Origin of the sequence: Paenibacillus sp. Dod16 (assembly GCF_049893405.1) — a bacterium.
Lineage (GTDB): Bacteria > Bacillota > Bacilli > Paenibacillales > Paenibacillaceae > Paenibacillus_AQ.
On record NZ_JBNDYG010000003.1, the window covers coordinates 75,051 to 190,393 of the forward strand.

Below are 115,343 nucleotides of genomic sequence, written 5' to 3' on the forward strand. Positions count from 1 at the left end.
AAACAAATTCCTGTTTGGAGAGAAACAAATTCCTGTTTGGAGAGAAAGCCGGCGTCTGGATCAGCCTCTTTATGTTTGTCATTCTGCTCGGGGTGAACAGCATCATGCTTGCCGGCGCGGGCTCTGTTTTTGTGGAGCATCTGAATTTGAGCTATCAAACCGGATTGTTTGTCACGATGATCGGAACCTATTTCATTCTCAGAAAAGGCATCCAGTCCATCATGACAATGAACAGTCTTGTTGTGCCCATGATGCTGACCTTATCGCTTGCGATTATTTCTCAGACGATTCAAACTTCGGGTGCCACCCGATTCTTAACCTTGACTACGGACCATACCCTGCCTTCGGTTTGGCTGGCGCCCCTTCTCTACACCTCCTTTAACCTGGTAATGGCAATGCCGGTGCTGGTCCCGCTCGGCAGCCAGACCAAAAGCGCGCGTGCCGTAACCTGGGGAGGCATCATTGGAGGTACGGGCGTAGGATTTATGCTGATGGCGGCGCATTTTGCGATGTCTGCGCATATGCCCGGCATTAGTCAATACGAGATCCCGATGGGCAGCATCGCCAACCAGCTGGGCTGGCTCGTCCAGATCATCTATCTCATTCTGATCTTCCTAGAAATTTTCAGCACCTTCGTGGCCAATATCTACGGGATTACCCTGCAGGTTCAGCAGCGAACCTCGCTCTCGCCCAGAGTGATTACCCTTGGCATCATGGTGTTCTGTTATTTCTTCAGCCAGTTCGGCTTCAGTTCCTTGCTCTCTCTCCTCTACCCCATGTTCGGGGGACTGTGTCTGCTCTGGGTGCTCCGACTGACTTTGTTCGGAACACCCGAAATCAGGGGAAAATAAAGGGGCTATCCCAAAGGTATGGTAAAACTGCCTTTGGGAAGCCCCGTTTTATGGCTGCATCGTGATGAGTCGTGCACCCGGTATGAGTTTCATGGTTTGCTCCGCTACATGCCGATGACACGTCATCATTACGACTTGCCGGTCCTGCGATAATTCCGAGAGCAGTTCGAGCGCATGTCCGAGCCGTTCGCCGTCAAAATTTACAAACAGATCATCAAGCAATAACGGCAACCCCGATGCATGCGGCATCGATTGGATCAAACCGAGCCGCATCGCCAGATATAACTGCTCCGCCGTACCGCGGCTTAACCGGCTGCTCTCCACCAATTCACCAGTCGGACGCTCTGCCAACAGGCTCTGATCTCCCATCCGCATGACAATCCGGCTGTACATGCCGCCGGTCAGCATGGTGAAGTAACGGGAAGCCAACTGCAGCACCTGCGGCTGTTTCTCTTCCTCGTACATGCGGCGCGTACGTTTGATAAATTCGGAAGCCATCGAACGTACCGCATATTGCGAGACTAATTCCCGCAGGGCGGTGCGCTGCTCCTCCAGCTGCTGCAGGGCGGAATCCTCGTTCCCCGCTGCTTCCAGCGACTCTCTCTCCTGAAGCAGCCGCCCCCGCCGTTCCTGGAGCTCGTCCCGTAGGTGGAGCGCAGCGGATACGGCTTCCTCCTTCTTCATGCATTGAGCATCAAGTTCCGAAGCATCCATCAGCTCCAGCAGCTGTTCAAGCTGCCGGCGGCCCCCTTCATCCCATCCGCTGAACATGGTAATTTCGTGATGGCGGATCGTGCGAACAAGCTCCTCACGACGCTTCGCAGCAGCTCCCATACGAAGAAAGGTTTCTTCGTCTGCCGATTGGGATGATGCAATCAGAGCTGCTTTGCGCATCTGCAGCCCTTCCCGCTCCTCTGCAATCGCAATCCCCTCCTTGCGCAGCTCTTGAATACGCTCGGCAAGGACCTTCCTCTGTCTCGATTCCTCTTGATAGGGCTTCCATCTGGAATAGACGTTACCGAGCTCGGCAACGGCTGGGATTCGGTTGCCGTTAACGTCACCTTGGGGATCCGCCGCAAAGATCTCATGGCATTGGATGATATAATCCTCCGCCTCTTTTAACAGCACGTCCATTTTCAGTCCAAGCGATTTCTGCTGCCGGATCAGCTCCTGCCCCTGCTCCACTTTGACGAATACGTCCAGCATGACGTCAGGCGACAGGCTCTGCGGGAGTGATCGGGACATAAGCCAATCCTCCCACTGCCGCTCCAGCTCCAAATATCGCTTCTCTTCCTGATCAATAGCGCCCTGAACCGTTTGTAATTCAGCCGCTTGCAGCGCAGCTTTCTCCTCAGCCGCCGCACAATCGGACGTCAGTCGATCCAGCCGCTGCCGCCATGCTTGCCAGCCCTCCATCACGGATCGAAGCTCGCGCATTTGAGCCTCCACCATGATGGGGTCACGCGCCAAGGCAGCGTTTTTGTCCCTTCGACTGCCCGGAATCGTGCTCGCAGCTGCCGCCGCATATGGGTCAGAGACGAGCCTTGAATAGAGATGATCTATATGTTCCGTTCCCTGCACGTCTTGAAGATGGGTCTCATTCGAAGCTGCGCCATGAACCTCCCGACCTCGTTGACCACTCCAGAATACATAACCCATACCGAGCAGCATCACGATGCCTGAGACCACGGCAGCTTCCGTGGTTGACGTCCATAACAATACGACCACCAGCAGGAATGTCATAACAGCCATTCCCGCCAGCAGACCCGCGTGCATCCCAGGTAATCTGCCTCTACCCGATGGACGCGTGGAAGCAGGCTCAGGCTGAGTCCGGGTCAATCTCCGTTCACGCCAGCGCTCAATCTCCAGCTGCAGCTGATTCCACAGCACAGCGGTCTCCTGAGGCGCTGCCGACTTAATCATGGCAAATGCTTCTTGTCCCCGCTCCATCTCCTCGCGCAGCTGCCGCCTGGCTTCCCGCAGCGCCGATTCGGCTGCCGCCGCAGAACGCTGGGCCCCGCGCTGTTCAATGAACAGCGTCTCCATCCGGCGATCATACCCGGCAAAGGCCGCACTGATTCGCCGTACCTCCTCGCGCTCCGAAGCGGATAAAGACAGAGCCAGCAGCTCCTGCCGGGTCCATGCCGGGTCGATATCCCGAAGCAGCTGTTCCAGCCGGATCTCCTGAGATTTGTATTCGGTCGTAAGCTCGGCAAGCTCCCGGTTAGCGGCTTCGTGTAGGCTGCGTTTCTCCCAAAGCTCCTCAATCTGTTCGCCATACTGTTCCATGAACGAATTCAGAGGGAGTGCTCTCAGCTTATCTTCCGCATCCTCGATCGCCCGCTCGGCGCGAATCGACTGGGTGTGGAGAAGGCGCTCTTCCTCCTGCATCTTTTCGTATCGGGGGAGTCCATCAGGAGGAAAGTTGTCACTGTCCATCAGATCCTTTAATTCCAAACTGGCCTCACGCCATTCCAGCCAAGCCGGACGAATGTCCTGCGCTTTTCGAAGCAGCGACAGATCCTCGGCGTCCATAATGCGATCCTGTTCCAAAAGTTTCAACCGTTCCTGTATTTCCAGAATGGATGTAACGGTCTCGTTATAGCGGGAAACGTACGTCTTGCTCTCCGAAACCCGGGTTCTTAAATGCTCGATGGCTTGGAGCAGCTTGGCGGTATGCTGAACCTTTCCGCGCGGCTTATACAGCTTGTCCATCTCCTGGGATAACTTGCGCTCGGCTTCCAGTATATTGGCCCCGCCGCCGATTCCGGCATGGAACAAGTAACCGCTCATCTCGGCAGATTGCAAACTGCGGATTTCCTGAAGCTCGCTTAACGAGATGGCAAACAGCTGACGAAACATATCCTTGGACACACCGCCCAAAGCATATTGCTCCAGTTCTTGTTGTCCAAGCTCAATGACAATTCCATTATCCGCTTGTTTATGAATATGTACGCGCTCGCCTCTGCCGGTGGCTGGATTTCCTTCTCTGGACCGGTTGTAGCGCCGAACCACCCAAGGCACTCCCTCCTTATCCAGAAACCGCAGCTCGCCGCCGTGAATGCCTTCCTCCGAAGGCTCGCCGCGTTCTGCAGGCGAGCCCTTGCCAGGGAATCCGTACAGCATGGCTCGGATAAAATACAGGACGCTGCTCTTTCCCGCTTCATTCGGCCCATACAGCACGGTCACAGGCGCATCTATCTCAAGACTCTTGTCCCGAACAGCTCCAAAGCCTTGAATGTTCATCCGCTCTAGTCTCATGTTCCGACACCTTCCCCTTGCGAACGTTCGCGCAGCAATAACCCTAAGGTCAGTTCCTCCGCTCTGCGAACCCATTCCAGCAGTTCTTCCGGACTGATCTCGTCCAGCAAGGAGCGGATTTCCGCATGCTCAAGCAGAGGCTCCAAGCTTTTGGCAACAGCCCCGCCAGGATCTTGAAGCCGTTCCTGTTCCCCTCGAACAAGACGAAGCAAGTCCCCTGCAAAGCTGTCTTCCGCAAGCAGCCTCTGCCTATCGATCGCATCTCCGGAATGAAGCGAGAAGCTCTCGATCCAGACGCATCCCCGATAGCCGCATGTCTGTCCCTTCGCGGCCTCTCGTCTCCGCAGATCGGTCAGCAGCTCATCGAGCACATATCCGCCTTCAAGCTGACGATGAACCGGCCCCCGTCCCGTAATCCGAACGCGGATCATGCTCAGCCCATCCGCGTTCTCTCTGCTTATTTCGGTGAGAATGGATTCCAGTGAGCGTCTCCATTCATCGACGTCCTGACAAGAATCCAGAGGTGCTTCAACGATTTGCCAGCGCATGGAATCGAGCTCATGGAAGCTCAGCTTCGTGTTGGAGCTCTCATCCACATCGACGATATAACATCCCTTGGGTCCCGTCTCCCGGACATGACGTCCCTGAATATTGCCCGGATACACAATATAAGGGGATTCCTGCAAGGTTCGACGGGAGTGAATATGCCCGAGCGCCCAGTAATGAAATCCGGACTGGATTAAATCCCTTTTCGTACAGGGTGCATAGGTTTCGTGTTGGGGATCCCCATCCACGTTTGCGTGCAGAAGTCCGATATGGTATAGCCTGGATGACGGAGCAGGATAAGTTATTGCAATATTATCGGTTACCTTCGAGGTCGGATACGACATGCCGGTAATGACCGCCACTTCTTGATGATCCGAGCGGCGAACGGCCGTTACGCTTGCAGGCTCCGCCCCAAACACATGGACATGGGGAGGCAGCGCCATGCTAAGCTTGGTGCTGTCGAGCGGATCATGATTGCCATGGATGACATATACCGCAATCCCTTCCATTCCCAGACGGTTAAGGGAATCCAGAAAGCGAAGCTGCGCGCGCAGCGAAATGTTGGAGCTATCGTATATATCTCCGCTGATGACAATAAAATCAACCTGCTGGTCGATGGCCAGCTGAACGAGCCGTTCCAGCGCACGGAAGGTCGATTCCTGAACGTACGACCGCAGAGTGTCATCGAGTCCGCTTATCCCGATAAACGGACTGTCCAGATGTAAATCCGCAGCATGCATAAATCGAAAAGAAGCCATAACCGATCCCTAACTCTCTATCTTAGGTTGAAATTTCAAATACATTTTTTTCAGTTCATTCACGGATCGGGACAAGGAATATTGATTCTTCGCCTTATCCGAAGCGGTCCGGGCAAGCTCGTATCGATAGAGCGGATCACTGATAACCTTCTCGAGCGCAACGCTGAGTGCTATCGGATCCTCCGGCGGTACAAGCAAGCCGTTTACTCCATCCTCGATCTGCTCCGCGATGCCGCCGACGTTGGTGCCTACCAGCGCAAGACTGCTAAGCGCCGCTTCCGCGAACACGGAGCCGAATGCCTCCGCTCTCGAGGGCAGGACAAAGATATCAAAGAACGGCATGAACTCCTCGGGATGCAGCGTATATCCGTAAAAAATCGTCTCCTGGTAGATGCCGAGTGTTTTGGCCATCTCCTCGAGCTCCTGACGGGAAGGGCCGTCGCCGATAATGTGAAGGACGTAATCATATCCTTTGCGTTTCAGTTCCGCGCAGGCTTGGAGCAGAATGTCCAACCCTTTTGCAGGGACCAGACGGCATACCGTAATCAACTGCGGCACTGCATTTTCATGAGGCACCGGCTTAAATCTTTTATCGTCGAATCCGTTATGGATAACCCCGATCGATTCGGGTTCATTCACGTACGGAGCCATGTAAGCCTTGAAGGAGTTCGACACCGTCAACAGACGGTCGCTGATATATTCAAGCTCCTTATATAAAGAGACCAGAAATCTGTGCTCCAGCCCACCTTCTTTGATTCTTCCGTTGAGGATGAGCTCACGCTCGTAACTGGAATGCACGGTTTGGATGAGCGGAACCTCTGGGAATACCGCTTTCATCGACATGCCTGCAATCGGATGATGGCTATGGATAAGATCATAAGGCTTTTGAAGACGCAGACGTGTCCACCACAGGTAATCCCGGTAGGTTTGAAGGTATTTGGCCACTACGGCACTCCCTTCAAACTCTTTCCAATCAAAAGTGTGGAATATCGGATCCTCCTGGCCTTTGTTGCGGATCCGCTTGGGCAGCCAGAACATCTCCATCTCCCAACGGGATGAATGAAAACGCTCCTGCAAATAAGGAATCATGGACGAGACGCCGCCTGGCTGTTCAGGAGGGAAGAATAATGCTTGAAGAAGTTTCATGGGGATCCCCCTTTCTCTAAATCTCTTTTCAGATTCTTTTTCGATATGATATATTAGAACATATGTTTCATGCAACGAAAAACCTATTCCTACTCAGGAGTGAATCGATTTGTCCTATGAATTGAGCTACTGGTCCACTTCTCCTCTACCCACCATATTTGCTGTGTGCGGAGCCTATATCGCGCTCATGATGCTGATCATGTGTCTCTTTATGTACAGCAAACAACGCAAGAATGCTTACATATATATGGCGGCAGCCTTCTTCTTCATTATGACATACGAGAGTTTGAACATCCATTCGGCTTGGACAGGAAAATCTGTTTTTCCACCGGAATCGGACATCCTCCGTTTCATTCAGCTTTTTTCATTTGTCCTGCTGAACGTCTCGGTTGTCATGCTGTACCGTAAGATCAAAACCATGCATTATTGGCTTCCCTTGTTGTCAGCCGCACTGCTTATGCTTCCGCTCATTCTTCCCTCATTTCTTCCGTACACCCTGGACCCGATATGGCAAAGCATATATTTTGATGGTTTTCAGCTCGCTGCGCTCTACCTGGCTTATACCCAAGTCACTCCGCGGATCGGACAACCGATCAAATATGCGATTGGACTTGCCGTCTACGCCATCTCGGCAGTTCTGCAATCCATCCATACCTATTCCGGCGGCCTGTCGCCTGCGTTTCAGGGACTCGCTCTCGCCCTGCCGGTGCTCTTCTACAGCATCGTGTTCTTCATCCTGTTCAGACGCATTGTGGAGCTGATGCAGTCCATCTACCGGTCTGCCATTACGGACGGATTAACAGGACTCTACAACCGCAGGCATTTTATGAAGTATCTGGACCATTACGCCTCGCAGGAATTGAAAATATCCGCTATCTTCTGCGACATCGACAATTTCAAGAAGCTGAATGATACCCAAGGCCATGCCCGAGCCGATGAAGTGCTGAAGCAGGTCGCGGCCATTATGGAGGAAGAGCTTGACGGTATCGGGATTACCGGCCGGTATGGCGGCGAAGAATTGGTGGCCCTGGTGGTTGACCGCAAAGTCAAACCCGCACAGGTCGCCGAGAGCATCCGGGCCAGAGTGGCAAGCGAGAGCATCATCACGATCAGTATCGGCTACAGCGTACTGCGCAAAGGCGTTCGCGGCGATGAACTCATGAAACAGGCCGACAAAGCGATGTATCATTCCAAAACGACCGGCAAAAACAAGGTATCCGATTACCGGTCCTTAACAACCTCATCAACCGAACCAACGGAATCCGCCGGATAACTCTGGCGCAGGCTGCCCACGATATAAAGTGGGCGGTCTTTTTTTGCTTGACATTTCTTTACTACGCCTGCGGCATCGTGATAAACTAATGACCGATTCCTTAAAGCCAGAGAAGAAATGAGGCTGAACCAGGATATTTTTGCCTTTACACTGCAGCATGTACCTTATTCTAAAGAAGGAGCAATCTAACGAATGCGAAAGGAACTATTGCCTGTTGGCTTTGTTGCCAGCATGAATGATATTCTCGGGGATGCCTCGTGCGATTTTTGGGACAGCTACGATTTGCCCCGCACCCACGGGCTGCGCCTTAACCGGCTGAAAGCGGTTCATGCCGCAGACAGCGTAAAAAACCTCATCCGGCAATTCGAGCTGACGCCCGTGCCCTGGTGTGATACCGGGTACTATTATGATGAAAGCCTGCGTCCAGGCAAACACCCCTATCATGCCGCTGGACTATATTATATTCAGGAGCCCTCGGCAATGTCCGCAGTCGAGCTGTTGAATCCTCAGCCCGGAGAGACCATCCTGGATCTTGCGGCAGCTCCCGGCGGCAAGACAAGCCATATTGCCTCCAAGATGATGGGCCTAGGACTGCTTGTCTCCAATGAGATCCATCCCGAACGGGCACGGATTCTGGCTGAGAACGTGGAACGTATGGGAATAACGAATACCGTCGTTACGAGTGCAGCACCGGATCAGCTATCCCGCCGTTTCGTTGCCTGCTTTGACCGGATCATGCTTGATGCGCCATGCTCCGGTGAAGGCATGTTTCGAAAGGATGCCGCAGCGATTGAAGAATGGTCTCCTGAACATGTGGATCTGTGCGTTGCCCGGCAGTGGGACATTGTTCAGGAGGCGTACCGGATGCTCAAACCGGGAGGAACCTTGGCTTACTCCACCTGTACGTTCAACACGGCTGAGAACGAAGAGATGATTGAGCGCATTCTTTCGCAGTATCCCGATATGGAGCTGCGTGAAATGAAGCGCTTGTGGCCGCACTTGGAACGGGGTGAGGGGCATTTTGTTGCCATCTTGGTCAAATCGGCGGCTGCCGAAGTTTTAAATGAAGACCTCGCATACTCTGCGGTCAGCAGCAAATCCCCGGCCAAATCAAACCGGGGCGGCAAACAAGGACCTGCGCTCTCGGCCCTGGCCGACTTTCAAGACTGGGCGAAGCAGGAACTACCCGGCTTTGAGCTTGACTGCGGCACTCCGATATTGTTCGGTGAGGAACTGTACTGGCTTTCGGTCAGCGAGAGCTTGGCATGGAATGACAAGCAGCTGAAAGGCTTGAAGATGCCGCGGGCAGGTCTGCATCTGGCTCATCTGAAGAAGAATCGAATCGAACCGGCCCATGCGCTTGCCATGTCCTTGCATCCTGGCCAAGCAGCCCGCAGCTGGGATCTGCCTTCAGATTCAGCCGAGACGGCTGCTTATTTGCGGGGAGAGGTGCTCTCCATTCCTACTGAATACCGGGGCTGGACGTTGGTAACCACGGATGGATTACCTCTGGGGTGGGGCAAGGCCAGCGGCGGACAGCTCAAGAATCATCTGCCCAAAGGCTTGCGTAATCCCAAGTAACGCTTCTATTCGCAGTTCTATAATGAATGATAAGCCGATCCGAGCCGAATACTGTATAACATACGTTCAAACGCGTCATTAAAAGGGGCGTCTCTCTGGATTACAAACAGAGAGACGCCCCTTACTTTATCCACCTAATCAAAACCGGATGCTTCTTTCCTCATTTTAGGCTGCATCCTTATCTTTAAAACGGCGGCAGTTACTTCCTATAGTTCCGAAGCCGCAGGGGGCACTCCAAGTTCGAGGCTGATCGTCTGAAGCGCAACCTTCAGCACGGTGGCGTCCATAGCGACAACAAACATCGCTGCCACATACACGATGCACAATACCTTGTTCGGGTTCAGCCAGGTGTTCATGATCTATGCTCTGCTGACGGCCCGGTGTTGGCATACAAGCTTCGCGGCCGCAGATCAACCCAGTTCTCGTTGATAAAGGCTGTGCATTCCTCCCGCGTGCTAAGTCCAAAAGCCTGTGTCCAGCCGTTCGGAACAGCAGCGAAACCCGGCCAGAGCGAATATTGCCCTTCATGGTTTACCAGCACAAGAAACTTGCCGTCGACTTGCTCAAAAGGATTGGTCATGGATAAGTTCCCTCCTCTCCGATGTGGTCAGTCCTCGGGTTATACCTGCCTCCAGCTTGCTTAGAATGCACTTGCCGATATAATCCAGTGGGCCCGGCTGGCATAAATCCTTATGCCGGCATTCAATATCGTGCCGCTCGATCTTACCGCCCACGTAAGGCCCCCACATCTCCGGTTCAATGGGATCGAACCAATCGGGGATGATCGTCGAATGGAAGAATAACATGTCTCCCTCAAACCGTTTCGGAACGTAAGCCTTCAACAGCTGCACCGAATTCTCATAGGTCGCCTTCAGATTCATGATCGTCCCTTCCTCAAGGGACGAGAGCGCGCTGCTCTCATTCCGCAGCAATTCAAGGGCGGCCGCTATGGTTAACGGCGCGTCTCCAAGACCCGCTTCAATGCTCTCTCTGTCGAAGCCTCCCAACGCCAGCAGCGCGGTTAAAGCCTCGTCTTCATCGGGGGTTTCCTTGATCGGCAAATAATGACTTGGGTAAGCATCCAGTATGGCTAGCAATTCAATGTCCTCACCCGCCTCCTGCAGCTGTACCGCAATCGACTGAGCGACATTGCCGCCCAGAGACCATCCGAGCAGCCGGTATGGCCCTTGTGGTTGAAGAGAACGAATATGGTCGATATAGTCTTTTGTCATCTCTTCCAGTGATTTCGGCAGCTCCTCTGCTTGCGCAATCCCCCTCGCCTGTAAACCGTAAATCGGATAATCCATGCCGAGATGCTTCATTAAACCGGCGTAACACCAGCTTAATCCTCCTGCCGGATGCACGCAGAACAGCGGTATTTGTTCTCCATGCGCCCGAAGCGGAAGCACGACCTGCAGCGCGCTGTGTCCGCCGCCCATCTCAAGCTTGTCGATAAGCCCCGCTACCGTAGGAGCTTCGAATAAAGCTGCTATGCTTAATTCTTTGCCGAGCGCTTCGCGAACCCGGCTGATAAGCCGGACAGCCAGTAGCGAATGGCCGCCGAGCTCGAAGAAGCTGTCATCGATACCCACCCGTTTGACTCCCAATATCTCCGCAAATAACTCGCATAACACTTCTTCCTGCGGAGTTCGTGGATGGCGTCCATCGGCATCGGGCCCCATATCTGGAGCCGGCAGCGCTTTGCGATCGAGCTTCCCGTTAGGCGTAAGCGGCAGCATGTCCATAAATACGAACGCCCCGGGAACCATGTAATCAGGAAGCATTGAGGCCGCATAACGGCGCAGCTCAGCACCTGCAGACAACTCGCCGCCGGGCTTGCTCACAACATAAGCCGCAAGCCGGCGATCCCCGGGCTGATCCTCGCGCACGATGACTGCCGCCTGAGCGACATCGGCATGACGTGTGAGGACCGATTCGATCTCGCCGAGTTCGATCCGGAAGCCGCGTATTTTCACCTGATGGTCGGACCGCCCCAAATAATCCAGTGTACCGTCGGCCAGCCGCTTCGCCAGATCTCCGGTTCGGTACATTCTCGTCCCCGGCGGACCATACGGATCGGCCACAAAGCGGTCGGCGGTCAGATCTGGACGACCCCAATACCCCCGCGCAAGTCCTGCACCCGCGACATACATCTCTCCAATTACGCCATACGGAACCGGCCGAAGCTTGGAATCCAGGACATATACCCTAAGGTCCGGAATCGCTTCTCCGATCGGACTGCCGGCTCCCGGCAGCGCCAGGTTCCGGTTTAATTCCATATAACTGACGTGCACAGTCGTCTCTGTAATGCCATACATGTTGATCAGACGCGGGGCATCGTCGGCATGACGCTCATACCAATCCGTGAGCCGTCCGAGCTCCAAGGCTTCACCGCCGAACACAACATACCTCAGCGATAGTTTCTGCCCCAGTTCCGCCTGCTCTCGATCCGCCTGAATCAACGGATAAAACGCCGAGGGAGTCTGATTCAGCACGGTTACGCCTTCCCGGACCAGCAAGCTCAACATGTCGTTCGGCGATCTGCTGGTCGTATGCGGAACAACCACGAGTCGACCGCCGTGCAAGAGAGGCCCCCATAATTCCCATACCGAGAAATCAAAGGCATACGAGTGGAATAAGGTCCATACATCAGTCTCATCAAATTGAAACCAATGTGCGGTAGAGTCAAACAACCGGATCACATTCTGATGCGGTACAAGCACGCCCTTCGGTTTGCCGGTAGACCCGGAAGTATAGATGATGTACGCGGCACTCAGCGGCGTAAGGGGCCTGTGACGTTCATGGTCGCTTGGATTCTCATGAGAGTAGCTCTGCACCCGTAAAGCTTGTTCAGGTTCATCCATGACAACATGCTTTATGCATGCGAAGCTCGGCAGCTGATCCATCACCTGAACGCTCGTAATGACGCATACCGGACAAGCATTCTCGATCATGTAAGCCAGCCGATCCTCCGGATACTCCGGATCCAGCGGCAGGTAAGCAGCCCCTGCCTTAAGTACAGCCAATATGCCGATGACCATGTCCAACGAACGCGGCAAGGCGAGCGCTACGATCTGATCCGTCCCGATGCCGGAGGCAATTAACAAGTGAGCAAGCCGATTGGCTCGCTCGTTCAGCTCACCATAGGTAAGCGATAAACCATCATGGACAATCGCGTTCCTTAGAGGCGTGCGGATGACCTGCTCCTCAAACCGCTGAGGCAAGGTTGCCTGCTTGGTAAGAGGCAGTGGAGCGCTCCACTGTCGACGGGTTTCCTCAAGCTCATGAACGGTTAATATATCGAGTTGACTGATGGCTTTACTTGGTTCATTGGCAGCACTCTCCAATACGCGCACATATCGTTCCGCCATCGCTTCCGCCGTTCTGTGCTCGAACAAATCCGTACTAAATTCGATCATACCGTGAACTCCGTCAGGTTCGCCGTGCATATCCCGCCGCTCCGTCAGCTCGAAGGTTAAGTCAAACTTCGCGGTACCTACGCTTTGCAGCTGCAGTTTCGAGCTGACTCCCGGCAGTTCAAGCGAAGTTTCCGGCGTATTATGCAGTACGAGCATCACTTGGAAGAGCGGATGTCTAGACCTGGAACGCGGCGGATTCAATGTCTCGACAAGCCGCTCGAACGGCACATCCTGATGCTCGAAAGCCGCCAGGCTCCTCTCCCGCACCCGCTGCAACAGCTCGTCGAACGATGGGTCATCTGACGTGTCGACACGAAACACAAGCGTATTGATGAAGAAACCAATCAATTGATCCAGACTGTCGTCATTCCGGCCCGAGACCGGACTGCCGATCGGAATGTCCGTACCTGCACCCAGCTTCGTAAACAGCGCAGCCATCGCTGACTGAAACACCATGAATAAAGACGCCCGATTGCTCTGCGCGAGTGTATTCAGCCGCCGATGCAGTTCACGCGAAATCGGAAACGACACGCTTCCGCCCTGATAGCTGGCAACAGCCGGCCTCGGATAATCGGTGGGCAGCTCCAATTGCTCCGGTAAATCGCAAAGTGCCTCAGTCCAATAGTCCAGCTGGCGGGCAATCAGACTGCCCTTATCGCCTGTGCTGCCAAGAAGCTTCTCCTGCCAAACGGCATAGTCTGCATATTGGACCGGTAACGGAGACCATTCCGGCTCACTCCCCAGGCGCCGTGCCATATAGGCATCCGATAGGTCGCGTGTCAGGGGGGTAAGCGACCAGCCGTCGCCAGCTATATGATGCAGCAGCAACAACAGGACAAACTCTCCATTCCCCAGTTTGAACAACTCTGCCCGCAGTGAAGTTTCGGTGGCAAGCTCGAATGGGTCCCTGACGGCTTCCGCCAATCGATCGGGCAGCGCCGAGTCGCTGATTTCGGTCACGATCAGTTCCGGTCGTGCCTCCTCGGCATCCAGGATGTGCTGATAGGAAGTCCCGTCATGATCCGGGTAAACCGTGCGCAGCGTTTCATGACGAGCGGCCACATCACCCAGCGCCATCCGCAGCGCTGCCAGATCAAGCTCACCTGACAAGCGAGCCACGAGCGGAATATTATAGGTCGGGCTCGGACCCTCCAGGCGATATAAAAACCATAACCGCTGCTGGGCAAAAGACAACGGTGGATACTCAGTCCTTATCACGGGACGTACAGCCACTCTGGCCTCTTGCGCATGATCAAGCCGTTTGACAAGACTCGCGGCCGTCGCTGTTTCAAATAGGCTTCCTATGCTAAGCTCCACGCCGAAGGCCTCCCTGACTCGCACCATCACCCTTCCGGCAAGCAGGGAATGGCCGCCGAGGGCAAAGAAATCATCATCAATGGTAACCCGCGATAAACCAAGCACCTCGGCAAAAATCGTGCAGAGCATTTCCTCCTGCGGTGTCCGCGGCATGCGGCCGCCCGTTAACGGATGATCCGGTGCAGGCAGCGCCTTGCGATCCACCTTCTTGTTCGGCGTTAACGGTAGCGCGTCGAGTGCCACGATGACAGACGGGACCATGTACTCGGCCAGCTTCTCTGCGGCATAATCCCGTATTTCTGCTGCATTGATGATATTTGAAGCAGATGGCGATGCTACGATATAAGCAACAAGACGGCGATCACCGGCCCGATCCTCGCGGATGATGACGCAGGCCTGCTCCACCTCCGGATGATCCACAAGCACGGACTCAATCTCTCCCGTCTCGATCCGGAAGCCGCGCAGCTTGATCTGATGATCGGCACGCCCCAAATAATCAATCCAGCCGTTCTCCAGCCAGCGGGCAAGATCGCCTGTACGATACATCCGGGATCCGGGAGGACCGAAGGGATCCGCTACAAACCGTTCCGCTGTCAAATCGGGGCTTCCCAGATACCCTCGGCCAAGACCCGAGCCTGTAATGTACAGCTCGCCCGTTACGCCTGGCGGAACCGGGGACAGTGACGAATCAAGCACATATAACCTCGTATTCCAGACGGGCCCCCCAATGGACGGCTTGTCCCGTTCATAATCGAGCTTGGCCGCTGTCGAATAAATCGTTGTCTCCGTCGGTCCATATTGGTTATTCACTTCGCAGTTCAGATCTTGAAGCGCAAGCTTAAGTCCCACCGGGAGCGCCTCACCCCCGGTTATGACTTTGAGACGCTCAAACTTTCCTGGACGGCAAGCGACAATGGACTGCCACAACGTCGGGGTCGCCTGCATGATGGTCGCCCCCGTTTCCCGAATTCGGCCTATGAGAGCCGCTGCGTCGAGAATGGTATCCCGCATCACGATGTCGAGCGTCGAGCCGCATGAAAGCGGCAGCAGCACTTCCATGACCGAGATGTCGAATGACATCGTGGTAACCGACAGCCAGCGATCCCGCTCCCCTATCTCCAATCGCTCGCGCATATCCGACAGCAGATTGGAAAGTCCTTCGAACGTAAGCAGGACGCCCTTGGGCCGGCCCGTTGATCCGGAGGTATAGATAACGTAGGACGGGTGAAGCGGCAGCAGCGGACTTATGCGATCAGCATCAACAGGGTTATGAAACGCCTGCTGCTCCAATCGCTGAAGGGTAGCCGGAGCATCCAGCATAACCACGTCCTCGTCTTTCATGATAGCTGCGAAGCTTCCGGCCAGATCTTGTGTCGTTATCAAACACGCAGGCTTTGCATCCTCAAGCATATAGGCGATCCGTTCGTCCGGATAATCCGGATCTAACGGCAAGTAAGCCGCACCAGTCTTATGCACGGCAAGGATCGCAACGATCATGTCCGCCGAACGGGGCAGGGAAAGGGCAACGATTCGTTCAGGACCTATGTGGGAGTCAATAAGCAGGCGGGCCAGGCGGTTCGCTCGCCTGTTCAGCTCTTCGTAACGTAGCGTTAATCCCTCGCATACCACCGCCTCCGCCTGCGGGGTACGTGCCACCTGCTCCTCGAATAATTCCGGTATGCTTAACTGCGGTAAGGATCGTGCCGTATCATTCCACTGAAAAAGCACCTTGTCGCGTTCTTCCGGCAAGATGAAAGCCACGCTTCCAACAGGATGGTCCAGCTCCGTTTCGGCAAGACTGTCCAGCAAATACAAATAGCGATGTAAATGGGAAGCTAACTCCTCCAGGCTATAGATCAACGGATTGGCATCCATATCGACTCTCAGCCCGCTTCCATCCAAACTTCCATATACGTTCAAGGTCAGGTCATCCACCGGACCGGAAGCCAGGTTACGGACGATGCCGCCACAGCCTCCAAAGTTCAATTCCGAAGCAAAGGGCATCACATTAACGAGCGGTCCAAATAACCTGCGGTTATCAGCAAGCAGCTTGAGATCGCGCCGGATATCCTGATGTCTGTAGCGCTGATGCCGCTTGATCTCGCGAATCTCCCGTGTGACCTGCTGCAGCAGGTTGATTAGACTCATATCGGGCCTAACGCGCACTCGAAGCGGCAGCACATTCATGACCATCCCTGGAATACGGATGGAGGCCGAACCTAAGCGGCACATCACCGGCAATCCAAGAACAACATCCTCTGCGCCTGTTATTCGATGTATATATAGAGCCGTTGCAGCCGCTATCACGTCCGGCCAGCTTGTCCTTGATGCTTGCGCGGCCGCCTGTATGCGATGGATCGAAGATCCAGGAAGCTGCACCGAACGGCGCAGGAAGCTTCGCGCCGAACGCTGTGCCTGCCCCCCTAAGCTGACGATCTCCGGTTCATCGGCAAAGTGCAACAGCCAGAATTCGCGATCCGAGTCGAGCTGCTGCGACATGCGGTATGACGTATCTTCTTCCAAGATCATGCGAAACCTGCCGAACGCGCCTGTGCCGGAAGATACGCCCCCCGCCAATTCCGTGTAGACTTGAGAGACTTTCTGCAGCAGAAGCGATACGCCGAACCCATCGATTACGATATGATGAATGCGTTGATACCAATAGTAGCGGTCGGCGGAAATCTTGAACAGCGCCTCCGTAAACAACGGCCCTTGGCTTAGATCCACCGCTTGATCAAGGTCATGCATCATCCAGCTTTGGGCGGCATGAACCGGATCCTCATTTCCGCTGACATCCACCACATGAAGCTGCCAATCCGGAGATGGATCAATCGACTGCCAAGGACCGTCCGTATCTTCGCCGAAGCGAACATGCAATGCTTCAGCCTCCCCGACCACCTGACGTAAAGCCCTCTCGAACAGAATCGGATCTACAGGTCCTTGTATTTCAATGCATTCCGCCGTGTTGAATATCGGGTTGACCGGGTCAAGCTGCTGGGCGTACCATATCCCCAGCTGCGCTCCGGACAGAGACCAGCGCTCCTTCTCCCGCTCAAGCATATCCATCCCTCCTTACACCGTATAATAATCATAATTAGGCCGCGACAAGCTTAGCCTATTTGACAGCAATCCCCACCAGTCCGCCAATGTAGGCAGCTCTGCCATTTCCACAAAGCTGATGTCGATGCCCTCGCGCCGTAACCGCTCGGCCAAACTCATGATCCGAATGGAATCCAGCCCCCAGTACTCAATCAGATGGTCGTCTTCACCAATATTTGACGGCTGCTCCTGCAGCAAATCCGCTACGTTCTCTCGCAGCGTTTGCAGCGTCAGCAGCGGTTGGACCTTCGCAGAATTCCCCGTATTCCCCTCTCCGCCCGGAGCTTTAGAATGCTTCGAGATAGAACGCTGCTCTTGAGTTAACGAAGCAACCAAACGTTCCGTGGTCAGCGTAACAGCGCAGCGTTCGGCAGCATAAGTCAGCGCCAGGCGATGCTTCTCTTCCGAGAAATCGGCAAGGGCATCTGCAATGAAGAATGGCTGAATGTCTTTCATAAAAGCTTCGGTTGCGGTCAGCAAACAGCCAATATGGGCGTATATCCCGCAAATCATCAGTTGGTCGCGGCCTAACTCGCGCATCATTTCATGCAAATTGGTTTTCTGGAAGGCGCTGTATCTCCATTTGGTTAACAGCAGATCCCGTTCGTCCGGCGCCACCGCATCCACGAACCTTTTCTGATAAGGACCGTCATTGATGCCGGATCCCCAGAAATCCTGCAGCAGACCGCGCTGCTCCGGTGCTTGTCCGCCAGGCTGTGCCGAATAGATAACGGGAATGCCAAGCTCGGCGCAACAGGACCGAAGCTTCTGAATATGGGCGATCAGCTCCACGACAGGCGATTGATCCGGAGTGAACGCATCGATGAAATATTGCTGCATATCGTGGATGAGCAGCACGGCCCGGTTAGGATCTGCCGTCCATGCCACCTTATTCTTGGGCAGATCCGCCTCCCCTGGCATGGGATAAGGTAAAATTTTTGGAAGTGCCATCATATCTCCTCATTTCTAGGTTAATTGGACATATTCACCCGAACGTCATGATTCTGTAACGCTAGTTCACGCAGACTCTTTTTGCTTACCTTACCGACACCCGTGTGCGGGAAGGAATCCATAAACTCCACCCGATCCGGGATTTTGTACGCAGCTAGCCCTCTATTTCTAAGAAAAGCCTTCAGCTCATTGCCGCTAACCGCAGCATCATGGACAATAACGAAGGCACAGGTCCGCTCACCCAGATACTCGTCCGGCATGGCGACTACAGCTGCGTCGTGAACGCTCGGATGGGCAAGCAGATGATTCTCGACCTCCTCGGCCGCAATCTTGTCGCCCCCGCGGTTTATCTGATCCTTCGAACGGCCTTCGATTACCAGATATCCTGAAGGCGTCAAACTCGCCAGATCCCCCGTTCGATAGAAACCGTCTGTGGTAAAGGCTTTTTCGTTAAACTTGTCCGCTTTATAGTAGCCGCGAATCGTATAGGGTCCCCGCGTCAGCAATTCACCGACTTCACCGGGAGCCACCTCCACGTCATCCTCATCGACCAGCCGCACTTCGTCATACGGAGACATCGGACGCCCTTGCGTATGCACCGTTATATCCTCCGGATCATCCAGCCGGGTATAATTCACCAAGCCTTCCGCCATCCCGTATACTTGCTGCAGCGTACATCCCAGTACCGTTTTTACCCGCTTGGCTGCCTCTGCGCTGAACTTGGCCCCGCCTACCTGCAGCACCTGCAGATTCGACAGGTCATCCGAACGGGACTGTGCAGCCTCAAGCCAGATTAAGGCCAGGGGCGGAACGACCGCCGTCATGGTTACGCCCTCGGAGGCGATCAGCGGGAACGCYACCTCCGGACTCGCGGACCGGGCAAGGACAACTTTCCCTCCCGCATACAGCGTCCCCAGCACGCCCGGCGAGCTAAGCGGAAAGTTATGGGCAGCGGGCAGTACCGCCAAATAAACGCTATCCTTATCCAGCGAGCAGATTTCGGCGCTCATGCGCAAGCTGTAAATATAGTCGTCATGCGTGCGCGGAATAAGCTTCGGCAGTCCGGTCGTCCCGCCGGACAGCTGCAGGAACGCGACCTCGCCGGGATCGGGGCCTTCCTCGTCTAAACGGCGAGAAGGACTGCCCGCATCATCGAGATACAGGTCATCCAGGGACAGAAATGCCCCCGAGGCCGGGCCGTTAACGATGACATGGCGCAGCGAAGGAACCGATGCCTGGACTTGAGCTGCTAAGTTGCGATAATCATATCCCGAATCCTGATCCGGAATAATATAAGCGGCCGCTTCGCTGAAGCCGCATAGATATACGATTTCGCTACGGCGGTGAACAGGCAGGGCGAAGACGGGAATGGCCCCGATGCGGAACAGCGCAAATATCGTATCGAAAAATGGCGCGATATTCGGAAGCTGAACGATAACCCGTTCCCGCGCCTTGATTCCGAGCTTAAGAAATCCCGCTGCCAAGCGGTCCACCCGGTTGTCCAGCTCGGCATAGCTTGTATGCTGATCGCCGCTCACGATCGCAATCCGATCCCCGTGTTCCGCCGCACGCTTCCGCAGGAGCGCTCCAAACGTTTCGCCCTGCCAGCATCCTTCTTCCCGATAACGGGTTGCAAACTCCTCCGGCCAAGCCTTACAACCTGCCAACATTCCTTATTCCTCCCCTAAAATCGTTGTCTGTTGTTCGTTCAAGCCCATGGCTGCCAGAATCGTACGGAATTTGGCCGACGTCTCGGCCAGTTCGGCTTCCGCATTGGAGCCTGACACGATTCCGGCTCCCGCAAACACCCGCAATAAGGTTCCTTCTGTTTCCGCGCAGCGAATCGTTACGGCCCACTCGCCGTCTCCGTTAGCATCCGACCAGCCGACGGCCCCCGAATAGAAGCCGCGATCAAACGGCTCGATCGCTTGTATGGCATCCCTGGCCGCATCGGTCGGCGTGCCGCAGATCGCCGGTGTCGGGTGCATCGCGAGGGCAAGATCCAACGACGTTACCGAATCATCCTTCAGAATGCCGTTGATTTCGGTAGACAGATGCCACATGGCATTCGTGTGGATGAGGGAAGGTTCGGCAGGAACCTCCAGCTTGCTGCAATATGGCTGCAAAACCGACGCCACTGCATCAATCACGATGGCATGCTCATTTCGGTCTTTGGCGGATGACAGCAGCGCTGCAGCCCGCCGCTGGTCTTCAACGGGATCGGCGCTTCGCGCCGCTGAGCCTGCCAACGGATTTCCTTTGATTCGCTGCCCCTTCTTCGTAATTAGCAGCTCGGGGCTAGCGCCAAACAGCGTCCTTGTGGATGCAACGGCGTCCGGACTTGAAGTGTGGGACAATTCGGGTGCCAATGGAACGGCAAATGTATATCCATGGGAGTGATGGTAAGCTAAGTGATTCAATATATGAGGAATGGACAAGGCATGAGGAAGCGCGATATCCAGGGTTCGGGAAAGCACCGCTTTATGGAGTTTCTTTTGAGAAATGAGCTCCAGCAGCCGGTTCACGCCTTCCTGGAACGCCGCCGGTTCGGGAACGGACAGTACGTGATAGCTGGAAATTCGAGGCCTTTCCGGGGCTTGTCCTGTAGAGAATAGAAGGGAATCATGCCACTGAACCGAGAGCGGAATAAACAGGCTCGCCGGTTTCAACATGTCAAACGGGATGGCGCCTACAACAACGGCGTTCGGCCGTCCCGATTGCTTGGCGCGATCCAGCAGTTCCGTAACGCGTTCCGACAATGATCTATGGTCGTTCCCTGAAGGAACCGAAAGTCTCGAATACTCTCCATGCGTTAACAACGTCTTGCGCGGGGATGAGAAGAAGAAGGACGAACCGACCCGGTATTGTTCCATAAGTTGCGCAGCCTCGGCTGCGGTTGGAGTTTCATAGTGCAACATTTCAGTCTCCTCTCTGCTTATGAGCCTACCATTTATCGAATTAGTAAAAAGAATAAAACGCGCGAAGCCTCAGCAGCCCAACGTCGCACCGCCATCCACGCATACATCCTGCATGGTCATGTGCCGGGCACGATCGGATACGAGAAATACGACGGCATCCGCAATATCGGAAGGAAGCGCGATTCGACCCAGCGGTATGCCGACACGGTAATCATCCAGCGACCCTGCGATGATGGGCTCTGCGCCCTGATCATCCTTCCATAGCAAGCGCTGCATCCCGGTGTCCGTAGAACCCGGGGAAACCACATTGCAGCGGATGTGATGACGGGCATATTCCAGCCCCAAACACTTCGTGAACATCGTAGACGCTGCCTTGGATGCCGCATAAGCCGACATCTGGGCCCGCGGAACTTTGGAGGCATTCGAGCTCACGGTCACGATAGTTCCGGAATTACGGCTCGCCATCCGCCTTACGACGGAGCGTGACGTATAGAATACGCCGTTGGTGTTGACGTTGAAATGCTCCTGCCAATCCTCGTCACGAAGCGACTCAACTCCACCGATTCGCAGCACTCCGGCAACGTTAACGAGAATCTCGATCGGACCGAGCTCCTCCTCAATCCGCTCGATCATCTCTTCAACCTCGGCACTGCAGCTGACATTTGCCCTGTAAGCCGCAGCCTGTACACCTGAGCTGCATAGATCGGCCGTAAGGCGGATCAACTCGGCTTCCTTCTGATCGCATGCCGCAACGACAGCTCCTTGCCGGGCGAGGGCTCGTGCCACCGCTTCGCCAATCCCTTGGGCGGCACCGGTCACGAGGGCTACTTTCCCGCTAATACCTGTTAACTTCAAGGTGATCACCTCCTTCATCTTGAGGAAAAAGTGCAAATCGTAACCCTCGGCTAATGAGGACAGGCAGCACGGAAAGATGTCCCTCATCCTCAAACTGATTGAATTCGGCTTGGATGCCATACGCAGACACAGCAGCCAGACGCTCGGCGAGCTCGGATGCGCTGATGCAATTGCCGGTGACATGGGACCTCTCGTGCTCTCCTGCGCCAAGCAGCAGTCGAACATGGCAAGGCTCTTCCTTGACGCGTTCGACAAAGCGCTGCTCCAGCTCTTGTAAATATTCCTGATTCCAATGAATAGAAGGACTGCCCGCGATATAACACGAGAATGCCTGCGGTTTGCTGAACATGGCATAGAGCGTGAACAGCCCGCCAAGGGAATGGCCGAATATCGTCTGACGACGGCAATCGATGTTAAACTCGCTCTCGATCTGCGGTTTCAGTTCCTCCTCGATGAATTGCAGGAATTCAGCCGCTCCGCCCTGTTCCGGGACGGAGGCGCTGCCCCACTTGTGCTTAAAGTTCGTGTTGGGGTAGGGCGTGTAATCATAGAACCGGTCCGGAGCATACTGCCCCTCCGTCTCGTAACCGATGCCGACTACGACCGCCGGCAGTATCCCTGTTTTGTCCGGTCTGTGGCACTGCAGGCGCAGCGTTTCGACCATCGTGTGAAACACGCTGTTGCCGTCTAACAGATAGATGACCGGATATCCTGACGGGGGAGCCTGCCCCATCGGCTGTGCGGCAATGATTCGATAGCGGCGCTTCCTTGCCCTCGAGCGCATCACCCAATGCTCCGCATGGGGCAGCTCTACGCTGCGCCGCAGCATATCAACGAAAGGCGTATGATTGCTCATGTCGTGCCTCCCACTATAGACCCGTAATGGAGCGAACGACATCATCCACGATTTTCTCGTAGGCGATCAGGCCGCTTCCCAGCCAGTATTCGTTATTCGCTTCATAGACCTGCCCGTTCTTGACGGCCGGCATGCCCTTCCAAATCGGGCTTTCCGTCATTTCCTTTAAACGCTCCGTTCCCTGATCATAGGCGTTAATGACAAAAATATAGTCCGCATCCAGCTGCGGCAGTATCTCCAGCGAGATGTTAGCTGCATTCTCGTTCTCGACCAGCTTGGATTTGCCCAGTCCCAGGTCCTGATGGATCACAAAGCCGCAGAGATAATTTCCGCCCATCAAACTGACGCCTCTAGGTGCAAAACGAATGATGGCAACGTTCTTGTCCCCCACCACGGAACTCAGCTTAGCCTTCGCTTCACTTGCTTTTTGCTGGTAATCCTTTAGGGCGGTCTCGGCCTCGGGCGCTTTCCCAAGCAGATCCCCCAAGGTGGTCAGCGATTTCTCGACATTCCCGGATGCATTTTTGAACACGTACGTTGGCGCGATTTTGGCGTACTTCTCATATGTACCGTCCGCTGCATATGTTTCGGTATGGAGCACGATAAGGTCCGGCTCGTAGGACATCAGAGCTTCCGGTGAAGGTAAGCCTCCTGAAAAATCAATCAGGGGAACGCCGTCCAGCTCCTGCTGCAAATAGGTGTGTCCCATCTTGCCGTTCGCCCATTGTGCAACAGGCTTCACGCCGAGTTTCAGCAAAGAGTCCTCCATGTTCGGTGCGAACACGTTTCTCACGTCTGCCGGAATCTTCACTTCATGCCCAAGCTCATCCGTTACCGTCCGCTCATTCTCCGCGGGCGTCTCCTCCCGGTTCGTCCCTGGTTCCTCCGTCGACGCTTGACTGCTCCCTGCCTGGCCGGACGTTTCCACCGCCGCGGTCTTCGCTGCCGGCTGATCGCCATCCACCTTCTCTCCACAGCCTGACAACAAGCCTATGACGATGACACAGCACGCAAGTGCTGATATTTTGATTCTCCAACTTCTTTTTCGGCGATTAAAACGTTCTGCCACAATGTATCTCCTCCTGTGATAATGATTCTCAATTAAGTAGAGTATATATTACGTGGCAAACGATTCACCATGGCTTTTATCCAGAACTCCGTTTGGACTATCTCCTGTAAACAACAGCAATGCCTCATCCAGCATTCTCGTCACGGCAAGCGCGGAATATTCGAACCACGGATCGGACGAGATCATGTAGACGCTGCCTCGAGTGACAGCTCGGAGTGTCTGCCATTTCGCAGAATGCTGCAGTGCAAGCCAATAACGGCGTGATGTGGCTTCAGGGCATACCGCGATCAGGATGCGGTCCGGATTGAGCTGTTGCAAATCTTCCAGCGTGATCTGTTGATTACGCGTGGTATCCAGACCGGAGGCTTCCTTGAGCTGCAGATCCTGATACAGCACCTCCTCGAGTCCCCGGTTACCATATGCATACAAGCTTTGTCCATATATTCGCAGCGCTATAACACGCTCGCTCCCCACGACTTGCCGCATTCGGGAGCGTGCGAACTGCACCCTTCGTTCATACTGTTCTATCCAGGATTGTGCCTGTTCTTCTTTATTCAGAAACGTTGCGATACGCTCCAGCTGCTTCCTCCACCCTGCATGAGACGGAACAATCAAGGTAGGGGCAATATGCCCCAGCTTGGTGATTTCCTCCGGACCGAGATGGTCCATGCCAATAATAACGTCAGGCTTTGCACGGAACAGCTGCTCGATATTCTCCTCGAAGCGGCTGTCCGGATAAGGAGACGTCAGCTTCAAGCGGGACTTGATCTCCGAATGATACGCATTGTAATAAAACGGGGTCCACTTCGCATCAAGAGGCGCAGCCGCAGGAATAACATTCAGTGCTACCAACTGCCCGATGATAGAGGAGGAACAGGCCGCGATTAGCTGCCTCGAATTTCGGGCATATTCGGACGGCGACATGCCCACCTTCTTTTTAAAAATACGGCTGAAATAGAACTCATCTTTGTAACCGACTCGCTGTGCGATGTCACGAAGCCGTTCGTCGGATTCGGCCAAATAACGCTTGGCATGATTCATACGCACATGGGTCAGGTAATCGATTGTGGTTTGGCCGAATGTCTTTTTAAATAAATCCACAAAGTACTTAGGACAAATATTAGCCATACTGGCTAATTGGCCAATGGTAATCGCCTCTTTATAATGGCAATCTATATACTCCTTAATCTCAACCAGGCTGGTTCTCCCGTTACGATCCGAATCCGATAGGCTATCTATTTTCAGCTCTTCTTCCACACTCATGAATTGCCTCCTTTTTTACGATAAAACGAGTTGCAGGCTATGCAGGCATGTTGACCAGTCTTTATTAATTGATAATGATTATCATTTTCATTGATAAAAATAGCATGCCATTTCCATCGTGTCAATCCAAATTTGGAAGGAAATGCTTAACCCCATGCCCCGCGCGATACCTGTTAACAGGCTCCAATCCACGCAAAAAACCCGTCATCAGGCACTTTTGCCAAGTGTCCTGTGGCGGGTTCTCATGTATAAAAAAATCGATTTACGACAAGCAGTATTTCACCAATGCCTCGTGTACGCCGTCCTCGTTATTCGAGGTTGTCACCGCATTGGCTGCAGCCTTAACCTCGACCGGAGAGTTATCCATCGCAATCCCCATTCCGGCGTAGGACAGCATCGTAATATCGTTGAAATAATTGCCGATGGCAAGCACCTCGTCCGGCTCATAACCTCTTCTTGCAGCCAGCTGCTGAAGCGCACTCCCCTTGGATGCTTGGCTATGCATGAGATCGATGAAGTATTCTCCGCTTCGCAGCATGTTGAAGGGAAGAGTCCACTGACTCCAATCCGCATAGACACGGTCGATATCGGCGGATTCGCCAAAGACCGTAAATTTGACGACCGGGTCTGACAGCTCCTCCCATGACGGCAGGTTGCTTGGCAGCATCAAATAGTTCTCGTACATCGAACGAACCGGACCCGCAAGCTCCTCCACCTGGTCCACATACATCTCAAAGGCGGTGTTCACATCAAAATGCACCCCGTGCTCACGGCAGTATTGCATGAAAGGCTCAAGCTGAATCGGGTCCATGCCGAACTGATGCACGATGTTATGGGTCTCCACTTCTACCGTTGCCGCACCATTATGACTGATAACATAACCGCCTAAACCCATGCTTTTCATAAAAGGAATCGAATTCAGCGGTCCTCTGCCTGTGCACAGTACAATTTCCACGCCTTGTTTTGCGGCTTCCATCACGGTGTTCCTCGTTTTCTCCGTGATTTCATGATCATCATTCAGCAGCGTTCCATCCACATCAAGTGCTACCAATTTATATGCCATTCTCCATCCATCCTTTAGTCTCTATTTCTCTATCGTAATCATGCCCTTCCGATCAAAGACAGTTCATGCTCGGTCAGCTCCCGGTACGCTCCGATCTCGAGATTTTCATCCAAACGAAGTTCGCCCATGCTGACTCTTTTGAGATACACGACTTTTTTGCCAACTGCCTCAAACATCCGCTTGACCTGATGAAATTTCCCTTCATGGATCGTCAGCGAGATGCGGGACAGCTGGACTCCATCGCCTCGTTCCTCATGGGAATGGATCACCAGCTCTCCGGGCAAGGTCACGTACCCGTCATCTAAGGTAACTCCCGCAGCAAACATTCGCACGTCCTCATCGTCCACCCTGCCCTCTACCATCGCTTCATAGGTTTTCGGGATATGCTTCCGCGGCGACAGCAGCTCGTGGGCCAATTTACCGTCATTCGTAAGCAGCAGCAATCCCTCCGTATCCTTATCCAATCGGCCCACCGGAAACGGCTCGAAGATCAGATATTCCTCATCCAGGAGATCCAGCACCGTTCGGTCACGAAGATCCTCTGTCGCCGAAATGACGCCAGGCGGTTTGTGCAGCATGAGATATATGAATTCCCGGTACTGCACGGTCTCCCCCTCAAACTCGATGATATCCGTATAAGGATCAACATGTTTACCGGGGTCCTTCATCACCGTTCCGTTGACCACGATGCTCCCTTGTTTGGCCTTTTTCTTCAATTCGGCCCGTGAGCCGAATCCAAGATTGGATAGCACCTTGTCCAATCTTAGCGTTGTTCTGCCTTTAGCACTCATATCGATGTCCACCTCCACCCTGCCGGATACTCATTCTTCAATATTCCTGTCTGCCATTTGGCCCAACCGGCTGAATATCCGTCTATACACACTAACACATAACCCTTCGCTTCAGCACCCGATCGACGAATCACGCGCTCTTCCGGAATCGACAAGGTTTCCCCTTTCAAATACCGGACCGCTTCTCCGTCCTCGGAGGACAGGCTGACATATCGAACAGCCTCATCCGCTTGCAGCGCTGTAGCCAAGGGATGTCCAGGTACAAACCGTTCATTCTTCAACTGTCCCATGTACCACCCGGGTCGAATCACTTTGAGCTGCTTCAGACGCTCTTCCGGCAGGGGTGATACATACACATGGTTCCCGTAGGTTACAGGATATCCGGTCAGCTTCAAATCCAGCTGCTCGCGGATAAACGCTTGGAACCGATTAATCGAAACCGAACCCGATTGAGAATCTATTACGCTTCGGCGGGATGCCTGTTGGCGCGCTGCATCTTTACCGTATTTCCCGGGTTTACCCGGGCGCTCCTCCTTGAAAGCCGCTTTTCCTTTACGCTCACGGGGATGCTCCGCTCGGGAGGAAATAGCAAGCGATTCATTGGCCAAGGTGCCCGAATTGAATATTGGAGCTTGTTCCTGTTCAACTTCACGTTTATCCAGCTCGCCGTCCCGCTGAAGCACGGCCATGAAATGCCCTTCGCCTCTAACCTTATGCGGCCATAATCGAGCAGTACCGGCAAGCTGCTTAAGCACATCGTCCTTCACATTCCCTTGACCCGCCATCCAGTCCGTTTCTCCCGGGGAAAAGATTTCCGAATGCTCCACCGGGACCACGCGAAAATCCGGATGTTCGCTCAGAAACTCGGCAATCATCCCTTCATTCTCCTCCGGCGAGAAGGTACAGGTGGAATACACCAGCCGGCCTCCCGAGCGGAGCATGGCTGCCGCCGATTTCAGGATGTCCCGCTGCATATCCGCAAACTTGAGTGGAGAGGATTCGTCCCAGTACTTCAGCATGGACTCGTCTTTGCGAAACATCCCTTCGCCGGAACAGGGAGCATCAATCAATATTTTCGTGAAAAATTCGGGAAAAGCCCCGGCAATCCGATCCGGGTCCTCATTCAGCACCACCGCATTCCGAACGCCGTACATCTCCAGATTCTTGGCCAGTGCTTTGGTGCGATCCGGATGCAGATCATTGCTGACGAGCACTCCCTGCCCATTCAGCTTGGCCGCAATCTGCGTAGATTTGCCGCCTGGAGCCGCGCACAGGTCCAGCACCAAATCCCCCGGCGTTACGCCAAGCAGTTCGACCGGAGCCATCGCGCTAGGCTCCTGGATGTAATATAATCCCGCATGATAGTAAGGATGCCGTCCCGGACGCTCCCCGGCCTGAGTATAGTAACCGGTTGAGCACCAGGGGATGGGCGCAAGGTCAAAGGGGGACAACTTCATGAATTCCTCTCTGCTGATCTTCAGCGTATTCACCCGAATGCCGGCATTCGGAGCTAGTTCGTAAGACTTCATAAAATTGTCATAGTTTTCGCCAAGCAGCGATTTCATCTTCGCCAGAAACGGCGAGGGCAGTCGTAATGCCATACAAGGTACCTACCTGTTCTGTATCGTATCGTTTGAAGTATATTTTCACTGTGCTGAAGCAGACATTCGCATGTTCCGCTTCGACTTTTAATATTGTATAATAAACTACATTAAAAAGGACAAGTCCTTATTTATTATTAATCATTAGGGGGTGGATCCATGAACCGCAAAAAAAAGAATAAATACACCGCATTATACGCCTTCGGCGGAGTCTTCGTCTTATTGATTGCTGCACTCGTTTTCTTGAACGGTCAAGGAGCAGCAAGCGAATTGTACGGCGGTAAGAAGGTCTCCAGCCTGAACCCGGCTACGCAGGAGCTCCTTAATGATCCGAACTACCAGCAAATCATTTTGCCGGATCAGCTGAAGAGCAAGGTCGACAACAAAGAGAATTTCTTTGTGTACTTCTTTGCATCCGACTGTCCGCACTGTCGTGCGACGACCCCGGAACTGATGCCTTTGGCGGATGATGCCGGCATTACGATGCACCAGTACAACCTTCGCGAATATCAGGAAGGCTGGAGAGAATACAACATTGAGTTCACCCCGACGCTGGTCTACTTCGAGAACGGCGCAGAGAAAGAACGCATGGTCGGCGGATTGAAACCGGAAGGTTCCAGTGAAGGCTACTCCATCGATGACTTCAAGCAATTCCTGGATAAATACAAGGGGAGCGTGACGAAATGAACCGCACTCGCGCCATCCTCTTTACCTTTGTCATTTCGGGCATGCTGCTGACTGCATGCGGCGGTAAAGAATCCGCTGCCGGGCATCAGCACGGCGCCGATTCCGAACGATACGAGACAACGGCCAGCCTGACGGTGATGCCGGAGTTTCTGTCCAATTATACCGACAATACGCAAGCAACCTATGCTACGGTCGGCGAACTTGAGGACATTATCAAGGAAATCAAATGTTATTGCGGCTGCATGGACGAGGAGACCGGCTATCATGATTCCCTCCATCGCTGCTTCATCGCCGAGAATAAGGACGGCGAAGTCAAATGGACGGACCATGGCGCCCAGTGCGGCATCTGCCTGACCGAGCTGCAGGATGCCAAACGGCTTCATGACGAAGGAAAATCCGTCGAGGAAATCAAGGAGTTCATCGATAACAAATATAAAGGTACCGAATCCTGATCCTATAATGATCCTAAAAAAAGAGCTGCCCAAAAGTAGATTACTCTACAGACAGGCAGCTCTTTTTTCACTTGTTCCCACAATTACTTGGAATGTGCCCGCTCCGGCTTTCGCCGCTGCGGAATGTTCGGCTGGATGCGCTCCGATGCCAACTGAACTGCCTGCTTAAGCTCAGTATCCCCAATTTCGATCGTCAAATCCCTGTAGGGAAACGGACGAACGTCATACGAAGATAACTGCTCGGCGTATTCCCGAACTTCGCTCACCAGCTTCCCCATCGAGATTCCCAGTTCATCGCCAGGATAACGCTCGAGGCGCGATACAGCGCTTATGAACATTTTATATGCTCCTCTAACGTTATTGTTCCGGAAATGGAAAAGCCCGACGGCTACTTGCAGAAGCCCCTTATACCTTGGATCGCGGTCCCGCGCGAGCCACAGTTCCTCTAGCACCTCATGGCATTCGAAGTAGTCTTGATCCCGGTTAAAGTAAACGAGGTAAGCGACATACAGCGGTTCATAACTCATGCTCGTTTACTTTCTTCTTGGCTTCGGCCAGCATCTCCTTCACCTCGTCCAGAAGCACCTTCATCGCATCCAGGTCATGATCCTGAAATAGCGTGTTAAACCGGCTCTGAAAAGCAATCGCCTCATTGACCAGATGAAAGAAATACAGCTTGTGAATCGCGTTCAGCACCTGTGTCGTAATATTGGAATCATCCTCGAACTGGCGCTGCGCCTCCAATATATCCTCCCGGATGCTCGACATTTCCGTATCCAGCGTATTCGCCGCTTCTCCGGCTTTCTTCAGCCGCGCCCGAATATCATCCGGCAGACTTTCCCGGTACTTGTAGCTAAGCGAATGCTCAATCGTAGCCCAGAAATTCATGGCCAGCGTGCGGATCTGAATTTCGGCAAGCACTTTCTTTTGCCCCAGAGCCGTTTGCACCGGATACTCAATAATCATATGAAAGCTCCGATAGCCACTCTCTTTGAAATTGGTAATGTAATCTTTCTCATATAATACGGTCAGGTCTTTCCGTGCCCGGATGTATTCGGCTACCCGCCGGATATCCTCCACGAACTGACACATAATCCGAATGCCTGCGATATCCTCAATCCCGGTTTCCAACTCGTCCATCGGCACATCGAGGCGTTTCGCCTTGTCCAGTATGCTCGAGATCCGTTTGACGCGACCCGTTACGAATTCGATCGGTGCGTATTCCTCTCTTTTTTTCAGTTCGGAACGCATCGTCTTGAATTTAACCTTCAATTCCTCAACGGTCTGCTCATACGGAAGCAAAAATGTTCCCCAGTCTCTAACGTCCATCGCCTTGCCTCCTGTCTTTACCCCATTACCGATGATTAGCGCCGACGGCTTCGGAAATATGGCTGAAGCCATCCCGTGCAAGCAGCTCCCGGAGACCGGAATGAAGCTTGCGGTTCACCTCAGGCCCTTCATAGATAAGTGCTGTATAAATCTCCACCAGGCTTGCGCCTGCGCGTATTTTGTCATAAGCATCACTTGCCGTGAAAATCCCGCCAGACCCGATAATCGGAAGGGCACCGCCGGTCTGCCTGTATATCCGGGATACAATCTCCGTCGAACGGTTACGCAGCGGTTTACCGCTAAGGCCGCCGGTTTCTTTGGCGTTACCGTGCGTCAATCCATCCCGCGATAGTGTCGTATTCGTGGCGATAATGCCGGAAACGCCGCTTGCGCTGATCGTATCCACCATGAATTCCAGTTCCTCATCGCTCACATCCGGCGCAATCTTCACCAGAACGGCCTTCTCGCCTCCATGAATCTTCGCTTGGCGGGACATTTCGTTCTTCACGGCTTCCAGCAGGGATGACAATTCGCTCCCATGCTGAAGGCTGCGCAAGTCCGGCGTGTTCGGGGAACTGATGTTGACAACAAAAAAGTCGCCATACGGAAATAAAGCTTGAATGCAAGCTTCGTAATCACCGTTGGCTTTCTCGTTCGGAGTCGCCTTGTTCTTCCCGATGTTGACGGCAACCGGGATGCGGCGTTCCTTGAGTGCGGACAGCCTCTTTGCCATCGCCTCGGCCCCTTCGTTGTTGAAGCCCATCCGATTGATGAGTGCCTCGTCAGGAGGAAGCCGGAACAATCGCGGCTGTTCATTGCCCGGTTGTCCCTTCGGGGTCACCGTGCCTACTTCCATAAATCCGAAGCCGATGGAGGAGAATCCTTTGACGGCCTGAGCGTTTTTATCCAATCCGGCGGCAAGTCCGACCGGTGTCGGGAAATGAAGCCCGAACAGGTCTACTGCCAAATCCGGTGTTTCGCTAACACCGTACATCCCTCGCATGACAGCGTCTGCGCCAACCACGCCGGAGGCACGTCCAAGGCCGCCAACCACAAGGTGGTGAGCTTTCTCGGGATCGAGTTTGAAAAATATAGGTTTGCCTATGTTGCGGTACAGCACATCCACTCTTCCTCTCATCCAGTTATTTCTCTATCCTTCAGTTTATCCGTTTCTGCCTCAAAAAGAAAGTTCTTCAGCATAAACCGGGCGATCATCCCGGCGAGAAAGCGATATGGCAATTTCGGGACAAACGCCTTACAATAAAGGAAGATTGTACAAATCATTATCACGATCATGAGAGAAAGAGGGGAAGCACATGTCAGCCAAACGTAAACCTCCGACCTTGCAGCAGAAAAAAGAAGAGGTTAATAAGAAGGCCATACTATGGATCAGCTCCGGCATCGCTCTTCTTATTATCCTGATTATTGTTCTGATTGTGATCGCCCAGCCTTAATCCAGCCAGTGATACACCTTGCCCGGGTTGGTCTGCCCCTGGGCAAGCTTGAGCTTGAAGCGATCTTTCGGCGTCCACAGGCCCTCGGGCAGAACCCCTTCCCGAATTTTCACAACGGTTCCCATCGGAACCAGATCAAACAGCTCCTCCACATCCTCCTTAAGCATACGGATACATCCCTCGGATTCATTCGCTTCGATACTGTCCACGTCCAGCGTACCGTGTATGGCGTACAACGTATCGGACAGCTGCATTCCCCGCGTTCCATAGGGGCCCTTCGTGGTCCCGTTCGGATTCACAACCTTGTCATTGATATGAAAATCACCCAGCGGCGTTTTCGCTCCCCCGAGCCCGACCGCATAGTTGCGCAGCATGACGGTCCCGCTGACAACGGCTAGCCGATGATGTTTCCGGTCGATGATGACCTGAAGCGGCTGCTCAAAAAAAGGATCCCCATTCGGCGATGTCCCCCAGTATCCCGTCTCTTTCGGATCGTTCCAAGGCGGCTGCTGCCCCGGCTGGTCCTCATGGCCGCCTGCTCCTTGGGCCTTATGCTTCATTAAAGCTCCGAACATCTCCTCCATGGCTTTCGATCGGCCGGACAGCCAATTGTTCGGATACGGCTGCGTCAATTCATTCAAGCTTTTAGGCAGGCGCCCATGCCGAGCCTTATACTGGTTGGCCGCTTCCTGCAGCACGGCCGTTTCGACTTGCAGATCCGCCCATTGCCCCGCGCTTCGCTTAAGCTTCGAACTATCCGCAGGCTCGCATTCACACTCCAATGCCGCTCCTTCATATGGCTTGATCGCAATGGCGCCCTTTGCGTCCCGATGCAATCCGTATAAACGCTCCATGTCCTTGCTCCATAACTGCCACTTGCCGGATGGCTTCATCCCCAGTGCAACCGACCAATTCGGCAATTCCTGAGGATGCCGAAGCAATGAGGACAGTGCGCCGGCGGAATCCTTTCCCTGGCCGGAAGCAACGGCGATGTACAGCGGTTCTTTACGCGAATCCCGCTTCTCGTTGTTAGCGGCCGAGGCGGATACGGGTTCATTCGGCGGGAACACATCGGATGCATAATCCCCCGGAACGGAGCCCGGCGCCTGGGCCGAAGGAAGAAATACGAGCAGCAACAATACCAGCGCAGCAAGCAACCGTCGGGTTCTTTTTCGCCTGCGGTCCTTATCCTTCTCCATCTCCAATAAGCGCTGTTCGTAATTTTTCCATATATCGGACGGAACCTGGCTAAGCTCGAAGGCTTCATAGACCCCCTCCGCCTTGTTATAGCAGTAATTTGCCTTACCCTGTTCGCCGGCCTGCTCATATTCCTTGCCGAGCAGATACCAGGCCATTTTATTATCAGGATGCGTCTCCACATATCTTTTGAGGTACAGCGAATTGTTCATTCGGGAGCCTCCTTTTATAACATTTTTACCTCTATTATCCTGTATATCGGAATATACGCTCCAATTATGTATGAATCGTGGATACGAAAAAACGCCCCCTGCCTTTGTCGGGCAGAGGGCGTCGGTATAAGTTCAAGATGGAATATCAGGGCTCGAGCGGTATTGGTTATTCTGCGTTAAACGGCTCGTCTGCAATCCGAATTGAATCTGTCGGACAGCCGTCGCAGGCATCCAGCATATCGTCATGCATATCTTCCGGAATTTCGGTTACCCCGCGGTTGTTGTCTCCGTCAAAAATGACTTCTGCCAGGCCTTCGTCGTCGTAATCGTAAATGTCGGGTGCCGTTGCGCCGCATGCTCCGCAAGCGATGCAGGTATCTTTATCTACCCAAGTAAACTTCGCCATAGTCTCTCTTCCTCCTGTATATCTATAAACATCTCTATAAACATAGTATAAGCTGACGGTCTCCCGCCACCATCTACATATATTAATACAATTTTTTTAGGAATACAAATAAATTTCCTCACATTTTCCGACAAAATTCAGGTGTGCTCAAAGGATATGGAGTATCTTCAACCAGCAAATAAAGCGATTAATCCCGGTCCGGATCCTGCGAGATCGGCTGATCGGCATTTTTATTATCGTTCCCCAGATCCCTTACAAAATCCATCTGTAAAGATGTTCCTCTCCGCTTATGATTACGGATTAAAGACGACGGATCATCACCCAGCATGCCAGCGGTCAGCACCGCACTTTCCCCGAATTTATTGCGCAGCTCGTCCATAACCCGGGTCAGCGATTCTTTCTTCGGCTGTTTCTCGTAATCGAACAAATCCAGCTGAATGGCGGACTCCTCCTTAGGGGCAAGCTGCTGGAGCGTAACGCCAAGCAGACGGAGCGGCTTGTCCTGCTTCCAGTGCCGATGATACAGCTCGCACGCTTCCCGGTAAATATCCTCGGTATTTTCCGTCGGAATGGCAAGATGCCTCGACCTGGTGATCGTCTTCATGTCCGGTGTACGCAGCGTGATCTGTATGCCACCGGTCACAAGACCCTGTCTGCGGAGCCTGCGCGCTACCTGATCGCTCAAATTCAGAAGCACCCTTCTCGCCTCCTCCGCCGATGTAACATCCTGCGGAAGCGTGGTCGTGTGTCCGATCGATTTGCTCTGTTCCCGCTCTGCAACGACAGGAGCATGGTCGATGCCGCTGGCTGCCCGTTTCATCCATGACCCCATCACGCCAAAAGTCGAGGTCAGCAGGCCTTCATCGGCGGCGGCCAGCTGTCCGATCGTCTGGATATTCAGCTTGCGCAGCTTATCTGCTGTCTTGCTCCCGATGCCGAACAGCTCTGCACAAGGTCTGTTCCAGAGCACCTGCGGGACATCCCGTATCCGCAACACGGACAGCCCGTTAGGCTTCTTCATGTCAGATGCCATCTTGGCCAGCAACTTATTGGGAGCAATGCCGACGGAGCAAGGCAGCGACAGCTCCTCGCGAATACGCGCCTGAATTTCGCGGGCGATATCCAAGGGGGTGCCGAACTGCTTCGATCCCGTGATATCCAGGTAACATTCGTCAATCGAAGTCGCTTCCAGCAGCGGCGTATAAGCATAAGCTATATTCATAAATGCATTGGAATACTTGCGGTACAGATGAAAATCCGGCTGGATGATCATCAGGTCCGGGTAAATCCGCAGCGCCTGTCTCACGTTCATTCCTGTGCGTATCCCGAGGGATCGTGCCGCATAGGAGCAAGTAACAACGACGCCTTTTCGCAGCTCGATGCTGCCTGCGACAGCCGTGGGCTTCCCCCGGTAAAGCTCCGGCTCCTCCGCTTCGTGTACCGAACAGTAAAAAGCATTCATATCCACATGTAGTATAACGCGGCCGCTGGCCGGATAATAATTGTCGATATGTCCCACGCAGAATTCCTTCTTTCTTATGATACGGTTCTTCCCTATATCATGCCCCCGTCTTTTCGCAGTCGGGTTGATGATTCTATCATTTCTATGTGTTCCATTATAACTTGTTTAGGACCTTGTGTGCCCTAACGTCTTGTTCGTAGGATCATGATCGCATAACTGCCAGCCTAACGCCTCAAGCATACTGCTCCCCTTAACACGGGTCAAGAATAAGCCCCGCGGGGTAAAGTTTGTTTTTTACTCTGTTACTTTCCCGCAAAGAAATGTTATAATACAAAATTATAAACAATGCGGTCCAATCCCGGACACCCAAAGGAGGACATCATGTCTAAGTCCATTTCCATCTTTGATACGACACTTCGCGACGGAACCCAAGGCGAAGGAATCAGCTTGTCGGCGGACGACAAGGTCAAAATCGCCAAGAAACTCGATGCTCTTGGTGTTCATTATATTGAAGGCGGTATCCCGGGAAGCAACAGCAAGGACATCGAATTTTTCAAAAGAGTCCAGGATCTCGGCTTAACCTCAAAAGTAACCGCCTTTGGCAGCACTCGCCGCAAAGGCTCCATCGCCGATCAGGATGCCAATCTGCTTCGAATTCTGGAATCCGGCGTTTCTGCGGCCACTTTGGTCGGGAAGTCATGGGATTTCCACGTCCACACCGCGCTTCAGACGACACTGGAAGAGAATCTGGCCATGATCTATGATTCCATCGCATTCCTGAAGCAAAAGGGCCTCGAAGTGATTTTTGATGCCGAGCACTTTTTTGACGGATATAAGAACAATCCCGAATACGCTGTTGCCGTATTGTCCAAGGCTCGGGAGGCAGGTGCTGATTGGCTTGTCATGTGCGATACGAACGGCGGCAGTCTTCCGCACGAGATCTCGAACATCGTGGCATCTTTAGCGGGTCCATTATCTGGCGCTCCGCTCGGCATTCACACCCATAACGATTGCGAGCTTGCCGTTGCCAACACGCTAAGTGCCGTACAGGCAGGTGTCCAGCATGTGCAAGGAACGATGAACGGTTACGGGGAACGCTGCGGGAATGCCAACCTGTGCTCCATCATTCCGAATCTGCAGCTGAAGCTGGGATACGAGTGCATCGGAGACGATAACCTCCGCACGCTGACGAACATCGCACGATATATCAGTGAAATCGCCAACGTCAATATGCCTGTCAACCAGCCGTATGTCGGTAACGCTGCCTTTGCCCATAAGGGAGGCATCCATGTTTCGGCGATCCTGCGCGATTCCAGAACGTACGAGCATATCGAACCGGAGAAAGTCGGAAACAAGCAGCGCGTGCTGGTGTCCGAGCTTGCAGGACAGAGCAACATCGTATCGAAGGCACAAGACATGGGTCTTAACTTTGATCCGGCTAGTGAACAATCCAAGCTTATTATCGGAAAGATCAAGGATCTTGAGCATGAAGGATATCAATTCGAGGGGGCAGACGCTTCCCTGGAGCTGCTGCTTCGAGAAGCGAACGGAGAGTTTAAGGAACTGTTTACCTTCGAATCCTTCAAAATGCTCGTAGAGAAGTCAGCCGGCCAGCCGGTTGTTTCCGAAGCCTTTGTCAAAGTCAACGTTGCCGGTGAGAGCATCTACACCGCAGCGGAAGGCAACGGCCCGGTCAATGCGCTAGACAACGCGCTGCGTAAAGCGCTGGTCCAATACTTCCCGACACTCAAGGAAATGCATCTTGCTGACTATAAGGTACGGGTGCTGGATGACAAGGATGCGACGGCAGCCAAAGTACGGGTGCTCATCGAGTCCAAGAACTTTGAGAACTCCTGGAACACCGTCGGGGTTTCCAGCAACGTCATTGAGGCGAGCTGGGAAGCGCTGGTTGACAGTATGCGTTATGCGCTGCTCGGTCAAATCTCACCGGAGCAGGTACATGAGTCCGCGGCAAGGCAAGGGTTGGTTAATCACTAAGGATGTATCCAATATAAAAAGCGCGTATCCGCCATGTATGCACATGGAGGCCGCGCTTTTTTGGTGTTTCAGCCGCTCTTCGCTTCACAATTAATTCAACAACTTAGCTATCTTTTTGCGAAGATCCTTGGGATCCGGAGCGCCAAGAATGATTTCCTGGATCACGCCGTTTCGATCAATCAGCACATTCGTCGGGAAGACCTGACCTTTATACAGCTCCTCGAACACTTCTCCTTTCGGATCAAGAAGTATTGGATACCGGAGTTCAAAATCCTTAACGAATTGACGCGCTTTCTTCTCATTATCATACTTGGACACGTTCACGCCGTAGATTTCCAGCTCATCTGCATATTCCTCCGCCAGCTTATCGAGCTCCGGGGCTTCTTGTTTGCACGGCTCACACCAAGATGCCCAGAAATTGACAACCATCGCTTTATCGCGCGCTCCGCCGCCGGCATATGTCTTGTCGTCCATCCCCTTCAGGGTGAAGGTAGGGGCAAGCAGTCCGGCTTTGGCGCCTGTCTCCGTCGGGAGCGGCTTCTCCTGCGTGAAGACAGCCTGGATATTGTCGCCGGCTTGGTTATAGATTACAGCGCCTGCCGCTACAACCAGCAGAACGAGGATGATGATGTTTCGTTTCATAGATATAGGTTCCTTTGCTAAACTTAGTTATAGTCCCTATTGTACCCTGAAACCCTGATCTTTCAAACACGTGATCAACTCTAAAATATAGCCCGGGAGGGAAAAAGATGAACCCGTCTGACATGGCCCTGGAGCAGCTTCTGCTGCACGCGGCCGTACAACAGCATATATCGGACTATACGTATGATTGTCTGCCACAGGAAGCTTGTGGTGTCCTTATCGGGCACTCCAGCGCAGCAAGGCGATCAGTAACCGTTACGCAATTTATCCCCATAAAAAATACAGCGGAGTTTCCGCTGCATTCTTTTCATCTGGACCCTGTTCAATGGACCCGCTTGGTGTTAACTGAAAAAGGAATTGTCGGATTGTTTCACAGTCACCCGGATACATTCCCTGAGCCGTCCGGCCAGGATCTGCTGCAGCTTCAGTCCTTCGGCGGATTGCTCCAGGTGTATGCCATCGGATCTCCTGCAGCTCCAAACGCTCCCGATTCAAAACCATTACAGCTTCAAACTCACAAAATTATTCGAGGACAAGAGACCTCAGAATTATTCAGCAATCTGCCGACACATTCCTGGGTGCGGCAGGAATCGGAATTCTATTCCCTCGCCCCGATTCCTTGCAAGATCATATCAGAATAATAAGCTATCGCGGCAACCATCTTATTCGCGGTTACGCCTCGCTTAGATAGACATACAAATCTCCAAGCGTGGTTGCATGGCCGCGCGCCTGAATTTCTTTCATATAATCCGCCCACAGCCGGGCAGTCATTCGCGCGTCGGACAGAGCATGATGCCGGCCCTCCACCGGAATGCCGCTGCTCCGCAGCAGCTCATCCAGACTGTAGTCCTTCTGCTCAGGATATAATCTCTGCGCGAGCATCATCGTATCAAGGAGCCGATGGGTTAATCGAACCTTTGACGTCTTCCACAAGGCTGCGTTCAGGAATCCGCGGTCATGCGCAGCGGCATGGGCAACAAGCACCCTGCCTCCTATAAAAGCCATAAAATCATGCAGCCCCTCCATTAAGGGCGGGGCTGCATCAACCATATGCTGCGTAATTCCTGTCAGCTCAGCAATGAATGGGGGAACAGGAGCACCGCTGTTAACAATCATATGAAAGGTTTCGTTCTCGATCACTTGCTCGCCGATGACCTTGATAGCACCGAATGACAAAATTTCATCGCCGTGCTGGTGATTGAACCCCGTCGACTCCAGATCAAACACAATAACCTCCAGCTCGTCCAGCGGGGTACCCAGAACCTCCGGCCTCCGGTTATCCTTCATCTGGGATCGGATGAACGCCAGCTGCTGCGCCGTCTGCGCCCCGCGCATAGAGGCGATGGCAGAATTAAAGTTACCCGAACGGAGGGATCTCCAGAAGCCCCCGTTCGATTGTCCCGGTTCAGTCATGGGTTCCTCCTCTCCGCAAAACGGTGCTCTCGCTGCAATGACCGGTGTATCCGTCTGACCACACCAAGCGTATCGCGAAGCTCGTACTGCATGGTTTTGTTCTTGAGCTGCTCCTGCGGGATATACCCGCTGCTCGTGATCAGCCCGTTCTCCAGCCGATGGGGCGTGTTATTTCTCAGCCGAAGCGCCGTAAAAAAAGCACGCTGCACGCTTTCCAGCAGCAAGTTGCCGCCCTCAAGCAGCATCACCTTCTCCATCCGCTTTTGCGTCGAGGTTTCGATGATGCCTCTTTGGAGCGCCATCGTGCGAATACTGTTTACAAGTGGAATATAAACGCCATACTTTACGTCAAATTCACCGGCATGCTCACCAAACCGCTCCGTTACAATTCGCCCCATGACATTCAGCGTTGCCTTGTGCTTGACCGTATTGCGCAGCACGGCATTGCCGATATTCGGGTTCAACTCGACGGAGCTCCGGAAATGGTCGGCCCATGCCTCCGTTAGCTCGCCATCTCCCGCTATATGACGGAGATCCGAAGCAATGATAAAATTGCGAATCGGCTCCCACTGCTGGTCTCCACACCACTCGCTAATCTGATTTTTCCAATCGCCAAGCTTTTTACTCCATAAAGGTTCGGAACACATCACTTTTCCCGAACATTTGGGATAGCCTGCATACTCCAGCAGGTTCGCCAGTCGAAGGCCATATTCCCGAAAGAAGGGAAGCTGTTCCTCCTCCAGCTCATCGCCAATGATCAAACCGTTGTCCTGATCGCTCCACAGCGTAGCTTCCTGCCTTCCGCTGCTGCCAAAAGCAACAAACGCATAACGCGCAGGAGGCTGGCCCAAGCCAGCCTCCCACATGTCCTGCTCACAGATTGCCGCGGCACGCTGTCCAATCAGATCGTGCATCGTATTGACGGATGCGATCCACTCTCTCAGCTCCATGTCATGACGCATCTCGATCAGATGGTTCTGACAAACGATCCGTTCATCTCGTAATTGCTGGGCTGTTGCTGCTGTCTGAATTTCCGAGAATACCGGAAACAGATTTACGGATTTCAGAGGTTTCATGCCGCGGCCTCCTCATTACATAATCAATAACCATTTAGAGTTTTATATTTATAACGCCGTATCGCTTCCAGGTACCCCTTTGCCTCCGGAACGAAACTCTGGTAATTTCCCTTCCGATTCCGCCAGAAGTTTCATTTGCTCCGGATATCCGTAAGTTCCATGTTCGCTCATATCTAGACCCACTAATTCTTCTTCCTCCGTTACACGGATACCCATCGTAATTTTCATGAGGTACAGAATAATGAATGAGATCACGAGAACGAATGCAAACGTACCGATGAGGCCCAATAGCTGAACGCCAAGCTGACCGAAGCCCCCGCCGTAGAACAAACCTTCTTTGCCTACGCCTGTAATTTCAACAAGTCTCGGTGCTGCGAACAAACCGGTGGATACAGCCCCCCACATACCGGCAATACCATGTACGGAGAATGCATATACAGGATCATCAATGCCTTTGCGGTCAAACCACTGTGCCGTAAAGAAGGTAATCGTACCGGCTACTGCACCGATAACAACAGCCGCCCAAGGTTCCACGAATGCACAGGCCCCCGTGATGGCCACAAAAGCAGCAAGAATACCGTTCAACATGCTAGGAATATCTGCTTTGCCAAGAACCGCCCAAGAGATCAGCAATGCCGCTAGTGCACCTGCCGCAGCCGCGATATTCGTATTTAAAGCCACAAAACCGAAGAAGCCGTCCGTGAGTGCGGAGATGGTGCTGCCTGGATTAAATCCGAACCAACCGATCCAGATGATGAATACGCCGAGCACCGATAATACCTGGTTGTGGCCCGGAATGCTGTTAGGCTTCCCGTCCTTATTATATTTGCCAAGCCGTGGCTTCAGAAGAACGGTAGCCACCAGCGCCGCTGTAGCACCTGTCAAGTGAACGACCGTCGATCCGGCAAAGTCCTGCATACCCAGAGCTCCGAGCCAGCCTCCGCCCCATACCCAGTGAGCAACAATCGGATAAATCACGATGGTGAACAGCAATCCAAACACGATATAGACGCTGAGCTTTGCCCGTTCTGCCATACCACCGCAAGCGATGGCCAAGGATACGGCCGCAAAGGATAAGTGGAACAAAAACATAATGGTTGTCGGCACATCGTAAGCGGACAAGGAATCAAAAGAGCCAGCCGCATTGTCGCCACTTAAGAAAAAACCTTCAAATCCGAAAAAACTGTTCCCGTTGCCGAATGCCAGGCCAAACCCTAGTGCCCAGAAGGCAACGATCGAAATGCCGAAGGTCAGGAATGTTTTGCCTGCAACGTGGCCTGCATTCTTCATACGGACAGATCCGGCTTCCAGCAGTGCGAACCCTGCTTGCATGAAGAATACGAGCAATGCTGCCAAGAATACGAACACGGAGTTCAAACCAGCCGTTAATTCAACGTTCGTGGCTCCCCCATCAGCGGCGAACGCGCTCGCCGGGAATGCAAGCAATGCGATTACTCCCGCCATTAAACCTAGCCATCTTTTTCCCATGTTTTACACTCCCCTTAATGTAAACTATTATAACATAACCTTGAATTCATATTGTCATTATAGGGGGGTTAACCAAAATCTGCAACGATTATTTTCATAAAAAACGAAGTTTGTGTAATATAATCTAACATTAAGTGCATACAGTGCAAATCCTCAAACATCATGTATCGATTAAAAAAAACCAGGCTTCAAGATTTTTTGTCACAACTATGACGTTTGACTGTATGGTTCAAGATCATGTATCATATTTCTATTAAAATGAAAATATAAATGCATTCATTAATTTCCAATTCAATGAAAGCTTGTGAGGTGATGAATGATGGGGATCACGAGCGGAAACCTTTTCCGAATCGGTGAGCTGGCCAAAGTTGCCGGAATCAGCGAAAGAACCATTGACTATTATACGAAGCTGGGTTTGATCTCCCCTGAAAAACGGACGTTAAAAAACTACCGGTTGTACAGTTCTGAAACCTTAAGCACTCTCGAACGTATTAATCAGTTAAAGCAAGAGAAATATACTCTCGATGAGATTAAGGAGAGACTTGATCGCTGGAAGTCGGTTCCCGATGATTCCGAAATGACGGAGAAGCTAACCAAGCTCGAAATACAGATGAAACAGCTGGAACGGGATGTGAAGGAACTCAACCCGCTTCTGAGTGAATTAAAGCCAAGTCAAGCCCGGGAAGTACTCGCTAACATTCTTCCTAAAGGGGCTGCTTGCATCGAGTCGCTACAAATCTTGCTGAACCAGTTCACTTCGATGTAATGGTGAAGAACCAAATAACAACTTTGTATGGGGGTATGATACATGTATTCTGACTGGATGTTTATTCTCATTATTATCGCTTTTATATTCTCGCTATGGGCCCAGTTCCGGGTCAAAGGCACGTTTAACAAATGGGCCAAGGTCGAGAACAGCACCGGCATGACAGGATACGATGCTGCCCGGCATATGCTGGATGCCAACGGCCTCCATGATGTGCCGATTGAACCGGTGCCAGGCACACTCTCCGACCACTATGATCCAACCAAACGCGTTGTGCGTTTATCGGAGCCCGTTTATTATGAACGCACGATCTCGGCTGTCTCTGTTGCTTGTCACGAGGTTGGCCATGCGATCCAGCATGCCGAGCACTATCCGATGCTTGTAGCCCGTCACAAAATGTTCCCGGTCGTAAACTTCGCATCGGGTATCGCTCCGTTTCTCTTGATTGCCGGATTCCTGTTCCAAGCTATGAACCTGGTCGGTCTCGGCATCATCTTCTTCTCTTGCGCCGTTGCCTTCCAGCTCGTCACCCTGCCGGTCGAGTTTAACGCAAGTAACCGTGCTCGTCAGCTGATGGTTCAAGAAGGCTATATCGCCAATGACGAAGAACGCGGAGTTGCTAAAGTATTGAACGCCGCGGCCTTGACCTATGTCGCTGCAGCTTTGATCTCTCTGCTCGAGTTGATCCGTTATATCATGATCTTTACGAGCAACCGGGAATAACTCAATAAAAACACAACAACAAAGGGCTTTCCTCTCTACCTGGATCGGTGGAGAAGGAAAACCCTCTTTTTTTTATATATGTTATTTTTGATTAATGAAGCCAGGTTAGGGAGTTGATGCGTCAGTCCGCTTTCCCTTCCTTTTTCGGCGACGGATCAATACCAAAATATTGAAGCAGAAACGCACGGAATGCCTGAGCAACCGGTGGCAGCTTCTCGTCCGCGCGGTGGATCAGACCGATGGAACGCGTTACCTTCGGCTCCGAGATCCGGACGCGTGCCGGCTGCAGAGGATTCGTCTGGAATAGGGCCATTTCAGGAAGCAGGCTGACCCCCATACCGGCCGCAACCAGCCCGCGGATCGTATCCGTTTCCTCGCCTTCAAAAGCAATCTTCGGCGTGAACCCTGCTTCAAGACAGGCATGCCACACAATTGGACGCAAGGAGTAGCCTTTGCTGAACAGCACAAAGCGCTCCTCTTTCAACTGCTCCAGCTTGATGGACTGCTCCCCCGCAAGCGGGTGATTCGGCGGCAGGATCGCAAACAGCTCCTCTGTCAAAACGATATCCCCATCCACTTGATCATGACGATCCGGAAACGGCGACACAAATGCCAGATCCACTTCAGCTCCAACCACGTCCCGGATCAGTGTCGGGAACATCCCCTGCTTGAACCGGAACTTCACGTTCGGATATTTCTTCCGGAATTCAGCCACAATGGACGGAATCAAATGGATGCCCAGGCTGTGTGGGAATCCGATGCGGATCTCTCCCTGTTCCGGGTCCAGAAATTCATGTATCTCGACGACCGCACGGTCCAAGTCCTTCATAATGCTCTCCACCCGTTTGCAAAAAAGCTGGCCTACCGGGGTTAACTGCAGATTCCGGCCTTTTTGCATGAACAAATTAACACCAAGCTCTTCTTCCAACTGATGTATTTGACGGCTGACGGCTGACTGAGCCACATGAAGCTCTTCTGCCGCTTGGGTAACGTGTTCCTTTTGCGCAACCTTTACAAAGTATTGCAACTGTCGTAATTCCACGCCTTTTATCGCTCCATTCTTATTCCCTAGAAGACTTGAAGACTTTATCAAATCATCCAATTCTATTATAACAGACCCTCTAAGGTCCGATTATGTTCGACGTTTAAATAATCGAATCATGAGACCGTAGAGGAAAAATCCGCCTACCAATCCGCCGACATGCGCTACAAGGCTGACCCCTGGGGTAAACGAGAACAGTATCCCCAAAATAAGCAGGGTGAACAGCGTCTTACGGGACGACTCATCAATGACATGCTGCTGGAACAGGGCAATGTACAGATAAGCGCCATAAGCTCCGTAAATGGCTCCTGAGGCGCCTACAAGGAAGGTATAGTCCTCCATACGCTCATAATAAGCCAATCCGATTACATTACCGAGAACACCGCTGAGCAGATACAGAATGGCAAACTTCCAGCTCCCCATGATTCTTTCCAGCGGGGGAACAAATACCAGCAGTGCGAAGCCGTTAAACAATACATGATCAAATCCGTTATGCAGAAACATCGCCGTAAAGTATCTCCATGCCTGATCAACGAATTGCGGCAAATCCGATAAAGCCCCATATTTCAGCAGCGTAACCGGATTTCTGGAACCGCCGTCTAAGGATGTGATCACAAACATCACCAGGTTAATGACAAGCAGCAGCGATGTAACGGGATAATAACGCAAATAACTTTTCCAATTTTCATAACGTACGAATATCATAGCATCCTCCTCATCCTAAACCAGGGCAGGGATGCTCCTAGTGGACATACCCTTTTTAAAAAGATTATAATGTACCATGAACCTGATCACCAAACTTTGATATCCAAGGAGGAGATTTCTCATGGCTCAAGAACGTTCAGGAGCTGCCACTTTCAAAGGCAATCCTATTACACTCATCGGTCCACAGCTCAAGGCTGGTGATGCCGCGCCGGATTTTACAGTGAGCAAAAACCTGCTCGAAGACGTATCTCTTAAGGATTATGCCGGTAAAATCAAGCTGATCAGCGTCGTTCCTTCCCTCGACACCGGGGTATGCGATGCACAGACGCGCCGTTTCAATGAAGAAGCTGCTGGTCTGGGCGATGATGTGGTGATCCTTACGATCAGTGCCGACCTTCCGTTCGCTCAAGCCCGTTGGTGCGGAGCTGCAGGCGTTGACCGGGTCATTACGCTCTCCGACTATAAATCGCGTTCTTTCGGTGAAGCGTATGGCGTGCTCATCAAGGAATTCCAACTCGACATGCGTTCGATCTTCGTCGTGGATACTAACGATACCATCACCTATGTTGAATACCTTGGTGAGATGACGGAGCACCCGAATTACGAAGCCGCGATCGATGCAGTAAAATCTTTGCGGTAACACGCCAAAAGCTACATACACTGCACACTTTTAAAAAGCGGGAGAGCAGCTCTCCCGCTTTTTCTTATTCTACTAAGCATCCACTTTATACTTGCTCAGTTTTTTATCCAGAACAGCGTACAGGTTCAAGATAACCCGGTAGTTCGCTCCCAGATCCCCTAGGGAACCGCGGGAAGCCGAATACATATCAACTGCGCTGCGAACCGGACTGATGCCGAGCACGGATACGGTAATGTCCAGTGTACGTCCAAACGAGGTTCTTTTCTCGAGCGTGATCTCTCCCACGGATTTAACCTCATGCAGAACTTTGTAACCCGGAATTTTTTTCAGTGTCGAGGAAACCTCTTCAAAACACTTTTCTTTTGAAAGATTGTAATAACGCGTCTTCAGCTTGGGATCTTTAGCACGGTCGCTTGTGCCGTCATAGCTGCGCACGATACCAATTAGAACTCGTTTTAATGACAAAGACCGTTCCTCCTTTATAAATGACCGTTCCTTTCCATACTCTAGTTTAACATTGTTTATGCTTTCAGCAAACCTTTATATATAGCAAAAAGGCACCTCTTTCACTTCGAATTCGAAATGAAAGAGGTGCCCATTCATTGACTTAACGAAACCCGCCTATGCCGTCCGGTAAACATTGTCTTCGAACCTGCATTAGCAGGTGGGTGACCGCAGAACCGCTTATGAATTCCCCTTGTCATATAGACAGGGCATTTCAGCCACGATTACGTATAGATCTCCCTAGACATCGTCATTGGTTCAAAACAACGGAAAACCGAAACGAACATCGCAGGATGTAGTCTTATTATAGGGGGTTTTGCCGGAAAAGTAAACCTCGCGTACTAAGGTTTCGATCCGTTCTCTCCCTTTTTGGCAGATTCCATGCTTTCCAGAAGAGCTTGTTCGGTTTCGGACTCCTCTTCCTCCGCTTTCTTCATCTTCTCCTGCTGTTCCTGCATTTTGGTGAAGGTGGCATAGAAATTAAAGAATGCAAACAATGCCATCAGGCAGAACAGGAAGAACACGAACAGCACCGGCATCTGCGTGCCGATATACGCCAAGACAGCGCTTCCGATCAAAGTCGAAAATACGCGAAACGGACGAATCAATGTCAGCAGCACCGCATTTTTTAACAGCTGCGTCGTTTTCATCTCATAATGAACGGTCATGGAGAAGAAATTAAACAGGGAAACAAACAGCACGATAAGCAGCACGAGCATCACAATGCCGACAAGCTGAAAGCCATCAAGCTGCGTCATATAAACCGTGTAATCCACGTACATAATCACGAACAGCAGCGTGTAAAAAATACCGCCGATCATGCTCTGCTTATAATTTTCCTTATAACCCTTGAAGAACGTTTTAAATACGGACACGTCCGGATTGCCCATTACCCATTTGCGTACAACGGTAAATAAAGCCGCCGTAGCCGGAAACAAAACAAACGGTGATAATATTCCCAGAACCCAGTTTGACAGCAGCTGCTCATTATGCGCATCCGGTGTCTGAACGGCCATCAGGAATTTGGTTAGAACGATAAACAGGAAAGGCGATGTACAAATAACCCACAAGATGTTCGAAAAAGCAATACGGGTAATCCACTCGGTGAGCTTGTATAAGCCACCCATGGCTCCTTTCATTTCCAAATCCGTTTCCTCCTCACTCAAATCATGCATGTATCTATTAATATACCTTATTTTGTACATGCATTGCCAGAGCCTAATTTAGACGACCTGGGCATTTATCCAATCCAGTGCCCCTGTTTCTCCATACGATATCACGTAATCCGTTCAACAAGCTTGAATTTCCAAATTTAAAGAGGAGGGATTATGTATGTCTTGTGAAGGCGGCGGTTACGGCTACGGAAGTAATGTTGGTATTGTTCTGGTTCTGTTCATTCTCCTTGTCATTATTCTCAGCACATTCTACATCTAATGTCTCTTTGAATCATGAAGTGAAACAGATCAGCTAGGTATTGCTCTAAAACTGCGAGTTTAAAGGGGATGCACCCTGGGTGCATCTTCTTTAAACATGAATAAAAGACGAAGCGCGGCGTGGGCAGCTGCTTCGTCTTTTATGTTTGGTTTCTTCAGTCAGAAGAAATTACGCGTATAAATTATTCGTCTCCGCTCCGGTTAGGACGACGCTCGCCGCCGCTGTAGGAACGAGGTTTACGGTCACCGCTATTGTTGCGGTCACGGTTGTAGCCACCGCCCTCGCGGTTGCCATAACTGCTGCCGCCTCCATCACGGTTGTATCCGCCTTTGGAGTAGCCGCCACGGTTACCACCGCTGCCGCTGCCGCCATCACGGCGATATCCGCCGCCGCTGCTGCGGCCGCCATAGCCACCGCTTGGCTTGCGACCATTGCGGATGTCCGGCTTCCGGCGTTTTGCACGGATCGGATCTTCAGGCGTCAGATGAATATCGGATGCTTCCTTCTTGTCGCCTGTCAGGATTTTCATTGCAGCTGCCAGCAGCTGTACGGAATCGTACTGCTCCAGCAATTGAATCGCAAGACCTTTGTATTCGGTCAATTCACCCTGCTCGATGATTTCAAGCACTCGCTCAGCGATGATACGTTGTTTGCCTTCAATCGCTTCGGCAATCGTTGGCAACGGCTTGCGTGGAATACGATGACGAGTCACACGCTCGATGAAATACAGATGATCCATTTCACGCGGTGTCACGAAAGACCAAGCCGTACCTTCCTTACCCGCACGGCCTGTACGTCCAATACGGTGTACATAACTTTCCGGATCTTGCGGCAAGTCAAAGTTTACAACATGGGTAACGCCGGATACGTCGAGACCGCGCGCTGCCACATCGGTTGCCACGAGGACATCGATGCTTCCGTCACGGAATTTACGCATAACGGTATCACGTTGGTGCTGGGACAGATCACCATGAAGACCATCCGCCGAGTATCCGCGTTTTTGCAATGCTTCTGCCAATTCGTCAACACGGCGCTTGGTACGTCCAAAGACGATCGCAAGCTCAGGTGACTCCATGTCCAGAAGGCGGCTCAATGCTTCGAATTTTTGACGTTCAGGAACTTCGATATATGCTTGATCAATCAGAGGTGCACTAACGTGCTTAGGAATAACGGATACATGCTCAGGTTCCTTAAGGAACTGGGATGCCAGCTTCTGAATGTTAGCCGGCATAGTTGCGGAGAACAGCAAGGTTTGACGTTCTTCAGGAACAAGCTTCAGGATCGACTGGATGTCTTCCATGAAGCCCATGTCCAGCATTTCATCCGCTTCATCCAATACAACGGTTTGGACATCGTCAAGTCGGATGGTTTTTCTGTTGATGTGGTCAAGTAGTCGACCTGGTGTGCCGATAATAATTTGAGGCTTCTTTTTCAAAGCGCGGATCTGACGCCCGATATCCTGTCCGCCATAAATAGCCAAGGAACGGATTCCTTTAAAACGGGACAGTTTACCGATTTCTTCTGCAACCTGGATGGCAAGTTCACGGGTCGGTGTCATAATCAGAGCGACGATACGCTCCTCTTCCTTGGCGATTTTGTGGATAAGAGGAAGGCCGAATGCTGCTGTCTTACCAGTACCCGTCTGTGCTTGTCCAATCATATCCTTGCCGGTGAGAGCAATCGGAATGGATTGGGATTGGATCGGTGTGGCTTCCTCAAAGCCAAGTTCAGTAATTGCTTGCAGCACGCGAGGCTCCAAGCCAAAATCTGCGAAATTTTTCAATAGGTTCATACTCCTTCTATCTGTGGACTTCCACTTTCTTCTCTGTATTCTTAAGTAGTGGTAACGTTTATAGGCTTTCCCGGCCAGCAGGATTTTCTGCACGAGGTGAACCGGTATATTTCTCTTATCACCAGTATGATGACTGGTTAATGTATAATCATCCTGATAAGCTTGCAAAGTTATCAATGTAACGGACTACTCAAGAATATCCAATACATTATATCACAAAACATTTCTGGAATACCAGCAAGCTTAAAGAAGTCATAATAACCGGGAGGTGATTCCTATGTTGAAGCGTCTATGGACCTATTTCTCGATCGTGTTCGGCGGCATCATTATCGCCGGCGGATTTAATTTGTTTCTGATTCCCCATCATCTGCTCAGCGGAGGCGTTTCCGGCGTGGCCCTAATTATCGGCTACTTCACGCCGCTTAATATCAGCGTCATGTATTTTGTGCTCAATATCCCGATTCTTATCACAGGTTGGTTCAAGCTCGGCAAAAGGTTCGTTGGTCTCAGCGTTCTCTCGGTTATCGTTACAACCCTATTCCTGGAGCTCATTCCGGTCACCCCGGTTGCAACCGACATGCTGCTGTCCTCGGTGTTCGGCGGCGTGCTTGTCGGATTCGGTACCGGCCTCTCCTTTCGGGTTGGCGGTTCCACCGGGGGCTTTGATATTATCGGCTCCCTCGTTACGAAATATCGGGACTTCCCCGTAGGAAGTGTACTCGTGACGCTGAACGCCATCGTCATTATGGCTGTTGCTTATTTGGAAAACGATTGGAACTTGGCCCTTGCCTCCATGGCCTCCATCTATATTGCCGGAAAAATGGTCGATATGCTCCACGTCAGTCATATCAAGGTTACCGTCTTTATTGTAACGAACCAGACGGAAGCCCTGCTGGAGAAGCTGCTTAAGCGCCCCCGCGGCATAACCAAGATCAAAACCGAGGGGGCCTTCAGTCATAAAGAAAAGGATATGCTTATGACCGTCACGACGCGATATGAGCTGGCTGAGCTAAAACAGATTATTACAGAGACAGATCCCCTTGCCTTTGTTAATATCGTGGAAACCACGGCTGTCATGGGTCAATTCCGCAAGAACTAAATATTTACCACCTGTCAGGGTAAGGTAAATATGTGGTATAATATTTGTGCGCGGTTCCTACAATATTCATGAGATCTGTTTCCCGGGCATCGCTTTGGCCCAATTTTAATTGTTTTTCCGTTTTACAAAAGAACGTCCTGCCTAACCAATTTGGAAGGAAAGGGTGATTTTTATGGAAATGGAAACGGTAAAATTGTCACAAATCGTCATGAAGTGGTTCCCGGAAATGTTATCGTTCTTTAGACAGAACGAACTAAATTCCATGATCGTTCTTAGGGACGGGCTGAGTATTCTGGAGCCGGAGGACGCTCTTGAAATTATTCAGTTCAGCATTTGCGAGCATCAGAACCAAACGCCGCTTCATTAATTTTTATGCAGCACGTGAATATCGCACGACAAGTGCCGTTATTCTCCGGTAAAATTCACCGGTGAGTAACGGCATTTTTTTATGGATAAATGTAAATTCTATAAGCACGTCATTTCCCACCAGCAGATAAAGCTGCATGTAAACGCTGTCCGCCTTCTTACGGGTATTATATTCCGATGCTAGTCACTCCCCAAGTTCACACGTTGTTCACGGCCACCTGCCACAAATGTCGATATTTAGCGTTTAAAACACCCTTGACCCGTTTAATGAACTAAGTACGCTCACCCGCCGTTTCCAATTTATTGTCGATTGTAACAATCCTGTTCTTTTTGTAGGCATCCGTTCCTTTATAATCATGATGTGAATGTACACAAGGGAGAGAGTAATTATGAATATCATCTTGGCTTTATTCATCTTGGCTTCCGCGGGCTTCGGCGGTTCCAGTCCGCAAGATAACAATCTTACCGCCAAACTTCAGGCATCGTGAAATACCGCCGTGATTCAGGGCATGCACCAAAAGAACAATCAAGGTCAGGGCCAATCCGACATCAAGCCAAACACGACGGAAATCGATCCGCAGATTGACGCTCCTAAAGTCAAAGGCATTTATGTAACGGCTTATAGCGCAGGCGGCTCCAGAATGAATCAGCTCGTGGATCTTATGGACAAGACCGAACTCAATGCCATGGTCATTGACATCAAGGACGATGAAGGATACATAACGTACAAAACCGATAATCCGAAGCTTAAGGAACTCGGTAAATCCCAGCCTTTTATCAAAGACATCAAACAGCTGATGAAGCGGCTGGAGAAACACGATATTTATCCGATCGCCCGAGTTGTCGTGTTCAAGGATACCATTCTTGCCAAGAAAAACCCGGAGCTTTCCTTCCGTAAAGGAGACGGCAGCGTGTGGACCAATGGCGGGGGCGACAGCTTCGTTAACCCGTACAGCAAAGAGGTATGGGATTACAACATCGAGATCGCCAAGGAAGCCGCCAAACTCGGGTTCAAGGAAATCCAGTTTGATTATGTCCGTTTTCCGGAGGGCTTTGAGAAACGCGCCGATTCGCTGAAGTATACCAAAACGGATCAATCGCGCGTGGACGTGGTATCCGATTTTGTGCAGTATGCCCGGGAAGAACTCGCGCCGCTTGGCATCCGCGTATCCGTTGACATCTTCGGCTATGCGGCCTCGGTGCCTGCAGCAGAAGGCATCGGGCAGGACTTCGTCAAAATTTCCAAAAACGTCGATATCATCAGTCCGATGGTATACCCAAGCCATTACACGGCAGGCTGGTTCGGCTCCCCCGTACCGGACAAGGCTCCTTACCAGACCATCAAGGGATCCATGGAAGATACTCACAAGAAGCTCGAAGAGCTGGGAGAGCAGAAGCCGATCATCCGGCCATGGATTCAGGACTTTACCGCGAGCTGGCTCGGAAGCGGTAATTATGCCAAGTACGGGAAAAAGGAAATCGAAGAGCAGATTCGCGCCCTCAAAGATACAAACGTCGATGAATATTTACTCTGGAATGCTTCCAACCGGTATACGGAAGGCGTCACTCATAAATAATTCAATTATCCATTCGCAAAGGGTCGGCCATCAACATGGCCGGCCCTTTCTGCGTTCAAGCAGCTCGGTGAGATCTCTTGACAGCAGATGCTATGATGATGGGTAGGGCTGGCTTGCCCCTTAATCTGTCAAATTGACGCACTCCAATTCAACGATTGGTTGAGTTTTGGGTCGCCGCTCAATAAGCCAGTTATTGTCCCCAACCATAGCAGAACCCTACAATATGGGGGCACCGTCCGAAAACTACAATAAGGAAGGCACATCGCACATGCAACCGACTACGACAACACGGGGAAAGCTGAAGCAATTTGCAATCATTCTTATCCCCATCTTAATTACGCAGCTAGCCTTATCGGCCATTACTTTTTTCGACACCAACATGTCCGGAAAATTCAGCTCAGCCGACCTGGCAGGCGTAGCAATCGCGACAAGCATCTGGATCCCGGTCCAAACCGGCCTTAGCGGAATTCTGATGGGGATCACCCCCATCGTTTCGCAGCTCATTGGCGGGCGACAGGAAAATAAAGTCGCTTATCAAGTGAACCAGGCGCTCTGGCTGTCCATCTTACTTGCCATCGTCGTCCTTGCGATCGGGTATGCCGTTGTACCGAGCATTCTCGGAGCTATGAGCCTGGAGCCGGAAGTTCGGCGGATTGCCTCCCAGTTTCTCGCCGCCATCTCGATCGGCATCATTCCCCTGTTCGCTTATACCGTACTGCGCAGTTTTATTGATGCACTCGGGCAAACTAAAATTTCCATGGTGATCACGCTGATTACCCTGCCGGTGAATGTAGGCCTGAATGCGCTGTTCATTTATGGATTCTGGGGCTTTCCAAGAATGGGGGGCGTGGGCGCCGGTATCGCCTCCGCGATTACATACTGGACCGTACTCATCATCGCCATCGTGGTCATCCATAACCATCATCCGTTCTCTTCATTCGGCATCTTCAGGCAGCTTCAGGGTGTTTCATTGAGCGCATGGAAAAGCCTGTTAAAAATCGGCGTGCCGATCGGGTTCTCCATCTTTCTGGAGACCGCCGTCTTCGCTGCGGTGACGTTGCTTATGAGCAGCTTTGACACGGCAACGATTGCCGCTCACCAAGCGGCCCTGAATTTCGCTACGACACTGTATATGCTGCCATTAAGCATATGCATGAGTCTGACCATCCTTGTAGGCTTCGAGACCGGCTCGGGACGAATGAAGGATGCCTGGAAGTACGCGAAACTGGGCATCAGCACAGCCGTTATCCTGTCGCTGATCACGGCTGTCATCCTGTTTATGGCCGGCCGCCAGGTTGCCGGATTATATTCCAACGAGCCTGCCGTCGTGGCGCTGATCCAGCAGTTTCTGCTGTTCGCGATCTTCTTTCAGATCTCGGACGCGATCGCCACGCCGACCCAAGGAGCGCTGCGGGGCTATAAAGACGTGAATGTCGCCTTTATGCTCGCTTTTCTGTCGTTTTGGGTGATTGGTCTGCCCGTAGGTTATGTGCTCGCCAACTACACCGATTGGCAAGCCTTCGGCTACTGGATCGGGTTAATCACGGGCCTTGCCGTCGGCGCTGCCCTGATGCTTATGCGTCTGGTCAAAGTTCAACGCAAGTTCGCACGCCAGGTACATGCTCCATCCCGATCCGCATCCTAATGTCAGTCGAAGAGCCTCTAAGAGAAGAGAGACCGTATTCTGCGGGAGTTTTTCTTGCGAAATATCGCTGACAGGCCTCTGAAGTTTCTGCTTTCTTACCGCTACAAAAAGACCGTCTCCATGCAGAATGCGTTCTGCAATGAGAGACGGTCTTTTTGCTTCTCGTCAGAAATTAGGACATGTCCTAATTTTATTGGGATAACCGCAATGCCAGATCGTAAAGCTCACGGTTAAATTCTTTCTTCGTGTTAACGACCTTGTCAATATCCGTGAGGACCAACTCGCCCTTGATGATGCCGCATCCTTTATCGGATTGGCCGTCAATCAGACTGCGAACCGCAAAATCGCCAAGACGGCTTGCCAGGTTCCGGTCAAACGGAGTTGGAGCTCCACCGCGCTGGATATGTCCGAGCACCGTTACCCGTGCATCGATCGAGGCGTGGCACTCTTTAAGATCACATACGATGTCCTCGCCGCGTCCGACGCCTTCCGCTACGATGATGATACTGTGACGCTTGCCTTTTGCGAAATTCTCGCGCAAACGGGTTGCCACTTCATCAAGGTTGTACTCCACTTCCGGCACCAGAATGGTCTCTGCGCCTGAAGCAAGGCCCGCATGGAGCGCAATGTCGCCGCAGTGGCGTCCCATAACCTCTACAACGGAGGAGCGCGCATGGGAAGACATCGTGTCGCGCAATTTATTAACGGCGTCTACAACGACGCTCACAGCTGTATCAAAGCCGATTGTATAGTCCGTATAGGAAATATCGTTATCAATCGTGCCCGGAAGGCCCATGGTTTTGATTCCGAGTTTGCTCAGCTTGTTCGCCCCGTGGTAAGAGCCGTCCCCTCCGATAACGACCAAACCGTCGATGCCGTGCTGATTCAGAATGTCGGCACCCTTCTGCTGTCCTTCCGCCGTCTTGAACTCTTCACAGCGGGCGGAACGAAGGATCGTGCCTCCGCGCTGGATAATATCCCCTACGCTGCGAAGATCCATTTTGACGATGTCGTTCTCCAGAAGTCCTTGGTAACCACGCTGAATTCCATATACTTCAAGACCATAATACAGACCGCTGCGCACAACCGCGCGAAGCGCCGCGTTCATCCCTTGGGAATCGCCACCACTTGTAAGAACTGCAATTTTTTTAACCTCTGCCATGTTTCTTTTCCTCCTTCAATGTCACTCATGCTTATGCTTGCGAATCCATCGGCTGTTGACGTAGAAAAAAATCCGGGTCATCGGACTCTTCTTCATCAAACGCTTGGATACAGAGCGAACCAGTTGCTGCTCGCTGACTTTTGGATCGGATAAATATAACGCCAGTAACCCCTCAATGATCATACGATGAAAAGGGGTCGAGGGAATTGTTCTGACATCCTTCCGGGCCCACTCAACAATGGAAGCTATACGGTTCAGCATCGTATCGGCATCTTCGTAATAATTACAAAAGTTCAGATCGCCGCCCAGCCTGTCTTCGTCTTGATCAATAAGATAATCCAGCATAATGTGGAGACTGCATACATTCGGAAAATAAGACGCATGAATGGACGAAGCATCCTCGTCATCCAGAAACGGATCGGTTGCAGCCAAGAATAGCATGAACACGCCCAAGGTTGATCCCGTTGCTGCCGCAAACTCGTTCCACCGCAGATGCGGTGTCCGGTGGGCATGCTGGGACCACCATTCAAGCAATGCCGCTTCCCTCTTATCCGGATGGATGTGCTTGTATACCTGCAAATCGGTATACAGCCCAGCCAAATCCCTTATGTAGGGCTTTGCCGCTTCATATCCTGATAATTGACCGATACAATCCCGGCATTTCTGCACAAGACGGAGAAGGTAACCTCCATCCTCCCTTTCGGTCCGGAGGGCGTAATAATCGGCCGGCTCAGTCTCAGGCGAAACGGCATCCAGCATCGACTGATGGAGCTGTCTGAAATCCGCTGGGTCCAGCGAAGTACTACGGTCACATAAATTATCGAGATAATCGCTAATTGTCTGGTAAGCTACAATCAATGGAATGAGAATATGCTTCTCCGGCAGATTGGCTGCGGCATACACCGCGCCGCCCTGGCAGTGAAATCTTTTGGTATCTATACTGGCCAGTGCCTGCTTTCGTAGCTCCTCATCCGGAATTTGCTCAGCCTCCCGGCGCCACTTCTCCAATTCGATTCGCACTTCCGGGAGTATGAATTTGTACACCCGGCTCATCAGCCCGACCGGACTGCGCGGAACCTTACGGCTTAGCTCTTGATTATTCAATGAACTCTGCCTCCACATGGTTGTCTTTTTATACCTATCCAAATCAAACCTATTATAATATGATCGTTCATTTTGCACAAATAACACAAATCATTGACGACCTATGGCAGTAAACGCATCTTATAATCCATCTATCTCCATTCTGCGATATGTTATATACTAGTCGGAGCTGAATAACAGACCATGAACCTCACGAATAACGTTAGCTACGCCGAGTTCGTGAAAAGAACGGAGATCCCCAGCATGAAACTTCCCGCTACGCCCAGACCGGATCAGAACTGGCTGCGCGCCTTTATGTTTACGATATTTGGCACCACAGCCCTTGTCATTTCCTATTTTCCGCTATATTTCAAAGAAATCGGCTTCAGCAGCGCGCAGATCGGTTATCTGTATGCCATCGGCCCGCTTATATCCATGTTCTCCAATATGATTTGGAGTTACACCAGTGACAAATACCGGACCATCAAACGCATCATGAACATTCTCATTATCGGACAGCTTGTCACGATGCTTGTTTTATGGCAGGTTGCAAGCTTCGGCGTAGTATTAATCACAATCAGTTTATTTTATTTTTTCTACTACCCGGTCTATCCCCTGGCGGATACGATGGCCATCCAAACGGCACAGAGGTACGGACGCAGCTTTACCGTTATTCGCGTATTCGGCTCACTCGGCTACGCGTTCTTCGCGCTTGCCATCGGATATGCCATCAGTGCCGCGGGTGCGTCGGCCACATTGGCTATCGGCATCGGCATCGGCGTGTTCACGCTGCTCTGCTCGTTTCTTCTCCGCGACGGAGTTGCTGCCAAGTCAGAGCCTGTCGAGCTGTCAGCCCTACTCAAAATATTGCGTTCCAAAGAAATATTGTGGTTCTTCGGCTGCACCTTCTGTCTTGCCATCGCCCACCGGATGAATGAAGCCTTTCTTACGCTTACCTTATCCGAGCTGGGAGCGGGTGAAGGACTCATCGGCTGGTCCTTGATGGTCTCGGCTGCCAGCGAGATCCCGATTTTCTTCCTCCTGAGCAAGTATGGCGACAAGATGAAGGAGCTGCCTCTGCTGACTTTTGCAAGCCTGATGTTCGCGCTCCGTTTTCTGCTCATGGCCCTTGCGGCTGACCCGTTGTCCGTGCTTGCGGTTCAATCGCTTCACAGCATTACCTTCGGCGTGTTCTATGTAACCGCGGTCCGCTATATTACAAGGATCATTCCTTGGCAGTACCGCGCGACCGGCATGGCTCTATTCATTATCTTCTGGTCAAGCGTTTCAGGACTTCTCAGCGGAGCCTTCGGCGGTCTGCTGTTCGAAGCGGCGGGAAGACCGGCCTTTTACCAGCTCGCAGCCCTCCTGGCCTTTATCGCCGGTCTCGGTTTTCTTTACCGGCACCTTTTTGCCAAGCCGGAGGATATGAATGTCGGCGGAATCAGCGCTTGACCCATTGAAATACAAAAAAGCACAGTTCTCTTAACCGAGAACTGTGCTTCATGCCTTGGTAATTCTATAAGATCTCCGTATTGGGAGCTAACTTACAGTTTTGTTACGTTGGCTGCTTGAGGACCACGGTTACCTTCAGTGATGTCGAACTCAACCGCTTGACCTTCTTCCAAACTCTTGAAGCCTTCTTCTTGAATTGCGGAGAAGTGTACGAATACATCCTCGCCACCTTCAACGGAAATGAAGCCGTAACCTTTTTCTGCGTTAAACCATTTAACTGTACCTTTCAAATGAACAACCTCCTAAAAATACCGCCATCTATGGCGAATATCCATATTATATCCCATGTTTTCTGACAATGCAATCCGTCAATTCGCCCTAAGGGGCTTTTTTTGAGCCACTATTTAACAGAAGATTATTTGCTTTTACGCCCGCCTGTGCGTTATCATTTACCCAAAAGCCTAAGTAGCAAACGGAGAATGCATATGATCAAAAAACATGAAATATACAAAAAAGACAAGTGGAACATGATGACGGTTGAAGTTCAGGGCCGATACATCGTTCTCCGCGAAATTTCTGACCAGTGGGGTGAAGAGACCCATACCTTTCTGAGTCGTCCAGCCTTGATGCACTGGGCTCAAAACCGTTTTCCCAAAGCAGATTTTGAAGGCCGGGAAGATGAGTGGAGAGAAATGATGGCTGCTTTTAAGCAGGTGTAACGAATGGATTATACGAATATTGTCATCTTCATTATTCTCGCGTTCAGTCTCGGTGCCATCATGATCATGTACCGGGATAAGATACCGCCGGGACTGAGGAAGGGGATGGCCCTGATTGCCGTCGCCTTCATCTTGTTTGCCTTTTACCTTATTGTATACAGTTTCTTGAATCTGGGTTCCTCGTAAATTTATAGGATGAAAGTGGCGGGTACGCGGCATACTATCGCTCGGATGCTTCAATTCGAGGAGGTATGATGCCATGAGAGGCGCCAAGGTGCTCTGCATTACGATTGCAATCAGCCTGATCGCTCTATCGACTGCCCGCAACGAAGTCTTATCTGAAGGAACCCGGACTCCAACTAATACCTATCATTCAAGGAGGATTTCCATGGAACAATTGTTAAAACGCGCTGATGTCCCTAAAGAGCATCAATGGAAGCTAGAAGATTTATTCGCTGACCAGAAGGCATGGGATGCGAGCTATGCGGAGCTGAAGAATCTTCTGAAACGCACAGCCGATTATCAAGGCAAGTTAACCAACGCGGCTTCCATTAAGGAATGCTTCGAGCTTGAGGACGAAATCTCATATCATGCCGAACGTTTATACGTATATGCGCACATGCATCATGATGAGGATACAGCAAACCCTACATATCAGGCGTTATCTGCCAAAGCCAAAAAATTGAATGTCGAAGCCGGAGAAGCCCTCTCCTTCATCACGCCGGAAATTCTGTCCTTGTCCGAAACGGAGCTTGACAAACTGATTGAAGACCCTACCCTCAAGGAATTCAAGTTTACGCTGTCCGAAATGAAACGGGAGAAGGCTCATGTTCTGTCCAAGACCGAAGAAGCGCTGCTGGCTCAGGTCGGCAACCTCTCCTCTGCGCCGCAGACCATTTTCGGCATGCTGAACAATGCGGATATGAAATTCCCGAAAATCAAAAACGAGGACGGCAAGGAAGTCGAACTCACGCACGGCAACTATATTCAATTCCTGGAAAGTCCGAACCGAGAAGTTCGCGAGCGTGCTTTCAAAGCCGTGTACGAAACCTATGGCAAGCAGAAGAACACGATTGCGGCTACGCTGAATGCCAATGTAAACAAAAATATTTTCTATTCCCGCGTGCGCAAGTACCCTTCCGTTCTGGAAATGGCGCTCTATGGCGATAACATTCCGAAGGAAGTCTACACCAACCTGATCGATACCATTCACGAGAGCCTGCCGCTCCTCCACCGCTACATGGAGCTCCGCAAGAAGCTGCTGGGCGTGGATGAGCTTCACATGTACGATTTGTTCGCACCGCTCGTAGAAGAGTATAAGTGGGATATCACTTACGAAGAAGCGAAGCAAATGACCAAGGAAGGCCTGACGCCGCTTGGTGAAGATTATCTGAGCAGCTTGCAGGCGGGATATGACAACGGCTGGATCGATGTATATGAGAATGAGAACAAACGGACTGGCGCATACAGCTGGGGCGCTTACGGCACCCACCCATATGTGCTGCTGAACCATAAAGATAACCTGAACAGCATGTTTACCCTTGCACATGAGATGGGTCATGCGCTTCACTCTTACTATTCCGACAACGCTCTGAAATACCGTGACGCCCAGTACACCATCTTCCTGGCTGAAGTGGCATCTACAACGAACGAAGCGTTGCTGATGGATTACCTGCTGAAAAACGCCAAGGATCCGAAGAAGAAAATGTACCTGCTCACCTACTATGCCGATCAATTCCGGACCACGGTATTCCGTCAAACGATGTTTGCCGAGTTCGAGAAGATTGTGCACGAACGCGCGGAAGGCGGCGAATCCCTTACTCCTCAGGATCTATCCGACATCTATTATGAGCTGAACGTGAAATATCACGGTAAAGGCATGCAGGTAGACAAGGAGATCGGAATGGAATGGGCGCGAATTCCCCATTTCTACAACAGCTTCTATGTTTACAAATATGCGACCGGCTTCTCGGCCGCGACCAGCTTCTCCAAGCAAATCCTCGAGGAAGGCCAGCCTGCCGTTGACCGTTACCTCGGCTTCCTGAAGAGCGGCGGCAGCGATTACTCCATTAACATCCTCAAGAAGGCCGGCGTGGATATGTCCTCACCGGAGCCGATTCGTGAAGCGATGAGCGTGTTTGAAGACATCATCAGCCAAATGGAGCAATTGACGAAATAAACAGCCGCTATGGCAGTATGAGCGTATCTCAATTGACCAGTGGAATAAAATCCCTTGCCCTTTACAGGCAAGGGATTTTATACTGTTTGGAGGAAGGAGGTGTTCCCCATGAAAATTCAATGGTCGCTAATCGCAGCCTTATTGTTTGCCCTGATTACGGCTGTATTCGCCGTCATCAATGTCAATCCGGTCGCAGTGAATCTATTATTCGGCACAGTCAATGTACCGCTGATTCTGCTGATTATCGGGTGCTCGCTGATCGGGGGACTCATTGTCGGCACGTTCGGCATTTACCGTCAATATCAAATGCAGAAGGAGATCCGTTCGTTAGCCGAGCAACTTATACATATCCGTGAAGTAACGGGATAGACCCCTGAAGTACAAGCTGCGGAAGAGGAAAGCAAGAAAGAACAGAAGGACGCCCCCGCTGAATAGGGAAGGCTGTTCGATTGAACCAAGGAGGCTGAACAATTAGTGGCGATACAACCGAATGAAACTTATGTACTGAACCTGCTAAAAGAACTGCTCGATACACCGAGCCCAACCGGATATACCCATGACATCATGAAGCGGATCGAACAGGAAGCCGCAACGCTTGATGTTTCGCTCGAATGGAATGAAAAAGGCGGCGCCATTCTGTCCGTTCCCGGACAAGACGGCAGCCGTACGGTTGGTCTGAGCGCCCATGTCGATACGCTTGGCGCGATGGTTCGTGCCGTGAAATCAGAGGGCACGCTCCGTCTTACCTCCGTTGGCGGATACATGATGAACAGCATTGAGAATGAATACTGCATCATCCATACCCGCAGCGGCAAGAAATATACGGGCACGATCCTGTCCACGCATCCTTCCGTCCACGTATACAGCGATGCACGCGATTTCAAGCGCCAGGAAGCCCATATGGAGGTCCGGATCGACGAAATGGTGGAGTCGGCCGATGATGTGAAGAAACTCGGCATCGGGGTTGGAGATTTTGTTTCCTTTGATGCCCGTGCGGTCATTACGCCAAGCGGTTACATCAAATCGCGCCATCTGGATGACAAAGCCAGCGTCGCTGCCCTCTTCGGCTTGCTCGAAAGCATGAAGCGGGATAACTGGAAACCTAAACATAATGTAAAGCTTCTCATTTCGAACTATGAAGAAGTGGGACATGGCGCGGCTTACATTCCTGCCGACATCAATGAGATGATTGCGGTCGATATGGGCTGCATCGGCGATGACCTAAGCTGCAAGGAAACCGATGTATCCATCTGCGCGAAGGATTCATCCGGTCCCTATGACTATGACATGACCAGCCGTTTGATCCAGCTGGCCGAAAGCGAAGGCATTGCGTATGCGGTGGATATCTACCCTCATTACGGCTCTGACGCTTCTGCAGCACTTTCCGCGGGCAGCAACATCAAGGCCGCGCTGATCGGTCCGGGCGTCCATGCATCCCATGCCATGGAAAGAACGCATAAACAAGCCGTTCTTAACACCGTAAAGCTGCTGGCGGCCTACGTCAGTTGATCATTTTATAAACAACGTCTGTTCGCGTACTTTCACAAAAAACCATCCTCTCTTTAGAAGATGTTGTTGCTGTATGATCAAAATGGTTCAGCCACGCTGGCCTTATACTAACAAAGGGGCGTCCCGCCAAGGCATTATGCCTGGGGACGCCCCTTTATTTATGGATCGTGTGAATCCTTACGATTTCTTGCTCTGTTCAATCTTCTCCGCGAGCTCGTTCAGATAGGTCCAGCGCTCCATCAGATGCTCCAGCTCACGCTCCGTTTCCTCCTGAGCCTTCATCAGCTCCTGAAGCCTGGCTGCGTCGCTGCCGGCGGTCTCCATCTCGGATTGAATCGAAGCGAGCTTGCTCTCGGTATCCTCGATGAGCCCATCAATCTGCTCAAACTCCCGTTGTTCTTTGTAACTGAATTTCAAGCGCTCACGCGGCGCTTCTTTAGCTGAATCGTTATCCCTGCCATCACTGCTCCCCGAAGCAGATTTGGCTATGGATGCTTCCGCCTTGCTCCCGGAAGCTTCACCGCCGTGACGCTGCATCCATTCCGCATATTCGCTGTAAGAGCCGACATGGACACGAATCTGACCGTCGCCCTCAAAGGCCATAATCTTGTCCACCGTTCGATCCAGGAAAAAGCGATCATGGGATACCACGATACAGACGCCCGGGAACTCATCCAAATACTGCTCCAAAACGGACAATGTCTGGATATCCAAATCATTGGTTGGTTCATCGAGCAGCAGCACATTCGGTGCGCTCATCAGCACCCGCAGCAGATACAAGCGGCGCTTCTCGCCTCCGGACAGCTTCGCAATCGGCGTCCACTGCAGCGCGGGCGGGAACAGGAAGCGTTCCAGCATCTGGGCTGCGGTAATCGCCGAACCGTCCGCCGTACGGACAACCTCGGCCTCATCCTTGATATACTCAATCACGCGCTGACTGCCGTCCATCTCCTGATGCTCCTGCGTGAAATAACCGAGCTTGACCGTCGGTCCGAGCACGACTTCCCCGCCATTCGGCTGAATCCGCCCGGCAATCAGATTGAGCAGCGTGGATTTGCCGCTGCCGTTCGGGCCTACGATACCTATCCGATCCTCGGGAACGGCGATATAAGAAAGGTCCTGAATTAACGTTTTGTCGTCGATCTTCATCCAGAGACCTTCAATCTCCAGAATTTTGCGTCCCAAGCGGGTGGAAGCGACCGAAACGTCCAGTTCACCGGAGCTGTGTACCATCTCCTGATCCTTGAGTTTCTCGAAGCGTTCAATCCTCGCCTTCTGCTTGGTCGTGCGGGCCTTAGCCCCTCTTCGGATCCAGGCAAGCTCGCTCCGCAGCAAATTTTGGCGCTTTTGCTCGGAAGCGGCTTCACGCTCCTCGCGTTCTGCCTTCAGCTCCAGAAAACGGCTGTAATTCGCCTCATATCGAAACAGCCGTCCGTGATCCAGCTCCAGCATAACATTGGCTACCCGGTCCAGAAAATACCGGTCATGCGTAATCATGAGCAGCGCGCCGCGGCGCTTCTGCAAATACTGCTCCAGCCAGGCAACGGATTCATTGTCAATGTGGTTGGTCGGCTCGTCCAAAATAAGCAAATCGGAAGGCTGAATCAAAGCGGCGGCTAATGCCACCCGCTTACGCTGGCCGCCCGACAGCGTCCCCATCTTCGCTTCATAATTCCGAATCCCCAGCTTGGACAGGATGGTTTTCGCATCGCTTTCAAGCTGCCATGCCTGCAGCGTATCCAGCGTCTGATTGAGCTTCAGCAGTTTCTGCTGCAGCTCCTCATGACTTGGATGCAGCTCCAGCAGCTCCATCGTTTCAGTATATTCCCGCACTGCCTTCATCTCCGGAAGATCGCCCTCAAACACCTGCTGCAGGACGGTTTTGTCCGGATCAAACTCCGGATTCTGCGCCAGGTAACGAACCCGGATGCGATTGCCCATCGATATTTTACCGGAGTCGGGCGGCTCGAGCCCCGCGATGACCCGCAGAAATGTGGATTTCCCTGTGCCATTCACGCCGATAATGCCGATTTTATCCTGATCCTCCATTCCGAAGGATGCATCTTGAAACAGAATTTTGTCTCCATAGCTTTTTGTTACCTGTTCGACGGTCAAAATATTCATTGTTATGATCCCTACTTACATCTATAGATTTCGTTGAACGTTTGTTTCATCGGTAAGATGGATACATTATAACGCAATCAGCACGGCAATCCCATAAGCTGCCGCTCCGCCGAGAAGCGAACTGACCAGATTGACTGCATCGTTGGACATCCACGAAGCGCCGCGCGTACGCACGGTATCTTCACCACAATGATGCGACACTTCCACCGATTTGCCGCACACACGGCAGCGATACATCACTTGTAATGTCGCTCCGAGGTACGAATCGGCGAAAGCTCCAACCAATCCGCCGGCGAGGGCTGCCAGGACATACGGCAATAGCTCTGCATCCATGCCGCTCCATCCGGCAAGCAGCCATCCGCCTGCCCCAATCAGTAAACTCCCTGCCGCTGCAGCCGTGGAGCCGACCCAGGACACGCCGCCGGATTCCCCGGCGGTCAGCACCTTGCCATTCAGCACGGAACGCGGGGGCTTCCGGCTAAGGCTGCCCAACTCCGTGGCCCAGGTATCCGCCGTTACCGTAGCCATTACGCCTATAAACAGGAATACCCACAGATCGGATTGAATCCATACGTTTAACAGACACAGCACCATGCCGATGCCGCCATTGGCGAAGACCTGACCCGCATCCCGCCGGCCTGTCTTGGCATAGGATTTCTCCAGGTCTGCCTTACGCTGTTTCCCGTACCGGGATAGCAGTGTGGATGTAATGAAAAAAAGAAGCAGGGTTCCGAACCAAAACACGTTCCCTGCTCCGTAATATATGGTACCCATCAGAATAGCGGCTGCGGCTCCGGATTCCGATAGTGATCGTTTCCTGTAAGCGGCTCCTGCCACGATAAAAGCGCCTGCCGCTCCGATCAGCCAATCCATCTGTGACCCCTCCCATGTGTTAAAGCATATATCCGTTTACCCGATTTCGCAGCGGCCCAGACGGTCATCTCCCCAGAACAATTCGAACACGTCGCCGGATTCCGTCGGTCCTACACCAGCCGGTGTACCCGTGAAGATTAAATCACCTTGGCCAAGGCCATAATGCTCGCCGATGTAATCGATGATGTGCTGAAGGGGGAAGATCATATCCTTCGCATTCCCGCGCTGCACCTCTTCGCCGTTCTTCCTTACGGTAAAATCGATATCCGCCAGCTTCGCGGTCCCGGGAAACGCAATGGATGGCGTAAGCGGTGCGGAAGATTTAAACGCTTTTGCCGCCGTCCAAGGATGTCCCTTCTCTTTAATGACCGACTGTACGTCACGCAGCGTGAAGTCGATGCCAAGGGCCATCGTTTTGACGAGCTCGTCAATGGTCTTGCCTGGCGCGTAATCCTCCGCAAGCTGAATAACAAGCTCGCCTTCAAAATGAAGACTGCCGCGGTCCATCGGCAGCTTCAGCACGCTGCCATCCAATGGAACGACGGCATGCGAGGGTTTAAGGAAAATCATCGGCTCTTCCGGCACCGCATTGCCAAGCTCCGCCGCATGCAATTGATAATTACGACCTACACAATAAACGTTATTCACTAGGGCACACATAACATTAAAACCTCCATTTTCTTCGCCAGAATGGAACTTTGGGTGCAATTTTATGGATAAAAATCTGCCCCCATGTATCAGGGCGGTTCGTACAGATCATGATGGCGGGATTCATTCGGGCGAGCGATCTCATGCTCTTCGCATCATCCACCGTCCAGGCCATGGGCGTAATGCCGTTCTTCACCAGATCGGACGCAAAGGCCGCATCCAGGTGGGAATAGCCGATCGATAAAAAGGAACATTTCATTTGCTTCAAGCGCGCCAGCAAATTGCGGGGATGCGCATCGATAATAAGTCCGGTTTTTACGTCAGGTTCCAATTCCTTGGCCTTCATCAAGGCTTTTGGCTCAAAAGAAGTAAGCACCACGTCCGGCAGCATCCGGTGGGCATGAATCCGCTCCAGAACGGCTTTTTCCAGGCCGGGATACATGTCGCCGCTCGTTTTAAGTTCGATATTAAGTTTCAATCGTCCTTTGACAAGCTGCAAAACCTCATCCAGCGAAGGAACCTGCTCTCCCCTGAATTGGCGCCCCTTCCATTCTCCGGCGTCCATCCTCCGAATTTGCTGCCAGGTCAGATCCTTCACCTTGCCTTTCCCGGTCGTGGTCCGGTCCACACTATAGTCATGTATCACGACAGGGACCCCGTCCTGAGTCAATTGCACATCAATTTCCATCCAATGCACGAAGGGCTCATCCATCGCCATCTGAATGGCTGCGCGCGTATTTTCAGGTGCTTTACCGGAGAACCCCCGGTGAGCCACACATAAATTGTTCATGGTGGGACCTCCTTGATGTAAGGATTTAAAGAATTATTCCACTGCCTTGCCAGCGACAACTTTACCATCGAGCGCTATTTTTACACCGCCGACAGATCGCTTCTCCACCTCTTTCAGCAAGGCCTCAGCTTCTTTGCCTTCGAGCGGGATGACCTGTCCGATCTCCGTACGGTAAGGCGTCAGCTTCAAGTCACATTCTCCTTGCTTACTGCATGATGCCTGGAATACGGCAGTTTTCCACGTATCTTCATTCGAGGATTTGGTAAATATGAAATTACCGGTACTGTAAGCAATCCACTTGCCTTTGTACTGCTCCAATCCCTGCAGCACATGGGGATGCCCGCCGATAATCAGGTCGGCTCCACCGTCAATAAACGCACGTGACAGATTAATCTGGTGAACATTTGGCGTTTTATGAAGCTCCTCTCCCCAATGGGCAACCACGACCACCAGATCGGCCTTGGAACGCGCCGCGTTGATCGCTTCAACCGCCTTGGGCAGCACATGGTCATATGCCCCGGCCACCCCCGGCCTGTTCTCCAGCGCGTACCACGTCGTCTCCGGAAGCACACGGCTGAATCCAAGCAAGGCAACCGTCATGCCCTGAAGCTCGAAATACTGGGCAGCGAAGGCCTCCTTCTCATTCCGTCCTGCGCCTACATAACGGATATCATGATCCTTTAAATGCTTCAAGGTATCCAGAAGTCCTTCTTGTCCTTGATCTAGGATATGATTGTTAGCCAGATTAACGGCCTCTACCCCGGCATCTCGCAGAGCCGGCAATACGTCCGGTGAGGACTTGAATACAAATTTCTTATTGGCAGCGCCAACACCTCCGGTCGTAACCGGCGTTTCCAGATTAAGTACGGTCAGATCATCCTCATGGAATGCAGTACCCAGATGCTTGTACGGATAATCGTACCCGTGATTCTTCAGCGCATCCTCCACTTTGCCCGAGAACAAGGTATCCCCGGCAAAATGCATGACCACCCGCTTGGCGAGAGCGGAATCGCCAGGATCATCTGCTGCGCTGCCTTCAGGCTCGGTCATATCGGAATCCGGGGGCTCGCCGGTCTCCGTCGTCTCTGTCGTCTTCGGAGGCATCGAATCCGTCCCCTCGCCGTCAGCTGGTTGTCTGGAACCCGGGTTACCCTCCTGCTCCCCTTCCATGCCAAACTCCGGCATACCGGACGGATAAGCCGTTTGCTGAACAGGATCTTCCTTAAATTTAAAATGATAGACAAGCAAAGCAGCGATCATAATAATCAGACATAAGTTAAGTATGATCCAAACCTGACCGGTTCGCTGCTTACGGGCCTTCTTCTCGGCCTTGCTCTTCTCAGATCGTGACAGATGCATAGGTCACTCCTTTATTCACTTATAAGCTCGCGTAATAAGTCGCTCCCCCCATTATACCAGCTTCCCTATAAAGAATAGAACCCCCCGTCACCGGGGAGTTCCATATCTAAGCATTCTATTCGAATTTCCGGTAATAACGGATTTACATACCGATCAAGGTGATCACGGAATCGCTGAGCGCTTCCATGTATAGCGGATCGCTGTTCAAGGAGTCGATGCGCTCAAGCCGCATATCCATTTCCTTGGCAATGCTTTTGGCTTCAATATCCAGATCGTACAGAACCTCAAGATGATCCGAGACAAAACCGACCGGCGCAACCAGCACATCCTCGACCTGCTCTTCTTTATTCAGCGTTTGCAGCGTATCCAGTATGTCCGGACCGAGCCAAGGCTCCGCCGTCCGGCCAGCACTTTGCCATGTGAACTGCCACTGCTTGACGCCTGCCTGTTCGGCTACGGCTTTGGATGTCTCAAGGAGCTGATCCTGATAAGGATCTCCGATGGACAAGATGCGTTCCGGGAGGCTATGAGCACTAAACAGCACTCTCACGCTGTCACGGTCAGCCCCTGCTTCCTCGAACTGGTTCAGCTTGGCGGACACCCGGTCCGCAAAGGCCTCGATCAGTTTCGGATGCATGTGATAGCTTTCAACAAACGAGATCTGAAGTCCCAACTCATCCGCTTTGGCTTGAGCGCGCTTCACGTAGGATCCGATGCTCATCGTGGAGTAATGAGGAGCCAGCACAATGCCGACCGCTTCCTTAATGCCGTCCCGCACCATTTGCTCAACGCCATCTTCGATGTATGGGGCAGCGTGCTTCAGTCCCTGATAGCATACAAACTCAAGATCGATCGCGCGAGGATCCGCATTCAATGTATCCTGCAGCGTGCGTACCTGTCGGTCCGTATTCTCCCGGAGTGGAAACACACCTCCCACAATCGCCTCATAGCGGTCAGTAAGCTCCTTAAGTTGCTCCTCCGACGGCTTATTCCCGCGACGGATATGGGTATAATAACTCTCGATTCCTTCCATGCTCTCCGGTGTGCCGTAGGACATAACCAACACGCCAATCTTGTTCTTCATACCATCTCACCTCTGACTAATAAAATATTCAACATTTAAGAGCGTTGTGCACCTGCCTGCAGTGCCTGAGCGGAGTATTCGTGAATATACGATGTCAACTCACGAAGTTTCTCCAGCGAAGCCTCCGGGAATAAACCGTGCCCTAGATTAAACACAAAGCCGGGCTCCTGAATCCCCTGATCGATAATCTCTTTCGCATACTGCTGGATGACCGGCATCGGTCCGGTCAGTACGGTCGGGTCCAGATTGCCCTGAACAGCATACTTATGCTCTAAACGGCGGCGTCCTTCTGCAATGGACACTCTCCAATCGAGACCGATGACATCCGTTCTCAGATCGGTAAGCGTAGGCAGCAGCTCACCTGAGCTCACGCCTGGAAAATAAATTTTCGGAACACTCAGGTCCTGAAGCTCTGCAAAAATACGCTTAATGGTAGGAAGGACATACGTTTGGAAATCCTGTGGAGACAAAGCCCCCACCCAGCTGTCAAACAATTGAAACGCTTTCCCGCCGTTAGTGACGTGGGCGCGCAGATAAGCGATCACCATATCCCCGAGCTTGTCCATCAGCGAGAACCATACCTTCGGCTCACTGTACATGAGTTCTTTCGTGCGAAGATAATTTTTGGATGGTCTTCCTTCGATGAGATAGCTGGCAATCGTGAACGGAGCGCCCGCAAATGTGATTAGCGGCACTTCCAACTCCTTATCCAGGATCCGGATGGTCTCCAGGACATGTCCAAGATCCCCCTCGACATCGATCGGGCGCAGTTTCTCTACATCCGCCGCAGATCGGATCGGATTATCAATCACCGGGCCGATATTTTTCACAATATCGAAGTCTACCCCGATCGAGGCAACGGGATTCATAATATCGGAATATAAAATAGCCGCGTCCACGCCAAGCTTCCGTACGGGCATCAAGGTTACCTCTGCCGCCAGCTCCGGTTGACTGCATATTTCCAGTAAGGAGTACTTTTCTTTAATCTTTCGGTACTCCGGGTCGTAGCGTCCCGCTTGACGCATGTACCATACAGGAACGTGGTTCACTTCCTGCTTGCGGCAAGCGCGAATGAATTGATCGTTATAGGTCATGATTAGGCCCCCATCAATGTGTATAAAGTTTCCTAAATTTCATTATGCCCTTTTTAAAAGTAAGTAACAACCGTCTTACATGGACATCCTATGAAAATCGCATGACAATCTTATGACATTGTTAGCATTTGGCACTTTTTAAATATGTTATACTGGAAGAACGGCATTTTTAGGGTAGTTCCACAATTCGCCCGGTTATTTCGGGCTCGACAGCTTAGAAAGGAAGTGAAGGGCACATTGACCAATTGGAAAATCAATCTCATTGTGCTTTGGTTCGGACAGTTTTTGGTCAACTCCGGGATGACCATGATCACCCCGTTCCTGACGTTATATCTGGCGCAAGACCTGAATGTCGTGGGAGACCGGGAAATAGGACTATGGGCAGGATTAATATTCGCTGCCAACTTCCTGACATCATTCATTTTTCAACCGATCTGGGGAAAGGTCGCAGACAAATACGGACGCAAAATCATGCTGCTGCGCTCCGGCTTCGGCATGGCGCTGGTCATTGCGTGCATGGGCTTTGCTACCCATCCATGGCATCTGCTGGTTCTGCGTCTGCTGAACGGTACCATATCGGGATTTAACCCTGCGGCAATATCGCTCGTATCGGGTACAACGCCCAAGAATCGAATGGGATTTGCGATGGGCATCATGCAGTCCGGACAAGTTGCAGGCACGATTCTTGGTCCGTTGATCGGCGGACTCATGGCAAGCTGGGTCGGATTCCGGCCAATCTTCTATATCACGGGCGGATTGATTTTTGCCGCTTCGATGCTTGCCTTGTTCCTCGTCAAGGAAAATTTCAACCGCGAGCAGGCGGCCAAGGCGCCGCAGCCTTCGGTTATAGCCGGGCTCAAGGAGCTGAGCCATATTCCGCAGCTGCCGGCGTTATTCGCCGTCACGTTCCTGCTGCAATTCGCCATGATCAGTCCCATGGCGCTGCTTCCGCTGTACGTTCAGAAGCTTCATGGAACCGCGGTGGATATTGCGATATGGGCCGGGTTCGTTGTGGCGGTAACGGGGCTATCGAACATGATCGCTTCCCCGATTCTCGGCAAGCTCAGCGACAAGGTCGGCGCGCACCGCATCTTGACCTACGCCTTGATCGGCATCTTGACCTACGCCTTGATCGGTACGGGACTTACGCTGATCCCGCAAGCTTTTGTTCAATCGGTATGGCAGTTGATTATCGTACGGTTCATGATGGGCGTCTTCATGGGCGGGCTGCTGCCAAGTGTCAACGCGCTGATTCGCTCATACACGCCGGACGGCATGGAAAGCCGCTCCTTCGGCTTCAATACAAGCTCGCTAGCGCTTGGCAACATGCTGGGGGCGGTGATCGGCGGATTCTTATCCGGCTTCATCGGCATCGAAGGATTGTTTGCTACTTCCGGCTGTCTGTTGATCATCAATATGATGTGGGTGAGAAGAAAGCTGTTCTCGCAAAAGCCTTCGCCCAAATATCGTTGATCCCCCGGAGTCTGTCATCTATAGCTTGAGCTTGTCTCCAAACAACAAGGGGCTGTCCCGTGGTCTGCATCGACCCGAGGACAGCCCCTTGTTCTGTTATTCATACCACTCGCCCAAATCTGACTTCCAGTCGACAGCCCAATGGCTGCACTCCTGCCAATGGTTATCTTATCGTCCAGCACAGCTTGCTATTGGTTGATTCATCCTTTAACGCGTGCAAGGATCAGCCCGTCATAAGCAGGCAGCAGCGTGCTGAGCAGCCTCTTGTCCGTCGCAATGACTTCATTAAACCGGCGTACCGCTTGAACCGAAGGACCGTTCTTGTCCGAGTTCAGCGTTCTGCCGCGCAAGAAACAGTTATCCCCGGCAATAAGGGCACCCGGATTCGCTAGCTCCAAAGCATAATCCAAGTATAGGGGATAGTTCTCCTTATCCGCATCAATAAAGAAAAAATCGAAGGTTCGTCCTTCCTGCTTCAACGCTGCCAAACTGTCCGCAGCCGGACCGATCCGGTACTCCACCCGATCCTTGAATCCGGCCTTCTCCAGATGCCTGCCTGCAAGCTGCGCGTATTCTTCCTTAAGCTCAAGGGAGGTGAGCTTGCCGTCCGCAGGAAGCCCTCGGCATAGACAGATCCCGCTATAGCCGCCAAGGGCGCCGATTTCGAGAATATTCCTGGCACCGGCAGTCTGTACCAGCATGGTCAGCAATCGGCCATATGCCGGTGCCACCGACACCTCCGGCATCCCATGCTCACGGATGGCCTCTATCACGAACTGAAGCTCTTCATCTTCAGGGTATAATTGGTTAACATAATCATCAGGGGTCGTAAGCAATGAAGCCGCCTCCTTTGTCTTAATTAAGAAACGTTGTTTCCCGTTAAACCTAACGAGAACTATCATATGATAATTGTCTTAGTCAATGCAATCGCCTATACTATATAGATTGAACCGGCGGCGACTATCGCCGTACACATGTTAAATGGAGTTGACATCGTTAATGCCTCGATTACAATTGATCGCGACGGCCCCGATGGGGCTGGAAGCCGTCGTTGCCCGCGAGTTGAAAGAGCTCGGGTACACCGACATGGAAGTAGAGAATGGTAGAGTTACCTTTTCAGGTGACCTGATTGATATTTGCCGCTGCAATCTGTGGCTCCGGACGTCCGACCGTATTCTCGTCAAGATGGGTGAGTTTAAAGCCTTTACCTTCGACGAGCTCTTTGAAGGAACCAAAGCTCTTCCATGGGAAGAGTGGATTCCTGCGGATGGCGAATTCCCTGTGGAAGGGCGTTCCCATAAATCGCAGCTTAGCAGCGTTCCCGCCTGTCAAGGCATCGTGAAAAAAGCAATCGTGGAGAAGCTGAAGCTCTCGCACCGTACGGAATGGTTCCCCGAGGACGGCCCCCGTTATGTAGTCGAGGTTTCTCTCTTGAAGGATCGAGCCATACTGACCCTTGATACCACAGGACCAGCCCTTCATAAACGCGGCTATCGCAAGCTGGTTACGGAAGCTCCGCTGAAGGAAACCATGGCTTCCGCTCTGCTGCAATTAAGCCGCTGGGGCCCTCATCGTCCGCTCTATGACCCGTGCTGCGGTTCGGGCACCATTCTGATCGAAGCCGCGATGATGGCCTGGAATATTGCGCCCGGGCTGCGCCGCTCGTTCCCGTCCGAGCATTGGGATATTATTGGGGACAACCTCTGGGAGGATGCGCGCGAGGAAGCTTTTGACGCTGTGAAGGACGATATTCCGCTGCATATCGCGGGAAGCGATATCGACCCGAAAGCGATCGAAGTAGCCAAGGCCGCCGCCAAAAGTGCGGGACTTGCCGGCGAAATCGACTTTAGGGTTCTCCCTGCAGCCAAAGCCATCCCTGAGGGCGAATTCGGCTGTATCATCACCAATCCGCCATATGGCGAGCGGTTAAGCGAGAAAGAGGAGGTTGAGCGTCTCATTCGCCAGCTCGGATCCGTAACGCATTCACTCCCGACCTGGTCCTTCTTCGCGCTCAGCCCGACCAAGCAATTCGAGCATTACTTCGGCCGCAAGGCGGACAAGCGCCGCAAGCTGTTCAATGGCCGGATCGAATGTCAGTATTATCAATACCTGGGCCCCTTGCCGCCGCGTAACAAATCGGCGGAATAACGAAATGACGCTTCTTGCATACGCCGCCCTTGGGCGGCTTTTTTTGCTCGGTCATCCGGGCCAAGCTATAATAAGAAGACTGCCATTAAAGGATGTTTTTCAAAAATAAAGGAGGATACCCACGTGCTCTCATCCCCATCATGGAGCGATATCCGAAGCAGGGTCTCCAAAGGGCTGCATTACCGCTACACCGCATATTTATTATTCCTTATCCTCATGATGTACAAGCTGATCATGCTTGATCATCATCTCCATATTACCAACATGAAGCTGGATCAGGCAGACTATGTGATCGCTGTCGGCTCGCTCCTGCTGATCTCCTTCTGGACCTTGTGGCTTCCGCCAAGAGGCCGGCTTGCAGCTTTAACTTTAATAAATCTCTTATGGACGGGGATCCTGTACGCCGATTTGATCTATTACCGCTACTTCGATGATTTCATAACCGTGCCGGTGCTTATGCAGGCCGGACAAGTCGGTTCCCTCGGGGATAGCATACGTTCCCTGATTCATGCGTACGATCTGTTCTTTTTTATCGATTGGCTTATTATTGTCCCGTTTACTGCCGTGATGGTATTCGGCAAACGGAGAACCGCCTTGGAAACCTATGCACTCCCGGGTGAATATCGCCAGCATCGGCGGAACCGGATCATTCGCCGGTTGGTTACAGGCACGCTCGTGTTCATCCTGGGCATGATTATGACTTTCATTCCTATCAAGAAAGCGTCCAATACATGGGCCGTTGGCCTTTTTGAAGGCAATTGGTGGAATATTACGCTGTATAATGTGACGGGACTGATCGGCTTTCACGGATATGATATCTACCGTTATGGACGAGATCATCTCGTGGGGCAGCCCAAGCTGGCAGAGGAAGAGGTCAACCAGGTCAAGGCATGGTTTGATGCCAAGCGTATGGAGCCGTCCGATACGGGCGCCTTGTTCGGCAAGTATAAAGGCAGCAATGTCATCATGATTCAGACGGAGGCCTTTATGAATTTTGTCATCGGCCAGTCGATCGAGGGTCAGGAAATTACCCCCAACTTCAACCGATTGATGAAGGACAGTATGTATTTCAGCAATTTTTATCATCAAACCGGTCAAGGACGAACGTCCGATGCGGACTTTGTCACGCACAGCTCCTTGCTTCCGCTGCCCACAGGTTCCGTATTCACGCGATATGCTGACCGCGAGTACGATACCCTTCCGGAGATTCTGAAAGAACAGGGTTATGGAACAAACGTATTCCATGCCTATGACAGCAGCTTCTGGAACCGTACCACAATGTACCGGGAAATGAATTACGACCGATTTTACAGCAAGAAGGATTTTGAAATGAACGATGTGCAGGGATGGTCATTAAGCGACAAAGCGTTCTTCGCGCAATCGCTGGATGAGATGAAAGGCATCAAACAGCCCTTCTATTCCTTCCTCATTACGTTAACGAGTCACCATCCGTACTATGTTCCCAAGGATGCTGCGAAGCTGGATACGGGGGCTTTCGAAGGCTCGATATTCGGAAACTATCTGCAGTCGATCCACTATGTCGACGAAGCATTCGGACAGTTCGTCGAGCAGATGAAACAGCAAGGGTTGTGGGATAACACCATATTGCTTATCTATGGGGATCACGACAATTCGATCAAGGAAAAAGCGGACTATGAGAAATTCCTGGGACGAGACCTGAATGCACTCGACATGGAGCAAATCATGAACCAGGTTCCCCTCCTCATCCGCCTGCCTGATGGAGGGCATGCCGGAGTTTACCCGGAGGCCGCCGGCATGATGAACGTGACACCAAGTATTCTTCATCTTCTCGGTGTATCGGATCAGCCGTATTACTGGATCGGAAGCCATCTGTTTGATGATGAACCGCGTCTGATTCCGCTGCGCAGCGGCGCTTTTTCCGATGAGAAGGTGTTCTATCTGCCCACCGAGACGGCCGGGCTTGAAGGTGGAACCTGTTACGATATGACGACGCGTCAGCCAACTGACATCCAGGCATGCCGTGACGGATATGATGAGACACAGAAGCAGCTGCGGATTTCCGATCAAGTGATCACGTATGACCTGCTGAAGTTATTTAAAGCAGAAGGTGAAGCGAATACTCGATAACCGGTCATAACTTTAGTAAATTTAAAATCATAATTTAGCCTCTCATCGCTGTTGACTGAGGCTGCTAAACGAAACAAACCAGGCTGATCTCACCCATCGGCCTGGTTTGTTTTTTTGGGGCTAGGCAATGTCCGAACACACACCAAGCTGGATTTATGGGGGGATCATCTTTTTACAGATTGCATTTCATGTCAAGCGCGCCGGGTAATCGACTCAAGATGTTTCCTACGGCTGACAAGCGTTCCGTACATCAGCACGAGCCCCATCAATGCCAGGCTAGCTACAATCCCCAGCGTCATATAGGCAATGTCCGGTGCAAAGAGTCGTATGGAATTCCAAGGGGAGTTTGTCAGACGCGTGAAGAGCGGAATGATGCCAGCTGAAATCGCAAAGAAAACCAAACTCAGCGGAAGCGTGAGATATAACTTCAAGCTGCGTTTCTGCATTCTTAGCAGCATCCATATCACGATAGCGAGCAGAATGATCAAAGTTACCGCCAATCCCCAAATCAGCGGATGAGTTTCAGCGGAAGGCGGTTTCGGGTCTTCTCCGTCTAATATCCCTCTCAAATCCTTGGAGACCTGAATCAATCTGGCTTCCTCCAGAATGTGGTCCTTGTTGGTTAAAATAACGGCCCCCACGCCTCGTTCAGGGATGAAGAAAATTTCCGCCCGGGCTTCCGGTGTTGATCCGGAGTGCCATACCAGCCTCTCGCCTTGTTCCGTCTCGCTTATCCTCCAGCCAAAACCATAGGCACGATCCGGTCGATGCTGAACTAAAGGCGACAGGAGCAGCTCCTTATATTCGCGACTAAGCAACATGTCATTATCTTGAAGCAAAAATTGGAGATACCGAGCCATATCGTCGATACTCGCCGTGATATAACCATAAGAAGCCCCGCTATTGTCATAGGGGACGCTGCTCACTCGCGGATAGCCGAACCACGATTGATACCCATGTTCAAATCCGGTTTGAACCGCCCGCTCCTCATCGGCTGCAGCCGTACTCATGCCCAGCGGGCCAAACACATGCTGCTCCATATAATCGGCATAGGATTGACCCGACACCTCCTCCAGAACAGCCCCCAGGATCATGTAATTGGCGTTGCTGTATTGATGTTGTTCCCCTGGTGGTCTGTTAAGGTTCGTGTTGGAGAGATGGCGCACATTCTCTTTCAGGGCTGAAGCATCCTTCGCACCCACATCGGAATACGCCAAGCCCGTATATGTACTATATCCGCTCGTCTGAGCCAGCAATTGCCTTATCGTTATTGACGATACCTCAGAAGACGCTTCGGCTGCAAACCACGGCAAATAGGTCCCAACGGATTCATCCAATTCGACCTGGCCCGACTCCACAAGCTGGACAATCCCTAACGCCGTCATGGATTTGGAGAGAGATCCGAGTAAAAATGGAGTTTTGGAGCTGACCGTACTGCCCTCTGCTGTAACACCATAACTGTTCGTAAACACTATGTCCCCATCCTGCACGATGGCAGCGGAAAGACCCGGAATTTGATATTCCTCCATCGCCGCTTTCATGTAGAGGTCAACCTTATCAGCCATGACTTCTTCTGCTTGTCCAACGTTCCCCCATGTCGGAAGCACGAAAGCCAGTACGGTTAATACGACATACGTCCACTTCTTTCTCACAATACGTTTCCTCCTTCTGTAAACGGGAGGGAATGTCTATGTTTTCTTTTACCGAAGACATGGGCCAGAATTGTAACGAGCGCCGAAATCGAAAGGCTAAATACGATCAACATCATATTCCACCACGTCTGATCGGATATTCGGTACAGCAGATTGAAGCCAGCTATCTCATACCCCTTCACCCATGCCGTCGTTAATGCGAAGGAAAATAACAGCTGACATATGATATAAGCGGCCGCAAAAACCAACGGATATTTCAGAAAGCCCCATACGCCCAGCCGCCCGCTGCGCTGTCCCGGAGGTTCTTCAGGAACAGACACGAGGTCCATGGCGTCTTGCACTCTAACCAAACCTTGCACCTCTGCATAATCCCTGACATACATATCAGGAGAGCCCAGATCTTCAAGACCATACTCCCCGTGCTCCCGGCTTGCCTCCAAATGTTCCCGGATCTGTTCGACAACGGCTTCCACCTGGTTTGACGTCATTTCGTACCGTATCAACTCGCGGCGAACGTCCGCGATAAATCGTTCTTCTTCATAGGATAATGTCATCATCTCTGGCTCTCCTGTTCCACGCCATCTGCCATTCGCTGTACATTCGATGAAAGCAATGATCGAATATCCTGCTGCAGCTCCTGCCACTCCTGGATTTTCTTATCCAGAAACAAATCTCCGCTTGGCGTTATTTCGTAATACACTCTGGCTTTGCCGCTCTCGCTAAGCTCCCTCGTATCCGTCACCCATCCCTGATCTTTCAGCTTGGACAGGATGGGATAGATGCTTCCTACTCCCTTCAATTTCAGTCGGTGTTTCTCCAGCTCCTTCATGATCTCGTAACCATAACTCTTGCCATGACTCAGAATGGCCAATACGCACATCTCCAAATGCCCTTTTATTAAACTTGTTCTATCCATGACAACAATTTAACAGAATTATATATCGGAATCAAGTATATAATTCAAATGCGTATATAAATTAAAAAAAGCCCGTTCATTAGCTCGAAAGCTATTGAACGGACTGCACAGGATCATAAACTACTTTTTAGCTGAACGAAGCTTGGACAGACGTTCCTTCTCTTCGCCTAACAACTCTTCCGCCAATTCCACGGCGTTTGCGTTCCCCTGCTCAATCACTTGGGCGACCGCTTGCTCCGTATGGGATAACGAATTCTCCGCTTGCTGAATCAGCTGTTCCGTCGGGTGGGACATTGCCGAGGATACGGCACGGTGCAGCTTCTCCACGGAATCTAGCGCACTGTTGCTGGGACTGTTGGAATGAAGACTGGAATCGTGACTGTTCATGACGGATGCTCCCTTCTAAAGTTGTTGTTCCTGCTGCCCCCTTAGCATGGATGGCTAAGCCAGGAACTATACCCGAAGAATGGGGATTTTCCGCGAAACTTCGATTCTGAAGTAACCCACAGCCAGTTGTTTGTTATTTCACAAACGGCAGCGCCTTTGCCAGCACTTCATCCTCTGTAGGCGCGCTGACATAACGGCCATTGATATACATAAAGGCGCGTTTGCCGCAAGGACCGCAATAGGATTTGCAGCCGATCTTAATGTCGGCATCCGGTACCATTTTCTTAATTTTCGGGATCATTGTCTTTAACTTCGTATGTCTGCACTTCTCGCAGACGCGAATATCATTAGCCATTGTACATTACCTTCTTTATTCTGAAGTAACCTAGTGGTCGCCGTGATTGCCCTGGGACGGATTCGTAATGACAAAGCCTTCCTGAGGAAAATAAAGATAGTCGATTTTGACGCCGTCCAGGAAAGGTTGTCCCGCTTCCAATATGACGTCGATCTCTTTATCTGTGGATACGATGACATCATTTTCCTTCGGCGTATCCAGATCCAGACCGTAGTGGGCATGATCACCATGCGCATGGGTTACCAGTACGCGAATTTTCTTGTCCTTGTTCTCTTCCTTGTCCAGCTCTCTCTTTAACACCTTGGCGGCATTACGGGTAATTTTACATTTCACGTATATTCATCTCCTCACGGATGTTTCATTCAATATGTTATTGTAGACCCCTGCCGGTTTTTTCGCAAGGGTCCTGTCCGTATTGTTACATCCGAAAAGCTCGTTTACCGTACGCGCTTGGCGGGTCCTTGATCTTCACCGAGCACACCTGGATATTTCCGCTCGACGCGGGATACGAACCAATTCATCAGCAGCATCGTGACTCCGATATCGTCGATCGGCAGCAAAGGCATAAAGTCCGGCAGCACCCAGTACAGCACAACCGGAACCAGAAATAACAGCTTGTCCCCGAGTGTAACCCGGGAAGAGGCTAAATAACCGAATATCCGTTGGAATACGTGCGACCAGCGCCGAAGCGACCACAATCTTCTCCACTTCATATTGTTCCCTCCATTCCAGGCAGCATGTCTATATCATTACCCAATTAACAGGGTTGCAGCAATTAAAGCACGAAAATAGGCCACTGCCTTGTAATCCGTAAAAGCAGCGGCCGTATTCTTCTATTTTTACGTTGAATAGAGCTTATCGTTTCATAAATATATTATCCTATTTCAAAGACATAAACGCAGCTAGAATGGATCCCACTTCGACGCACAAATCCTCGAAATCCTCAAGGGGCAGCGGATTCATCCCATAACCAATTTCCACGGTAAAGCCCGGCCTCTGGTAATGCTGAATAAACCAATCTTTATATCCCGCATCACTACCCTGCAGCTTCACCGGCCTGTAACCGCTGGCCTGACCTAATCTTCTGGCCATGTCCTCACTTTCCGGAGGTTCGTAGTCCCTGTAATTCCAATAGATTTCCCGCCCTTGGCTGTGAAGGGAAATGGCCCGTTCCGGAGATATCGATAATGTATGCTGATAGACAGCTTCGGCTTCCGGCTCGCTTAACGGCTTAGTCCCCGCATAATCCTGCGGAGACGGACGGATTTTCCCCCTTCGTACGACTTCCTCATGCCAATGCGCAGGGAACTGGTCACCCAAATCCACGCCGTTTATATTAGCCTTCCAGCGCCGAAAATCCTCGCGTCCGCCGTTCCACTCGAGCAGACGTTCATAATAGGGATGCGAAGGAGTGACTCCTTCTTGTACGAGCTCTACCCCATCCGGGTTTGCCATCGGCACAACCCATAACGTATAGTTCCGGTACCAGGCATCCGGCTCCTGAAAATAGACCGGTGACTCTTGCGATAATGCCCTGCCGTACTCCTCCATAAATCGCATCAGGCACGGGGTTGTGATCCATTCATTGGCATGCAGTGCTGCATTGATATGCAGGTTCTTAGGGCCTTTACCGATTTTGGCGGCATATAGCGGTTTGCCGAGCACGCTTCGGCCGATGACACTCCACTCGATAACAGGGTAACGCAGCTGCATCTCTTGTATATCGCGTTCCAGATCCCCCGGTCCGTATTCGCCGGTTATTCGTATCATGCGCCTAGGCATGGTGCCCGGCAGAACGATCGTTTTCCCCTGCGGCAGATGATGAGCCGATAACCCGGGATTCAGTTCTTCCAAGGCTTCCTTCCGAAAACGGAACGTATTGGCAATACTATCAAAGGTATCATGTTCCTGAATGACATACCTTCGGCGCAGCGATGCTGGAAGGTAGAGCATTTGCCCCTGCTGGAGATACGGCTGCTGCGCCGCCCATGGATTCGCCGTAATCAGCTGTTCATACGCCAGACTATATCTGGCAGCCACGCGTCTTAGCGTATCGCCTTTCTGTACGACATATTGCTGCATAATGGATTCCTTTCCGCGGCAAAGCCGCTTCAATTAGCGTCCATTCCATGTATATGAGCGGCCGGTTGTCCAACATGTATGATGCAAAAGATCGGAAAAGGCGCCATATCCCGCTCCTTTTCTAAAACGTGGCACTGAAAATAATAAAGGCAGGACAAGGTCTTATCCCTTGTCCTGCCTGCGTTTTCTGCTCTTATTCATTCTGGATTAGTTCTTAGTATGAATGGTGAATTATAGCCTTGTAATTTGCCAGACAACAGGTGTCCGCTTGATATGATCTCCGAGCCATTCGGTCGCGATGCTCTGAAAAATAACCGGATCTCCTGTACAGAAGAATTGATGCACCGGGCTCTCCATGCTGCTCGCAAGCTGGCCTTTATCGTACAGAATCGTGCTGACTTCGCGAGCTGTTTCATCGGCGGAGCTGATCAGTTTCACCGACGGCCCCATGACCGTTTGGATCGTATTCATCAGGAACGGATAGTGAGTACACCCCAGGATCAGACAATCAATAGAGGTATCCTTGATGCCTCTCAAGGATTCTTGCACCACCTGCAAAGCATCCTTGGATCGGAACAATCCGTGTTCGACAAGCGGTACCAGTTCGGGACAGGCTTGGCTTTCCACCTCGACGTAAGGCGAGAGCTGTTTCAGAGCCGCTGTATATGCTCCGCTGCCAATGGTTCCGACTGTACCGATCACGCCGACGTTACCGGTCTTCGTTGCGCTTATGGCGGCACGCGCTCCTGGGTGAATGACACCGATGACGGGTACAGGCACTTTGGACGAAATATAATCAAGCGCCGCCGCCGTAGCCGTATTACAGGCGATCACAATCATTTTAGGATCATACTGAATTAAATAATCTACAATTTGCTCCGTAAATAAACGGACTTCTTCCGGCGTACGGGGTCCGTAGGGTGCGCGGGCTGTATCTCCGAAGTAAATAATTTTCTCTCTCGGGAGCTGTCTCATCACTTCTTTAGCGACAGTCAGCCCGCCGACACCCGAGTCTAGTATTGCGATTGCTTGCTGCACGAACCCACCGCTTCCTTCTTGTCAAATTCATGGTTTACAGTGATACCATATGTCATTTCGGATCGAAATGTACCTTAAATCTTACCCCAATTCCCCCCTATCTTCAACAAGATCGCTGCTGCAATAGACGGCTGGTAATTTGTTCAAGCAATTGTAGGACTCTTGCGCCAGTCGCTGACCGTAGGTAGTTTATACTATAGTAAGCGCGTGTATAGTAAAGGAGAATTTTACGTGAAGGACAACATCCATCATACCAACCTTATGGAAGCTGCGAAGCAGTTTATTGAGCTTTGTTATGCAGAATTAAATCGTATCCCGGAAGAAGCCGAGGCCCGGCTCATGGACATCCGCTCACAGATCAAGCTGACAGGTACATATGAGCATACGCTTGAGGAACTGACGCATGGGGCCAAAATGGCTTGGAGAAACAGCAACCGCTGTATCGGCAGACTGTTTTGGGATCGCCTTAAGGTAGTCGATGCCAGACACTTAACCGAGACCTCTGACATTTTCTCAGCACTCCTTCATCATATCGAGATTGCCACCAATGGCGGAAAAATCATGCCTACGATTACGATTTTCAGGGCTGCACGTCCAGGGGAGGCCCCATTGATGATCAAAAACCACCAATTGATTCGGTATGCGGGTTACGAAACGCCGCTCGGGACGGTTGGCGACCCGGCTTCCCTCTCCTTCACGAAGGAATGCATGGATCTGGGATGGCGGGGAGACTTGAGCAACTATGATGTGCTGCCACTGGTTGTGCAGCAGGGGAATGAGCCTCCGGAATGGCTTCCGATACCGAAATCCCACGTGCTGGAGGTCCCCTTGGAGCATCCCGAACTTCCTGCTCTGAAAGCGGAAGGAATAAAATGGTATGGGGTGCCTCTCATCTCGGACATGCTGCTTGAAATCGGCGGCATTACGTATACGGCCGCGCCGTTCAACGGCTGGTATATGGGAACCGAGATCGGAGCCCGTAACCTTGCAGACGAAGGACGCTACAACAAGCTTCCGCTTATTGCCAAGCTGATGGGACAGGATACTTCCAGCGAAACAACCTTATGGAGAGATCGCGCATTGGTCGAGCTCAATGCTGCCGTACTCTATTCCTATAAAAAAGCTGGCGTCAGCATCGTGGACCATCATTCGGCAGCATCCCAGTTCGGTTTGTTTGAACAGCGGGAACAGCAAGCCGGGCGGGAGCTCACAGGGGATTGGAGTTGGCTGATTCCTCCGGTCTCGCCGGCTACAACACATATTTTCCACAACTCTTATCATAACGACATCCGTTCGCCGAATTTTCATTACAGGAACAAGGAAAAGTAGTTTGGTCTTTATCTTTCGAGTAGTTTATACACAGCAAAGCCGGGGCTGTTTGCCGCCCCGGCTTTCATGTATTTTGGCGTAATCCTTATCCTCGTAAATGAGTGCTGAAGCGGTCATCTGATCCTGAATTAATCGTTGACCTTCACTTCCGCAGCAGCGGGAACATAGGTTTCTTCTTCAAAATCCTCGTCAAACGAGGAAACCTGCGCAATTTCCTCTTCGGCCAGCCAGCTTTCTTGCCGGTTGCGCCAGGACTGAATATCGGAGATCACGTTCTCCGCACGATCCGTCATGATGCCGATCAGGTTAACTCCCTGCTCTCCTACCTTCTCTGCTGCCTCCTGGACCTTGGTGCCTATGCCGCGGGCGCCGTCGGCAATGTCATTCCGAAGCTCTTTGCCGGATTTTGGAGCCAGAAGAAGTGCGGTAACAGAACCTGCAACACTGCCGATCAATACTCCCCAGAGGAGTCCTTTGCTCTTCTCTTTCATATTCCATCTCTCCTTCTATTTGGCTTGCCCTTCGCCGGACTTGGAGGTGTACTTGTTCCATGAATGCCAAAGCGTCATTCCGGCATCAACCCACCGGAACACCTCCCCGATCTGCCGTTCATTATCGAGGCGAGCACGTTCCAGATGCTCAATGGCGGTTATGGAAGCTTTTTTYCCTACAGCATGAACCGCATCGGCCGTCTTGGCTACCGCTGACGCAGCATCGGACATGGAAGCGGCAAAAGCTTCGCCTGCCGCCAGCTGACGCTGTATCATCTCTAACGAGACGGATGCCTGCACCAGCACCTGCGAGGCTTCCTGTGTCAATCGGGCACTGTCTTCCTCAAGCCGGCCCAGCATGGTCTCGGCCCGCCCGATCAGCTTTTTAACCGACACCATCATGACCACCGCCGCAACCGCGATCAGAACGATACCGATGGCAGCAGCCAGCGCACTCCATTCTGTCATGGGGAACTCCTCCTTTCGTCCGACCGGGCGAATGCCTAGTCGCTTGATGCATTATAAGCAGCATGGGCTTGTCTTGACACAACATCGGCGATTTTTTTATTCCAGCACAGCAGAACCACGAGTTTCCCCGCAATTTCGGAACATGCAAGCGCTTGAGACAAAACCAACAAAAAACAGACCGTTCAGGGATTCCCTGAAGGCCTGTTAAGGATCGTGTATATGGAAGAGCCCATGGCATCATGGGATATTTCTTTGTGAAACTATATAACCATTAGTACATCTCGTTCTTTAAATACTCACGGACATTTCCCGCAAAACGCTCCAGCACATCAGGCAGAATTGGGGTTAAAGAATGAAGCGTATGCCTGTCCCAATCATAATAGTCCTGCACGAGCGGTTTACGCAATCGGACCAGCTCCAGCAGCACCTTATGAACCTCTTCGGGGAACACCTTTTCCTCATGGTTAATATCCATGATATCTTCATAACTGCTGGCATCCCGCATAATAAATCCGTCAATCAAGTAGCTGCCGACATCCGTTACGACTTCGATCGCCAGATGAAGCGCACGCTCCTGAACCAACCCAAGCACAAGGCCTCCGTCCCATGATTGCGCCGCAGCACGCAACCCTTCCGCAATTTCGGGAATCGCGCTCAGCCGCCGTTCAATTTGTTCTTGATTTACATAATACACCGCAAATCTCCTCCAACCCGTTGTTGTAAGTCTATATCAATGCCTACACTTCAAAATCAACGCTAAGCGTATGATCTTTCACCGTATTGATGTATTGGATCACTTCCTGGTGAACAGGATGAACGGCATATGCTTGCAAATCTTCAAGATTGTCCACTTCAACGATCAAAGCCAAGTCATATGAACGCTCCGAGCGAATTACATCTGCGCCCGCCTCAAGGGATCTAAGCATCGGAATCTTGCCATCCATATCGCGCAGCACCTGCACCGTCTTCTCAATATTCTCTGCGGATGAGTCCTTCAATTTGAAAAAAACAATATGTTTAATCATCGTCCGTTCCTCCATCTCTAGCATGTATGTAAATCTTTCGTATCTATCATACCCCGTTCGTCCGGAAAAAGAAATCGCTCCCACCAACATATCGGATATATCGGCTGCGCCAGATCTAACCAAATAGGAGCACCGTCTGGCTTACACCAGAGCGTGCTCCTGAAATCAACACTCTATTTAAGGAAATAACGCTTAATCACGAACTTAATTGATTCAGCATGTTCTGGGCAATCCAGACGCCGGCGGCTCCTGCCTGAGCAAGCCCCCTGGTAATGCCCGCACCATCCCCGCCACAATAAAGTCCCTTGATTTCCGTCTCGAAGGACTCCGTCAGCTTCGGTCTTGCGGAGTAGAACTTGGCCTCCACCCCGTAGAACAATGTGTGCTCCGACGCGATTCCCGGCGTGACTTTATCAAGCGCTTCGACCATCTCGATCAGGCTTTTCATGGTGTTGTACGGCAGCACCAAGCCAAGATCACCTGGAACGGCTTCCTTCAGCGTCGGCTCCAGAAACCCTTCGCGAATTCGGCCCTCGGTGGATCTCCGGCCGCGGAGCACGTCGCCGTATTTCTGTACAATAACCCCGCCGCTGGATAGGTCGTTAGCCCGCTTGCATATTTCACGCGCATATTCGTTAGGCTTGTCAAACGGCTCCGTAAACTTATGGGATACGAGCAGCGCAAAGTTCGTATTGGCTGATCCCAATGCCGGATCTTTATAAGAATGGCCATTGGCTGCCATAACCCCGCTATGGTTCTCAACCACAACATGACCGGAAGGATTGCTGCAGAACGTACGCACCCGGGTTCCCACCGAGGTGTTAAAGATGAATTTGCCTTCATACAAATGCTCATTGATCTCGCGCATGACCACATCCGAGGTTTCAACCCGAACGCCGACGTCCACCTGGTTATTATGCATTTTCAATCTGCGTTTTTTCAATACACTGGTCAACCAGGCAGAGCCGTCACGGCCAGGGGCGACCATCACCAAATTCGCCTCATGGACCTCCCCGCCTTTCATTGCGATGCCGGTAACGCGATGGGCTCCGTCTTCTTTGACGGTGACAATGTCCTCGACCTCCGCCCGAAAAGCCATATCAATTCTTGTCTTCAAATATTCATATATCGACTTCAGTATCTCCAAATTCTGCTCGGTTCCAAGATGTCTTACCTGAGCGCGAAGCAGCTTCAGGCCAGCTGCGTATCCACGCTGTTCAATATCCCGGATCGCATTTGTTGTCGGATCCGTGATGGCAGGTGTTGCTCCGTGCTCCAGATTGATGGCGTCCACATATTCGATGAGCTCCATGACTTTGGAGCCTGGCAAATAATCGGTCATCCAGCCGCCAAACTCCGTGGTTATGTTGAATTTGCCGTCGCTGTATGCTCCTGCCCCGCCAAATCCGGCTGTAATCGAGCAAGCCGGCAAACAACCGGCAAATTCCTTACGTCCTACTGCCGGTGGACAGAGCTTAATCTTCTCCTCCAGGATCGGGCAGCTTCTCCGGTAAATATCATGTCCCTTGTCAACTAATAGCACCTTGCTGCCTGGTGACTTTAACGTCAGTTCATAACAAGCGAAAATACCGGCCGGACCGGCACCAACAACGATAACATCATATTTGCTCATCATATCCCCCTGTGTGTTTGACTGTCGCTTTGCGCACACCGCTTTTCGGGCACAAAAAAATCCTGCTCCGAATAGGTATGCTTGCGCATCCTATTCGTAGTCAGGAATTTAAGGTCCCTTGTAGAAACCCCTGAACCTTATTTTCAGGGATATACGAATAAGCATCTTTTTTTCTTCATCAACCATTGTTAATATAAAACGAATTCACGAATGAGTCAAGTGGTATTTCATGAATCGTTCGTGTTTAACTCCAATAAATCTCGTTTTAAACGCCAATCGCCCCTGTATTATCCACCAAAAAGCGAACAATGCTTTATAATAATCAATCAAATGAGTAGGTCTATCGGACCAATACGTCCGACTTATAAATCAGGTAACAACGAAATGGAAACAATTGTTTTATGATTGGCTATTGAAAAGTGAGTGTCGAATATTGTAGTATTGTGTTAAAAAAAAATCGGAGGAATTATGCCTACACAACTGCAGCAAGAAAAACACTCCATTGAGGCGTGGTCCCTGATCAATCGTAAATATTTGGGGAAAGGTGTGCGAGTCAAGCGCTTTCGCCGGCCGACCCGCTGCCAAATTCGCAACCGCGTCCTACTAGCCGTACTTATGGCCAACGATATCAAATTGTCGCAATTGGCCGAGGAACTGGGAGTATCCTCCCGTAGTGTCAGCGCCTGGGTATATGAGGGACGCGTTCCCGGAAAAAACAACCTGGAGAGGGCCTGCGACTATTTGGGTTATCCCCGTCACATTCTCTTCAGGGAGGAACTGCTGGACAAGTCACCTTTAATCTGCCAGCCGGCACCTTCCCGCTTCATGAAACGCACCCTGACACGCTCACCCGTTAGCAATCGGATTCTGACAGGCCTGTGCATGGTTCATGACTTGTCGGTAAGCGATGTTAGCCGCTGGATCGGCGTACATCCCGGCACATTCCGCAAATGGCTGCACCAGGGCACCGTACCATCCGCAGCGTTCCAGGAAAAAGCGGAACAGTTCTTCCGGATCCCTAAATCTGTTCTATTTGCAGATTGCGCACTAAAGCAAAATTCATAATTAAAACTGCTGTTATAACGTAACCATACTTATGATTCCAACCAATGCTCAGCTTGCCGGGTCGATCCGGCTAAGCCGGGCTTGTTTTCTGTAATGGCATATTTCCAGACGATCAGGGAATACAAGTAACATTCCGTTCGCATCATCCAACAATTGAGGTGAGTGAGTATGAGGTTACGTCATAAGCAGATTGGCGCTGCACTGGGATTGCTCACCGGAACAACCATGGGAAGCGGTATTGGATTCCTGCTTGGTTGGCACTCCTTTAATCTGATCGTCCTGGTGGCCCTCTTCGGCTTATTCGGAGTTGCCGCTGGTCTATGGCTGGGCTCACGAATGATATTCAAAGAGCTGCCTTAATGAACGATATGATGTTTATCGTTCTGCCTCTTTCTTGCTGAGATTGGAGGCATAACCACAAAAAGAAGACCGGAGAGCTCCGGTCTTCTTTGTTATGAATCAGTTATGGGGTTTCGTGTTAACAACATACAACGATCCTGAAACAGCCTCTTCGTTCTTGGGAGCTCCTTCAGCTTCATCGGTGATAGCTCCCGTGGCAGGACTGCTGGCGGTCGTATCCGGTATATCCAGGTTGCTCCAGGTTTGGCCCCCGTCCTCGGTTTTGGCTTGCCCGCTGAATCCTGTTTCAGGCGAAATGAAATGAAGAAATCCGGCATTCGGCGTGCTTCCAATCCGAATCCACGTCTCACCGCCATCCGTTGTGCGGTACAGATCGTTATTCTCCATCACAGTCCAGGCCTGCTTGCCATTCAGTGCAAAGATTTGGCGTACGGTGCCTTTTGGCTGAGCCTGAACCTCCCATTCCGTGCCACCGTTATCACTAAAAGCAATCCAGCCTTCTCCACCAATCCAGCCCGAGCTATGATTAATGTGCCGGACCGCCGTCACATCTGCTAAATCCACATCGGGTTCAGCGGCCTGATTATCTGGAGCAACGTCCGTATCATTCTGTTCTGCGACCGCACCGCTTCCTGCGGCGTCGCTCCCTCCACCTAAATGATCTTCTGATCCGGAAGAGAGCTCTGTCTTCTGAGTATCCTCCTTCGAAGCTTCCACCGATCGCTCAGCCACATACCCCTCATCCGATGGTTGACATCCAACAGACAAACTCACAGCTACGAGCATCAACAAAATAAAGCCCAGCCCTTTTCGAGGTTTTCTCACAGGATCACACCCCTTGTATTCAAAATAACCCGCCAGTGACTTCTGCTAACAGGCCAAATATTATAAATCCACTCCATTCACCCTAAAGCTGAACGGTTCCTCCAGTTTAGTATAACGCGATTTCCACATGAAGAGGAACGAAAAAAGCTGTTCTTCAAGTTAAATTTCACTTGAAAAACAGCTTTGCTTCATAGATGCGGTCGAGAGGACTCGAACCTCCACGGGGGTTAGCCCACACGGACCTGAACCGTGCGCGTCTGCCAATTCCGCCACGACCGCATGTTATGTAAGTCGTGATCGAGTTGATCACCGTAATTAAGAGTATATAATGCACAAAGTTAAAAAGCAAGCATTTTTTAAAAAAATTGTCGAAACCATCAGACTTCATATGGTTTCGACAGAACAGGTCTATTCTCAGATCGTCCATTGATCATGTATCACGCCAGATAACACCCAATCCTCCCCATATTGTTCAAATACAAGCCGGAGGCTTTCCCAATCCATCCCCGCATAATCAGGATGAACTCCTTCGTAATAATACTCGACGATGACAGCTGCCTTATACTGGCTGCTTGCATTATTCAGCGTATTTCCTTCGCTCTTGGATTGGTTGTAACCGATCCATGGCGCAGCGGCAAAATCAAGGGTATAGACGAATTTATGATAATAGCTCTCAAAATTCATGGAGATCGGTTCTCCGCTGCCATCATACTCGCCCCAGCGGTATAAGGTGTCGTGGTTAAATCCATTCCCCAGCTGCTGCTTGCTAAGTGTGACATCCTTCTGCCGATCAACATGCGCATAAGGGGAGAAGGTAATCCCGTTTGGATGAGCCAGCTCGGCAAGCTTCTCAAAATCCTTGTTTTTCAAAAGTGTTATCGCCTGATTACTCTTCTTGGACAGGGCAGCTTCTGCCTCCTTCGGTGTGAGCAGCGGATAGATCAACGCTTCTTTAACCTGGTTATTCCAGACAACCTTGCCTCCAAGACCCTCTGCCGAGAAGCGGAGCGGGATATAAACACGTCCCTCCTTGAGCAGAGGCGGGGCATCCAGAGTTACAGCTTTGCTGTCCTTAACGGCGTGATTCTGTCCCACGGTGTAGCTTGTCGTATGTTTACCATTACTCACAATGGCCGTCTGCTTGGCTTGATCCCAGCGAACTTCGGCTCCCATCGATCTTGAAATGCCGCGGAAAGGCACCATCACCCTGCCGTTATGAATAAAAGGAGGCGATTCCAGCAGAAGCCGACCTCCATTCACTCGAACTTCGATAGGTCTGCCTGAGGATGTGTCCGCAGCCCAAACTTCTCGTCCATATGACATGTAACCGGTTATCCCTATCACTGCCGTCATGATACCGGCCAGCAGCCTTCTCACGCCTTGACGTTTCTTCATCACAAGCTCTCCCTCCCTAAGCTAAACTTCACTATCCATTTCCATTATAAAAGATCTATAACCCTTAGGCCCATCCATAAACGGCATTTTGCTATTCTTCTGTTCCTGTCGGTTCATATACGCCCCTTTTCAACGCTTGGTTCGATTGGATACAACTCTCCTTTGTATGTTTATTGAATAAACCCTTCATACTAATACAACATTGTCATGGATTGGCAAGTCATAAACCATAGGAAATGCGAGGAAGTAACGATGTATATCAAAAAATATGCGATCACCCTGCTGTTAGGTACTCTCTGTCTGTCTTATACCGTGCTTACAGATTGTCTGTTCGGGTTCCCATGGTACAACTTTATGATCAATTGGCAGTTCACTCTATTCTCCATCGTAGAGAAGCTGACGGTTACGGTGCTGCTATGCCTCCTGATCCTTCCTGATTGTTACCGAGCATTCAAAAATAAAAAGCCCCGTGATTCAAGCCAAAGCCCTGGAAACGCGGGACATGGTTCATGAACCGGAGCTAGAGTCGGACTTTGTCTTTCCCTTGGAGCTTGCTCTGCGAATCAAACCGATCACGACAAGCACCAAAGGTACAGCGATTGAAAATATAGGGAGAACCATATATAGGTGCTGGCTTCCTTTCATGAGATGCTCGCTATACGAACGGGAGAGAATCATCGAGTTCCCGAGCATGATTAAAGCGAAAGGATAAATCAATTTTTGAAAGGGAATGTTGAACAGCTCGGATGCAGAGATCAATGCGGCATAATAATACAGACTTATTTTAAAAAACACACCAATAATCAGAACCATCACGATCAAAATTTCCGTCCGCTCAATGAACTCCGAAATATTGGCTTTTCCGACCATCGTCAGCAGAGGAAAAACCGAACGCTCCGTAATATTCTCGCCAAGGACGGAAATGGTAACGGCAGAGGTTAGCGCCAGTATCATTCCGCTGAATAAAATAGCCAAATACCCTGCCTTAATCCCGCTCTTCTGCCGGCTCAGATGTGGAAGGAGGACCGTAGCAACAATCAGCTCACCATACGGAAAATGCATATTTTTTTTCAATACAGATTCAATGATCGGTTGCATGCCGTTGCCAAGGACGGGTAGCAGGCGATCGACTTCCACGATCGCGGAAAATACGATAACCAGAGCGCTGAATACGCTGATCAGCAGAACAATCGCCAAGAAAATCAAAGCGGTGCGCCCAAGCACCTCCAATCCTTGATGCAGCACAAAAGCGACGGTCATCACCATGATCAAATTGACAATGAGGAGCGGGGTCTCCTTAAGGGCTGCCGATGCCATTACCAACAACCCTCCATCTACGATATCTCTGGAGCCTGTATACAGGTAAAACACGCAGTAAGATACTCCCACCAATCCCCCTAAATATTTCCCAAGCAATATTCGATAATAAACCGTAGGCAGATGATCAGGAAACATGGTGTACAAATAAGCATTCAGCGAATACATCATCGCCCCGATCACCATGCCAATCAGCAGCCCAATCCAGGAATCCTTACCGGCCTGCAGTCCCATGTTCACGACAAGCGTCGTTCCGAACTGAAATAGAACCAGCAACGAGAAGAACTGCAGCGGACTGATTTTCACCTTCACCTTTAAGCTCCCCTTTATTCGGTGTTCATGTTGTATTTAAAGGAACGATCTTTCATCTGAGAGTTACGCACAACCGATTTCACATGATATTCCACTTCCAATTGCGGAAAGATGACATCCCATCGACCCTTCATTTTGTGCCAGGCTTCTGGTCTGGCGCGTTCTACCGTTTGACCGAATTCGAGGATATCACTATTCGCTTCCTGACACTTCTTCACGGCTAGTTTCAGAATGCGACCCACCTCTTTATTAGCAGCTGCTTCGAGCGTCTTCATCGAATGCGGATTTCTCAGGTCGATGTCGCTCATCACTTCCCGGATCGAGAAGTTAGGCTCAACGAATATGTGGATAACGGGTTGAAGCGGTTCTATAAATTTCACTTCCAGCCGGGTCTTCGATCGCATGACATCCAATGCAATTTCGCCTTGTCCATGTTCAAGGCTTATATTTAATGGCGTTGTATGCATTTTATTTTTGATCCACACGGTTCCCCTGCTCTCTTCCCTGGTCATCCAATCTTTAAGCTTGTCTCCCTTAAAAATAGCCAGATTGGAAATAACACCCAGACCTGCACTCTCCGAGCTTTCTAGATTGGATTTCTTTACGGCTTGCTGGACATCTCCTTCGATCATGACGCCGTTAATGACAGGTCCGCCACCGGGAACTAGCAGATCCCGAATGACATCGTCTACTTCTACACGGAAGTTCTCGCTTAACTGTCTTGAGGTTAACTCAATCTTCTGTACAAGCGCGAAAGCCGTAATCTTTCCAATAGGCGTTAGTACAGCAACCACGTCTTCTGACTTTTGTCCTTCCGCGGCAACCAATATTTCGGTCGTCAATCGAATATCGGAATCACGGTCCAAATAATCGAATAGATCGATAATTCCGTTTCTGGCCACCTCGTCGGATATAACGATTAATCCCGTGTGGGCAAGCGAGATGATACGCGGTACTTTGCGAGACGTATTTCGCACCGCTTCGATGATCGTTTTTCCGGTTGCCTTGTATATGGATGTAGGTGTCGCTCCCCTGCCTGTTTTGCCGGTTATTTCATCCGCGATGATGGTCTGGAAGGAAATCATATATTGCTGCTCTTCTTCCTTCCAGTCAATGCCGATACCGGCGACAATGGCCCGCTTATTCAATTCAGTCGCATCCCAACAGCCCGTTATCGTGCTCAGGCAGCAGCACAGGAGAATGCTAACCAACCATCTGTATCTGAACATTTCAGGCTACACCCCTAACGTTAATTACGATTGGACTCAGCGGCCGGAACAGCCGTCTTCTGGTCCCCCGTATTACTGTTATCTCTTCCGGCATTCCGATTGTGTAAACCGGATGATGGATTTCCGGCTTCCTGCGATGCGGCTTCCTGCGATGCACCTCGATTACTGCCTGAATGAGATGCGGACAAGGCTTCCGCTTGGAGCGATTTGATAGGCATTCGGATGACAGCGTCTTTTTGATTCCGCAATCGAAAAGGACTGATCGGCGATAAATAGGGAACTCCGAACGAACGAAGACTATTCATATGGGCAACAAGGATGATTAATCCCAGCGTCAACCCGTAAAATCCGAACAAGCCGGCCAGTACCATAAAAGCGAACCGTATCAAGCGTCCGGCGATGGATAGGTTATAGGCCGGTATGGCAAAGCTTGCAATACCGGTTAAAGCTACGACAATGACCATCGCTGGCGTAATCAGGCCGGCTTCAACAACTGCCTGTCCCAGGATCAAAGCACCAACAACCGAGACGGTCTGCCCGATGGCTCTGGGCATCCTCACCCCGGCCTCACGCAGAATCTCAAATACGATCTCCATCAGCATCGCTTCGACAAAGGCGGGAAACGGCACCCCTTCCCGTTGAGCAACCAAACTGATCAGCAATAAGGTCGGCACCATTTCGTAATGAAAGGTGGTGAGGGCTATATAAACCGATGGGCCCAGGATCAGAATAATAAAACTGAGATAGCGGACAATCCGCATCACAATCGCAATATCAAATCGCTGTGCATAATCTTCTGGGGATTGGAAAAAGTGAACAAATACCGTTGGAAGGACCAGGACGAAGGGGGTACCATCAACCAGGACGATGATTCTGCCTTCCAGCAATTTACTGGCGGCATCGTCAGGACGCTCCGTGTTATAGATCGTGGGAAAAGGGGTTATCGTTTTATCCTGAATAAATTCTTCGATATAAGCCGATTCCAGTATCCCTTCAATCTCGATATCATTCAGCCGTTCTTTAATCTCCTTTACGATCCCGGGATCTGCTTTTCCCTTCACATACATAAGAGCCACGTGGGTATGGGTTACGGATCCGATTTTCATGGTCTCCAGCCAGAGATCGGGGGATTTCAGCCTCCGCCGGATAAGGGATATGTTCGTAGCGATGGACTCCACGAAGCTATCCTTAGGTCCGCGAACTACAAGCTGGGAGGTCGGCTCGGTAACGGATCTCCATTCTCCGCCCTGCGTACCCGCTACGATGGCTTTCTCAGCACCTTCCAGCAGGATGGCCGTGTCCCCTGACAGAATGGCCAACATAATGTCGTTCCATTCGGTCATTATTTTGGATTCGCCCATCGACAGCCCATCCTTCATGATGTTGTCCAGGAAGACATCGGGCCCCTCACCCTTATATAAATCAGGGGTTAGACGCAGGAGAGAATCCATTACGAAATTGTTGACCATCTCAGGATCGCTGAGTCCGTTCAAATATACAATGGCACAGTTCTCCTCTGGCTCGCCGCCCAGCTTCAAGCGGCGGGTAACAATATCCGGGCTGTTTCCGGACTCGGTCCGAATACGATCGAGCAGCTCATCTATATGGCCAGAAATCACGGATGACCCTGACTTCGAGGATACCGCCTGCTCCTCTGATTTCTTTGCGGGAATCGGGCGGCGGTTTCGAGATCGGTAGCGTATCATGGTGTCGGTACCCCCATCCTTCAAAGCTCAAGTTAACTCCATTATTTGCTTTACATTCCTATTTCATGCGGAGATTGAAGAGAGGGATTGGGACGTTGTAAGAAGAATTGTCTAAACATGAAGATTATATTGTGTGGGGAGGTTTATAGTTGAAACGATACGTGCTGCCATTTATCATCCTGATCATGAGTCTGCTTTATATTTTCTTCATTCCGTCCGAGCCGTTGCTCGTGAAACTCCTGTTCAAGCTCATTCCGATGTGGCTCATCATCCTGTTTGCCTATCGGCAATTCCCGCCCCATGCCTCTAAAGTTCACTATCTTCTGTTATCGGGACTGTTCTTCTGCATGATCGGTGACGGCACGCTCATCTGGTTTGTCGTGGGCCTTACCGCTTTTCTGATCGGTCATCTGTTCTATACGGCTGGCTTTCTGGGGCGCTGGCGATATTCACTTCCCCGCCTCCTTAGCATCGTACCGATTGCGGCCTATTCGGTATGGATGGGCATTCCATTGGTGTCCTCTCTCAAGTCAAACGGGGAGCAAGCTTTGATGATTCCCGTCATCGCTTATATCGCAGTCATTTCGTTCATGCTCTGGACAGCCATCATGACCGGGAATCGGTATGCGATGGTTGGAAGCCTGCTCTTTGTCATCTCGGACTCGATCTTGTCCTGGAACATGTTTGTTGCCGATATCCGCTATTCGAACGTCTGGATTATGACCACTTATTACGCGGCCCAATTCCTGATTGCCAGAAGCATCTCGGCTTTTGACAGTCCTCGAGTACAGGCCTTAGGAAGCTCGTCCTTGAATACATCTGCCGCCCCATAGAAAACATAAGAAAAACGTCTATCGACGTACTTTTCAGTAGACAGACCGCACTTAGCGGAAGTTTTTCTTGCGAGATAAGGATGCTAAGCCTCGGATGTTTATACTTCCTTCTCTCTTAAAAAAGCCGAGCCCGGGTCCACCCGGGCTCAGCCCTGTACAACATCATGGTCCAATCATAGGGAGCTGATCATGTAACATTTTTGCTCATCAAACCATACAAGAAGCTCTTAATCCCGCCAGTTCATGCGAACCTGCTTAATGCCCTCTACCTGCCACAACTGCTCGAATAATCCGTTAATTCCCTTGCTGTTAAAAGAATACACCCGGAATTCCATCGTCACCTTGGTCGAATCGTCTTCCGTCGTGTCATTATTCACGATCATGCCTTCCACCGTCATATTGGCCTTTTGCAGCAATTCGGTAATGGTACTCACATGAACCGGACGGTCTCCGGCCTCAATGATGATCTTCAAGCTGCCTGACTTTTTGATAAAAAGAAATTTCGATTCCAATTTATTTAACACCAGCGTGCTGACCAGAACGATCGCCGTCGTTATGATCGCTGGCCAGTAAAAACCGGAGCCGACACTTAAACCGATAGCAGCCGCCACCCAAAGAGTTGCCGCCGTGGTAAGACCTGAAATGATATGATTGGAACGCCGCAATATAGCCCCGGCACCAAGGAAACCGATACCGCTTACAACTTGTGCCGCCAGCCGGGCAGGATCAAATCTCGCATTGGGATGATTAATCAGTGCAGAATCAAAACCGTAAATGGAAGTCAGCATAATCAGCGTTGATCCGACAGCCACCAAGAGATGGGTTTTTAAACCGGCCTGCTTATTTCTGCGTTCCCGCTCCCAACCGATTAAACCGCCAAGCAATGCAGCGAACAGCAGCCGCATCAGCATGGTTTGCGTATCCAGTTGAAACACATCCATTCCCTAATCTCCACCCATCTTTGTCATGTAAGGCGGCTCTTCGCTATACCATATGTTCATCCTGCCAGCGCCATAGCTCTTTGCTGGAGGTGGATATGCCAATTACACCGCTCTTCAAAGCCGTATCAAAATCCTCCAAATCGATCATGAGTCCTCCAGCGATGACGGGCACGTCCACTTCTGCACGAATCCGTTCCATGATCCGCTGACACACCATGCCCGGCAGCACTTCAATGGCATCCGGATTGGAGGCCTTAATCATCTTGATCCCGTTGTCCAGTGAAACGGAATCGAATACAAACAGACGCTGGACCGTCAACAAGCCCAGTTTCTTCGCTTCTACAATCGCCGTGTTTTTTGTCGTGACAATACCGTCAATGCCCACCTTTTCAGCTAAATACTTAACCCCCGTTTTGTCTTTACCGATCCCTTCAATTAGATCAAAATGCACAAACGAGAGCTTGCCCGCCTCCCGAATCTGTTCAACGATCGATTCGATGATAAAAATATCGGTTTTGAGAATAAACACGATATTCGATTCGGTCGCCAGCACAGCAGGGAGTTCATCGGCATTCATTAATGAAGTAATAATGGGCTTACGCTTCAAGCAATACGAAATTCGTTGTGCACCTTCAACACTGGTTTTCATGTCTTCACCTCGTTGCCGCCGCAACATCTCCAATTCTCCCGTTGCCCCGGCATATTTTTGTTCATGCTCATGACTTTGCTTCATCTGCCTGCTTCACGGCAGTACCGCTGAGATAAATATCGTAGACCGAATTCAATACATAGGTGGGCTTCACGCTGCTGTCCATCAGATCGTCCCTGCTCGATACGCCGGTCAGCACCATCGCCGTACTCATCCCTGCCTGATTTCCCATCTTGATATCCGTCTCCAGCCGATCCCCTGACATCAGACAATCTTCGGCCTTCACTCCCAAAATATCAAGAGCGGTCAATGCCGTCAAGACGGAGGGCTTGCCCATGACGGTCGTGATTGTAATGCCGGCGGTGCCTTCGATGGCACCGATCATGCCGCCGCAATCCGGGACATCGCCGCCAGGCATCGGACATGTTCGATCCGGGTGGGTGGCAATCACATCAGCGCCCCGTTTAATCGCCTGATATGCAAAATCCAGATGGCGGTAGTGAAAATCCCGGTCCCACGATACAACCACAACGTCGGTTTCCTCCGGCGATGAGGCGAATCGTATTCCATTGTCCAGCAGCTCATTCTTCAATATATCCTCGCCAATGACATACACGTTTGCGCCCGGATGATGCTTCTGAAGATAATGAATCGTAACGAGCGCAGGGTTCAATATGTTGTTCAGCTCAACTTGAATGCCAAGCTTCCTTAATTTCTTCAAATAATTTTCCCTGGAATCTATCGTTTTGTTGGTCAAAAACAATAGTTTCTTACCCAGTCCCTGCAAATAATGAATGGTCTCCACCGCACCATCAATGGCCTCAGCCCCAAGATAAATCGTACCGTCCAAATCAAAAATATACCCTGAATAATGATCCATGTTTCGTTCTCCTCTGCATGTTCAATCTGTAATTTCGCCCGATTGTAAACATAAATTGGACATGTTCTGGCCAGATCAGTTCTGTTATGGACCCACAGTCCCCATCCGTAAAGTATACATATGACGGTGTCATGCCCTTTAGTCCTTGGACAAGCGGTTCCATGCGGTTACAAAAAAATGAGAAGCACTTTGCATTGAAAAAGCCTTCATTCATCACAAATGAAAGTTCTCGTTATGCAAAGGGCTTCTCATCATCTCTGCCCAGCTCTATAACTTTATATGGTTATACTACATCCACATTTTACATTTGACAAGATGATCCTGATAAATAAGATCCCTATCGATTCATCGCCGACACGGCGGAAGAATGCTCGGCTTCCTGGTCGGAACGCGATCCGGTGACGTCTACCCGATCCGGCGGATCCGTAAACCGTTCCATCCTGCTGCCTTCCGCCACTCCCCATGCCAATTGCAATTGATCCTGCAGCAGCTCCCATTGCCTGTCGGCTTCCTCTTGATTCCACTCTAAATATTCACGCATCAGCCTCATGACGGGAGCAATGGTTCGCTCGGTTTTTTGCCGGTCGAATAATAACCAGCCCGTTCTTCTTAACAGAAAATCGACTGCGGTCATCGTCATCTCATATTCGATGGAATACTCGATTTCCGCACGTAACAATCGAAGCTCGGTCGTTTCGGCTTCCTGCGAAGAAGCAGCGACCCGGTTCATCAGCTCCATCGTATTGGAGCCGTACCTGTTCATGAGGCTCAGAATGTCTTCGGGCCTGATACCAAGGGATTCACCCTGCTTGATCAACTTCTTCTGAAGCTCCTTATAGGTAAGGCCGTTCAGGTCGCCCCCGCTGATGGGAACCCGATCCGTCGTACAAGGAGGATAGATGGTGCCATCGGCGTCTTGAAGCTGCCTGGCTGCAAGGTTCACTACCTTTTCGGCCATTTTCCGAAAACCGGTCAGCTTTCCGCCTGCAATGGTGATCAACCCGGAATCGGATATAAACATCTCATCTTTTCTCGATATTTCCGAAGGACCCTTTCCTTCCTCACGGACGAGCGGCCGTAAGCCCGACCATCCGGATTCGATATCGTCCGGCCCCAGCCTTGACTCCGGGAAAGCATGATTCACCGCATCGATCAGATATCGCCGATCCTCCTCGGTAATACCAGGCGTCTCAATCGCCCCCTCGTAAACGGTATCAGTCGTTCCGATGTAGGTCTTGCCCTCTCTTGGAATGACAAAAATCATGCGGCCACCCGGCACATCGAAATAAGCTGCTTGCCGAATGGGAAGCTTGGCATGATCCACCACCAGGTGAACGCCTTTTGTTAAAAGCAGGCGCTTTCCCTTGAGCGAATTATCCTTGAGCCTGACCTGATCCACCCATGGCCCGGCGGCATTGATGATCTTTTTGGCGTTTATCGTATAGGTCTTGCCACTCACTTGGTCTTCGACATGAGCTCCTACTACTTTTCCTCCTCGATACATGAATTCCTGGACTTTGGCATAATTCGCGATGAGCGCTCCCTTGGCCCTTGCAGACTTCATCACTTCCACCGTTAATCGAGCATCGTCGGTTCGGTATTCATAATAATAACCGGAACCTTTCAATCCCTCCTTTCGAAAGAGCGGTTCAAGGGTCAGGGTACTCTCGCGCCGGAACATCTTGCGCCGTTCGCTGCGTTTGACCCCTGCCAGCCAGTCGTACAGATACAATCCGATCGCGCTGGCAAGATAACCATAAGTGCCTTTTTTATAAATTGGGAGCAGCATCGGAATCGGCTCCACCAGATGCGGAGCGCTCCGGTGAAGCAGTGCCCGTTCAGAACCCACCTCACGTACCAAGCCGATCTCTCCTTGCTTCAGATACCGAAGACCGCCATGAATCAGCTTCGTTGATCTACTGCTCGTTCCCGAAGCAAAATCATTCATTTCCACCAAGCCGACGCTCATCCCTCTGCAGCTGGCGTCCCAAGCAATTCCCGCACCCGTGATACCGCCGCCAATCACCAGCACATCCAGCTTTTTTGCTGACATGTCCTGCAAATATTGGGTCCGCATCTTGGCGGATAAGCTTGTGTCCACCTGACATTCTCCTCTCTGAATTTAAAATAAAGAACCTGTTCCATCATAAGAAAAACGTCTATCGACGTACTTTATCTGAAGACAGACCGCATTTAGCGCAAGTTTTTCTTGCGAGATAAGGATGCTAAGCCTCGCATGTCTATACTTTCTTATCTCTTCAAAAAAAGAACCGCTTCTGCTAAAAATGCATACCAAATACAGTACGCATTTAAGCAAAAGGGTTCTCCGTTATCTCCGCCACTTTATGCAATAAATATGATTATTCATTATAGGTTGCTTTTATACTTATGTCTACATGGAGCCTATTCAGAACCGTTAAAGCCGATTCTCACTTTTTCCGTAAAGCCGATGGAGCCATGCTTTTATATTTCTTGAAGGTTCGACTGAAATAATAAATATCATTAAACCCGGTCGCAGCCGCGATTTCGGATACGGTAAGCGGACTCTCGCGAAGGAGATAATCCGCCCGGTTGAGCCTCGTCTCATTCACATACTCCGTCACGGTCCGGCCGCTGATTTCCTTGAACAGCCGGCTGAAATGAAAGCGGCTGAGACCCGCCATGCCGGATAGGAGCTCCACTGACAAATCCTCCCGGTAATGCTCTTCGATATACTTGAATATCGGGGCAAACCGCTCCACATTCTTCATCCGCTCGATGTACTCATCCAGGGTAAGAACCGTCGCTACATAACCTCGAACAAGCAGCGTAAGCAGCCGATACAGCTCTGATTTGACGGCCAGCTCATAACCGAATTCCTGCTGTTCCAGCTCATGAATGATAGACAGCATGGAGGCTAGCGCATCATCCCCGCTAATTCGGTTCTCGAAGATCAGCCGATTCTGGGTGATCGGCGTGATGAATTTCATCTCGGTTGCATCCAGCGAATGGCTCTGAAGCAGCGAGAAGTCCGCGATTAACGCATAATAAAACAAATGATCCGACAGGCTGAGGCCGTAATGCAGCTCATTCCGGTTAATGACGATCATATCGCCTTCCTTGACCGTGAAGGTGGACGAGCCGCACTCCAAACTCGCTTCTCCTGATACAATGTATAGAATTTCAAGATGTTCATGCCAATGGTGGTTAAACAAAACCTGTCCCCGTCCATCAAACTCGCAACGATGAACCTTAATTGGAAACTGAGGATCCGGCATCGTCATCGGTTCTCGCAGTGTTTTGTCCAATGTTCTGATCTCCTTCCAGTAAGACAGCACAATTGTACAAACAAACAGCACGGTTTATCATGGTGTCTTCCTCTAAAAGCATTATAATACGAAAGTGTAATGCAGTAAATTCAGAGGAGTGAACTCATGAAATCTATTAATGTTGGCGTCATTGGCACGGGATCGATCTCTGCTATGCATTTGCAATCCTATGAGAAACATGCGAACGCGAATTTGCTCGCCGTGTGCGATTTAAATGAAGAAAGAGCACAGCGTGCAGCTGAAAAATACGGTGCTACCAAAGTCTACACCGATTATAACGAACTTCTGGCTGATCCGGAAATCGATGCAGTAAGCATCTGTACCTGGAACAATACGCATGCCGAAATCAGCATTGCGGCACTGAATGCAGGCAAACACGTCCTGGTTGAGAAACCTCTCTGCCGTACCGTTGAGGAAGCGCTTCAAGTACAGGAAGCCGTTAAATCCTCCGGCAAACTGCTTCAGGTCGGCTTCGTAAGACGTTACGACCCTAACGCTCAGATGCTCCGCGAGTTTGCAGACAAGGGTGAATTTGGGGAGATCTACTTCGCGAAGGCTTCCTCCGTTCGTCGTCTCGGCAATCCAGGCGGCTGGTTCTCTGACATCGAACGTTCCGGCGGCGGACCTCTCATCGATATCGGGGTGCATGTCATTGATCTGTGTTGGTACATGATGGGTCGGCCAAAACCGGTTTCCGTCAGCGCCAATACATATCGAAAGCTGGGCAATCGCTCTAATGTTCGCAACCTCTCCTTCTACAAAGCGGCTGACTATGACGCGGAGAAGAACACGGTTGAGGATATGGCGAATGCGATGATCCGTTTTGAAAACGGCGCCTCTTTGCTGGTGGACGTCAGCTTCACGCTGCACTCGAAGGAGAATCTGCAATCCGTTAAATTGTATGGAGACAAGGGCGGATTCGAGATTGATCCAGAAGTGGTCATCGTAACGGAAAAGCACGATACCATCATCAACATCCAGCCTCAAACGGACAACAAAGGATTCGATTTCAACGCGGCTTTCCAAAGCGAAGTCGATCATTTCATTTCCAGCATCGAGAACGGCACGTCACCTCTCAGCCCGGTGGAAGACGGCGTTGAGATCATGAAGATTCTGTGCGGGATCTATGAATCCGCCGAAAAAGGGGTTGAGGTTCTCTTATGAAACTTGGAATAAGCTCATACAGCCTGTACCAGGCCATGAATAAAGGCGAAATGAACATTACTGATGTCATCGACTACGTTGCAGAAATCGGCGGAGAGCATATCGAAATCGTTCCACTCGGCTTTAACCTGAAGGAAACGCCGGAGTTGATCGATACAATTAAATCCCATGCCGCTTCCAAAGGGCTTGAGATCTCCAACTATGCCATCGGCGCCAATTTTGCGGAATTGGATGATGCTGCATATGAAGCGGAGATTGAAAGAGTTAAAGGCGAAGTGGACATTGCGGCCGCGCTTGGCGTTAAGCTGATGCGCCATGACGTAGGCTCTTCCAAGGACTTGTCCATCACGCATTTCCTGGAGGAACTTCCCCGCCTGGCCAATGCATGCCGAATCATAGCCGATTACGCGGCAGAACGCGGCATTACAACAAGCGTGGAGAACCACGGCTATTTCATTCAACATAGCGACCGTGTAAAAGCGCTGGTTCAAACCGTGAATCACCCTAACTTCAAAACAACTCTAGACATTGGAAACTTCCTCTGTGCAGATGAGGTGTCAACTGTGGCAGTCAAGAACAACATCGGCTTGGCTTCGATGGTTCACTTCAAGGACTTCTATTATCGCCCGGCTCACCGCGCACCTGGATCCGGTTGGTTTAACACCTCCAGCGGCAACTGGCTGCGTGGCGCGATTGTCGGCCAAGGCGATATCGATATGCCGGAAGTCGTTCGCATCGTGAAGGAATCCGGTTATGACGGCTACATCTCAATTGAATTCGAAGGGCTGGAAGATTGCCGTACGGGAGCTAAGTTTGGATTGGAATATCTCCGTAAAACCTGGAATGAGGTTTAAGTTATACGGACGATGGATGACACAAGGATGATATAAGGGGGATATTAGAATGTCGAAGCCTATCATGCCTAACAAAATTGGCGTTATCGTTGACAGCTTTCGGGTTGACGTAAGAGAAGGTCTTGTCAAAGCAAGGGAGGTCGGTGCGGACGGCGTTCAGATCTATGCTGTTCACGGCGAAATGGATCCGGCCAATCTCTCCGCTTCCGCGCGAAAAGAATTGAAGGATTATATCGATTCCTTGGGGCTTGAAATTTTCGCCCTTGTCGGTGACCTTGGCGGACACGGCTTCCAGGACCCTGCCGAGAATGCGGCTAAAATCGAGAAATCCAAACGAATCATGGAGCTCGGCTTGGAGCTGGGAACCAATATCATCACCACGCATATCGGTATCGTGCCGCAAGATCATAACAGCCGCGTATATGAAACGATGCACAAAGCTTGCCTGGAGCTTAGCACATTCGCGAAGTCCATGGACGCATTCTTTGCCATCGAGACAGGTCCGGAGCCTTCGGCTCATTTGAAATCATTCCTGGACGGCCTAGGTTCCAACGGTGTATCCGTAAACTTTGACCCGGCCAATATGGTCATGGTTACCGGTGATGATCCTGTACAGGGCGTGTACAACCTGAAGGATTATATCGTTCATACACACGCGAAGGACGGAATCAAGCTGGCTGACTATATCGACCCTCGTGATGTATACGGCGATTTCGGATACGAGGCACCTGCCCTTGACCATGACAAAATTGCCGATATGGCGGAATCGGGTGAGAAGTTCCGTGAAGTGCCGCTTGGCGAAGGCGGCGTGAACTGGAATGCTTACCTGCATGCTCTCAAGGATATTGGCTATACAGGGTATCTGACCATCGAACGTGAAGTGAAAGCCAATCCGGAAGCGGATATCAAGCTTGCCGTGGACTTCTTGAAGACGTTCAGAGCTTAACATGTACACTATTCATTCAGAGTTCTTGCTGCAGGATGTCAATGCTATTGCTTGAATAGGAAGCAGTGAACTCATTAACTAAACAAGGCCAATCAGGGAATAACCTGATTGGCCTTGTTTTATATTGTCCTACTTAGTAAATAAATTTAAGATACCACTTGTTTTCCTGATACCGTCTCCAAGGCGCCGTTCGCTCTTGCGGAACGAATCTCGGCTTCAATAATTTCCAGCGACCCGGCAGCGCTCTCAGGCGTACATACCGTTACCGGCTCTCCTTGCGCAACATGCTCAATGAAATACCGGAGCTCACGATAATAACCGGAATCATCGGACAGCTCAGCCGTAAAGCCTGGGGCGTCTTCAGGGTACACCTTCAGTTCATTATTCTCGAACACCAGCGTTGCCTCTTCCAAATTCACACGGTAACCCATATAAAAACCGTGTTCGCCGTGCAGCGTCCAATCCGCATGCGCGTTAATCACTTTGCCATCCGGGAAACTGTAGTGGGTGGATACGATATCGTACGAGCTTCCTTTAATAATCGTTTTGGCGAATGTCGATACGCGCTCCGGTTTGCCCATAAGCCAATGAATCATATCCACGTCATGCACATGCATGTCCGTGATACAGCCACCGCTCTTGTCTCCTTCCAGGAACCAGCCTTGAGGCGGCTCCGATCCCCGGAAGAATTCGCCTGCAACGATGCTTCCATAACGGCCGTCCTCTACGCATTCTTTTAAATATTCATAAGCTGGCCAGAAACGGAGGCATTGTCCGATCATGAGCGTTTTTCCTGTGCGCTCCGCTGTTTTCACCATGCGCCAGGCTTCCTCGGAGCTGCCTGCGACAGGTTTCTCACACATGACGTGAATACCCCGCTCCAACAGCATGCAGGACATGTCCGCATGCAAATAAGTCGGCAGGCATACATCCACAATATCCAGCTCTTCATGCTCCAGCATTTTGTCCACATGGTCATACAGATGATAAGGCTCCAGGTCGTATACATCACGCTCGGTCGCCATATTGCCGTTGGCTTTGCTGTCCTTAAGCTCATCGATGCGCAAATCGCAAATCGCCACCAGCTGGATATCCGCGCCCTCTTCGGCTAGTCGAACATAATTGTCGAAATGCATGCGCCCCATAAAACCAAATCCCAATATTCCGATTTTCAGCATCCTTATTCCCTCCGTTATCCCTTGTTATGATTGGCCTTGATGCTGGCGGGCATCCGGTTTGCGCAAAGTTGGCGTGCGTCCAAGAATCGCATCCATTGCATTGGATGTATTAAATATGATCTGCTCCGAGTAGTGGGTATACGCCGGGATCATCTCTGCCGTAACATAGTTGTCATAGCCGATCAAGCGCAGTGCTTCAACAACGGCCGGATAATTAACGTCCCCTGCCAACAGGTCGACAAATCCGTGCAATCCGCCTGCCTGTCTGCGGTAATCTTTAAAATGGACTTTTTTGATCCGCTCACCCAAAATCCGAATCCAGTGCTCCGGATAACCGTTATGCACAACATTGCCTACGTCGAAATAGGAGCCGACATATTCGGAACCGATCTCGTCGATGAAGGTCCGCAATTCCAGCGGCGACAGCAGGAATTTATTCCATACATTCTCGATCGCGATGGCAACGCCGGCACTTTCCGCGTAAGGAACCAGCTTACGAATGGATTCTTGAGCCCGCTCGTAGGCATATTCATAATCGATGACTGCAGAACCAGGAACAAAATCGACACCGACCGCCCCCGGGATCACAAGGATGGCATCCACTCCGAAAGCGGACGCGAGCTCCAACTGCTTCTTGCAAATATCCATGGCCTTCTCACGGACAGCCGGGTCATCACTGGTCATCGGATATTCCCAATACAAACCTGTCGCCAAACCCGCGATATCCAGGTCGGCTTCTTTCAGCTGTTCCGTTATGGCCTGTACCTCTTTATCGCCAGCCTGAAGGCCGAGCTCTCCTGTTTGGTTTAATGACAATTCGATTCCTTCAAACCCAGCTTCCTTTGCCAATCGGATGCAGTCGGAGATGGAAGCATCTCCCGAGAACGACCAGATATTAATCCCTTTCTTCATCGTGAATCCCTCCTTGAATCAATAGGTTGATGTTGTAACACTCGTTTTCTGAAACACATCATTTGACTTTTTCCGTCAAGTTGTAAATAAACCATTTGGATGTAATAATACTTATATAATAAATAAATATTCCGCCAAATGATTTAGATAGAAAAGTGATTATTTGGACTATTCCGTTCTATTTATCATCTCTTAATAACATTTTGGAGTGAGTTTACGATGAGCGAGATGGACCTCAATTTTCCGATAAAACGCGAAGCGCCTTTTCGCGAATGGTCACCCTGCATTCACTATGCGCAGTTTCAACGCATGGCGTCGGGATCACTCCCGCAGCGCAGGTTATACGATTTTGAACTGCTCTATGTATACCAAGGGGAAGCCGCTACAACGATGTACGGGAACCGCTATCGCATCGAAGCCGGTCAACTGATCTTCCTGCCGTCCGGTGTTTACCACCAGAATGAGGTGGTCTCCCATCCTGACGCGCGATTTTTGGGGATTCATTTTGATTTCTTTGATGAGCTGGACATACAGACCGAAGCGGATATGATCGTGAATGAAGCCGTGCTGGATCCGAATAAATTCGCGCATGAAGCGGTGTCCTCCGCTTTTCCCCCGCTCTCTTCCCGTGTCATCTACACGCCCCCGCTGCCTTGCGTTCAGATGATGGAACGAATCGTGGAGGAGTTCACCCTCCGTCCCGGCGGCTATGAGCTTGCCTGCAAAGGGCTGATGCTGGATGTGCTGGTTCAACTGCTTCGGACGCATCCTTCCCAGGCCTTGACGGAGACGTCACCGCACGATGCCAAACTGATTGAACTGATGTCTCGAATCGAAAAAACTCCAGCCAAAGACTGGAGCAACAAAGTGATTGCGGAGCATTTAATGTTAAGCCCGGATCATACCGCCAAATTGTTTAAACGCTTTGCGGGGATGCCGCCAAGTGAATTCGTGCAATCCGTTCGCCACCGCGAAGCGCGCAGGCTACTCCGGGAATCCGATATCTCGATCGAGGCGGTTGGCGAAGGGGTCGGATACCCGGATATTCATTATTTTAGCCGAATCTTCCGCAGACTGGAGGGGATTACCGCTACCGATTACCGCAAACTCTCAAGAATTCTGTAAGGTGTGCAGGCCATGGTCAGCACCTGCATGCGTCCTAAGCCAGCGATCCATTCGATCGAGCGCTTCGCTCAATCGATCGGGCGAAGCGGCATACGAGCAGCGAATGAAACCTTCGCCCCCGGCGCCAAACACATGACCGGGTACAACGGCCACCTTTGCCTCTCGAAGCAATCGCTCCGCAAACTGCTGGGAGCCCAGACCCGTTCCGGTTATGCTGGGGAATGCGTAGAAAGCACCCTGAGGATCGCGGCAGCTTAGGCCGATATCGTTCAGACCCTGCACAAACATTCTTCTGCGTTCATCATAAGCCTGCTTCATTACGTCCCGATCCCCGAGTCCATTTCTTAAACATTCGAGAGCCGCAATCTGCCCCATGATGGGCGCGCAGAGCGCCGTATACTGATGAATCTTGACCATGGCGCTCACCAGGCGGGAATCGCCGCAGAGGTAACCGACCCGCCAGCCCGTCATGGCAAAGGCTTTGGAGAAGCCGCCGATGACGATGGTGCGCTCCCGCATCCGAGGCAGCGAAGCAATGCTGGTATGCGTGCGGCCGTAGGTAAGCTCGGCATACATCTCGTCTGAAATCACCACCAAATTGTGCGTAACCGCAAGGCGCGCAATCGGCAGCCAATCCTCGTAGGTCATCACGGCGCCTGTCGGATTGCTTGGAAAGTTAACAACGATCGCTTTCGTCCGGGGGGTAATCAACTTCTGCAGTGCAGCCGCAGTCAATTTGAACTTATGCTCTGCGGAAAGCTCCAGCTCAACGACAGTTCCCCCGTTCAATTGCACAAGAGGAGCATAAGCGACATATCCCGGCACGGGAATAATAATTTCATCCCCCGGCGAAATGAGCGCCCGCAGCGTAAGATCAATCGCTTCGCTGCCGCCAACCGTGACCAGTATCTCCCTCGACGGTTCATATTGCAGCTGGAATCCGGTATCCAGATATTTCGCAATCTCTTCCCTTAGCTCCATCAGCCCTTCATTCGGCGTGTACATCGTGCGGCCATGGTCCAGAGCTCGTTTACAGGCCTCAATCGCACATGCAGGCGTCACAAAATCCGGTTCCCCTACACCGAGAGAAATGACGTCATCGTCCGCTTCGGCCGCATTAAAAAATTGCCGGATGCCGGAAGGCGGCAAAACTTGCACCGTTGATGTTAGAAAGCTGCTCGTTGGATTCATATGCTTCTACTCCTTGCCTTCGCTTTTTCGTTCCGATAATGAAGTTTCAATGATGGCATCCAAAAGTCCGCTGAACGAATAGCCCGCCGCTTCCGCGCTTCTTGGAAGTAAACTGTTCTTCGTTAAACCCGGGAGCGTGTTGACCTCCAAAATATACGGAATCTCTTCCTTCAGGATGATATCGATCCGGGCATACACACTGCACTTCAGCGCCTTATAGCATTGAAGCGCAGCCGTACGCACCCGCTCCTGAAGTTTGGCGGGAAGCTCAATCACTTGCTCATCCGCTTCGCCTTCTTCGTATTTGGATGTATAATCGAAAAATTCGGAGTTCGGCTTGATGGACACAATCGGGAGCATCTCACCGTTCAAAACCGGGCAAGTGATCTCTTCACCCTCGATCATTTGCTCGATCATCACGGAGCGGTCCCATCGCAATGCCTCTTCTACGGCGGAGGCAAGGGCAGCCGCATCACGCACGATCCGAGTACCAACACTGGACCCGCCTGCGTTCGGCTTCACTACGACAGGATAACCGAGTACCTTCACGTCAGCGGCGGCCAACTCCTCCATACTGCTGACCATGATCCAATCGGCTGTAGTCAATCCCTCGTACCGCAGCAGCTTCTTGCTCAAATCTTTATCCATGCAGACGCTGCTGGAAAGAACGCCGCTGCCAGTATACGGAATGCCCAGGGAGTCGAGTGTGCCTTGCACCGTCCCGTCTTCCCCGTATTGCCCGTGCAGGGCAAGTAAAGCCATATCGATGCCTTCGGTTTTGCTGATCAGCTCGCGTTTATCGTGAATCTCGATCGGATAAACCTCGTAGCGGTTTTTATCCAGATGCGCGATCATCTCTTTGCCGGTCATGAGCGAAACTTCCCGCTCGGATGATACGCCTCCCATGATGACGCCAACTTTCATGATGTAGACCTCCTAAATAATTTCTTCAAGCTGATTGCCTATGCACACTCCGCATGCGGATGATTCTTCCGACTTCTCCGTTGCAGCCCACGATTTCTCGGAGAAGCATTCTTTGTATGCTGATCATCACTCCGCATGCGGATTATTCTTCCGATCTCTGTTGCCCTCAGATTTCCACTGATTTGAATATTCATTGTTGAAATCCGACGGCAAAGGAGAACGCTTCGCTTCTCCAGAATAATTCCGCCTTCTCCGTTGAAGCCCACGATTTCTCGGAGAAGTATTCTTTGTATGTTGATCATCACTCCGCATGCGGATGATTCTTCGATCTCTGTTGCCCTCAGATTTCCACTGATTTGAATATTCATTGTTGAAATCCGACGGGTTAATGCTTTCGATGCGAGCTTTCCTTTGGAAAGCTTTCAGGAGAACGCTTGCTTCTCCAGAATCATTCCGACTTCTCCGCTGCAGCCCGTTTACATCAGCTTCCTCGCAGCCTCGCCGATGATGCGGATCCCCTTCTCGATGTTCTCGTCGGAGACGCGGGAGAATCCGAGACGCATGGTGTGATGGCCGCCGCCATCGGTAAAGAAAATGTCGCCCGGCGTGAATACCACGCCCTGGGCTGAGCAGGCTTCCAGCAGCTCCCGGGTCCGAAAGTCGGGACCGAATTCAACGAACAGGTGAAGCCCGCCGTCACCGGACAACCGCTCCATCGGGAGCCATTCCTCGCAGCATCGGATCGCAAGCTCATATTTTCGCTTGTACTCGGCCTTCGCTCTCTTTAAATATTTCTCGAAGTTGCCGTTGTACAAATATTGAAAGAGCAGGGACTGATCCAGGGTCGACGTATGAATGCTGCGGGCGCGCTTTACGCTCTCCAGATAATGAATCAAGGTCTTGTCGGCCAGCACCCATCCGACTCGCAGGCCGGGAAACAGAATCTTGGAGAAACTGCCTAAATAGATCACGCTGTTGTTCTCGCCGCCTGCACATGCAACGAGAGGCGCGATGTGTGAGCCCGAATAGCGCAGCTCTTCATTGAAACCATCTTCAATAACGGGAATTTCGTACTCATTCAGCAGTCGGAGCGCTTCCAGCCTCTTCTGGTGAGACATAACGATTCCTGTAGGATTATGATAGGAAGGCACAAGGTAGGCCATGTCGTACGTCCGCTCCGACAGCTCGCGTGCGAGGCCTGTCAGGCTGATGCCGTCTGGCTCCATCTCGACGCCGGTAATGGCAAACCCGTGCATTTTAAAATTTTTAATAGCTGTATGATGGGTTGGATTCTCGCACAGAATGCGGCCATGCCCTTTGTTCAGGGCGGATAGCACCAGACTTAAGCCTTCCGTAAAACCACTGGTGATCAGCATATCCTTACCTTGAATATTCACGCCCTTGTTCTCCATATAACGGAGGAGGTAATCGATAAGGGGTTTATAACCCTTGGCGTAACCGTAGTTAAGAAGTACATCACCTTCAAGCGACATTCGGTCCAGAAATGCGCGCTTGACATTTTGCAGATCGAACAGCTTCTCATCGGGGGCGATGCTGGTAAAAGATATAGAGCCCTTCTCAGCGCGGATGCCGTGTTTCATCAGATCATTGGCTTCCGCAAGCCTGGCGTATTCGTTCAGGCGAGGCCCCCAATCCAGCCGTTTGCCGTCGGGCTGCATGGGTGCTCCGCTGATCGAAGGGACAACAAAGTGCCCTTGCCCTTTAACCGCATAGATATAGCCTTCGTCCTCCAAATCCGAGTATGCGCTCAGCACCGTATTACGGCCCACTCGAAACAGCGCGCTTAGCTCACGCGTGGAGGGGAGCTTCTGATCGGCTTGCAGCGCCCCGGTTGTCATCAAGCGCTTCATGTAATCCTTGACTTGAATATACGCCGGGCGGTCATTCGCCAACTTGAAATCCAAATACATCGTTCATTTCCCCCTTGCTCTAATGATGGCATAATTTCGGCGGCACCACTAGAACCACAGCAGGCCTCTTTCGCCTCGGGCGTGGTTTGCCGATAATCTTGGCAGAACCCAGGCTATGTCATCTCTAGGATCGGACTGCCCTTTGCGCCGGTATACCTGAATACATGCACTTTCTCTTTATCATGGAACCATACGAGATCATGCACAAGCAAGAAAGAACATTCTTGGTATTCATCTGGCGAGAAAAACAAATCGTGATGCAAATCAAAACAGCCCCATCTTCTCAAAGGAAGATGGGGCCGTTTTTGCAGAATTTATGCGGTCTGATTGACCATGATGAATAGGCTTTATATGTCGTAAGCACCGGTGCGGTTACTTCACAACCAAACTTTCCTTGATCTTATCGTTGATCCACTGCCGCTTCGACAGCAGCCACTCCTGCTCCCTCGGATACGTCTTAAAGGTGATCGGCTCGTCAAGCCCTTCCTCCAGCGCCTGGAGCACAGCCTCCCTGCCGATCTGCGTCTCCAGCAGCTGAAGCGCTCTCAAATCCTGAAGCGCTTCCTGAAATACCTTCAGCCGAATGGATTCGATCGGTCCTTCCTCGCCTGGGTATACCACGAAAGCATCCCCGGAAGGAAAACCGCAATCCGCATCCGTCACCTTGAACGGGTCAATGGCGCGCTTCGAGTATTGCGAATTCCAAAAGTTATATCCCCAGTGGAGAAATCCCTCGATGTTAAACTTATACAGCTGAATCCCGATGATCCGGTTTCTTGCCGAGGGCAGATTGAAGAATCGGTTGGACACATCCTTGTACTGGGAACAGCAATAATAGGTCCACAGCGGCGTTACCTCCTGATCCAGGAAAGGCTCGATGTGGTTGCTTGCAGGAATCGGGCGCTTCACAAGGCCTTCCTCATAAAACGAAATATCGGAGAGCGCGTCAATGATCGGGTAATCCGGCAGCAGCTCGTTCATCAGCCGGCTTGCATGACCGTAAGCCTCCAGATGGGACACGGACGGCTCATCGGAAACATGGAAATAGCAGCGCTGCTTAAGTCCCCGGCCTTCAATCCAGCCGGTCAGGGCCGGTATGAATTGTCTGATGAAGGCATGATACTGTTCTCCTGTCGCATCCGTCTCCCATCCGAACAGCTTCTCGGGCTTTCCGTTCACATTAGCGATAATCTTCGGCGCATGCCCGGCTCCCCACTGGGTGAAAAGATGCGAGAATTCCAGGTACTGAATCCCATTAGAATCACACAGGTCTGCCCACCGGTCCAGCTTATCAAACCCAAATGTATACGCTCCATCCGGTGTTACGGCGACATCAACCAGCTGCACCGTTGGCCGTTCTCCCCCCACTTCCGTATCCAGCGGAGGCGTAAACAATGGGGTCAGGATCATATTGATGCCATTCTGAGCGGCGGTCTGCATAAACTGACCGATCAACGCCCAGTGCCGTTCACTAAATATGTCCACCTCGTAGTAGTTCGACAAACAATCGGCATGGAACCATTCCGTATGAATCAGCGACTGGTCCGGCAAGGTTGCCGGTATCACTTCGAGCGTGAACACCTCTTCTCCTAGCGACTCCCCTGACTCCGCTTCAAAACGGATCCGGATTTCATATGTACCGCCCTTGATCTCACCCTCAGGCTGTACCGTAAACCACAGACTTCTCCACTGGTTCGGGCATCCGGTTACAACAGGCTCTGATGCCAGAGGCAGCAACGGGTCCGGATACAGCCCGGGGGCAGCTCTTAAGATAAACTCGTCATGATCATGATACGTAGGCAGCTCCGATGGAACCAAGCCTACAGAACGGATGGTAATCCGTTCACTCAATGATGATTGCAGATGAACCCGGATGTTTTTTAACAAACGATTGGAACGGTATGCAACTTGAAACGAGTACGTCTCATTGCCAAACGAAGACCCTCTGTCATACGAGGTTTGGGACAGTTCTTCATCGGCAAATACTTTGGACAACGAGCTTAACAGCCGGGTCTCAAATGATACGGAATGGCTCATGCAGGTTACATCCTCTCTACAATGAAATGGGATACTTTCACGTACATCTTACACTAATCTGGATGGAACGGAAGGTAAATTTTGCGTTTTCAAAAAAGGAGCCACCGCCTTTTTGCGATGGCCGCCTTATTATGGCACCATACCGAAATTCTGCCGAATGTTAGAATTCTTTCACCAATCCGTCGAACTCCGATATACTTCAAAGCCGGACAGACGCGGACACCATCTCGATTCCAAAATCGTAAGCCGGATATATTGAGCCCGTACAGCGGGAAAGCGGCAGATGCGTTTGCGCCCGATTACCGTCCCGGATTGAATCGTGTGCCAGTTCCCGTTTTCCATATATTCA

The 115,343-nt window shown here is 51.2% G+C and carries 106 protein-coding genes, 1 tRNA gene, 1 other RNA gene, 1 pseudogene and 1 riboswitch (1 of these 110 only partly in view); of the genes and pseudogenes, 34 read left to right on the plus strand and 75 right to left on the minus strand.

Annotation, left to right across the window (positions count from 1 at the left end; translation table 11 throughout):
* Positions 1 to 851: YkvI family membrane protein (locus ACPV3A_RS02400; RefSeq protein ID WP_426198028.1), on the plus strand; the 851-nt coding region annotated here is incomplete at its 5' end.
* A 48-nt stretch (positions 852 to 899) separates the two neighbouring features.
* Here the strand turns inward: ACPV3A_RS02400 and ACPV3A_RS02405 are convergent.
* From ACPV3A_RS02405 to ACPV3A_RS02415, 3 genes are read right to left on the minus strand one after another with little or no spacing between them, the layout of a single operon-like run.
* Entirely contained in the window at positions 900 to 4,112 is a 3,213-nt protein-coding gene (locus ACPV3A_RS02405; RefSeq protein ID WP_426198029.1) for an AAA family ATPase, read from the minus strand.
* The gene (locus ACPV3A_RS02410; protein WP_426198030.1) at positions 4,109 to 5,416 is read right to left on the minus strand and encodes a metallophosphoesterase family protein; all 1,308 of its coding nucleotides are present in this window, start codon (positions 5,414 to 5,416) and stop codon (positions 4,109 to 4,111) included. Before ACPV3A_RS02410 ends, ACPV3A_RS02405 begins: the two co-directional genes overlap by 4 nt.
* Positions 5,417 to 5,425: 9 nt before the next feature.
* A complete protein-coding gene (locus ACPV3A_RS02415; protein ID WP_426198031.1) occupies positions 5,426 to 6,562 on the minus strand; it encodes a glycosyltransferase family 4 protein in 1,137 nt (378 codons plus the stop codon).
* 109 nt (positions 6,563 to 6,671) lie between these two features.
* Here ACPV3A_RS02415 and ACPV3A_RS02420 point away from each other — a divergent pair, with 109 nt between their 5' ends.
* Both ACPV3A_RS02420 and ACPV3A_RS02425 read left to right on the plus strand, forming a co-directional pair.
* Positions 6,672 to 7,835 (plus strand): GGDEF domain-containing protein, encoded by a 1,164-nt coding sequence (locus tag ACPV3A_RS02420; protein ID WP_426198032.1) that lies wholly within the window; start codon positions 6,672 to 6,674, stop codon positions 7,833 to 7,835.
* Between the two features lie 192 nt (positions 7,836 to 8,027).
* Positions 8,028 to 9,416: an RsmF rRNA methyltransferase first C-terminal domain-containing protein gene (locus ACPV3A_RS02425; protein ID WP_426198033.1), complete on the plus strand. Its 1,389-nt coding sequence runs from the start codon at positions 8,028 to 8,030 to the stop codon at positions 9,414 to 9,416.
* A gap of 206 nt (positions 9,417 to 9,622) precedes the next feature.
* On the opposite strand, the gene ACPV3A_RS02430 is transcribed toward ACPV3A_RS02425, so the two are convergent.
* From ACPV3A_RS02430 to ACPV3A_RS02490, 13 genes are all read right to left on the minus strand, one after another.
* Positions 9,623 to 9,772, minus strand: coding sequence for a hypothetical protein (locus tag ACPV3A_RS02430; protein ID WP_426198233.1), 150 nt, complete (start codon positions 9,770 to 9,772; stop codon positions 9,623 to 9,625).
* Complete coding sequence (locus ACPV3A_RS02435) at positions 9,769 to 9,996, minus strand: MbtH family protein (RefSeq protein WP_426198034.1); 228 nt, start codon at positions 9,994 to 9,996, stop codon at positions 9,769 to 9,771. Before ACPV3A_RS02435 ends, ACPV3A_RS02430 begins: the two co-directional genes overlap by 4 nt.
* Complete coding sequence (locus ACPV3A_RS02440) at positions 9,980 to 17,212, minus strand: amino acid adenylation domain-containing protein (protein ID WP_426198035.1); 7,233 nt, start codon at positions 17,210 to 17,212, stop codon at positions 9,980 to 9,982. The genes ACPV3A_RS02435 and ACPV3A_RS02440 overlap by 17 nt, the downstream gene beginning before the upstream one ends.
* 12 nt (positions 17,213 to 17,224) lie before the next feature.
* A complete protein-coding gene (locus ACPV3A_RS02445) occupies positions 17,225 to 18,202 on the minus strand; it encodes an isochorismatase family protein (RefSeq protein ID WP_426198036.1) in 978 nt (325 codons plus the stop codon).
* A gap of 20 nt (positions 18,203 to 18,222) precedes the next feature.
* A complete protein-coding gene (locus tag ACPV3A_RS02450; RefSeq protein WP_426198037.1) occupies positions 18,223 to 19,872 on the minus strand; it encodes a (2,3-dihydroxybenzoyl)adenylate synthase in 1,650 nt (549 codons plus the stop codon).
* Between the two features lie 3 nt (positions 19,873 to 19,875).
* Positions 19,876 to 21,120 carry an isochorismate synthase DhbC gene (dhbC, locus tag ACPV3A_RS02455; RefSeq protein WP_426198038.1) on the minus strand — a complete coding sequence of 415 codons (1,245 nt, stop codon included), beginning with the start codon at positions 21,118 to 21,120 and terminating at the stop codon, positions 19,876 to 19,878.
* A gap of 69 nt (positions 21,121 to 21,189) precedes the next feature.
* The gene (locus ACPV3A_RS02460) at positions 21,190 to 21,975 is read right to left on the minus strand and encodes a 2,3-dihydro-2,3-dihydroxybenzoate dehydrogenase (protein ID WP_426198039.1); all 786 of its coding nucleotides are present in this window, start codon (positions 21,973 to 21,975) and stop codon (positions 21,190 to 21,192) included.
* A complete protein-coding gene (locus ACPV3A_RS02465; protein WP_426198040.1) occupies positions 21,956 to 22,831 on the minus strand; it encodes an alpha/beta hydrolase in 876 nt (291 codons plus the stop codon). The genes ACPV3A_RS02460 and ACPV3A_RS02465 overlap by 20 nt, the downstream gene beginning before the upstream one ends.
* 13 nt (positions 22,832 to 22,844) lie before the next feature.
* Complete coding sequence (locus tag ACPV3A_RS02470; RefSeq protein WP_339218808.1) at positions 22,845 to 23,900, minus strand: ABC transporter substrate-binding protein; 1,056 nt, start codon at positions 23,898 to 23,900, stop codon at positions 22,845 to 22,847.
* A gap of 48 nt (positions 23,901 to 23,948) precedes the next feature.
* On the minus strand, positions 23,949 to 25,163 hold the full coding sequence (locus tag ACPV3A_RS02475) for a helix-turn-helix domain-containing protein (RefSeq protein WP_220684344.1): 1,215 nt from the start codon (positions 25,161 to 25,163) through the stop codon (positions 23,949 to 23,951).
* Positions 25,164 to 25,425: 262 nt separating this feature from the next.
* Positions 25,426 to 26,226 carry a Cof-type HAD-IIB family hydrolase gene (locus tag ACPV3A_RS02480; protein WP_194543872.1) on the minus strand — a complete coding sequence of 267 codons (801 nt, stop codon included), beginning with the start codon at positions 26,224 to 26,226 and terminating at the stop codon, positions 25,426 to 25,428.
* 38 nt (positions 26,227 to 26,264) lie between these two features.
* Positions 26,265 to 27,017: a pseudouridine synthase gene (locus ACPV3A_RS02485; RefSeq protein WP_194543873.1), complete on the minus strand. Its 753-nt coding sequence runs from the start codon at positions 27,015 to 27,017 to the stop codon at positions 26,265 to 26,267.
* The gene (locus ACPV3A_RS02490) at positions 27,014 to 28,618 is read right to left on the minus strand and encodes an RsmB/NOP family class I SAM-dependent RNA methyltransferase (RefSeq protein ID WP_426198041.1); all 1,605 of its coding nucleotides are present in this window, start codon (positions 28,616 to 28,618) and stop codon (positions 27,014 to 27,016) included. Before ACPV3A_RS02490 ends, ACPV3A_RS02485 begins: the two co-directional genes overlap by 4 nt.
* A gap of 159 nt (positions 28,619 to 28,777) precedes the next feature.
* On the opposite strand from ACPV3A_RS02490, the gene ACPV3A_RS02495 reads away from it, so the two are divergent.
* Positions 28,778 to 29,305, plus strand: coding sequence for a thioredoxin family protein (locus ACPV3A_RS02495; RefSeq protein ID WP_194543875.1), 528 nt, complete (start codon positions 28,778 to 28,780; stop codon positions 29,303 to 29,305).
* The gene (locus tag ACPV3A_RS02500) at positions 29,302 to 29,757 is read left to right on the plus strand and encodes a PCYCGC motif-containing (lipo)protein (protein ID WP_071223092.1); all 456 of its coding nucleotides are present in this window, start codon (positions 29,302 to 29,304) and stop codon (positions 29,755 to 29,757) included. The genes ACPV3A_RS02495 and ACPV3A_RS02500 overlap by 4 nt, the downstream gene beginning before the upstream one ends.
* Positions 29,758 to 29,840: 83 nt before the next feature.
* Here ACPV3A_RS02500 and ACPV3A_RS02505 read toward each other — a convergent pair whose 3' ends face one another.
* From ACPV3A_RS02505 to ACPV3A_RS02515, 3 genes are read right to left on the minus strand one after another with little or no spacing between them, the layout of a single operon-like run.
* Entirely contained in the window at positions 29,841 to 30,284 is a 444-nt protein-coding gene (locus tag ACPV3A_RS02505; protein ID WP_113060329.1) for a DUF309 domain-containing protein, read from the minus strand.
* Positions 30,274 to 31,086, minus strand: a complete 813-nt coding sequence (locus ACPV3A_RS02510) for a GTP pyrophosphokinase (RefSeq protein WP_194543877.1) — start codon at positions 31,084 to 31,086, stop codon at positions 30,274 to 30,276. The genes ACPV3A_RS02505 and ACPV3A_RS02510 overlap by 11 nt, the downstream gene beginning before the upstream one ends.
* A 25-nt stretch (positions 31,087 to 31,111) precedes the next feature.
* Positions 31,112 to 32,206, minus strand: coding sequence for a quinone-dependent dihydroorotate dehydrogenase (locus ACPV3A_RS02515; RefSeq protein ID WP_194544902.1), 1,095 nt, complete (start codon positions 32,204 to 32,206; stop codon positions 31,112 to 31,114).
* Between the two features lie 196 nt (positions 32,207 to 32,402).
* Between ACPV3A_RS02515 and ACPV3A_RS02520 the strand changes: the two genes are divergently transcribed.
* Positions 32,403 to 32,540 carry a hypothetical protein gene (locus ACPV3A_RS02520; protein ID WP_015736685.1) on the plus strand — a complete coding sequence of 46 codons (138 nt, stop codon included), beginning with the start codon at positions 32,403 to 32,405 and terminating at the stop codon, positions 32,538 to 32,540.
* Here ACPV3A_RS02520 and ACPV3A_RS02525 read toward each other — a convergent pair.
* The 3 genes from ACPV3A_RS02525 to ACPV3A_RS02535 form a co-directional block, all read right to left on the minus strand.
* Positions 32,537 to 33,949 carry a L,D-transpeptidase gene (locus ACPV3A_RS02525; protein WP_426198042.1) on the minus strand — a complete coding sequence of 471 codons (1,413 nt, stop codon included), beginning with the start codon at positions 33,947 to 33,949 and terminating at the stop codon, positions 32,537 to 32,539. The two genes, ACPV3A_RS02520 and ACPV3A_RS02525, sit on opposite strands and share 4 nt — an antisense overlap.
* Before the next feature lie 166 nt (positions 33,950 to 34,115).
* Positions 34,116 to 34,355, minus strand: a complete 240-nt coding sequence (locus ACPV3A_RS02530) for a ferredoxin (RefSeq protein WP_009594795.1) — start codon at positions 34,353 to 34,355, stop codon at positions 34,116 to 34,118.
* Positions 34,356 to 34,542: 187 nt separating this feature from the next.
* Positions 34,543 to 35,874, minus strand: a complete 1,332-nt coding sequence (locus ACPV3A_RS02535) for a DNA polymerase IV (protein WP_426198043.1) — start codon at positions 35,872 to 35,874, stop codon at positions 34,543 to 34,545.
* 324 nt (positions 35,875 to 36,198) lie between these two features.
* Here ACPV3A_RS02535 and cimA point away from each other — a divergent pair, with 324 nt between their 5' ends.
* The gene (gene cimA / locus ACPV3A_RS02540) at positions 36,199 to 37,815 is read left to right on the plus strand and encodes a citramalate synthase (protein WP_426198044.1); all 1,617 of its coding nucleotides are present in this window, start codon (positions 36,199 to 36,201) and stop codon (positions 37,813 to 37,815) included.
* Positions 37,816 to 37,905: 90 nt separating this feature from the next.
* On the opposite strand, the gene ACPV3A_RS02545 is transcribed toward cimA, so the two are convergent.
* Positions 37,906 to 38,457 carry a TlpA family protein disulfide reductase gene (locus tag ACPV3A_RS02545; RefSeq protein WP_194543881.1) on the minus strand — a complete coding sequence of 184 codons (552 nt, stop codon included), beginning with the start codon at positions 38,455 to 38,457 and terminating at the stop codon, positions 37,906 to 37,908.
* Positions 38,458 to 38,564: 107 nt separating this feature from the next.
* On the opposite strand from ACPV3A_RS02545, the gene ACPV3A_RS02550 reads away from it, so the two are divergent.
* Positions 38,565 to 39,098 carry a Mov34/MPN/PAD-1 family protein gene (locus tag ACPV3A_RS02550; RefSeq protein WP_426198045.1) on the plus strand — a complete coding sequence of 178 codons (534 nt, stop codon included), beginning with the start codon at positions 38,565 to 38,567 and terminating at the stop codon, positions 39,096 to 39,098.
* Positions 39,099 to 39,129: 31 nt separating this feature from the next.
* Here ACPV3A_RS02550 and ACPV3A_RS02555 read toward each other — a convergent pair whose 3' ends face one another.
* From ACPV3A_RS02555 to ACPV3A_RS02565, 3 genes are read right to left on the minus strand one after another with little or no spacing between them, the layout of a single operon-like run.
* Positions 39,130 to 39,870: a 3'-5' exonuclease gene (locus ACPV3A_RS02555; RefSeq protein WP_426198046.1), complete on the minus strand. Its 741-nt coding sequence runs from the start codon at positions 39,868 to 39,870 to the stop codon at positions 39,130 to 39,132.
* A complete protein-coding gene (locus ACPV3A_RS02560) occupies positions 39,867 to 40,946 on the minus strand; it encodes a DUF294 nucleotidyltransferase-like domain-containing protein (protein WP_426198047.1) in 1,080 nt (359 codons plus the stop codon). Before ACPV3A_RS02560 ends, ACPV3A_RS02555 begins: the two co-directional genes overlap by 4 nt.
* A gap of 48 nt (positions 40,947 to 40,994) precedes the next feature.
* Positions 40,995 to 42,434, minus strand: coding sequence for an ammonium transporter (locus tag ACPV3A_RS02565; RefSeq protein WP_071223102.1), 1,440 nt, complete (start codon positions 42,432 to 42,434; stop codon positions 40,995 to 40,997).
* A 316-nt stretch (positions 42,435 to 42,750) separates the two neighbouring features.
* On the opposite strand from ACPV3A_RS02565, the gene ACPV3A_RS02570 reads away from it, so the two are divergent.
* Positions 42,751 to 43,200, plus strand: a complete 450-nt coding sequence (locus tag ACPV3A_RS02570) for a MerR family transcriptional regulator (RefSeq protein ID WP_071223103.1) — start codon at positions 42,751 to 42,753, stop codon at positions 43,198 to 43,200.
* 42 nt (positions 43,201 to 43,242) lie between these two features.
* Positions 43,243 to 43,923, plus strand: a complete 681-nt coding sequence (locus tag ACPV3A_RS02575) for a zinc metallopeptidase (RefSeq protein WP_009594846.1) — start codon at positions 43,243 to 43,245, stop codon at positions 43,921 to 43,923.
* A 121-nt stretch (positions 43,924 to 44,044) separates the two neighbouring features.
* On the opposite strand, the gene ACPV3A_RS02580 is transcribed toward ACPV3A_RS02575, so the two are convergent.
* Positions 44,045 to 44,965 carry a LysR family transcriptional regulator gene (locus ACPV3A_RS02580; RefSeq protein ID WP_071223104.1) on the minus strand — a complete coding sequence of 307 codons (921 nt, stop codon included), beginning with the start codon at positions 44,963 to 44,965 and terminating at the stop codon, positions 44,045 to 44,047.
* Between the two features lie 90 nt (positions 44,966 to 45,055).
* On the minus strand, positions 45,056 to 45,670 hold the full coding sequence (locus ACPV3A_RS02585; protein ID WP_426198048.1) for a rhomboid family intramembrane serine protease: 615 nt from the start codon (positions 45,668 to 45,670) through the stop codon (positions 45,056 to 45,058).
* Between the two features lie 121 nt (positions 45,671 to 45,791).
* On the opposite strand from ACPV3A_RS02585, the gene tpx reads away from it, so the two are divergent.
* Positions 45,792 to 46,310 carry a thiol peroxidase gene (tpx, locus tag ACPV3A_RS02590; RefSeq protein ID WP_071223106.1) on the plus strand — a complete coding sequence of 173 codons (519 nt, stop codon included), beginning with the start codon at positions 45,792 to 45,794 and terminating at the stop codon, positions 46,308 to 46,310.
* Positions 46,311 to 46,382: 72 nt separating this feature from the next.
* On the opposite strand, the gene ACPV3A_RS02595 is transcribed toward tpx, so the two are convergent.
* From ACPV3A_RS02595 to ACPV3A_RS02605, 3 genes are all read right to left on the minus strand, one after another.
* Complete coding sequence (locus tag ACPV3A_RS02595; RefSeq protein WP_006211699.1) at positions 46,383 to 46,775, minus strand: DUF1499 domain-containing protein; 393 nt, start codon at positions 46,773 to 46,775, stop codon at positions 46,383 to 46,385.
* Positions 46,776 to 46,920: 145 nt separating this feature from the next.
* Positions 46,921 to 47,112: non-coding RNA, 6S RNA (gene ssrS / locus ACPV3A_RS02600), on the minus strand.
* A gap of 43 nt (positions 47,113 to 47,155) precedes the next feature.
* A complete protein-coding gene (locus ACPV3A_RS02605; protein ID WP_113060342.1) occupies positions 47,156 to 47,959 on the minus strand; it encodes a YesL family protein in 804 nt (267 codons plus the stop codon).
* A gap of 187 nt (positions 47,960 to 48,146) precedes the next feature.
* Between ACPV3A_RS02605 and ACPV3A_RS02610 the strand changes: the two genes are divergently transcribed.
* Positions 48,147 to 48,248, plus strand: a complete 102-nt coding sequence (locus tag ACPV3A_RS02610) for a sporulation protein YjcZ (RefSeq protein WP_194543886.1) — start codon at positions 48,147 to 48,149, stop codon at positions 48,246 to 48,248.
* A 181-nt stretch (positions 48,249 to 48,429) separates the two neighbouring features.
* On the opposite strand, the gene ACPV3A_RS02615 is transcribed toward ACPV3A_RS02610, so the two are convergent.
* Complete coding sequence (locus ACPV3A_RS02615; RefSeq protein ID WP_426198049.1) at positions 48,430 to 50,031, minus strand: DEAD/DEAH box helicase; 1,602 nt, start codon at positions 50,029 to 50,031, stop codon at positions 48,430 to 48,432.
* A gap of 286 nt (positions 50,032 to 50,317) precedes the next feature.
* On the opposite strand from ACPV3A_RS02615, the gene ACPV3A_RS02620 reads away from it, so the two are divergent.
* The 4 genes from ACPV3A_RS02620 (at position 50,318) to ACPV3A_RS02635 (ending at position 54,727) form a co-directional block, all read left to right on the plus strand.
* On the plus strand, positions 50,318 to 51,139 hold the full coding sequence (locus ACPV3A_RS02620) for a YitT family protein (RefSeq protein ID WP_071223109.1): 822 nt from the start codon (positions 50,318 to 50,320) through the stop codon (positions 51,137 to 51,139).
* A 172-nt stretch (positions 51,140 to 51,311) separates the two neighbouring features.
* A complete protein-coding gene (locus ACPV3A_RS02625; RefSeq protein WP_426198050.1) occupies positions 51,312 to 51,506 on the plus strand; it encodes a hypothetical protein in 195 nt (64 codons plus the stop codon).
* Positions 51,507 to 52,014: 508 nt separating this feature from the next.
* The gene (locus ACPV3A_RS02630) at positions 52,015 to 53,082 is read left to right on the plus strand and encodes a putative glycoside hydrolase (protein WP_426198051.1); all 1,068 of its coding nucleotides are present in this window, start codon (positions 52,015 to 52,017) and stop codon (positions 53,080 to 53,082) included.
* Positions 53,083 to 53,350: 268 nt separating this feature from the next.
* Entirely contained in the window at positions 53,351 to 54,727 is a 1,377-nt protein-coding gene (locus ACPV3A_RS02635) for an MATE family efflux transporter (protein WP_426198052.1), read from the plus strand.
* A gap of 190 nt (positions 54,728 to 54,917) precedes the next feature.
* Here ACPV3A_RS02635 and pfkA read toward each other — a convergent pair whose 3' ends face one another.
* Together pfkA and ACPV3A_RS02645 are read right to left on the minus strand one after the other, a co-directional pair.
* Complete coding sequence (gene pfkA, locus ACPV3A_RS02640; RefSeq protein WP_113060346.1) at positions 54,918 to 55,889, minus strand: 6-phosphofructokinase; 972 nt, start codon at positions 55,887 to 55,889, stop codon at positions 54,918 to 54,920.
* Positions 55,890 to 55,910: 21 nt separating this feature from the next.
* Positions 55,911 to 56,993, minus strand: coding sequence for a tetraprenyl-beta-curcumene synthase family protein (locus tag ACPV3A_RS02645; RefSeq protein WP_071223113.1), 1,083 nt, complete (start codon positions 56,991 to 56,993; stop codon positions 55,911 to 55,913).
* Positions 56,994 to 57,236: 243 nt separating this feature from the next.
* Here ACPV3A_RS02645 and ACPV3A_RS02650 point away from each other — a divergent pair, with 243 nt between their 5' ends.
* Positions 57,237 to 58,427 carry an MFS transporter gene (locus ACPV3A_RS02650; RefSeq protein ID WP_426198053.1) on the plus strand — a complete coding sequence of 397 codons (1,191 nt, stop codon included), beginning with the start codon at positions 57,237 to 57,239 and terminating at the stop codon, positions 58,425 to 58,427.
* A 92-nt stretch (positions 58,428 to 58,519) separates the two neighbouring features.
* Here ACPV3A_RS02650 and ACPV3A_RS02655 read toward each other — a convergent pair whose 3' ends face one another.
* Positions 58,520 to 58,717: a cold shock domain-containing protein gene (locus ACPV3A_RS02655; RefSeq protein ID WP_006211711.1), complete on the minus strand. Its 198-nt coding sequence runs from the start codon at positions 58,715 to 58,717 to the stop codon at positions 58,520 to 58,522.
* A gap of 195 nt (positions 58,718 to 58,912) precedes the next feature.
* Here ACPV3A_RS02655 and ACPV3A_RS02660 point away from each other — a divergent pair, with 195 nt between their 5' ends.
* From ACPV3A_RS02660 to ACPV3A_RS02680, 5 genes and pseudogenes are all read left to right on the plus strand, one after another.
* Positions 58,913 to 59,146: a hypothetical protein gene (locus ACPV3A_RS02660; protein WP_071223114.1), complete on the plus strand. Its 234-nt coding sequence runs from the start codon at positions 58,913 to 58,915 to the stop codon at positions 59,144 to 59,146.
* A 3-nt stretch (positions 59,147 to 59,149) separates the two neighbouring features.
* Positions 59,150 to 59,332, plus strand: a complete 183-nt coding sequence (locus tag ACPV3A_RS02665; RefSeq protein ID WP_071223115.1) for a hypothetical protein — start codon at positions 59,150 to 59,152, stop codon at positions 59,330 to 59,332.
* A gap of 202 nt (positions 59,333 to 59,534) precedes the next feature.
* Positions 59,535 to 61,325, plus strand: coding sequence for an oligoendopeptidase F (pepF, locus tag ACPV3A_RS02670; RefSeq protein ID WP_426198054.1), 1,791 nt, complete (start codon positions 59,535 to 59,537; stop codon positions 61,323 to 61,325).
* A gap of 108 nt (positions 61,326 to 61,433) precedes the next feature.
* Positions 61,434 to 61,691, plus strand: a pseudogene (locus ACPV3A_RS02675) (LapA family protein); the annotation flags it as partial.
* Positions 61,692 to 61,799: 108 nt separating this feature from the next.
* Positions 61,800 to 62,834, plus strand: a complete 1,035-nt coding sequence (locus ACPV3A_RS02680; RefSeq protein ID WP_194543892.1) for a M42 family metallopeptidase — start codon at positions 61,800 to 61,802, stop codon at positions 62,832 to 62,834.
* A 177-nt stretch (positions 62,835 to 63,011) separates the two neighbouring features.
* Here ACPV3A_RS02680 and taeA read toward each other — a convergent pair whose 3' ends face one another.
* The 7 genes from taeA to hemE all read right to left on the minus strand — a co-directional run bounded on the left by taeA (position 63,012) and on the right by hemE (position 70,806).
* Positions 63,012 to 64,958 (minus strand): ABC-F type ribosomal protection protein TaeA, encoded by a 1,947-nt coding sequence (gene taeA / locus ACPV3A_RS02685; protein ID WP_220684336.1) that lies wholly within the window; start codon positions 64,956 to 64,958, stop codon positions 63,012 to 63,014.
* Positions 64,959 to 65,024: 66 nt separating this feature from the next.
* Positions 65,025 to 65,831, minus strand: coding sequence for a DUF92 domain-containing protein (locus ACPV3A_RS02690; RefSeq protein WP_194543894.1), 807 nt, complete (start codon positions 65,829 to 65,831; stop codon positions 65,025 to 65,027).
* A gap of 36 nt (positions 65,832 to 65,867) precedes the next feature.
* Positions 65,868 to 66,491, minus strand: coding sequence for a fumarylacetoacetate hydrolase family protein (locus ACPV3A_RS02695; protein ID WP_426198055.1), 624 nt, complete (start codon positions 66,489 to 66,491; stop codon positions 65,868 to 65,870).
* Between the two features lie 4 nt (positions 66,492 to 66,495).
* The gene (locus ACPV3A_RS02700) at positions 66,496 to 67,269 is read right to left on the minus strand and encodes a glycerophosphodiester phosphodiesterase (protein WP_071223121.1); all 774 of its coding nucleotides are present in this window, start codon (positions 67,267 to 67,269) and stop codon (positions 66,496 to 66,498) included.
* A 33-nt stretch (positions 67,270 to 67,302) separates the two neighbouring features.
* Complete coding sequence (locus ACPV3A_RS02705; RefSeq protein ID WP_426198056.1) at positions 67,303 to 68,628, minus strand: CapA family protein; 1,326 nt, start codon at positions 68,626 to 68,628, stop codon at positions 67,303 to 67,305.
* Positions 68,629 to 68,770: 142 nt separating this feature from the next.
* A complete protein-coding gene (hemH, locus tag ACPV3A_RS02710; protein ID WP_426198057.1) occupies positions 68,771 to 69,712 on the minus strand; it encodes a ferrochelatase in 942 nt (313 codons plus the stop codon).
* Positions 69,713 to 69,747: 35 nt separating this feature from the next.
* Positions 69,748 to 70,806 carry a uroporphyrinogen decarboxylase gene (hemE, locus tag ACPV3A_RS02715; RefSeq protein WP_220684332.1) on the minus strand — a complete coding sequence of 353 codons (1,059 nt, stop codon included), beginning with the start codon at positions 70,804 to 70,806 and terminating at the stop codon, positions 69,748 to 69,750.
* A 237-nt stretch (positions 70,807 to 71,043) separates the two neighbouring features.
* Here hemE and ACPV3A_RS02720 point away from each other — a divergent pair, with 237 nt between their 5' ends.
* A complete protein-coding gene (locus ACPV3A_RS02720) occupies positions 71,044 to 72,279 on the plus strand; it encodes an MFS transporter (protein WP_426198058.1) in 1,236 nt (411 codons plus the stop codon).
* 200 nt (positions 72,280 to 72,479) lie between these two features.
* Here ACPV3A_RS02720 and ACPV3A_RS02725 read toward each other — a convergent pair whose 3' ends face one another.
* Positions 72,480 to 73,115 carry an O-methyltransferase gene (locus ACPV3A_RS02725; RefSeq protein ID WP_426198059.1) on the minus strand — a complete coding sequence of 212 codons (636 nt, stop codon included), beginning with the start codon at positions 73,113 to 73,115 and terminating at the stop codon, positions 72,480 to 72,482.
* A gap of 163 nt (positions 73,116 to 73,278) precedes the next feature.
* Here ACPV3A_RS02725 and ACPV3A_RS02730 point away from each other — a divergent pair, with 163 nt between their 5' ends.
* Both ACPV3A_RS02730 and ACPV3A_RS02735 read left to right on the plus strand, forming a co-directional pair.
* Complete coding sequence (locus ACPV3A_RS02730; protein ID WP_071223127.1) at positions 73,279 to 74,427, plus strand: THUMP domain-containing class I SAM-dependent RNA methyltransferase; 1,149 nt, start codon at positions 73,279 to 73,281, stop codon at positions 74,425 to 74,427.
* A 123-nt stretch (positions 74,428 to 74,550) separates the two neighbouring features.
* Positions 74,551 to 76,536: an LTA synthase family protein gene (locus tag ACPV3A_RS02735; RefSeq protein ID WP_426198060.1), complete on the plus strand. Its 1,986-nt coding sequence runs from the start codon at positions 74,551 to 74,553 to the stop codon at positions 76,534 to 76,536.
* 191 nt (positions 76,537 to 76,727) lie between these two features.
* Here the strand turns inward: ACPV3A_RS02735 and ACPV3A_RS02740 are convergent, their stop codons facing one another.
* The 9 genes from ACPV3A_RS02740 to racE form a co-directional block, all read right to left on the minus strand.
* Entirely contained in the window at positions 76,728 to 78,188 is a 1,461-nt protein-coding gene (locus ACPV3A_RS02740; RefSeq protein ID WP_426198061.1) for a serine hydrolase domain-containing protein, read from the minus strand.
* Positions 78,185 to 78,745 (minus strand): hypothetical protein, encoded by a 561-nt coding sequence (locus ACPV3A_RS02745; RefSeq protein ID WP_426198062.1) that lies wholly within the window; start codon positions 78,743 to 78,745, stop codon positions 78,185 to 78,187. The genes ACPV3A_RS02740 and ACPV3A_RS02745 overlap by 4 nt, the downstream gene beginning before the upstream one ends.
* Positions 78,742 to 79,104, minus strand: a complete 363-nt coding sequence (locus ACPV3A_RS02750) for a PadR family transcriptional regulator (RefSeq protein WP_194543905.1) — start codon at positions 79,102 to 79,104, stop codon at positions 78,742 to 78,744. The genes ACPV3A_RS02745 and ACPV3A_RS02750 overlap by 4 nt, the downstream gene beginning before the upstream one ends.
* Positions 79,105 to 79,224: 120 nt before the next feature.
* Positions 79,225 to 79,491, minus strand: a complete 267-nt coding sequence (locus ACPV3A_RS02755; protein WP_194543906.1) for a hypothetical protein — start codon at positions 79,489 to 79,491, stop codon at positions 79,225 to 79,227.
* A gap of 133 nt (positions 79,492 to 79,624) precedes the next feature.
* Complete coding sequence (locus ACPV3A_RS02760) at positions 79,625 to 79,846, minus strand: DUF1450 domain-containing protein (protein ID WP_076325704.1); 222 nt, start codon at positions 79,844 to 79,846, stop codon at positions 79,625 to 79,627.
* 30 nt (positions 79,847 to 79,876) lie between these two features.
* Positions 79,877 to 80,179 (minus strand): iron-sulfur cluster assembly accessory protein, encoded by a 303-nt coding sequence (locus ACPV3A_RS02765; RefSeq protein WP_194543907.1) that lies wholly within the window; start codon positions 80,177 to 80,179, stop codon positions 79,877 to 79,879.
* 104 nt (positions 80,180 to 80,283) lie between these two features.
* Positions 80,284 to 80,559, minus strand: a complete 276-nt coding sequence (locus ACPV3A_RS02770) for a hypothetical protein (protein WP_426198063.1) — start codon at positions 80,557 to 80,559, stop codon at positions 80,284 to 80,286.
* Positions 80,560 to 80,725: 166 nt separating this feature from the next.
* Positions 80,726 to 81,928 carry a M14 family metallopeptidase gene (locus tag ACPV3A_RS02775; protein ID WP_426198064.1) on the minus strand — a complete coding sequence of 401 codons (1,203 nt, stop codon included), beginning with the start codon at positions 81,926 to 81,928 and terminating at the stop codon, positions 80,726 to 80,728.
* Positions 81,929 to 82,159: 231 nt separating this feature from the next.
* Positions 82,160 to 82,966 (minus strand): glutamate racemase, encoded by an 807-nt coding sequence (racE, locus tag ACPV3A_RS02780; protein WP_194543909.1) that lies wholly within the window; start codon positions 82,964 to 82,966, stop codon positions 82,160 to 82,162.
* Between the two features lie 261 nt (positions 82,967 to 83,227).
* Here racE and ACPV3A_RS02785 point away from each other — a divergent pair, with 261 nt between their 5' ends.
* On the plus strand, positions 83,228 to 84,295 hold the full coding sequence (locus ACPV3A_RS02785) for a nitric oxide synthase oxygenase (RefSeq protein WP_426198227.1): 1,068 nt from the start codon (positions 83,228 to 83,230) through the stop codon (positions 84,293 to 84,295).
* Between the two features lie 128 nt (positions 84,296 to 84,423).
* Here the strand turns inward: ACPV3A_RS02785 and ACPV3A_RS02790 are convergent, their stop codons facing one another.
* From ACPV3A_RS02790 to ACPV3A_RS02810, 5 genes are all read right to left on the minus strand, one after another.
* Positions 84,424 to 84,786, minus strand: a complete 363-nt coding sequence (locus ACPV3A_RS02790; RefSeq protein WP_426198065.1) for a YtxH domain-containing protein — start codon at positions 84,784 to 84,786, stop codon at positions 84,424 to 84,426.
* Positions 84,787 to 84,801: 15 nt separating this feature from the next.
* Entirely contained in the window at positions 84,802 to 85,254 is a 453-nt protein-coding gene (locus tag ACPV3A_RS02795) for a DUF948 domain-containing protein (RefSeq protein ID WP_426198066.1), read from the minus strand.
* Positions 85,255 to 85,525: 271 nt separating this feature from the next.
* Entirely contained in the window at positions 85,526 to 85,948 is a 423-nt protein-coding gene (locus ACPV3A_RS02800; RefSeq protein WP_426198067.1) for a DUF86 domain-containing protein, read from the minus strand.
* Positions 85,949 to 85,991: 43 nt separating this feature from the next.
* Entirely contained in the window at positions 85,992 to 86,279 is a 288-nt protein-coding gene (locus ACPV3A_RS02805; RefSeq protein WP_076325696.1) for a Dabb family protein, read from the minus strand.
* Positions 86,280 to 86,475: 196 nt separating this feature from the next.
* Positions 86,476 to 87,912, minus strand: coding sequence for an NAD(P)/FAD-dependent oxidoreductase (locus ACPV3A_RS02810; protein WP_194544905.1), 1,437 nt, complete (start codon positions 87,910 to 87,912; stop codon positions 86,476 to 86,478).
* 77 nt (positions 87,913 to 87,989) lie between these two features.
* Positions 87,990 to 88,089, minus strand: a riboswitch (purine riboswitch).
* A gap of 291 nt (positions 88,090 to 88,380) precedes the next feature.
* On the opposite strand from ACPV3A_RS02810, the gene ACPV3A_RS02815 reads away from it, so the two are divergent.
* Together ACPV3A_RS02815 and ACPV3A_RS02820 are read left to right on the plus strand one after the other, a co-directional pair.
* Positions 88,381 to 88,977: a helix-turn-helix domain-containing protein gene (locus ACPV3A_RS02815; protein WP_194543914.1), complete on the plus strand. Its 597-nt coding sequence runs from the start codon at positions 88,381 to 88,383 to the stop codon at positions 88,975 to 88,977.
* A 168-nt stretch (positions 88,978 to 89,145) separates the two neighbouring features.
* Positions 89,146 to 89,337 carry a hypothetical protein gene (locus ACPV3A_RS02820; protein WP_194543915.1) on the plus strand — a complete coding sequence of 64 codons (192 nt, stop codon included), beginning with the start codon at positions 89,146 to 89,148 and terminating at the stop codon, positions 89,335 to 89,337.
* 99 nt (positions 89,338 to 89,436) lie between these two features.
* Here the strand turns inward: ACPV3A_RS02820 and ACPV3A_RS02825 are convergent, their stop codons facing one another.
* From ACPV3A_RS02825 to ACPV3A_RS02835, 3 genes are all read right to left on the minus strand, one after another.
* On the minus strand, positions 89,437 to 90,162 hold the full coding sequence (locus tag ACPV3A_RS02825) for a WD40/YVTN/BNR-like repeat-containing protein (RefSeq protein ID WP_426198068.1): 726 nt from the start codon (positions 90,160 to 90,162) through the stop codon (positions 89,437 to 89,439).
* Positions 90,163 to 90,357: 195 nt separating this feature from the next.
* Positions 90,358 to 90,441, minus strand: a tRNA-Leu gene (locus tag ACPV3A_RS02830).
* 135 nt (positions 90,442 to 90,576) lie between these two features.
* On the minus strand, positions 90,577 to 91,557 hold the full coding sequence (locus ACPV3A_RS02835) for a copper amine oxidase N-terminal domain-containing protein (protein WP_426198069.1): 981 nt from the start codon (positions 91,555 to 91,557) through the stop codon (positions 90,577 to 90,579).
* A gap of 252 nt (positions 91,558 to 91,809) precedes the next feature.
* Here ACPV3A_RS02835 and ACPV3A_RS02840 point away from each other — a divergent pair, with 252 nt between their 5' ends.
* A complete protein-coding gene (locus ACPV3A_RS02840; protein WP_194543917.1) occupies positions 91,810 to 92,070 on the plus strand; it encodes a hypothetical protein in 261 nt (86 codons plus the stop codon).
* Here the strand turns inward: ACPV3A_RS02840 and ACPV3A_RS02845 are convergent.
* Genes ACPV3A_RS02845 through ACPV3A_RS02855 form a run of 3 tightly spaced genes read right to left on the minus strand, consistent with a single transcriptional unit; the run spans position 92,065 to position 96,121 of the window.
* Positions 92,065 to 93,186: a GerAB/ArcD/ProY family transporter gene (locus tag ACPV3A_RS02845; protein WP_426198070.1), complete on the minus strand. Its 1,122-nt coding sequence runs from the start codon at positions 93,184 to 93,186 to the stop codon at positions 92,065 to 92,067. The genes ACPV3A_RS02840 and ACPV3A_RS02845 overlap by 6 nt on opposite strands.
* A gap of 14 nt (positions 93,187 to 93,200) precedes the next feature.
* A complete protein-coding gene (locus ACPV3A_RS02850) occupies positions 93,201 to 94,415 on the minus strand; it encodes a Ger(x)C family spore germination protein (protein ID WP_426198071.1) in 1,215 nt (404 codons plus the stop codon).
* A gap of 20 nt (positions 94,416 to 94,435) precedes the next feature.
* Positions 94,436 to 96,121, minus strand: coding sequence for a spore germination protein (locus ACPV3A_RS02855; RefSeq protein ID WP_426198072.1), 1,686 nt, complete (start codon positions 96,119 to 96,121; stop codon positions 94,436 to 94,438).
* Between the two features lie 149 nt (positions 96,122 to 96,270).
* Between ACPV3A_RS02855 and ACPV3A_RS02860 the strand changes: the two genes are divergently transcribed.
* Positions 96,271 to 96,954: a lysoplasmalogenase gene (locus ACPV3A_RS02860; RefSeq protein ID WP_426198073.1), complete on the plus strand. Its 684-nt coding sequence runs from the start codon at positions 96,271 to 96,273 to the stop codon at positions 96,952 to 96,954.
* A gap of 227 nt (positions 96,955 to 97,181) precedes the next feature.
* Here the strand turns inward: ACPV3A_RS02860 and ACPV3A_RS02865 are convergent, their stop codons facing one another.
* The 5 genes from ACPV3A_RS02865 to ACPV3A_RS02885 all read right to left on the minus strand — a co-directional run bounded on the left by ACPV3A_RS02865 (position 97,182) and on the right by ACPV3A_RS02885 (position 102,711).
* Positions 97,182 to 97,895 (minus strand): MgtC/SapB family protein, encoded by a 714-nt coding sequence (locus ACPV3A_RS02865; RefSeq protein WP_071223150.1) that lies wholly within the window; start codon positions 97,893 to 97,895, stop codon positions 97,182 to 97,184.
* A gap of 43 nt (positions 97,896 to 97,938) precedes the next feature.
* Entirely contained in the window at positions 97,939 to 98,544 is a 606-nt protein-coding gene (locus ACPV3A_RS02870) for a glycerol-3-phosphate responsive antiterminator (protein WP_071223375.1), read from the minus strand.
* A 67-nt stretch (positions 98,545 to 98,611) separates the two neighbouring features.
* Positions 98,612 to 99,424: an HAD-IIA family hydrolase gene (locus tag ACPV3A_RS02875; RefSeq protein ID WP_216530233.1), complete on the minus strand. Its 813-nt coding sequence runs from the start codon at positions 99,422 to 99,424 to the stop codon at positions 98,612 to 98,614.
* Between the two features lie 337 nt (positions 99,425 to 99,761).
* The gene (locus ACPV3A_RS02880; RefSeq protein ID WP_426198074.1) at positions 99,762 to 101,525 is read right to left on the minus strand and encodes a glycerol-3-phosphate dehydrogenase/oxidase; all 1,764 of its coding nucleotides are present in this window, start codon (positions 101,523 to 101,525) and stop codon (positions 99,762 to 99,764) included.
* A gap of 328 nt (positions 101,526 to 101,853) precedes the next feature.
* Entirely contained in the window at positions 101,854 to 102,711 is an 858-nt protein-coding gene (locus ACPV3A_RS02885; protein WP_426198075.1) for a helix-turn-helix domain-containing protein, read from the minus strand.
* A 126-nt stretch (positions 102,712 to 102,837) separates the two neighbouring features.
* Between ACPV3A_RS02885 and ACPV3A_RS02890 the strand changes: the two genes are divergently transcribed.
* From ACPV3A_RS02890 to ACPV3A_RS02900, 3 genes are read left to right on the plus strand one after another with little or no spacing between them, the layout of a single operon-like run.
* A complete protein-coding gene (locus ACPV3A_RS02890) occupies positions 102,838 to 103,896 on the plus strand; it encodes a Gfo/Idh/MocA family protein (protein WP_426198076.1) in 1,059 nt (352 codons plus the stop codon).
* Complete coding sequence (locus ACPV3A_RS02895; RefSeq protein ID WP_426198077.1) at positions 103,893 to 104,750, plus strand: sugar phosphate isomerase/epimerase family protein; 858 nt, start codon at positions 103,893 to 103,895, stop codon at positions 104,748 to 104,750. The genes ACPV3A_RS02890 and ACPV3A_RS02895 overlap by 4 nt, the downstream gene beginning before the upstream one ends.
* 49 nt (positions 104,751 to 104,799) lie before the next feature.
* Complete coding sequence (locus ACPV3A_RS02900; protein ID WP_426198078.1) at positions 104,800 to 105,696, plus strand: sugar phosphate isomerase/epimerase family protein; 897 nt, start codon at positions 104,800 to 104,802, stop codon at positions 105,694 to 105,696.
* A gap of 146 nt (positions 105,697 to 105,842) precedes the next feature.
* Here the strand turns inward: ACPV3A_RS02900 and ACPV3A_RS02905 are convergent, their stop codons facing one another.
* Together ACPV3A_RS02905 and ACPV3A_RS02910 are read right to left on the minus strand one after the other, a co-directional pair.
* Positions 105,843 to 106,874: a Gfo/Idh/MocA family oxidoreductase gene (locus ACPV3A_RS02905; RefSeq protein WP_326119150.1), complete on the minus strand. Its 1,032-nt coding sequence runs from the start codon at positions 106,872 to 106,874 to the stop codon at positions 105,843 to 105,845.
* A 24-nt stretch (positions 106,875 to 106,898) separates the two neighbouring features.
* Positions 106,899 to 107,786 (minus strand): sugar phosphate isomerase/epimerase family protein, encoded by an 888-nt coding sequence (locus ACPV3A_RS02910; RefSeq protein ID WP_194543929.1) that lies wholly within the window; start codon positions 107,784 to 107,786, stop codon positions 106,899 to 106,901.
* Between the two features lie 219 nt (positions 107,787 to 108,005).
* On the opposite strand from ACPV3A_RS02910, the gene ACPV3A_RS02915 reads away from it, so the two are divergent.
* On the plus strand, positions 108,006 to 108,911 hold the full coding sequence (locus ACPV3A_RS02915; protein ID WP_220684317.1) for a helix-turn-helix transcriptional regulator: 906 nt from the start codon (positions 108,006 to 108,008) through the stop codon (positions 108,909 to 108,911).
* Here ACPV3A_RS02915 and ACPV3A_RS02920 read toward each other — a convergent pair.
* The 5 genes from ACPV3A_RS02920 to ACPV3A_RS02940 form a co-directional block, all read right to left on the minus strand.
* On the minus strand, positions 108,897 to 110,102 hold the full coding sequence (locus ACPV3A_RS02920; RefSeq protein ID WP_220684316.1) for an aminotransferase class I/II-fold pyridoxal phosphate-dependent enzyme: 1,206 nt from the start codon (positions 110,100 to 110,102) through the stop codon (positions 108,897 to 108,899). The genes ACPV3A_RS02915 and ACPV3A_RS02920 overlap by 15 nt on opposite strands.
* Before the next feature lie 6 nt (positions 110,103 to 110,108).
* Positions 110,109 to 111,026 carry a D-alanine--D-alanine ligase gene (locus ACPV3A_RS02925; protein ID WP_194543932.1) on the minus strand — a complete coding sequence of 306 codons (918 nt, stop codon included), beginning with the start codon at positions 111,024 to 111,026 and terminating at the stop codon, positions 110,109 to 110,111.
* A gap of 476 nt (positions 111,027 to 111,502) precedes the next feature.
* On the minus strand, positions 111,503 to 112,957 hold the full coding sequence (locus tag ACPV3A_RS02930; RefSeq protein WP_426198079.1) for a PLP-dependent aminotransferase family protein: 1,455 nt from the start codon (positions 112,955 to 112,957) through the stop codon (positions 111,503 to 111,505).
* Positions 112,958 to 113,329: 372 nt separating this feature from the next.
* A complete protein-coding gene (locus ACPV3A_RS02935; protein ID WP_426198080.1) occupies positions 113,330 to 114,994 on the minus strand; it encodes a DUF4091 domain-containing protein in 1,665 nt (554 codons plus the stop codon).
* Positions 114,995 to 115,165: 171 nt separating this feature from the next.
* Positions 115,166 to 115,343: the final stretch of an alpha-L-fucosidase gene (locus ACPV3A_RS02940; protein ID WP_426198081.1), read on the minus strand. The gene runs 1,250 nt beyond the window's last position; the window shows 178 of its 1,428 coding nt (coding positions 1,251-1,428); the start codon falls outside the window, past its right edge — the gene reads right to left on this strand; the stop codon is at positions 115,166 to 115,168.

What these genes read in the sequence shown, in the direction of transcription:
- ACPV3A_RS02840 (WP_194543917.1), top strand. Translation starts at nt 91,810, where the DNA reads ATGTATATCAAAAAATATGCGATCACCCTGCTGTTAGGTACTCTCTGT.
- ACPV3A_RS02900 (WP_426198078.1), top strand. Translation starts at nt 104,800, where the DNA reads ATGTCGAAGCCTATCATGCCTAACAAAATTGGCGTTATCGTTGACAGC.
- ACPV3A_RS02850 (WP_426198071.1), bottom strand. Translation starts at nt 94,415, where the DNA reads ATGTTCAGATACAGATGGTTGGTTAGCATTCTCCTGTGCTGCTGCCTG.
- ACPV3A_RS02570 (WP_071223103.1), top strand. Translation starts at nt 42,751, where the DNA reads ATGATGGGGATCACGAGCGGAAACCTTTTCCGAATCGGTGAGCTGGCC.
- ACPV3A_RS02425 (WP_426198033.1), top strand. Translation starts at nt 8,028, where the DNA reads ATGCGAAAGGAACTATTGCCTGTTGGCTTTGTTGCCAGCATGAATGAT.
- ACPV3A_RS02555 (WP_426198046.1), bottom strand. Translation starts at nt 39,870, where the DNA reads ATGACTGAACCGGGACAATCGAACGGGGGCTTCTGGAGATCCCTCCGT.
- ACPV3A_RS02775 (WP_426198064.1), bottom strand. Translation starts at nt 81,928, where the DNA reads ATGCAGCAATATGTCGTACAGAAAGGCGATACGCTAAGACGCGTGGCT.
- ACPV3A_RS02870 (WP_071223375.1), bottom strand. Translation starts at nt 98,544, where the DNA reads ATGAAAACCAGTGTTGAAGGTGCACAACGAATTTCGTATTGCTTGAAG.
- ACPV3A_RS02935 (WP_426198080.1), bottom strand. Translation starts at nt 114,994, where the DNA reads ATGAGCCATTCCGTATCATTTGAGACCCGGCTGTTAAGCTCGTTGTCC.
- ACPV3A_RS02750 (WP_194543905.1), bottom strand. Translation starts at nt 79,104, where the DNA reads ATGGATAGAACAAGTTTAATAAAAGGGCATTTGGAGATGTGCGTATTG.
- ACPV3A_RS02435 (WP_426198034.1), bottom strand. Translation starts at nt 9,996, where the DNA reads ATGACCAATCCTTTTGAGCAAGTCGACGGCAAGTTTCTTGTGCTGGTA.
- ACPV3A_RS02475 (WP_220684344.1), bottom strand. Translation starts at nt 25,163, where the DNA reads ATGAGTGTGGAAGAAGAGCTGAAAATAGATAGCCTATCGGATTCGGAT.
- ACPV3A_RS02890 (WP_426198076.1), top strand. Translation starts at nt 102,838, where the DNA reads ATGAAATCTATTAATGTTGGCGTCATTGGCACGGGATCGATCTCTGCT.
- ACPV3A_RS02805 (WP_076325696.1), bottom strand. Translation starts at nt 86,279, where the DNA reads ATGATTAAACATATTGTTTTTTTCAAATTGAAGGACTCATCCGCAGAG.
- ACPV3A_RS02560 (WP_426198047.1), bottom strand. Translation starts at nt 40,946, where the DNA reads ATGAAACCTCTGAAATCCGTAAATCTGTTTCCGGTATTCTCGGAAATT.
- ACPV3A_RS02565 (WP_071223102.1), bottom strand. Translation starts at nt 42,434, where the DNA reads ATGGGAAAAAGATGGCTAGGTTTAATGGCGGGAGTAATCGCATTGCTT.
- ACPV3A_RS02500 (WP_071223092.1), top strand. Translation starts at nt 29,302, where the DNA reads ATGAACCGCACTCGCGCCATCCTCTTTACCTTTGTCATTTCGGGCATG.
- ACPV3A_RS02505 (WP_113060329.1), bottom strand. Translation starts at nt 30,284, where the DNA reads ATGAGTTATGAACCGCTGTATGTCGCTTACCTCGTTTACTTTAACCGG.
- ACPV3A_RS02815 (WP_194543914.1), top strand. Translation starts at nt 88,381, where the DNA reads ATGCCTACACAACTGCAGCAAGAAAAACACTCCATTGAGGCGTGGTCC.
- ACPV3A_RS02635 (WP_426198052.1), top strand. Translation starts at nt 53,351, where the DNA reads ATGCAACCGACTACGACAACACGGGGAAAGCTGAAGCAATTTGCAATC.
- ACPV3A_RS02755 (WP_194543906.1), bottom strand. Translation starts at nt 79,491, where the DNA reads ATGAACAGTCACGATTCCAGTCTTCATTCCAACAGTCCCAGCAACAGT.
- ACPV3A_RS02520 (WP_015736685.1), top strand. Translation starts at nt 32,403, where the DNA reads ATGTCAGCCAAACGTAAACCTCCGACCTTGCAGCAGAAAAAAGAAGAG.
- ACPV3A_RS02855 (WP_426198072.1), bottom strand. Translation starts at nt 96,121, where the DNA reads ATGATACGCTACCGATCTCGAAACCGCCGCCCGATTCCCGCAAAGAAA.
- ACPV3A_RS02525 (WP_426198042.1), bottom strand. Translation starts at nt 33,949, where the DNA reads ATGAACAATTCGCTGTACCTCAAAAGATATGTGGAGACGCATCCTGAT.
- ACPV3A_RS02925 (WP_194543932.1), bottom strand. Translation starts at nt 111,026, where the DNA reads ATGAAAGTTGGCGTCATCATGGGAGGCGTATCATCCGAGCGGGAAGTT.
- ACPV3A_RS02620 (WP_071223109.1), top strand. Translation starts at nt 50,318, where the DNA reads ATGTTGAAGCGTCTATGGACCTATTTCTCGATCGTGTTCGGCGGCATC.
- dhbC (WP_426198038.1), bottom strand. Translation starts at nt 21,120, where the DNA reads ATGTTGCACTATGAAACTCCAACCGCAGCCGAGGCTGCGCAACTTATG.
- taeA (WP_220684336.1), bottom strand. Translation starts at nt 64,958, where the DNA reads ATGAATATTTTGACCGTCGAACAGGTAACAAAAAGCTATGGAGACAAA.
- ACPV3A_RS02730 (WP_071223127.1), top strand. Translation starts at nt 73,279, where the DNA reads ATGCCTCGATTACAATTGATCGCGACGGCCCCGATGGGGCTGGAAGCC.
- ACPV3A_RS02790 (WP_426198065.1), bottom strand. Translation starts at nt 84,786, where the DNA reads ATGAAAGAGAAGAGCAAAGGACTCCTCTGGGGAGTATTGATCGGCAGT.
- ACPV3A_RS02665 (WP_071223115.1), top strand. Translation starts at nt 59,150, where the DNA reads ATGGATTATACGAATATTGTCATCTTCATTATTCTCGCGTTCAGTCTC.
- ACPV3A_RS02895 (WP_426198077.1), top strand. Translation starts at nt 103,893, where the DNA reads ATGAAACTTGGAATAAGCTCATACAGCCTGTACCAGGCCATGAATAAA.
- ACPV3A_RS02930 (WP_426198079.1), bottom strand. Translation starts at nt 112,957, where the DNA reads ATGTATTTGGATTTCAAGTTGGCGAATGACCGCCCGGCGTATATTCAA.
- ACPV3A_RS02510 (WP_194543877.1), bottom strand. Translation starts at nt 31,086, where the DNA reads ATGGACGTTAGAGACTGGGGAACATTTTTGCTTCCGTATGAGCAGACC.
- tpx (WP_071223106.1), top strand. Translation starts at nt 45,792, where the DNA reads ATGGCTCAAGAACGTTCAGGAGCTGCCACTTTCAAAGGCAATCCTATT.
- ACPV3A_RS02430 (WP_426198233.1), bottom strand. Translation starts at nt 9,772, where the DNA reads ATGAACACCTGGCTGAACCCGAACAAGGTATTGTGCATCGTGTATGTG.
- ACPV3A_RS02485 (WP_194543873.1), bottom strand. Translation starts at nt 27,017, where the DNA reads ATGAGTGCTAAAGGCAGAACAACGCTAAGATTGGACAAGGTGCTATCC.
- ACPV3A_RS02770 (WP_426198063.1), bottom strand. Translation starts at nt 80,559, where the DNA reads ATGAAGTGGAGAAGATTGTGGTCGCTTCGGCGCTGGTCGCACGTATTC.
- hemH (WP_426198057.1), bottom strand. Translation starts at nt 69,712, where the DNA reads ATGAAGAACAAGATTGGCGTGTTGGTTATGTCCTACGGCACACCGGAG.
- ACPV3A_RS02440 (WP_426198035.1), bottom strand. Translation starts at nt 17,212, where the DNA reads ATGCTTGAGCGGGAGAAGGAGCGCTGGTCTCTGTCCGGAGCGCAGCTG.
- hemE (WP_220684332.1), bottom strand. Translation starts at nt 70,806, where the DNA reads ATGACCTATAACGATCAATTCATTCGCGCTTGCCGCAAGCAGGAAGTG.
- ACPV3A_RS02495 (WP_194543875.1), top strand. Translation starts at nt 28,778, where the DNA reads ATGAACCGCAAAAAAAAGAATAAATACACCGCATTATACGCCTTCGGC.
- ACPV3A_RS02465 (WP_426198040.1), bottom strand. Translation starts at nt 22,831, where the DNA reads ATGAGCAATCATACGCCTTTCGTTGATATGCTGCGGCGCAGCGTAGAG.
- ACPV3A_RS02530 (WP_009594795.1), bottom strand. Translation starts at nt 34,355, where the DNA reads ATGGCGAAGTTTACTTGGGTAGATAAAGATACCTGCATCGCTTGCGGA.
- ACPV3A_RS02660 (WP_071223114.1), top strand. Translation starts at nt 58,913, where the DNA reads ATGATCAAAAAACATGAAATATACAAAAAAGACAAGTGGAACATGATG.
- ACPV3A_RS02700 (WP_071223121.1), bottom strand. Translation starts at nt 67,269, where the DNA reads ATGAACAATTTATGTGTGGCTCACCGGGGGTTCTCCGGTAAAGCACCT.
- ACPV3A_RS02625 (WP_426198050.1), top strand. Translation starts at nt 51,312, where the DNA reads ATGGAAATGGAAACGGTAAAATTGTCACAAATCGTCATGAAGTGGTTC.
- ACPV3A_RS02630 (WP_426198051.1), top strand. Translation starts at nt 52,015, where the DNA reads ATGCACCAAAAGAACAATCAAGGTCAGGGCCAATCCGACATCAAGCCA.
- ACPV3A_RS02810 (WP_194544905.1), bottom strand. Translation starts at nt 87,912, where the DNA reads ATGAGCAAATATGATGTTATCGTTGTTGGTGCCGGTCCGGCCGGTATT.
- ACPV3A_RS02545 (WP_194543881.1), bottom strand. Translation starts at nt 38,457, where the DNA reads ATGAAACGAAACATCATCATCCTCGTTCTGCTGGTTGTAGCGGCAGGC.
- ACPV3A_RS02835 (WP_426198069.1), bottom strand. Translation starts at nt 91,557, where the DNA reads ATGAAGAAACGTCAAGGCGTGAGAAGGCTGCTGGCCGGTATCATGACG.
- ACPV3A_RS02875 (WP_216530233.1), bottom strand. Translation starts at nt 99,424, where the DNA reads ATGGATCATTATTCAGGGTATATTTTTGATTTGGACGGTACGATTTAT.
- pfkA (WP_113060346.1), bottom strand. Translation starts at nt 55,889, where the DNA reads ATGGCAGAGGTTAAAAAAATTGCAGTTCTTACAAGTGGTGGCGATTCC.
- cimA (WP_426198044.1), top strand. Translation starts at nt 36,199, where the DNA reads ATGTCTAAGTCCATTTCCATCTTTGATACGACACTTCGCGACGGAACC.
- ACPV3A_RS02760 (WP_076325704.1), bottom strand. Translation starts at nt 79,846, where the DNA reads ATGGCTAATGATATTCGCGTCTGCGAGAAGTGCAGACATACGAAGTTA.
- ACPV3A_RS02690 (WP_194543894.1), bottom strand. Translation starts at nt 65,831, where the DNA reads ATGGATTGGCTGATCGGAGCGGCAGGCGCTTTTATCGTGGCAGGAGCC.
- ACPV3A_RS02550 (WP_426198045.1), top strand. Translation starts at nt 38,565, where the DNA reads ATGAACCCGTCTGACATGGCCCTGGAGCAGCTTCTGCTGCACGCGGCC.
- ACPV3A_RS02585 (WP_426198048.1), bottom strand. Translation starts at nt 45,670, where the DNA reads ATGATATTCGTACGTTATGAAAATTGGAAAAGTTATTTGCGTTATTAT.
- ACPV3A_RS02445 (WP_426198036.1), bottom strand. Translation starts at nt 18,202, where the DNA reads ATGGCACTTCCAAAAATTTTACCTTATCCCATGCCAGGGGAGGCGGAT.
- ACPV3A_RS02415 (WP_426198031.1), bottom strand. Translation starts at nt 6,562, where the DNA reads ATGAAACTTCTTCAAGCATTATTCTTCCCTCCTGAACAGCCAGGCGGC.
- ACPV3A_RS02480 (WP_194543872.1), bottom strand. Translation starts at nt 26,226, where the DNA reads ATGGCATATAAATTGGTAGCACTTGATGTGGATGGAACGCTGCTGAAT.
- ACPV3A_RS02410 (WP_426198030.1), bottom strand. Translation starts at nt 5,416, where the DNA reads ATGGCTTCTTTTCGATTTATGCATGCTGCGGATTTACATCTGGACAGT.
- ACPV3A_RS02575 (WP_009594846.1), top strand. Translation starts at nt 43,243, where the DNA reads ATGTATTCTGACTGGATGTTTATTCTCATTATTATCGCTTTTATATTC.
- ACPV3A_RS02920 (WP_220684316.1), bottom strand. Translation starts at nt 110,102, where the DNA reads ATGAATCCAACGAGCAGCTTTCTAACATCAACGGTGCAAGTTTTGCCG.
- ACPV3A_RS02915 (WP_220684317.1), top strand. Translation starts at nt 108,006, where the DNA reads ATGAGCGAGATGGACCTCAATTTTCCGATAAAACGCGAAGCGCCTTTT.
- ACPV3A_RS02785 (WP_426198227.1), top strand. Translation starts at nt 83,228, where the DNA reads ATGGAAGCTGCGAAGCAGTTTATTGAGCTTTGTTATGCAGAATTAAAT.
- ACPV3A_RS02650 (WP_426198053.1), top strand. Translation starts at nt 57,237, where the DNA reads ATGAAACTTCCCGCTACGCCCAGACCGGATCAGAACTGGCTGCGCGCC.
- ACPV3A_RS02695 (WP_426198055.1), bottom strand. Translation starts at nt 66,491, where the DNA reads ATGTGTGCCCTAGTGAATAACGTTTATTGTGTAGGTCGTAATTATCAA.
- ACPV3A_RS02820 (WP_194543915.1), top strand. Translation starts at nt 89,146, where the DNA reads ATGAGGTTACGTCATAAGCAGATTGGCGCTGCACTGGGATTGCTCACC.
- ACPV3A_RS02865 (WP_071223150.1), bottom strand. Translation starts at nt 97,895, where the DNA reads ATGGATGTGTTTCAACTGGATACGCAAACCATGCTGATGCGGCTGCTG.
- ACPV3A_RS02745 (WP_426198062.1), bottom strand. Translation starts at nt 78,745, where the DNA reads ATGATGACATTATCCTATGAAGAAGAACGATTTATCGCGGACGTTCGC.
- ACPV3A_RS02705 (WP_426198056.1), bottom strand. Translation starts at nt 68,628, where the DNA reads ATGCATCTGTCACGATCTGAGAAGAGCAAGGCCGAGAAGAAGGCCCGT.
- ACPV3A_RS02405 (WP_426198029.1), bottom strand. Translation starts at nt 4,112, where the DNA reads ATGAGACTAGAGCGGATGAACATTCAAGGCTTTGGAGCTGTTCGGGAC.
- ACPV3A_RS02910 (WP_194543929.1), bottom strand. Translation starts at nt 107,786, where the DNA reads ATGAAGAAAGGGATTAATATCTGGTCGTTCTCGGGAGATGCTTCCATC.
- ACPV3A_RS02610 (WP_194543886.1), top strand. Translation starts at nt 48,147, where the DNA reads ATGTCTTGTGAAGGCGGCGGTTACGGCTACGGAAGTAATGTTGGTATT.
- pepF (WP_426198054.1), top strand. Translation starts at nt 59,535, where the DNA reads ATGGAACAATTGTTAAAACGCGCTGATGTCCCTAAAGAGCATCAATGG.
- ACPV3A_RS02490 (WP_426198041.1), bottom strand. Translation starts at nt 28,618, where the DNA reads ATGGCATTACGACTGCCCTCGCCGTTTCTGGCGAAGATGAAATCGCTG.
- ACPV3A_RS02905 (WP_326119150.1), bottom strand. Translation starts at nt 106,874, where the DNA reads ATGCTGAAAATCGGAATATTGGGATTTGGTTTTATGGGGCGCATGCAT.